General features: G+C 38.0%; 124 protein-coding genes (1 of these 124 running past the window's edge). 48 read left to right on the top strand and 76 right to left on the bottom strand.

Features of this window, described 5'->3' with window-relative positions:
- Together rclC and ABIB40_RS02820 are read right to left on the bottom strand one after the other, a co-directional pair.
- Positions 1–161: the start of a reactive chlorine resistance membrane protein RclC gene (rclC, locus tag ABIB40_RS02825; RefSeq protein WP_354355759.1), read on the bottom strand. Its footprint begins 427 nt before the window's first position; the window shows 161 of its 588 coding nt (coding positions 1–161); it begins with the start codon at positions 159–161; its stop codon lies off the left edge, out of view.
- 65 nt (positions 162–226) lie between these two features.
- On the bottom strand, positions 227–775 hold the full coding sequence (locus ABIB40_RS02820) for a carboxymuconolactone decarboxylase family protein (protein ID WP_354355757.1): 549 nt from the start codon (positions 773–775) through the stop codon (positions 227–229).
- A gap of 292 nt (positions 776–1,067) precedes the next feature.
- Between ABIB40_RS02820 and ABIB40_RS02815 the strand changes: the two genes are divergently transcribed.
- A complete protein-coding gene (locus ABIB40_RS02815) occupies positions 1,068–1,919 on the top strand; it encodes a helix-turn-helix domain-containing protein (protein WP_354355755.1) in 852 nt (283 codons plus the stop codon).
- 131 nt (positions 1,920–2,050) lie between these two features.
- Here the strand turns inward: ABIB40_RS02815 and ABIB40_RS02810 are convergent, their stop codons facing one another.
- Positions 2,051–3,034, bottom strand: coding sequence for a zinc-dependent alcohol dehydrogenase family protein (locus tag ABIB40_RS02810; protein ID WP_354355753.1), 984 nt, complete (start codon positions 3,032–3,034; stop codon positions 2,051–2,053).
- Positions 3,035–3,128: 94 nt separating this feature from the next.
- Between ABIB40_RS02810 and ABIB40_RS02805 the strand changes: the two genes are divergently transcribed.
- Entirely contained in the window at positions 3,129–3,968 is an 840-nt protein-coding gene (locus ABIB40_RS02805) for an AraC family transcriptional regulator (protein ID WP_354355751.1), read from the top strand.
- 115 nt (positions 3,969–4,083) lie between these two features.
- On the opposite strand, the gene ABIB40_RS02800 is transcribed toward ABIB40_RS02805, so the two are convergent.
- Positions 4,084–4,878, bottom strand: a complete 795-nt coding sequence (locus ABIB40_RS02800; RefSeq protein ID WP_354355749.1) for an alpha/beta hydrolase — start codon at positions 4,876–4,878, stop codon at positions 4,084–4,086.
- 264 nt (positions 4,879–5,142) lie between these two features.
- Here ABIB40_RS02800 and ABIB40_RS02795 point away from each other — a divergent pair, with 264 nt between their 5' ends.
- From ABIB40_RS02795 to ABIB40_RS02750, 10 genes are all read left to right on the top strand, one after another.
- Positions 5,143–5,850, top strand: coding sequence for an esterase family protein (locus tag ABIB40_RS02795; RefSeq protein ID WP_354355747.1), 708 nt, complete (start codon positions 5,143–5,145; stop codon positions 5,848–5,850).
- Between the two features lie 70 nt (positions 5,851–5,920).
- Positions 5,921–7,042: an ATP-grasp domain-containing protein gene (locus ABIB40_RS02790; protein WP_354355745.1), complete on the top strand. Its 1,122-nt coding sequence runs from the start codon at positions 5,921–5,923 to the stop codon at positions 7,040–7,042.
- Between the two features lie 25 nt (positions 7,043–7,067).
- Positions 7,068–8,168, top strand: coding sequence for a carboxylate-amine ligase (locus tag ABIB40_RS02785; RefSeq protein ID WP_354355743.1), 1,101 nt, complete (start codon positions 7,068–7,070; stop codon positions 8,166–8,168).
- 2 nt (positions 8,169–8,170) lie between these two features.
- Positions 8,171–8,998 (top strand): type 1 glutamine amidotransferase, encoded by an 828-nt coding sequence (locus tag ABIB40_RS02780; RefSeq protein ID WP_354355741.1) that lies wholly within the window; start codon positions 8,171–8,173, stop codon positions 8,996–8,998.
- A gap of 82 nt (positions 8,999–9,080) precedes the next feature.
- Positions 9,081–10,268 (top strand): ATP-grasp domain-containing protein, encoded by a 1,188-nt coding sequence (locus tag ABIB40_RS02775; protein WP_354355739.1) that lies wholly within the window; start codon positions 9,081–9,083, stop codon positions 10,266–10,268.
- 78 nt (positions 10,269–10,346) lie between these two features.
- Positions 10,347–10,502 carry a FeoB-associated Cys-rich membrane protein gene (locus tag ABIB40_RS02770; RefSeq protein WP_354355737.1) on the top strand — a complete coding sequence of 52 codons (156 nt, stop codon included), beginning with the start codon at positions 10,347–10,349 and terminating at the stop codon, positions 10,500–10,502.
- A 15-nt stretch (positions 10,503–10,517) separates the two neighbouring features.
- Positions 10,518–11,105, top strand: coding sequence for a Crp/Fnr family transcriptional regulator (locus ABIB40_RS02765; RefSeq protein ID WP_354355735.1), 588 nt, complete (start codon positions 10,518–10,520; stop codon positions 11,103–11,105).
- Positions 11,106–11,416: 311 nt separating this feature from the next.
- Positions 11,417–11,947: a YceI family protein gene (locus ABIB40_RS02760; protein WP_354355733.1), complete on the top strand. Its 531-nt coding sequence runs from the start codon at positions 11,417–11,419 to the stop codon at positions 11,945–11,947.
- Positions 11,948–11,983: 36 nt separating this feature from the next.
- Complete coding sequence (locus ABIB40_RS02755) at positions 11,984–12,856, top strand: pirin family protein (protein ID WP_354355731.1); 873 nt, start codon at positions 11,984–11,986, stop codon at positions 12,854–12,856.
- A gap of 231 nt (positions 12,857–13,087) precedes the next feature.
- Complete coding sequence (locus ABIB40_RS02750; RefSeq protein WP_354355729.1) at positions 13,088–16,492, top strand: trifunctional glycoside hydrolase family 18/polysaccharide deacetylase/glycosyltransferase family 2 protein; 3,405 nt, start codon at positions 13,088–13,090, stop codon at positions 16,490–16,492.
- An 88-nt stretch (positions 16,493–16,580) separates the two neighbouring features.
- Here the strand turns inward: ABIB40_RS02750 and ispF are convergent, their stop codons facing one another.
- Positions 16,581–17,060 (bottom strand): 2-C-methyl-D-erythritol 2,4-cyclodiphosphate synthase, encoded by a 480-nt coding sequence (ispF, locus tag ABIB40_RS02745; protein ID WP_354355727.1) that lies wholly within the window; start codon positions 17,058–17,060, stop codon positions 16,581–16,583.
- Between the two features lie 33 nt (positions 17,061–17,093).
- Complete coding sequence (porV, locus tag ABIB40_RS02740) at positions 17,094–18,284, bottom strand: type IX secretion system outer membrane channel protein PorV (protein WP_354355725.1); 1,191 nt, start codon at positions 18,282–18,284, stop codon at positions 17,094–17,096.
- A 283-nt stretch (positions 18,285–18,567) separates the two neighbouring features.
- On the opposite strand from porV, the gene ABIB40_RS02735 reads away from it, so the two are divergent.
- The gene (locus ABIB40_RS02735) at positions 18,568–20,211 is read left to right on the top strand and encodes an SUMF1/EgtB/PvdO family nonheme iron enzyme (RefSeq protein ID WP_354355723.1); all 1,644 of its coding nucleotides are present in this window, start codon (positions 18,568–18,570) and stop codon (positions 20,209–20,211) included.
- Between the two features lie 84 nt (positions 20,212–20,295).
- Here the strand turns inward: ABIB40_RS02735 and ABIB40_RS02730 are convergent, their stop codons facing one another.
- From ABIB40_RS02730 to ABIB40_RS02580, 31 genes are all read right to left on the bottom strand, one after another.
- Positions 20,296–20,796: an acyl-CoA carboxylase biotin carboxyl carrier protein subunit gene (locus tag ABIB40_RS02730; protein ID WP_354355721.1), complete on the bottom strand. Its 501-nt coding sequence runs from the start codon at positions 20,794–20,796 to the stop codon at positions 20,296–20,298.
- Between the two features lie 2 nt (positions 20,797–20,798).
- Entirely contained in the window at positions 20,799–21,383 is a 585-nt protein-coding gene (locus tag ABIB40_RS02725) for a DUF4159 domain-containing protein (RefSeq protein ID WP_354355719.1), read from the bottom strand.
- 124 nt (positions 21,384–21,507) lie between these two features.
- Complete coding sequence (locus ABIB40_RS02720) at positions 21,508–22,212, bottom strand: 16S rRNA (uracil(1498)-N(3))-methyltransferase (protein ID WP_354355717.1); 705 nt, start codon at positions 22,210–22,212, stop codon at positions 21,508–21,510.
- 10 nt (positions 22,213–22,222) lie between these two features.
- Entirely contained in the window at positions 22,223–23,539 is a 1,317-nt protein-coding gene (locus tag ABIB40_RS02715; protein WP_354355715.1) for a hemolysin family protein, read from the bottom strand.
- Entirely contained in the window at positions 23,539–24,090 is a 552-nt protein-coding gene (locus tag ABIB40_RS02710; protein WP_354355713.1) for an inorganic diphosphatase, read from the bottom strand. The genes ABIB40_RS02715 and ABIB40_RS02710 overlap by 1 nt, the downstream gene beginning before the upstream one ends.
- A gap of 5 nt (positions 24,091–24,095) precedes the next feature.
- Complete coding sequence (locus ABIB40_RS02705) at positions 24,096–24,755, bottom strand: DedA family protein (RefSeq protein WP_354355712.1); 660 nt, start codon at positions 24,753–24,755, stop codon at positions 24,096–24,098.
- A gap of 277 nt (positions 24,756–25,032) precedes the next feature.
- Complete coding sequence (locus ABIB40_RS02700) at positions 25,033–25,359, bottom strand: type II toxin-antitoxin system RelE/ParE family toxin (RefSeq protein WP_354355710.1); 327 nt, start codon at positions 25,357–25,359, stop codon at positions 25,033–25,035.
- Positions 25,349–25,555 (bottom strand): hypothetical protein, encoded by a 207-nt coding sequence (locus ABIB40_RS02695; RefSeq protein WP_354355708.1) that lies wholly within the window; start codon positions 25,553–25,555, stop codon positions 25,349–25,351. The genes ABIB40_RS02700 and ABIB40_RS02695 overlap by 11 nt, the downstream gene beginning before the upstream one ends.
- Positions 25,556–25,891: 336 nt before the next feature.
- A complete protein-coding gene (locus tag ABIB40_RS02690) occupies positions 25,892–27,265 on the bottom strand; it encodes an NADH-quinone oxidoreductase subunit N (RefSeq protein ID WP_354355706.1) in 1,374 nt (457 codons plus the stop codon).
- 7 nt (positions 27,266–27,272) lie between these two features.
- Entirely contained in the window at positions 27,273–28,748 is a 1,476-nt protein-coding gene (locus tag ABIB40_RS02685) for a complex I subunit 4 family protein (RefSeq protein WP_354355704.1), read from the bottom strand.
- A gap of 23 nt (positions 28,749–28,771) precedes the next feature.
- Positions 28,772–30,673 carry an NADH-quinone oxidoreductase subunit L gene (gene nuoL, locus ABIB40_RS02680; RefSeq protein WP_502931045.1) on the bottom strand — a complete coding sequence of 634 codons (1,902 nt, stop codon included), beginning with the start codon at positions 30,671–30,673 and terminating at the stop codon, positions 28,772–28,774.
- Positions 30,674–30,689: 16 nt separating this feature from the next.
- Positions 30,690–31,019 (bottom strand): NADH-quinone oxidoreductase subunit NuoK, encoded by a 330-nt coding sequence (gene nuoK, locus ABIB40_RS02675; RefSeq protein ID WP_354355702.1) that lies wholly within the window; start codon positions 31,017–31,019, stop codon positions 30,690–30,692.
- 12 nt (positions 31,020–31,031) lie between these two features.
- Positions 31,032–31,523, bottom strand: coding sequence for an NADH-quinone oxidoreductase subunit J family protein (locus ABIB40_RS02670; RefSeq protein ID WP_354355700.1), 492 nt, complete (start codon positions 31,521–31,523; stop codon positions 31,032–31,034).
- A 213-nt stretch (positions 31,524–31,736) separates the two neighbouring features.
- A complete protein-coding gene (locus ABIB40_RS02665; RefSeq protein ID WP_354356337.1) occupies positions 31,737–32,240 on the bottom strand; it encodes a NuoI/complex I 23 kDa subunit family protein in 504 nt (167 codons plus the stop codon).
- Positions 32,241–32,304: 64 nt separating this feature from the next.
- Entirely contained in the window at positions 32,305–33,342 is a 1,038-nt protein-coding gene (gene nuoH, locus ABIB40_RS02660; protein ID WP_354355698.1) for an NADH-quinone oxidoreductase subunit NuoH, read from the bottom strand.
- Complete coding sequence (locus ABIB40_RS02655) at positions 33,342–34,352, bottom strand: NADH-quinone oxidoreductase subunit G (protein ID WP_354355696.1); 1,011 nt, start codon at positions 34,350–34,352, stop codon at positions 33,342–33,344. The genes nuoH and ABIB40_RS02655 overlap by 1 nt, the downstream gene beginning before the upstream one ends.
- An 89-nt stretch (positions 34,353–34,441) precedes the next feature.
- Positions 34,442–35,014 (bottom strand): hypothetical protein, encoded by a 573-nt coding sequence (locus ABIB40_RS02650; RefSeq protein WP_354355694.1) that lies wholly within the window; start codon positions 35,012–35,014, stop codon positions 34,442–34,444.
- Positions 35,007–35,294, bottom strand: coding sequence for a hypothetical protein (locus ABIB40_RS02645; RefSeq protein WP_354355692.1), 288 nt, complete (start codon positions 35,292–35,294; stop codon positions 35,007–35,009). Before ABIB40_RS02645 ends, ABIB40_RS02650 begins: the two co-directional genes overlap by 8 nt.
- Entirely contained in the window at positions 35,291–35,767 is a 477-nt protein-coding gene (locus ABIB40_RS02640) for a hypothetical protein (RefSeq protein ID WP_354355690.1), read from the bottom strand. Before ABIB40_RS02640 ends, ABIB40_RS02645 begins: the two co-directional genes overlap by 4 nt.
- A gap of 82 nt (positions 35,768–35,849) precedes the next feature.
- Positions 35,850–37,229 carry an NADH-quinone oxidoreductase subunit NuoF gene (nuoF, locus tag ABIB40_RS02635; RefSeq protein ID WP_354355688.1) on the bottom strand — a complete coding sequence of 460 codons (1,380 nt, stop codon included), beginning with the start codon at positions 37,227–37,229 and terminating at the stop codon, positions 35,850–35,852.
- A gap of 65 nt (positions 37,230–37,294) precedes the next feature.
- Complete coding sequence (locus tag ABIB40_RS02630; protein ID WP_354355686.1) at positions 37,295–37,819, bottom strand: NADH-quinone oxidoreductase subunit NuoE family protein; 525 nt, start codon at positions 37,817–37,819, stop codon at positions 37,295–37,297.
- Positions 37,812–39,026: an NADH-quinone oxidoreductase subunit D gene (locus ABIB40_RS02625; protein WP_354356335.1), complete on the bottom strand. Its 1,215-nt coding sequence runs from the start codon at positions 39,024–39,026 to the stop codon at positions 37,812–37,814. Before ABIB40_RS02625 ends, ABIB40_RS02630 begins: the two co-directional genes overlap by 8 nt.
- A 93-nt stretch (positions 39,027–39,119) precedes the next feature.
- Positions 39,120–39,620 (bottom strand): NADH-quinone oxidoreductase subunit C, encoded by a 501-nt coding sequence (locus tag ABIB40_RS02620; protein ID WP_354355684.1) that lies wholly within the window; start codon positions 39,618–39,620, stop codon positions 39,120–39,122.
- Positions 39,620–40,162: an NADH-quinone oxidoreductase subunit B gene (locus ABIB40_RS02615; RefSeq protein WP_354355682.1), complete on the bottom strand. Its 543-nt coding sequence runs from the start codon at positions 40,160–40,162 to the stop codon at positions 39,620–39,622. Before ABIB40_RS02615 ends, ABIB40_RS02620 begins: the two co-directional genes overlap by 1 nt.
- A gap of 150 nt (positions 40,163–40,312) precedes the next feature.
- Entirely contained in the window at positions 40,313–40,687 is a 375-nt protein-coding gene (locus tag ABIB40_RS02610; RefSeq protein ID WP_354355680.1) for an NADH-quinone oxidoreductase subunit A, read from the bottom strand.
- Between the two features lie 80 nt (positions 40,688–40,767).
- Positions 40,768–42,486 (bottom strand): tetratricopeptide repeat protein, encoded by a 1,719-nt coding sequence (locus ABIB40_RS02605; RefSeq protein ID WP_354355678.1) that lies wholly within the window; start codon positions 42,484–42,486, stop codon positions 40,768–40,770.
- Positions 42,487–42,621: 135 nt separating this feature from the next.
- Positions 42,622–43,527, bottom strand: coding sequence for a PstS family phosphate ABC transporter substrate-binding protein (locus ABIB40_RS02600; RefSeq protein WP_354355676.1), 906 nt, complete (start codon positions 43,525–43,527; stop codon positions 42,622–42,624).
- Between the two features lie 224 nt (positions 43,528–43,751).
- Positions 43,752–44,570 carry an energy transducer TonB gene (locus ABIB40_RS02595; protein WP_354355674.1) on the bottom strand — a complete coding sequence of 273 codons (819 nt, stop codon included), beginning with the start codon at positions 44,568–44,570 and terminating at the stop codon, positions 43,752–43,754.
- Positions 44,571–44,588: 18 nt separating this feature from the next.
- Positions 44,589–45,092: an ExbD/TolR family protein gene (locus ABIB40_RS02590; RefSeq protein WP_354355672.1), complete on the bottom strand. Its 504-nt coding sequence runs from the start codon at positions 45,090–45,092 to the stop codon at positions 44,589–44,591.
- 3 nt (positions 45,093–45,095) lie between these two features.
- Positions 45,096–45,710: a biopolymer transporter ExbD gene (locus ABIB40_RS02585; protein WP_354355670.1), complete on the bottom strand. Its 615-nt coding sequence runs from the start codon at positions 45,708–45,710 to the stop codon at positions 45,096–45,098.
- Between the two features lie 73 nt (positions 45,711–45,783).
- Positions 45,784–46,620 carry a MotA/TolQ/ExbB proton channel family protein gene (locus tag ABIB40_RS02580; protein WP_354355668.1) on the bottom strand — a complete coding sequence of 279 codons (837 nt, stop codon included), beginning with the start codon at positions 46,618–46,620 and terminating at the stop codon, positions 45,784–45,786.
- 542 nt (positions 46,621–47,162) lie between these two features.
- Between ABIB40_RS02580 and ABIB40_RS02575 the strand changes: the two genes are divergently transcribed.
- The gene (locus ABIB40_RS02575) at positions 47,163–47,804 is read left to right on the top strand and encodes a DUF47 domain-containing protein (protein WP_354355666.1); all 642 of its coding nucleotides are present in this window, start codon (positions 47,163–47,165) and stop codon (positions 47,802–47,804) included.
- Positions 47,805–47,813: 9 nt separating this feature from the next.
- Positions 47,814–48,827 carry an inorganic phosphate transporter gene (locus tag ABIB40_RS02570; protein ID WP_354355664.1) on the top strand — a complete coding sequence of 338 codons (1,014 nt, stop codon included), beginning with the start codon at positions 47,814–47,816 and terminating at the stop codon, positions 48,825–48,827.
- Between the two features lie 90 nt (positions 48,828–48,917).
- Here ABIB40_RS02570 and ABIB40_RS02565 read toward each other — a convergent pair whose 3' ends face one another.
- Entirely contained in the window at positions 48,918–50,717 is a 1,800-nt protein-coding gene (locus tag ABIB40_RS02565) for an AsmA family protein (protein WP_354355662.1), read from the bottom strand.
- A 97-nt stretch (positions 50,718–50,814) separates the two neighbouring features.
- Positions 50,815–52,587: an AsmA family protein gene (locus ABIB40_RS02560; protein ID WP_354355660.1), complete on the bottom strand. Its 1,773-nt coding sequence runs from the start codon at positions 52,585–52,587 to the stop codon at positions 50,815–50,817.
- 207 nt (positions 52,588–52,794) lie between these two features.
- On the opposite strand from ABIB40_RS02560, the gene miaB reads away from it, so the two are divergent.
- The 6 genes from miaB to ABIB40_RS02530 all read left to right on the top strand — a co-directional run bounded on the left by miaB (position 52,795) and on the right by ABIB40_RS02530 (position 58,084).
- The gene (gene miaB / locus ABIB40_RS02555; RefSeq protein ID WP_354355658.1) at positions 52,795–54,213 is read left to right on the top strand and encodes a tRNA (N6-isopentenyl adenosine(37)-C2)-methylthiotransferase MiaB; all 1,419 of its coding nucleotides are present in this window, start codon (positions 52,795–52,797) and stop codon (positions 54,211–54,213) included.
- A gap of 43 nt (positions 54,214–54,256) precedes the next feature.
- On the top strand, positions 54,257–55,486 hold the full coding sequence (locus tag ABIB40_RS02550) for a sigma 54-interacting transcriptional regulator (protein WP_354355656.1): 1,230 nt from the start codon (positions 54,257–54,259) through the stop codon (positions 55,484–55,486).
- Positions 55,487–55,500: 14 nt separating this feature from the next.
- On the top strand, positions 55,501–56,004 hold the full coding sequence (locus tag ABIB40_RS02545; protein WP_354355654.1) for an LptE family protein: 504 nt from the start codon (positions 55,501–55,503) through the stop codon (positions 56,002–56,004).
- A 62-nt stretch (positions 56,005–56,066) separates the two neighbouring features.
- The gene (locus ABIB40_RS02540) at positions 56,067–57,080 is read left to right on the top strand and encodes a DUF8458 domain-containing protein (protein ID WP_354355652.1); all 1,014 of its coding nucleotides are present in this window, start codon (positions 56,067–56,069) and stop codon (positions 57,078–57,080) included.
- A gap of 10 nt (positions 57,081–57,090) precedes the next feature.
- The gene (gene secG, locus ABIB40_RS02535; protein WP_354355650.1) at positions 57,091–57,444 is read left to right on the top strand and encodes a preprotein translocase subunit SecG; all 354 of its coding nucleotides are present in this window, start codon (positions 57,091–57,093) and stop codon (positions 57,442–57,444) included.
- Positions 57,445–57,601: 157 nt separating this feature from the next.
- The gene (locus ABIB40_RS02530; RefSeq protein ID WP_354355648.1) at positions 57,602–58,084 is read left to right on the top strand and encodes a hypothetical protein; all 483 of its coding nucleotides are present in this window, start codon (positions 57,602–57,604) and stop codon (positions 58,082–58,084) included.
- A 52-nt stretch (positions 58,085–58,136) separates the two neighbouring features.
- On the opposite strand, the gene ABIB40_RS02525 is transcribed toward ABIB40_RS02530, so the two are convergent.
- The 13 genes from ABIB40_RS02525 to yiaK form a co-directional block, all read right to left on the bottom strand.
- Positions 58,137–58,256: a DUF2853 family protein gene (locus ABIB40_RS02525; protein ID WP_354356333.1), complete on the bottom strand. Its 120-nt coding sequence runs from the start codon at positions 58,254–58,256 to the stop codon at positions 58,137–58,139.
- Entirely contained in the window at positions 58,256–58,342 is an 87-nt protein-coding gene (locus ABIB40_RS02520) for a DUF2853 family protein (protein WP_354356331.1), read from the bottom strand. The genes ABIB40_RS02525 and ABIB40_RS02520 overlap by 1 nt, the downstream gene beginning before the upstream one ends.
- 130 nt (positions 58,343–58,472) lie before the next feature.
- Complete coding sequence (locus ABIB40_RS02515) at positions 58,473–58,814, bottom strand: ferredoxin (RefSeq protein WP_354355646.1); 342 nt, start codon at positions 58,812–58,814, stop codon at positions 58,473–58,475.
- Positions 58,805–59,272, bottom strand: a complete 468-nt coding sequence (locus tag ABIB40_RS02510) for a hemerythrin domain-containing protein (protein WP_354355644.1) — start codon at positions 59,270–59,272, stop codon at positions 58,805–58,807. The genes ABIB40_RS02515 and ABIB40_RS02510 overlap by 10 nt, the downstream gene beginning before the upstream one ends.
- Positions 59,262–59,621 (bottom strand): DUF488 domain-containing protein, encoded by a 360-nt coding sequence (locus ABIB40_RS02505; protein WP_354355642.1) that lies wholly within the window; start codon positions 59,619–59,621, stop codon positions 59,262–59,264. Before ABIB40_RS02505 ends, ABIB40_RS02510 begins: the two co-directional genes overlap by 11 nt.
- Before the next feature lie 55 nt (positions 59,622–59,676).
- Positions 59,677–60,120, bottom strand: coding sequence for a hypothetical protein (locus tag ABIB40_RS02500; RefSeq protein WP_354355640.1), 444 nt, complete (start codon positions 60,118–60,120; stop codon positions 59,677–59,679).
- Complete coding sequence (locus tag ABIB40_RS02495) at positions 60,117–60,512, bottom strand: group III truncated hemoglobin (protein ID WP_354355638.1); 396 nt, start codon at positions 60,510–60,512, stop codon at positions 60,117–60,119. Before ABIB40_RS02495 ends, ABIB40_RS02500 begins: the two co-directional genes overlap by 4 nt.
- Before the next feature lie 9 nt (positions 60,513–60,521).
- Positions 60,522–60,932: a cytochrome C gene (locus tag ABIB40_RS02490; protein ID WP_354355636.1), complete on the bottom strand. Its 411-nt coding sequence runs from the start codon at positions 60,930–60,932 to the stop codon at positions 60,522–60,524.
- Position 60,933: 1 nt separating this feature from the next.
- Entirely contained in the window at positions 60,934–61,206 is a 273-nt protein-coding gene (locus ABIB40_RS02485) for a hypothetical protein (RefSeq protein ID WP_354355634.1), read from the bottom strand.
- Positions 61,203–62,207, bottom strand: a complete 1,005-nt coding sequence (locus ABIB40_RS02480) for a cytochrome c (protein WP_354355632.1) — start codon at positions 62,205–62,207, stop codon at positions 61,203–61,205. The genes ABIB40_RS02485 and ABIB40_RS02480 overlap by 4 nt, the downstream gene beginning before the upstream one ends.
- A gap of 13 nt (positions 62,208–62,220) precedes the next feature.
- Positions 62,221–64,386 (bottom strand): cbb3-type cytochrome c oxidase subunit I, encoded by a 2,166-nt coding sequence (locus ABIB40_RS02475; protein WP_354355630.1) that lies wholly within the window; start codon positions 64,384–64,386, stop codon positions 62,221–62,223.
- Positions 64,387–64,464: 78 nt separating this feature from the next.
- Complete coding sequence (locus ABIB40_RS02470) at positions 64,465–64,896, bottom strand: RrF2 family transcriptional regulator (protein ID WP_354355628.1); 432 nt, start codon at positions 64,894–64,896, stop codon at positions 64,465–64,467.
- Positions 64,897–65,066: 170 nt separating this feature from the next.
- Entirely contained in the window at positions 65,067–66,065 is a 999-nt protein-coding gene (yiaK, locus tag ABIB40_RS02465) for a 3-dehydro-L-gulonate 2-dehydrogenase (protein ID WP_354355626.1), read from the bottom strand.
- A 226-nt stretch (positions 66,066–66,291) separates the two neighbouring features.
- On the opposite strand from yiaK, the gene efp reads away from it, so the two are divergent.
- From efp to ABIB40_RS02450, 3 genes are all read left to right on the top strand, one after another.
- Positions 66,292–66,855 (top strand): elongation factor P, encoded by a 564-nt coding sequence (gene efp / locus ABIB40_RS02460; protein ID WP_354355624.1) that lies wholly within the window; start codon positions 66,292–66,294, stop codon positions 66,853–66,855.
- 128 nt (positions 66,856–66,983) lie between these two features.
- The gene (locus ABIB40_RS02455; protein ID WP_354355622.1) at positions 66,984–67,547 is read left to right on the top strand and encodes a 5-formyltetrahydrofolate cyclo-ligase; all 564 of its coding nucleotides are present in this window, start codon (positions 66,984–66,986) and stop codon (positions 67,545–67,547) included.
- Between the two features lie 2 nt (positions 67,548–67,549).
- Positions 67,550–67,708, top strand: coding sequence for a hypothetical protein (locus ABIB40_RS02450; RefSeq protein ID WP_354355620.1), 159 nt, complete (start codon positions 67,550–67,552; stop codon positions 67,706–67,708).
- 8 nt (positions 67,709–67,716) lie between these two features.
- Here ABIB40_RS02450 and ABIB40_RS02445 read toward each other — a convergent pair whose 3' ends face one another.
- Both ABIB40_RS02445 and ABIB40_RS02440 read right to left on the bottom strand, forming a co-directional pair.
- On the bottom strand, positions 67,717–68,484 hold the full coding sequence (locus ABIB40_RS02445; protein WP_354355618.1) for an exodeoxyribonuclease III: 768 nt from the start codon (positions 68,482–68,484) through the stop codon (positions 67,717–67,719).
- 90 nt (positions 68,485–68,574) lie between these two features.
- Positions 68,575–69,288 carry a peptidylprolyl isomerase gene (locus ABIB40_RS02440; protein ID WP_354355616.1) on the bottom strand — a complete coding sequence of 238 codons (714 nt, stop codon included), beginning with the start codon at positions 69,286–69,288 and terminating at the stop codon, positions 68,575–68,577.
- Between the two features lie 148 nt (positions 69,289–69,436).
- On the opposite strand from ABIB40_RS02440, the gene ABIB40_RS02435 reads away from it, so the two are divergent.
- From ABIB40_RS02435 to ABIB40_RS02425, 3 genes are all read left to right on the top strand, one after another.
- Positions 69,437–70,009 (top strand): YceI family protein, encoded by a 573-nt coding sequence (locus ABIB40_RS02435; RefSeq protein ID WP_354355614.1) that lies wholly within the window; start codon positions 69,437–69,439, stop codon positions 70,007–70,009.
- A gap of 87 nt (positions 70,010–70,096) precedes the next feature.
- The gene (locus tag ABIB40_RS02430) at positions 70,097–70,414 is read left to right on the top strand and encodes a rhodanese-like domain-containing protein (RefSeq protein ID WP_354355612.1); all 318 of its coding nucleotides are present in this window, start codon (positions 70,097–70,099) and stop codon (positions 70,412–70,414) included.
- 95 nt (positions 70,415–70,509) lie between these two features.
- Complete coding sequence (locus tag ABIB40_RS02425; RefSeq protein ID WP_354355610.1) at positions 70,510–70,701, top strand: DUF6358 family protein; 192 nt, start codon at positions 70,510–70,512, stop codon at positions 70,699–70,701.
- On the opposite strand, the gene ABIB40_RS02420 is transcribed toward ABIB40_RS02425, so the two are convergent.
- Positions 70,685–71,716 carry a dipeptide epimerase gene (locus ABIB40_RS02420; protein ID WP_354355608.1) on the bottom strand — a complete coding sequence of 344 codons (1,032 nt, stop codon included), beginning with the start codon at positions 71,714–71,716 and terminating at the stop codon, positions 70,685–70,687. The genes ABIB40_RS02425 and ABIB40_RS02420 overlap by 17 nt on opposite strands.
- Positions 71,717–71,858: 142 nt before the next feature.
- Here ABIB40_RS02420 and ABIB40_RS02415 point away from each other — a divergent pair, with 142 nt between their 5' ends.
- Positions 71,859–72,812: a hypothetical protein gene (locus ABIB40_RS02415; protein WP_354355606.1), complete on the top strand. Its 954-nt coding sequence runs from the start codon at positions 71,859–71,861 to the stop codon at positions 72,810–72,812.
- Between the two features lie 136 nt (positions 72,813–72,948).
- On the opposite strand, the gene ABIB40_RS02410 is transcribed toward ABIB40_RS02415, so the two are convergent.
- Positions 72,949–74,250, bottom strand: a complete 1,302-nt coding sequence (locus tag ABIB40_RS02410; protein ID WP_354355604.1) for an HAD-IB family phosphatase — start codon at positions 74,248–74,250, stop codon at positions 72,949–72,951.
- The gene (locus ABIB40_RS02405; protein ID WP_354355602.1) at positions 74,250–75,212 is read right to left on the bottom strand and encodes an NAD-dependent epimerase/dehydratase family protein; all 963 of its coding nucleotides are present in this window, start codon (positions 75,210–75,212) and stop codon (positions 74,250–74,252) included. Before ABIB40_RS02405 ends, ABIB40_RS02410 begins: the two co-directional genes overlap by 1 nt.
- A gap of 72 nt (positions 75,213–75,284) precedes the next feature.
- Here ABIB40_RS02405 and ABIB40_RS02400 point away from each other — a divergent pair, with 72 nt between their 5' ends.
- Complete coding sequence (locus ABIB40_RS02400) at positions 75,285–76,466, top strand: formimidoylglutamase (protein WP_354356329.1); 1,182 nt, start codon at positions 75,285–75,287, stop codon at positions 76,464–76,466.
- 69 nt (positions 76,467–76,535) lie between these two features.
- Positions 76,536–77,681 (top strand): redoxin domain-containing protein, encoded by a 1,146-nt coding sequence (locus ABIB40_RS02395; protein ID WP_354355600.1) that lies wholly within the window; start codon positions 76,536–76,538, stop codon positions 77,679–77,681.
- 413 nt (positions 77,682–78,094) lie between these two features.
- Here ABIB40_RS02395 and purD read toward each other — a convergent pair whose 3' ends face one another.
- The 6 genes from purD to dcd form a co-directional block, all read right to left on the bottom strand.
- The gene (purD, locus tag ABIB40_RS02390; RefSeq protein ID WP_354355598.1) at positions 78,095–79,366 is read right to left on the bottom strand and encodes a phosphoribosylamine--glycine ligase; all 1,272 of its coding nucleotides are present in this window, start codon (positions 79,364–79,366) and stop codon (positions 78,095–78,097) included.
- A gap of 130 nt (positions 79,367–79,496) precedes the next feature.
- Positions 79,497–80,372 (bottom strand): SDR family oxidoreductase, encoded by an 876-nt coding sequence (locus tag ABIB40_RS02385; protein WP_354355596.1) that lies wholly within the window; start codon positions 80,370–80,372, stop codon positions 79,497–79,499.
- A 62-nt stretch (positions 80,373–80,434) separates the two neighbouring features.
- On the bottom strand, positions 80,435–81,196 hold the full coding sequence (locus tag ABIB40_RS02380; protein WP_354355594.1) for an enoyl-CoA hydratase/isomerase family protein: 762 nt from the start codon (positions 81,194–81,196) through the stop codon (positions 80,435–80,437).
- A gap of 5 nt (positions 81,197–81,201) precedes the next feature.
- Positions 81,202–83,892 carry a TonB-dependent receptor gene (locus ABIB40_RS02375; protein ID WP_354355592.1) on the bottom strand — a complete coding sequence of 897 codons (2,691 nt, stop codon included), beginning with the start codon at positions 83,890–83,892 and terminating at the stop codon, positions 81,202–81,204.
- A gap of 447 nt (positions 83,893–84,339) precedes the next feature.
- On the bottom strand, positions 84,340–84,759 hold the full coding sequence (locus ABIB40_RS02370) for a GxxExxY protein (protein ID WP_354355590.1): 420 nt from the start codon (positions 84,757–84,759) through the stop codon (positions 84,340–84,342).
- A 175-nt stretch (positions 84,760–84,934) separates the two neighbouring features.
- Positions 84,935–85,471 carry a dCTP deaminase gene (gene dcd, locus ABIB40_RS02365; RefSeq protein WP_354355588.1) on the bottom strand — a complete coding sequence of 179 codons (537 nt, stop codon included), beginning with the start codon at positions 85,469–85,471 and terminating at the stop codon, positions 84,935–84,937.
- Between the two features lie 52 nt (positions 85,472–85,523).
- Here dcd and ABIB40_RS02360 point away from each other — a divergent pair, with 52 nt between their 5' ends.
- The 5 genes from ABIB40_RS02360 (at position 85,524) to ABIB40_RS02340 (ending at position 88,614) form a co-directional block, all read left to right on the top strand.
- A complete protein-coding gene (locus ABIB40_RS02360) occupies positions 85,524–86,195 on the top strand; it encodes a 4'-phosphopantetheinyl transferase family protein (protein ID WP_354355586.1) in 672 nt (223 codons plus the stop codon).
- Positions 86,195–86,932: a lipoyl(octanoyl) transferase LipB gene (gene lipB, locus ABIB40_RS02355; protein WP_502931049.1), complete on the top strand. Its 738-nt coding sequence runs from the start codon at positions 86,195–86,197 to the stop codon at positions 86,930–86,932. Before ABIB40_RS02360 ends, lipB begins: the two co-directional genes overlap by 1 nt.
- A 48-nt stretch (positions 86,933–86,980) precedes the next feature.
- A complete protein-coding gene (locus ABIB40_RS02350; protein WP_354355582.1) occupies positions 86,981–87,694 on the top strand; it encodes an SGNH/GDSL hydrolase family protein in 714 nt (237 codons plus the stop codon).
- A gap of 66 nt (positions 87,695–87,760) precedes the next feature.
- Positions 87,761–88,282 (top strand): DUF5684 domain-containing protein, encoded by a 522-nt coding sequence (locus ABIB40_RS02345; protein WP_354355580.1) that lies wholly within the window; start codon positions 87,761–87,763, stop codon positions 88,280–88,282.
- Positions 88,283–88,287: 5 nt separating this feature from the next.
- On the top strand, positions 88,288–88,614 hold the full coding sequence (locus ABIB40_RS02340) for a DUF2752 domain-containing protein (protein ID WP_354355578.1): 327 nt from the start codon (positions 88,288–88,290) through the stop codon (positions 88,612–88,614).
- A gap of 276 nt (positions 88,615–88,890) precedes the next feature.
- On the opposite strand, the gene ABIB40_RS02335 is transcribed toward ABIB40_RS02340, so the two are convergent.
- The 3 genes from ABIB40_RS02335 to ABIB40_RS02325 all read right to left on the bottom strand — a co-directional run bounded on the left by ABIB40_RS02335 (position 88,891) and on the right by ABIB40_RS02325 (position 90,563).
- A complete protein-coding gene (locus ABIB40_RS02335; RefSeq protein ID WP_354355576.1) occupies positions 88,891–89,634 on the bottom strand; it encodes an RDD family protein in 744 nt (247 codons plus the stop codon).
- A 78-nt stretch (positions 89,635–89,712) separates the two neighbouring features.
- A complete protein-coding gene (locus tag ABIB40_RS02330; protein WP_354355574.1) occupies positions 89,713–90,273 on the bottom strand; it encodes a tetratricopeptide repeat protein in 561 nt (186 codons plus the stop codon).
- A gap of 14 nt (positions 90,274–90,287) precedes the next feature.
- Positions 90,288–90,563, bottom strand: coding sequence for a hypothetical protein (locus ABIB40_RS02325; protein WP_354355572.1), 276 nt, complete (start codon positions 90,561–90,563; stop codon positions 90,288–90,290).
- Between the two features lie 190 nt (positions 90,564–90,753).
- Here ABIB40_RS02325 and ABIB40_RS02320 point away from each other — a divergent pair, with 190 nt between their 5' ends.
- Positions 90,754–91,083, top strand: coding sequence for a type II toxin-antitoxin system HigB family toxin (locus ABIB40_RS02320; protein ID WP_354355570.1), 330 nt, complete (start codon positions 90,754–90,756; stop codon positions 91,081–91,083).
- Positions 91,084–91,085: 2 nt separating this feature from the next.
- A complete protein-coding gene (locus tag ABIB40_RS02315; RefSeq protein WP_354355568.1) occupies positions 91,086–91,442 on the top strand; it encodes a helix-turn-helix domain-containing protein in 357 nt (118 codons plus the stop codon).
- A 331-nt stretch (positions 91,443–91,773) separates the two neighbouring features.
- Here the strand turns inward: ABIB40_RS02315 and ABIB40_RS02310 are convergent, their stop codons facing one another.
- A complete protein-coding gene (locus tag ABIB40_RS02310; RefSeq protein WP_354355566.1) occupies positions 91,774–92,055 on the bottom strand; it encodes a hypothetical protein in 282 nt (93 codons plus the stop codon).
- A 302-nt stretch (positions 92,056–92,357) separates the two neighbouring features.
- Here ABIB40_RS02310 and ABIB40_RS02305 point away from each other — a divergent pair, with 302 nt between their 5' ends.
- The 7 genes from ABIB40_RS02305 (at position 92,358) to ABIB40_RS02275 (ending at position 100,212) form a co-directional block, all read left to right on the top strand.
- Positions 92,358–93,335, top strand: coding sequence for a stage II sporulation protein M (locus tag ABIB40_RS02305; RefSeq protein WP_354355564.1), 978 nt, complete (start codon positions 92,358–92,360; stop codon positions 93,333–93,335).
- A complete protein-coding gene (locus ABIB40_RS02300; RefSeq protein WP_354355562.1) occupies positions 93,319–94,203 on the top strand; it encodes a hypothetical protein in 885 nt (294 codons plus the stop codon). The genes ABIB40_RS02305 and ABIB40_RS02300 overlap by 17 nt, the downstream gene beginning before the upstream one ends.
- Before the next feature lies 1 nt (position 94,204).
- Positions 94,205–94,930 (top strand): DUF4129 domain-containing protein, encoded by a 726-nt coding sequence (locus tag ABIB40_RS02295; RefSeq protein ID WP_354355560.1) that lies wholly within the window; start codon positions 94,205–94,207, stop codon positions 94,928–94,930.
- Entirely contained in the window at positions 94,927–96,117 is a 1,191-nt protein-coding gene (locus ABIB40_RS02290; RefSeq protein ID WP_354355558.1) for a DUF4350 domain-containing protein, read from the top strand. Before ABIB40_RS02295 ends, ABIB40_RS02290 begins: the two co-directional genes overlap by 4 nt.
- Positions 96,098–97,075 carry an AAA family ATPase gene (locus tag ABIB40_RS02285; protein ID WP_354355556.1) on the top strand — a complete coding sequence of 326 codons (978 nt, stop codon included), beginning with the start codon at positions 96,098–96,100 and terminating at the stop codon, positions 97,073–97,075. The genes ABIB40_RS02290 and ABIB40_RS02285 overlap by 20 nt, the downstream gene beginning before the upstream one ends.
- 78 nt (positions 97,076–97,153) lie before the next feature.
- Positions 97,154–98,827, top strand: coding sequence for a GmrSD restriction endonuclease domain-containing protein (locus tag ABIB40_RS02280; protein WP_354355554.1), 1,674 nt, complete (start codon positions 97,154–97,156; stop codon positions 98,825–98,827).
- 38 nt (positions 98,828–98,865) lie between these two features.
- The gene (locus ABIB40_RS02275; protein ID WP_354355552.1) at positions 98,866–100,212 is read left to right on the top strand and encodes a DUF58 domain-containing protein; all 1,347 of its coding nucleotides are present in this window, start codon (positions 98,866–98,868) and stop codon (positions 100,210–100,212) included.
- Positions 100,213–100,363: 151 nt separating this feature from the next.
- Here the strand turns inward: ABIB40_RS02275 and ABIB40_RS02270 are convergent, their stop codons facing one another.
- On the bottom strand, positions 100,364–101,563 hold the full coding sequence (locus tag ABIB40_RS02270; protein WP_354355550.1) for a DUF1501 domain-containing protein: 1,200 nt from the start codon (positions 101,561–101,563) through the stop codon (positions 100,364–100,366).
- A 9-nt stretch (positions 101,564–101,572) separates the two neighbouring features.
- Entirely contained in the window at positions 101,573–103,003 is a 1,431-nt protein-coding gene (locus ABIB40_RS02265; RefSeq protein WP_354355548.1) for a DUF1800 domain-containing protein, read from the bottom strand.
- A gap of 72 nt (positions 103,004–103,075) precedes the next feature.
- On the opposite strand from ABIB40_RS02265, the gene aat reads away from it, so the two are divergent.
- Positions 103,076–103,711 (top strand): leucyl/phenylalanyl-tRNA--protein transferase, encoded by a 636-nt coding sequence (gene aat, locus ABIB40_RS02260; RefSeq protein WP_502931048.1) that lies wholly within the window; start codon positions 103,076–103,078, stop codon positions 103,709–103,711.
- Here the strand turns inward: aat and ABIB40_RS02255 are convergent.
- From ABIB40_RS02255 to ABIB40_RS02225, 7 genes are all read right to left on the bottom strand, one after another.
- Entirely contained in the window at positions 103,708–104,322 is a 615-nt protein-coding gene (locus ABIB40_RS02255) for a TMEM175 family protein (protein WP_354355544.1), read from the bottom strand. The genes aat and ABIB40_RS02255 overlap by 4 nt on opposite strands.
- Positions 104,323–104,386: 64 nt before the next feature.
- On the bottom strand, positions 104,387–105,169 hold the full coding sequence (locus ABIB40_RS02250; protein ID WP_354355542.1) for a 3-keto-disaccharide hydrolase: 783 nt from the start codon (positions 105,167–105,169) through the stop codon (positions 104,387–104,389).
- A 261-nt stretch (positions 105,170–105,430) separates the two neighbouring features.
- Positions 105,431–105,745: a YgaP-like transmembrane domain gene (locus ABIB40_RS02245; protein ID WP_354355540.1), complete on the bottom strand. Its 315-nt coding sequence runs from the start codon at positions 105,743–105,745 to the stop codon at positions 105,431–105,433.
- A gap of 199 nt (positions 105,746–105,944) precedes the next feature.
- A complete protein-coding gene (locus ABIB40_RS02240) occupies positions 105,945–108,836 on the bottom strand; it encodes a DEAD/DEAH box helicase (RefSeq protein WP_354355538.1) in 2,892 nt (963 codons plus the stop codon).
- A 297-nt stretch (positions 108,837–109,133) separates the two neighbouring features.
- A complete protein-coding gene (locus ABIB40_RS02235) occupies positions 109,134–109,745 on the bottom strand; it encodes a rhomboid family intramembrane serine protease (RefSeq protein WP_354355536.1) in 612 nt (203 codons plus the stop codon).
- Complete coding sequence (locus ABIB40_RS02230; protein ID WP_354355534.1) at positions 109,746–111,437, bottom strand: M14 family zinc carboxypeptidase; 1,692 nt, start codon at positions 111,435–111,437, stop codon at positions 109,746–109,748.
- 54 nt (positions 111,438–111,491) lie between these two features.
- The gene (locus ABIB40_RS02225) at positions 111,492–112,202 is read right to left on the bottom strand and encodes a hypothetical protein (protein ID WP_354355533.1); all 711 of its coding nucleotides are present in this window, start codon (positions 112,200–112,202) and stop codon (positions 111,492–111,494) included.
- A gap of 65 nt (positions 112,203–112,267) precedes the next feature.
- On the opposite strand from ABIB40_RS02225, the gene pepT reads away from it, so the two are divergent.
- From pepT to ABIB40_RS02210, 3 genes are all read left to right on the top strand, one after another.
- Complete coding sequence (pepT, locus tag ABIB40_RS02220; protein ID WP_354355532.1) at positions 112,268–113,521, top strand: peptidase T; 1,254 nt, start codon at positions 112,268–112,270, stop codon at positions 113,519–113,521.
- Positions 113,522–113,751: 230 nt separating this feature from the next.
- Positions 113,752–114,618: an aldose 1-epimerase family protein gene (locus ABIB40_RS02215; RefSeq protein WP_354355530.1), complete on the top strand. Its 867-nt coding sequence runs from the start codon at positions 113,752–113,754 to the stop codon at positions 114,616–114,618.
- A 252-nt stretch (positions 114,619–114,870) separates the two neighbouring features.
- Complete coding sequence (locus ABIB40_RS02210) at positions 114,871–115,263, top strand: helix-turn-helix domain-containing protein (RefSeq protein ID WP_354355528.1); 393 nt, start codon at positions 114,871–114,873, stop codon at positions 115,261–115,263.
- Positions 115,264–115,343 lie beyond the last annotated feature (80 nt).

Here is a 115,343-nt window from a genome sequence, read left to right as displayed (position 1 = left end):
CTCATTACCGGGCTGTTAGCGACCAATGGTACAATACCATCGGCTTCGTATTGAACTGCCTTTAATCCGCCAATCCAAGCCATTACAACAAATATGGCTATTCGAATAAAGTGAATGAAACGTTCTTGGCTAATTGCCAACCATCTATATAAATTTTTCATCGTTATTATTTTTGAAGTGCTTATTGTTTCTCTTTTTCAATTATACACTAGAATGAATTGGGCAATTAAGAAAGTGCTGGAGCTAAAGGAAAATCTATTGCCACTTTGGTATTTGCAAAAACAAAATTTGTAAAGGTTCTTATGGAGATTAATGAAATCAATTCTATCAAGGCTTTTTCGTCGTAACCTGATTCAAAGAATTCATCTAAGAAATGTTGATCCGCTTTTCCTTTGTTAGACGCAATCGATTTTGCCAAACTGATAACTGCTTTTAATTTAGGGTTAGACGCTTCTCCTTTTCTAATTGCCAAAATTTCATCGTTACTAAAACCATGCTTTGCTGCAACTAATGAATGTGCTGCAAGACAATATTCACAATGATTTACCTCAGATACAATTAACGAAATGGCTTCTCTTTCTTTGCCGTTAAAAACGCCTTTTGTAAGTGTACTCTCAAAGTCTAAAAATGCTTTGAGTGCAATGGGTGAGTGTCCCATTACGGCATAAAGATTAGGGACTTTGCCAAGGTGTTTAATCATTTGTTCAAATAGTACTTTAGATTCTGGAACTGCGGTTTCTAAAGTGGGGATGGTAATGGTTTTCATTTTTTTCATTTTTTTTAATGATGGCACAAAGGTATTATTGCTTTAGTGTTTAAGAAATGGACGAACGTGGATAAGGCTTGGACAAATATGACCGATTGAAATATTCGGAGTATTTTAAAGCTCTATCTCTCGATGAAATTATTATTGGGTTCAGTAGTAGCACATAAACTCCAAATTATTCTGCATTTGTTTTAATAAAATAACTTTAAACAGCTTCGTTATATTAGCTTTACTATTTATTTTGCCTTTTGGATATTTAATTGCATTGCTAGAATAATTAAACCAAAGATTTTATACTACCGTGAAAGAATTATTTTCCTCTTCCAATGATTTACTATGTGGAATCAAAAGGGCACAAGATTGTGATATAACGACATTACAAAGTTTTTCAAATTATAGTGTTATTTTAATTTCACAAGGCAAAGGTGTGTATCATGCAGATTTTGGTGCTTTTCCTTTTGAAGGACCGGTTCTAATGTTTTCAACTCCGCTTCAGCATATTTACATTCAATCCGAAACGGCAATTGATTTTACCATGCTTCAATTTCATGGCGATTTTTATTGCATAGAATATCATAAAGAACAAGTAGCTTGCAATGGTTTGTTGTTTAATAATATTTATATTGAGCCGTCTGTAATGCTTACGGATATTGAATTAAACGATTTTAATCGCTTTCTGGAAGAGATAGAATCAGAGCTAATACAGCCGCTGCCAGACAAAATGGTGGTAATATCTTACCTGCAATTACTTTTGGCTAAATCGAGTAACATAAAAATGAAATCGATGAAGTTGCAAAAGCAACTGAATGAAAAAGATGAGCAAATGGAACTATTTAGAAAGTTGCTTGAAGAGAACTATCTAACACTTCATAAGCCTAATGATTATGCAAGCTTATTAGCGATGTCTCCCAATAATTTGAGTAAACGCAGTTTGAGACATTTTAAAAAATCGCCTTCGTCTCTTATTCATGAACGTCTAATTCTTGAGGCTAAAAAGAAACTTCATTTGACTCGATTAAGTATTAAGGAAATTGCCGCGTCGCTCAATTTTGAGGATGAATATTATTTTAGTCGATTTTTCAAGAAGCACTCGAAAGTTTCACCACAAATCTTCCGCAATAAAACGGGTATTTCTGTAATGGCAGATAAGTAAAAGTGGCTCACGTTCTCCATAAATGAAAATTAATAATAACAATAATTATTCTCCTTTTATTGATGTGTATAAAGAGAAAATCTTACAGGTTTTACAACCTATAAGATTTATCAAAAAGCCTTCCGCTATTTTTAAACGATATCGATTACCACTTTTCCTTGTGCTGTAGCGTTTTCCATAGACTTATGTGCCTCTTCAATATTCTCCATTGTGTAATTAGATGGATCTATTTGTGTTATAATTTTACCATCCTCTATGAGTTTGGTTGCTTCTGTTAATATTTCACCATGGTGTTTTCTATTCTTCCCTGAAATAAGTGGATACAAAGTAAATACGCCGGAATAAGTTGCGCCACGAAACGAAAGTGGAGCAAGGCTATGTGTTCCCCATCCTAAAATACTGAGAACATGACCTGTGTATTGTTTTGCGGCTTTAAAAGAATTGTCTAAAGTTGCGCCACCAACGGTATCATAAATTATGTCGAAACCTTCACCATTCGTGTATTCTTTGACATAATCTTCTGTAGATAATTTATTGTAATCAATTGCGGTTGCGCCATATTTCGCCATAACACTGATATTTTTCGGGCTAACAGTCGCAAATACAGTTGCACCTTTAGCAATTGCTAGTTGCATTGCAATATGTCCTACGCCGCCAGCGCCTCCATGTATCAATACATTAAGATTTGGTCTCACATTGGCTCTGTCTACAAGGCCTTCCCAAGCAGTTATAAAAATGAGTGGCAATGCTGCGGCTTCTTTCATACTGAGGTTTTTGGGTTTCAATGCTATCAAATCTGCATCCACAGCCGCGTATTCTGCTAAACTTCCTTGGACTTCGCCAATTCCGCCAGTCATTCCATAAACTTCATCTCCTATTTTAAAATTTTGAACACCTTCTCCAATCGATTCTATTATGCCTGCCATATCAATTCCAGGTATAGCGGGAGTAGTAACACGTGCATGAGCTGCTTGCCCTAATTTGATTTTAAGGTCTAAAGGATTGACACCGCTGGCTTCAATTTTTACCAAAACCTGTCCTTCTTTCGCTACAGGTTTTTCAATGTCTTTTAGTACATATGGGCTTCCGAAATTTTCTAAAACTAATGCTTTCATTTCTTTTATTTTTCTTTTAATAATAGGCTAAAGGTCATATTAAAACACGATAAGGGTGTTGTATAAATTGATGTTTTAAGTGTAATTTTAGTGCATGATAAAAGATCATTTATGGGTGCCATTTGAATTGGTTCTAAAAGAAATGCTGGATGTATGTCCGAGAGGTTTGCATACACATATGTTTTTCGAATTGGTTTACATCGTTGCAGGCACAGGGCGACAATCTATTAACGATTTAAAGTTCTCTTATAAGGCTGGGGATCTTTTCTTAGTTGCCCCAGAAGACAAGCATATTTTTTATATAGAGAAGACTACACAATTCTTTTTTATCCGGTTCAACAACATTTTTGTACAATCAAACGAAAAAGAAAAAGCATTTTTTCAACGTTTGGAAATGATCCTAGAAAATGCAAGTCATGAACCAGGCCGTATTATAAAAGATGAGGAGGATGCAAATTTAATTTGCAAGTTAATGGAAATGCTTATTCAAGAACATTTGAGAGATAATCTTTACGGAAGGGAATTAATCATTCAACTGGTCAATAGTGCGCTTGTTATTATTGCCAGAAATATAAATCAATCGTTCCCAAAACAAATTGATGAAAATACTGACAATAAAGCCATTGAAATTTTGCAGTATATTCAATCGAATATTTACTTTCCAGAGAAGTTAAGAGCAAATAAAATAAGTAAACAATTTGGCATTTCTCAATCATATCTTGGAAGCTATTTTAAAAAGCACGCCAATGTTTCTATGCAGCAATATATATTAAGTTATAAGCTTAAACTTGTAGAAGAAAGATTGTTGCACAGCGATAAAAGAATTTCTGAAATAGCGGATGAGCTTGGCTTTGCAGATAAAAGTCATTTGAACCATCTTTTTAAAAAATATAAAGGGATTACGCCAACAGCATTTAAGAAAATTCAATTTTGATACTCATAGGAATTATTATCCTAGAATTTTCTCATAAAACGGTCGTTTTTTGATAATTCAAATTAGACTTTTCCAGACAAATAAGGGTTAGCATAATCAGAATAAAACTCCAACACTAATCTCCAAACGCCCATGCTAAAAATGCGGGCATAACCGCTGCCCAAGTTTCTGGATTGTGCTTTCCGCCAACTTTTTCATAATAGCGAATATCATTTGGGCGTTTATAATCTTTCCTAAGCAGAGACTTTATCACATCCACCGTATCATCAATAGAATCTATAATGTTGTTGCCATTACGGTCAGAGGTTTCGTCTTCTGTGCCGGTCATCAACCAAAATTTTAAATCGGGTTTTGTGCTGGATTCGTCAATCATGGCATGCAAAATCCTATCTGCATCTGTGTAGCCAGCCTTTAAATCTTTTTTTCTCCACCAAAAAGAACCAGAGAAAACACCAACTACATCAAAAATATCGCCGTTGTTCCAAGCAATATCAAAAGCAGATAAACCACCCAAAGAAAACCCCGCGAATCCAATTCTACCTTGTATGGGCTGTGCAAGTTTTTTTAAAATAAACGGAAATAATTCCTCTAAAATAAACTTGCTGTAGAGCCCGGCCTTTTTTCCACGTTGCTTAAAATCTGGCCGACCCACAACACCATATTCGGCAACTCTTTCTAACGAAGCTTCGATGGCGACAACAACAAGTTTTGCCCTGGTTTGCTTTTGTTGCGCGTCTGATAAAATTTGGACAAAATTCATTTTGGCTACATCTTGTCCGTCGTTTAATAGCAATAAATCTATCAAATCATTGCCATATATAACTGTTGGGACATAGAACGTAACCGCTACTTCTCTTTTCAGAAAACCAGAAATGATTTTTTCTTCAATTATTTTATAATTTTCGGCCAATTCTAAATGGGATCTAATTTTAATTGATGCTACAAAGTTAAAAATCTTAAATACTTTATAAGGGTTGGCTTAAGGTTTTTCTACCTAAGTGATTTTTTCAATTCTGTTGCATACCCTCTATCGGCCATCAACGCATCGCCAACAAATGGCAAATACAAATTTTATACTGGTTTTTGTTGGTTTAATTATCAAATTTTAATAACTATGTATATTGGTTAAAACGAGACAATTGGCTTTTCCCAATCAACTTATTTTTTATTCAAGATGGCCGAAGAAACACATAAAAAATGGTACAGTCCAAACTTAAGTATGGATTTAGATCTCTTAATTTTTGGTCATGCAGGTATTCCAGTAATTCTATTCCCCACAAGCATGGGCCGATATTATGAAAACAAAGATTTTAAACTGATAGATTCGGTAGAAGGCTTTTTAAACGAGGGAAAGATAAAAATCTATTGTCCGGACGGTATAGATAAACTTAGTTGGCATAACAAAAGTATTGTCCCGGCAGATAGGGTTAAAAATCACATTTGGTATGATAAATATTTGTTGGAAGAACTAGTTCCTTTAATGCAGCATGAAACCGGACATCAAAAAATAATAACGGCGGGCTGTAGTTTTGGTGGATATCATGCCGCAAACTTTGCCTTTAGACATCCTTGGCTGGTAAGCCATTTATTTAGCATGAGCGGAGCATTTGATATTTTGGGACAACTAGATGGATTTTACAACGACGATGTTTACTTTAACAACCCTGTAGATTATGTGCCCAATAACAGCAATCCAGAAATACACAATCTAAAGATTGTACTCGGCACTACAGATAGAGACATTTGCCGGGCAGATAACGAGCGATTCTCTAACATTCTTAACAAAAAAGGAATAGACCATTGGTTAGACATTAGGCAAAATGCAGATCATGATTGGCCGATATGGCGAGAAATGTTTCCCAGTTATATTGCCCAACTTTAAAACAAACTCCATTAACAATTGCTTTAATAACAAAGCTTAACGCTTACATCTTTATAAATTCGAACTAAGAATGAAAAAAATAGGAATATTATTTGGACAAGAAAGGTCTTTCCCAGAAGCGGTTATAGAAAGAATAAATAGCAAGGCAGAAAAAGGAATTATTGCCGAGGCTGTGAAGATTGAGAAGATGCTACAAAATAAACCGTTAGATTATTCCGTAATTATCGACCGCATTTCGCAAGATGTTCCATTTTATCGCTCAAGTTTAAAAAACGCAGCCATAACCGGTACCGCCGTTATAAACAATCCATTTTGGTGGAGTGCAGATGAAAAGTTCTTTAACAATGCGCTTGCCGAACAAATAGGTGTTCCTGTACCAAAAACAGCACTAATCCCATCCAGAGAACATCCTCATTCTACAACTTCAGAATCTTTTTCTAACCTTGCAACACCCTTAGATTGGGATGCTATTTTTGAATACACAGGCTTCCCAGCATACATGAAACCTTTTGACGGCGGTGGCTGGCGAGATGTTTACAAGCTGCACGACAAAGAGGATTTTTTCCATAAACACGCAGGCACCCATCAGTTAGTGATGTTGTTGCAAGAAGAAATTATTTTCGATGAGTATTTTAGATGTTACTGTATTGGAGGAAAACATGTGCGCATTATGCAATACGAACCAAGAAACCCATACCATTTGCGCTATGTGGTAGATACGCCCCCCTCTAGCAAACAGGTGTTAAAAACCATAAAAGAATATACCATAAAATTGTGCAAATACTTAGGTTACGATTTTAATACCGTTGAATTTGCCGTAAGAGATGGTGTGCCCATCGCCATAGATTTTTGTAACCCAGCGCCAGATGCAGAACGAAAAAACGTTGGCGAAGAAAACTTTGAATGGGTGGTAGAAACCTCTGCAAATTATGCAATAGAACGTGCAAAGGCCCAAAAAACCGGACAAGATAATTTAACCTGGGGAGAATACGTAAAACTTTCTGTAGCAGGGAAGCCGATCGCATCTACGCCAATAAAAAGAGCCACATCGGTTAACAAACCCGATAAAAAAAATACAGCTAAAGCTTCTGTTGTAAAAAAAGTTGTGGTAAAACCAGTAACTGAGACAAAAACAGCGGCAAAGACAACTACGGCAAGCAAAACAAAAAAGTCAACAGCAAAAAAATCTTAAGTTTTTAACGCTAACCAGAAACCAAATGAACGAATTTACACTTGGCATTGAAGAAGAATATATGATTGTGGATCCCGTAACTAGGGAACTTACTTCTCACGACCAAAAAATTGTAGAGGCTGCCCAAAAAATACACAAAGATCAGGTAAAGGCAGAGATGCACCAAGCTGTGGTGGAGGTTGGCACAGGAATTTGTAAAAATACCGAAGAGGCGAGAAAAGAGATTACACAATTGAGGTGTACCGTGTCAAATTTGGCTGGAGAACAAGGGCTAAGGATTGGCGCGGCCGGAACGCATCCCTTTTCTCATTGGGAAAAACAGCTCATTACCTCTCATCCCCGATATGATGAAATTGTAAACGAACTGCAAGAAGCTGCGCGATCAAACCTTATTTTTGGGCTGCATGTGCACGTTGGCTTTCAATCTAGAGAGCTGGCCATTCACATAGCAAACCAAGTCAGATATTTTTTGCCACATGTTTTTGCGCTATCTACAAATTCTCCTTTTTGGGAATCTAGAAACACCGGATACAAATCTTACCGCACAAAAGTATTCGACAAGTTTCCGCGTACGGGTATTCCGGGTATTTTTAACAGCATAGAAGATTATGATAACTACGTAAAATTGCTGATCAAAACCAATTGCATGGACAATGCAAAAAAGATTTGGTGGGATATTCGGGTTCATCCATTTTTCGATACGGTAGAATTTAGAATTTGCGACTGCCCTATGCTCATTGATGAAACAATGGCCTTTACGGCACTATTTCAGGCATTATGTGCCAAACTATATAAATTACGGTTACAAAACATGGAATTTATAAGCTACAGTAGGGCGCTGATTAACGAAAATAAATGGCGTGCCGCACGCTATGGTATAGATGGAAATTTGATAGATTTTGGAAAGGAAACTGAAGTTAACTGTAGAAATTTAATTTTAGAACTACTAGATTTTGTGGATGATGTAGTAGACGATTTAGGCTGCCGACAAGACTTGGAATATGTGCATAAAATTTTAGCAAATGGTACAGGTGCCGATAGGCAGTTGGCAGTTTATAAGCAAACTGGTAGCTTTGAGGCCGTGGTAGACTTCATTACCGCTCAAACACTTATTGGTACTAAATAAAAATGGAAAAAAATAGTTTAAAGGTTGCCATTATAGATATGTATGATGGAGTAGCAAATCAAGGCATGCGCGGCATTAAAGAAATTTTGCACCGCTTTGAAGTCGAAAACAGTATTCCAGTACATTTTAAAATATTTGATTTAAGGGGAAAAGGAGAAATACCAAATCTAGATTTCAACGTGTACATTTCTACTGGAGGCCCCGGAGACCCCGCAGAAGGCCTTGGAGAGAAATGGGAGAATGATTTTTTCGCCTTGTTAGACAACATAGAAATTTACAACAAAGCCCACACCAACCAAAAAAAATATGCTTTCCTAATTTGCCATTCTTTCCAACTGGCTTGCAGAAAATATGGCCTTGGTACGGTTTCCAAAAGAAAATCTAATGCATTTGGCATATTTCCAATAACGCTTAGCCCCGAGGGCGAACAAGACGAAATTTTTGCTGGCATTACTAATCCTTTCTACTCTGTAGATAGTAGAGATTGGCAAGTTATCGAACCAGATTTAGAAGATTTCGAACGAAAGGGAGCTAAAATATTGGCCATAGAGAAAGAGCGAAAACAGGTAGATTTAGAACGCTGTATTATGTCTATACGTTTTACTGATGAAATTATCGGCACTCAATTTCATCCAGAGGCAGATCCTATCGGCATGAAATTATATCTCCTTACCGAAGAAAAAAAATCTTCTATAATCGAAGCACATGGTAAGGAAAAATATTACGATATGTTAGATAGTTTAGACGACCCAGCAAGGATTATTCTTACCCAGCGTATTATCTTACCAAACTTCTTGCACAAAGCTATTGGAAAGTTACAAGAAGCGTAGCGCATTTAAAACTGGTCAGATAGTAAAAGCTGACCACAAGCATATAGAGAGAAACTATTTACTTGCACCAACCTTATAGATTATGATTTCCGAAGAAAGGCAAAAGTTTAACAATCAATTTACTGAAGAAAAATACAATGTTTTTTTAGCCGATTTAGAAAACGGCTATCCAAAAATACCTTTTAGAGTTGCAGAAACGCCTATTTTTATTCCCAAAGTATTAACAGAGAAATTAATTAAGGCTGGCGAAGAAATAATCGACCTGATAAAGCGGCCGGGTTTTAAAGAACTTACTAGAAAAGCCACACCAAAACTTTGGGAAGTTCCAAATGAGAACGACCATCCACATTTTCTAACTTTCGATTTCGGGATATGTAAAGACGAACACGGAGAATTAACGCCCATGCTTATAGAAATGCAGGGATTTCCCTCTCTATATGGCTTCCAAATGCACCTTGCCGAGACCTTTAAAAAGCACTATCAAATTAGCGAAAATCTCAATTACTTTCTAAACGGATTTGATGAAAAAAAATACATCGCTTTGCTTAAGAAGGTAATTTTGGGCACACATGAGGCCAAACATGTTGCGCTTATGGATATAGATGCGAAAAACCAAAAAACAGCAATTGATTTTCTTGTTACCCAAAAACAATTGGGCATTAAAGTTTTGTCCGTCGATGAAATCCATCGAAAAGACAATAAACTTTTTTACACCGAAAATGGTAAAGAAATTCAATTGAAAAGGATTTACAACAGATTGATTTTTGATGAGATTGAGAACGATGAACTGTTGTTTGAAAACAGTTTTGATCCTCGCGAGCAAGTAGAAGTAGAATGGGTTACCCACCCCAACTGGTTTTATAGAATAAGCAAATTTACCATGCCGTTCTTGAAAAGCAAATTTGTACCAGAAACATACATTTTAAATCGACATACAGAGGCACCAAAAGATTTAGAAAATTATGTTTTGAAACCTTTATTTTCTTTCGCCGGGATGGGGGTTATAATAGATGTTAAGCAAAGCGATCTGGATGAGATTACACATCCAGAAAATTGGATTTTACAAAAAAAAGTCGTTTATGAGCCTGCTGTACAAGCTCCAGATGGAGGTGTAAAAGCCGAAATTAGGCTAATGTATCTTTGGGCAGATGGAGAAGAGCCTCAATTATGCATTAATCTGGCTCGTTTAAGTAAAGGAAAAATGATTGGCGTAAGGTACAATGCAGATTTTGATTGGGTTGGCGGAACTATCGGTTTTATGGAGCAATAGTATGCAAGTGCTTACGCCTATTTCTCAAAATTACATTAAACTGAAATCAAATAGGCTATTCAAATTGTATATTTGTATATGAGCCTTCAAGCCATTATCGTTTTTCTGTTATTCTTTGCAGCGATAGCCTACGTAGCAAGATTGGTGTATAAATCTATCATAGCTAAAAAAGATGGTTGTGGCGCAGGGTGCAACAAATGTGGCGTGGATTTTTCTAAAGTAAAGCCAGAATAAAGAATTTTTTTGGTTATGGTAGAAATATTTAAACAGTACCTTAAAGAGAAAATAGAAATAACCGATGAAGAGTTCGAACAAGCTTTTGGCAACCTAGTAGTAAAGAAAATAATAAAATGGCAAGTTCTGTTGAGAGCGGGTGAACATGCGCAGCATGGTTTTTTTGTTTGCAGAGGCCTCTTAAGAGCTTACTCATTAGATGAAAAGGGCAAAGAACACATTGTACAGTTTGCACCAGAAAATTGGATTGTAGGCGACCGAAATGCTATGATAAATCAGCCATCGATCTTTTCTATTGATGCAATAGAAGAAACAGAACTTATTTTGCTGCCCAATAATTTTTTAGAAGCCGCTGCTACGCAAATTCCCCGTCTTTTAACAATGAACGTAACTTTGCTAAACAATGCTATCAGGTTTATGCAAAAAAGAATTAGTATGCTATTGGGCGCTACCGCCTCCGAACGTTATTTAGATTTTTTGAAAATTTACCCAAACCTAACCCTCCGTGTACCGCAGTGGATGATTGCTTCTTACCTTGGCATTACCCCAGAATCATTAAGCAGAGTACGTAAGGAGCTCGCCAAGAACCACTTTCGTCCTTAAAACACTCACCAATCGAGTAATCAATATGTGTCTCGTGTTTGAGATTGCTTCGTGTCTATGAATCACAAATATATGTACGTTATTTGTAATCAATAAAACACATAACTGCCCGAACAAACGTCAGCCTGCTCTATATTCTCAGGAAAGCAATCTCCAAAGCATCTTTTGTATGTCTTATTTTCGAACTGAGGGTCACCAACTATAGCGTTAGCAGGAAAATTTAACTGCATTTATTACCATACATCAATTTTTATCGTTGAAACCCGACGTACCTTTGCTGCGTAGGAACAAACCTCCTAACAACAAAAAATATGAAAACACAAAAATGGACTTTAGATCCAACCCACAGCGAATTACAGTTTAAAATTAAACATTTAATGATTACAACTGTAACAGGTAGCTTAAAATCATTCACTGCAGATTTAGTTTCTGACGAAGACACTTTTGAAGGCGCAGAAATTTCATTTTCTGGCGATATAAAGTCTTTAGAGACAGGAAATAACGATAGAGACAACCATTTAAAAAGTGCAGATTTCTTTGACGCAGAAAATTTCTCGACCGCTGATTTCAAATCTACCTCGGTAGAAAAAGATGGTAATGATTATACTGTAAAAGGTAACTTAACCATAAAGGGCAAAACCAACCCGATAAAATTAACCGCAGAATATGGCGGAACTGTAATCGATCTTTACGGACAAACAAAGGCTGGATTTACGTTGAGCGGAAAGATAAACCGTATGGATTACGGATTGACTTGGAATGCGGCTTTAGAAACAGGTGGCGTGGTTCTTAGCGAAGAAGTAAGGATTGCAGGCGAATTGCAATTTATCAAGCAAGCCTAAAAATATTTTAGAAAGCGACAATAGTGGAGGTACGCAATGGAAAATATTAAACAAGTTTCGGCAATACTAAATGCACCAGCGCCACACATGGTTGGTGACGGCTTTAGGGTACATAATTTTTTTCCAAACGGCTATGATATTGACATGGATCCATTTTTTTTGATGGATTACGGTTCGAAGATTGAATTTTCTGCAAGAAAAAAGCCCAGAGGAGTTGGTAGCCACCCACACCGTGGGTTTGAAACCGTTACCCTTGCGTATCACGGTGCCGTTGCCCATCACGACAGTTACGGAAATAGTGGGGTTATTAATCCCGGAGATGTTCAATGGATGACAGCAGCAAGTGGAGTACTGCACAAAGAGTATCATGATGAAAGCTACAGCGTTAAGGGCGGTCCTTTTCAAATGATACAAATTTGGATCAACCTCCCTGCAAAAGATAAAATGGGTAAACCTAGTTATCAATCCATCACGCAAGCAGAAATGGCCAAGGTAACGTTGCCCGATGCTGGTGGAAAGATAGAAATAATTGCCGGCAGTTATCAAGGCGTACAAGGTACAGCACACACTTTTAGCCCCATTGAGCTTTATAATGCAAGATTAAACAAACACGGAAAGGTAAATTTTGATTTTCCAAGCAACCATAATACAGGGCTTATGGTTGTTGAAGGTAAGGTAAAAATCAATGATCTGGAGATTGCGGAAATAAACAGTTTTGCTCATTTTAAAAATGAAGGCAATCAAATTTCCATAGAGGCGCTTGAGGATAGCATTGTGTTGGTAATGAGTGGAGAACCTATCAATGAGCCTATTGTTCAATATGGACCTTTTCTAATGAACACCGAAGCAGAAATTCGCCAAGCAATAGATGACTTTAATATGGGTAAGTTTGGTTATCTGGCTGAGTAAAATTCTAAGCACTTTCTTTGTATTCAAAAATCCGATTTCTTTAAAGAAACCGGATTTTTTTGTTTTCACTCATTTTTCCCTTTAACTAGTTTGCTGGTCGAACGTGACTTTTTACTAACCTTTGGTAGTTTTCTCTAAATCAGAATTCAAACAAAATTGTATTGGCAAAAATAAGTTTCATCCAATCTTCATATAATTTATCGACTTTTGATTACAAAATCAGAAAAGAAAATGTCCGGAAAACAAATTTTTCAAACTGAGAAGAAAACGCGCTGGAATACCTTTACCTGGATTAGCAGAACCTTTCTTGTCATTTTTATAGTCGCAGCCGTTTGTGTTGTGCTCACGCTATCCTCAGTTCAGGTTCCTAAACTACCCTTCTTAGATGTGAGTGGGAAATTTAATGCCAGTCAATTAGCGAAATTAAAGAAATCTCAGAAATACAAAGATTTTTCTATTGCCAAATCTCATCTAGAAAAAATACGAAAGGACAGGCAAAAACGCATATCTGCAGGACATGACGATAAAGCGCGCATCAATCTAGGTTTCTATGTAAGTTGGGCAGCAACTAGAGACAATTCCCTTTCTGATTTAAAACGTAATATTGGGCATTTAGACATGGTTGCGACTGAATCGTTTTTCTTGCGAGGCGACTCTATAGTTGAGCAAGTTGATACGGCCGCATTGAGTGTAATCAACAAAGCAAAAAAATCTGCAATTGCCGATATTTCTAATTACGGAACAAATGGATGGGATGGCAATGCAGTTAAAAAATTAATAAGTGATCCCAACGCGCAACAAGCATTCATTACTAATCTAATCTCTTCTGTAAAAAGGTATCATTACAAGGGCGTAAATATCGATTTTGAAGAAGTTAATGCAGACAGTCAAGAAGGTTTTAACAACCTAATGAAAAATCTGTACACACAGCTTCATAGTCAAGGTTTAATTGTGATGATGGATATTGCCGTAGACAACGATGATTATGATCCAAAGATTTTACAGCATTATAATGATTATTTGGTATTAATGGCTTACGATCAGCATAGCGAGGAAAGCAACGCTGGCGATATCTCTAATCAAGAATGGGTTGAAGAAAAACTAGATGATATTTGTAGCAAAGTGGATGCTGACAAGGTGATTTTAGCATTGGCATGTTACGGCTATGATTGGCCAGCAAAAAGTGTAGGGACGCCAATGACCTATGAGGACGCAATGACTACCGCTGTAAGTTATAAAAGCAAGGTTACTTTTAATCCAGGTTCTGCCAATCTACATTATCAATACAAAGCTGATAATGGCATAGAGCATACGGTGTATTTTACCAACGCCGCAACCTACTTTAACATCATCCGCAAGGCAGATGATTGGGGAGTTGCGGGCATTGCATTATGGCGTTTAGGATCAGAAGATAAAAGATTATGGAAATTTATTTCTAGAGATTTAAGTTTAGATTCTCTTAAGAAAACTCCGTTTGATTTGGGTACGATTTCTAACCTTACCATGAACGGCATCAAGTATATTGGTGACGGCGAAATACTAGATTTAATATCTACCCCACAACCGGGCCTAGTTAGATTTACTTTAAATAAAGACAATTTTACCATCGCCGACCAGCGTTATATCAAAATGCCAAGTCCGTATGTGATTAAACGCTATGGCTATGCAGAGAAAAAAATTGTGTTGACTTTTGATGATGGTCCAGATCCAACTTACACCCCTCAGGTGTTAGACATCTTGAAAAAAGAAAAAGTACCGGGGGCATTTTTCGTAGTTGGTATCATGGCCGAAAAAAATATGGGCCTATTAAGACGGGAATATGACGATGGCTACCTGATTGGAAATCATACTTTTTTTCACCCAGATATGTCTACGTTAGGCCCTGCACGTGTTAAGTTTGAATTAAATGCAACAAGGAGGCTCATTGAAGCTGTTACAGGCCACAGTACCATTCTTTTTAGAGCGCCTTTTAATGCCGATGCAGAACCACAAAACACGGCAGAAATATTGCCCGTTGCACAAAGCAGAAAAGAGAACTACATCAATATAGGGGAATATATCGATCCAGAAGATTGGTTTCCAGGAAAAACCGCAGACCAGATTTTTAATGAAGTTGTTAAACAAAAGGACAATGGCAATATTTTGCTGCTACACGATGCAGGCGGTAATCGCGAAGCAACAGTAGCTGCCTTACCTCGGATTATCCATTATTTCAAGAAACAAGGATACACTTTTACCACCATCGGAGATTTGATGGGTAAAACCCGTGCGCAGTTGATGCCTGAAGTTAATTCTGCAGCTAACACGGGATTTTTGGGTTCTGGTGATTATTTCTTTATCAACTTTTTCTATTATGGCAATATCATTTTGAATGTGATATTTACCGTCGCCATTGCCTTAGCTATCTTGCGCACCTTGTTTATCGCCTATCTTGCCATTAGACAACGAAAATTGGCTAGGAAGAATGTAAATCTACTTGTTAAAAATCCGACATCGCTGGTTAGCATTATCATTCCGGCTTATAATGAGGAAGTTACGGCTATCCAGACCATCAACAGCCTATTAAAGTTAAACTACCCGAATTTTGAGCTCATTTTTGTAGATGATGGGTCAAAGGACAAAACATTTGAAATTGTAAGTGCTAAGTTTGCCGGCAATAATCATGTAAAACTGTATAGAAAGATCAATGGCGGTAAAGCATCGGCTTTAAACTATGGCATTTCAAAAGCAAATGGAGAATATCTGGTGTGTATAGATGCTGATACGCAACTGAAAACAGATGCTGTGACGGAATTGATGAAACTTTTCTACAGCCCAGAAATTGCAGCTGTTGCAGGTACGGTAAAAGTTGGTAATGCTCATAATTTAATAACCACTTGGCAGTCTATAGAGTACATAACTTCCCAAAATATGGACCGTCGGGCATTCGATTTATTGAATACCATTACGGTAGTTCCTGGAGCTATTGGTGCTTTTAGAAAGTCGGTTATTTTAGAAATTGGCGGGTTTACGATAGATACCTTGGCAGAAGATTGCGACCTTACAATGCGCATTTTACGCGCTGGCTACAAAGTGAAAAATTGCGATACCGCTATTGCCTATACAGAAGCGCCAGAAACGGTAGAAATGTTGTTGAAACAGCGGTTTCGTTGGAGTTTTGGGGTAATGCAAAGTTTTTGGAAAAACAGAAAAACCTTTCTTAATAAGAAATATGGTTATTTTGGAATGGTTGGAATGCCAAACATTCTCCTTTATCAAATAATATTGCCTCTATTCTCTCCCTTAGCTGACTTCTTTATGGTTATCTCACTAATTGGGGGGATATTCTCCTTGAGTGCAATAAATAACCTAACGCTTACGGGTATTTCTGGTATCCTCAGCCTGCACAATGGTTTTGGGCAGGTTCTGTTTTATTATCTTATTTTTATTGTGGTGGATATGTTCTTTGCAGCAATAGCTTTTCGGATGGAAAAGGAAAAGTTAAAAGACCTCATTTATTTATTTCCTCAGCGTTTTTACTGGAGACAATTAATGTATATCGTTTTATTTAGAGCTTGTCGTAGGGCACTAAAAGGAGAACTAGAAACTTGGGGAACGTTGAAAAGAACGGGAAATGTCAAAGAGACAACATCTTAATTTATAAATACATGAAATTTGCCTGTCGAAGACCAATTAAACTTATCCAAAAAAAGTAAATTTCATGTTTCCATATTAAAAAACGAGGCTATATTTTTTGAATTAGACAAACCGCATAAGCTACCACGCCCTCTTCCCTGCCTATAAAACCCATTGTTTCGTTGGTAGTAGCTTTTATAGAAATATCTTCAACAGAAATACCGATAGCTTTTGCGATGGTTTCTTGCATTTTAGGGATGTGCGGATTAATTTTCGGCGCTTCTAAACACAACATCGCATCTATATTGCCCACCTCAAAACCCTTTTCCTTAATTAACTTTACCGTTTCCTTTAACAACACAATACTGCTAATTCCTTTCCATTGCGGATCGGTATTTTTAAAATGAAAGCCTATATCACGTAGATTGGCCGCTCCAAGCAGGGCGTCGCAAATGGCATGTAACAGAACATCGGCATCAGAATGGCCGAAAGCACCTTTATGGTGTTCTAAGTTAACCCCTCCCACAAAAAAAGGATGTCCATCTTTTAACTGATGCACATCAAATCCAAATCCCACCTTTATTTTCATATTAAACTCCGTTACCGCTAAAACTGCAAACTACTATTTTTTAAGAATCTTCCGGTCACCAAAATTAAATAAAAGGCTAAACCGTAAGGTATTTGCTAAGGGGCTCGATTGAGTATTTGCAATTAGATAGGCAAAATCTATATTAAATACGTTGTACTTTAAGCCTGCCCCAACCGTAAAATAACGGCTATTTCCTTTGCTTGGGCTCTGGTAGTTGTAGCCTGCTCGCACCGCAAATTGTTGGTTATACCAATATTCGGCACCAGTAGAAATGCCAACCTCCCTAAGCTCTTCGCTAAAGCCTCCCGGAGCATCGGTAAAAGAACCTATAATGCCAGAAGGCAAAGACCTGTTAGGGTCTTGTCCCGCAATAATGTTATTATTTGCATCATAAATGGGTTGGGTCGGCACCAATAATTTGTTAAAATCGACGGCGAAAGCTATCGTACTCAACTCATCCAACCGGGAGGTTGCAGCACCTCCAATTTTTATATTTCCGGGCAAAAACAAACTCGGTTGTGAGTTGGAATAACTCATTTTTGTGCCAATATTAGAGATGTTTACACCAGCAGAAACCAATGTGCTTGTACCGAACCACTGTGTGTGCACTTTATATAATCCAGATACATCTACCGCAACAGCTTGACCTGCATGAGTTTCTCCACTTACCACATACTGACCGGCAGTAACATTGGAGTAAATGTACCGAACAGAACTTCCCAAAGAAAACTGGTCTCCAAAACTCGTAGCAAAACTTACATCTACCGCTAACTCGTTTGGGTTGGCAATGCCGAGGTTTTGCCCGCCGCCATCTGTTAGCTCTAATTGTCCCAAAGAAAAATACCTAAAAGACCCAGCTAGCGTATATCTATCTTTAAACTTATAATAACCACTTAAGTAGGCCAAATTAATATCAGATACTAAATTTTTAAGCCACGGGCTATAAGAAACGGCAAAACCATAAGGTTTATCCAAAAAAGCAAGCTTAGATGCATTTATGCTTGCAGCGTTTACATCGGCAGAAACAGCTACACCTGCATTACCCATTGCACTTGCGCGCGCGTCTGGCGTAAACAGTAAAAAAGGAACGGCCGAAATTATATTATTAGATTCGCTTCCATTATTTTGTGTACGCGACACACCCACTTGCGCGTTTGCTTTTTCAAACACGAAGACAATAGACCATACAGAAATAGCAAGCGTGCCGATATACTTGAAATTCATTGGTTAAAAGTACAAAATTTTAGATTTTGCCGAGAATATTTTAACGAATATCAAAAGTATATATTTCAAATTTTAACAAAATATAAACACTAAATTTATCGAGGAAAGATTGAACAAAACGCTCCCCTTCTTGTATTTTTAACACTACACTTTTTACAAAAGACTAGTTTTAAACGATTTATATTAAAAATATAATTTAAAAACTATTGTTATTAATCTAGTAATTGACTTAAATTTGTGTAGTTTTAAAGATTAAAATTGCTTTAAGTATTATCTAGTATCTATGAAAAAAACATTCATATACACTTGTGTATGTCTATCTACCTTATTGGGGCTTACAAGCTGCAGCCATAAAAATCGCGACAACGTGTCTAGCAAAACAGGAATCCCCTATGCAGATGGGAAAAACCACAAATATGGCAGTTTTGTGGTTAACACAAAATATAAACGCGAGGCTGGTCCTGGGTTAGTACCTATCGAGGGCGGGGTTTTGATAGTTGGGGGTAGCGCTGTTGCGGTGCCAGGTATTGAGCCCAACATTTACAATTACCGCAGACAAGTTACGGTACCTTCTTTCTACATGGACGAGACTGAGGTAAGTAACACCGATTGGCTTGAATATTTACATTGGATAAGAGTAAGCTTCCCCGATGATCATGAATATTATTACAATGCTTTGCCGGACACTTTGGTATGGAGGCGTGCGCTTTCTTATAACGAACCTTACGTAAACAACTACTTGCGTCATCCTGCGTATCAAGATTACCCAGTTGTAGGCGTATCTTGGGAACAGGCAAGCAGATTCTGCGAGTGGAGAACGTCCCAGGCGAATGAATATATTTTAAGACAAAAACAGATTTTAACAGGCTACGACCAATTGGCCGGAACTGGTAAAGGAAAAGGAAAAAATAACACAACAGCACAGGCTAATACTCAAAAACCGAATCAACCCTTTAATACAGACGCTTATTTAAATGGCCAGTACAATGATGTAGGAGCTAAAGCGCCCCAGGATTACACTGCCGCCGCTGGAGCATCTGTCGGCAATGCAGGAAAAAAAGGAGGTAATGTAGCGAGGAGACATGTTACCTTAGAAGATGGAATTATTTTGCAGCCCTATAGATTGCCAACCGAAGCCGAATGGGAATATGCTGCACTTGGCTTAATTGGAAATACTGACTACGAGAACATTAAAGATGAGAAAATTTACCCTTGGAATGGCCTGGGTGTAAGCTCTGCCGATCGTAAAACCCGAGGTATGATTTTGGCCAACTTTAAAAGAGCTCCTGGCGATTATATGGGTGTTGGAGGCTCTTTAAATGATAAAGGCGATTTAACTGTTCCTGTAAAATATTACCAACCGAACGATTTCGGTTTGTATAACATGGCCGGCAATGTAAATGAGTGGGTAAACGATGTGTACAGACCCGGAACTTTTGAAGATGTAAATGCATTTAATCCTTACCGCGGTAACGATTTCCAAAACAACAAACTTTCGGATCCCACCGCAGGAAAGATTGAATTGGATAAATATGGAAATCCAGTAAAAGTTAACGCCTATTCGGGCAAAAAGTTAACTTGGGAAGAAAAGCAAGAATTTGCAAAACGAGCTGATTCAATCGCTAATTCTACAGATAAGTCCACCCCCGTAACCGATTATACGGCTGATGAGCGTGGCTACAGAGACCGTCAAAACAAATTATTGAATGAGGAAGGTGTTTCACTAGTTAACGATAAATCTCGCGTATATAAGGGCGGTTCTTGGAATGACATGGCTTATTGGCTAAATCCTGCAACGAGGAGGTTTTTGCAACAGGATGAATCGTCTTCAGAGGTAGGCTTTCGTTGCGCAATGACAATGTTGGGCGCTCCCGAGATAAGCACCGTAGGGAAAAGAAATTTTAAAGCAGGTAAGAAGAGAAGATAATTCTCAATTGAATAAAAAAGCGGCGATTTTCTACGAAAATCGCCGCTTTTTTATTGCATCTTGAAGAGATTTTAATGCGACGTACTATTTAAACGTAAGGAGGACTTGATTTTTCTCTACTTTACTTCCTTCCTCCACCATAACTTTCTTAATAACGCCATCAACAGGAGATTTCAATACATTCTCCATCTTCATAGCTTCCAGAACCAACAAGCTATCGCCCTTTGCAACTTCATCATTTTCTTTAATTTTTAAGGCCAGTACCAATCCAGGCATTGGTGCTTTAACCTCGGCAACCTTGTTGGCAGCCAAATTATCCATCCCTAATTGTCGAAGCAATTGATCAAATTTATCTTCGATATTTAAATAGTATAAATGACCGCTTACTTTTATTTTACAGCTTTTTTCTATTCTATCTATATCTACAAGTTCTGCGCTGTAAGATTTGTTATTATAAATTACACTCCAAAACCCACTGTTAAGCTCACTTACATCAAGTTGTAATTTTACCCCATCCACCATCAATTGCTTTTCAGTAATATCGATGTTAAAAACATTGCTATTATTTACCCTAATTTTAACCATACCTATTGGGTTAGTGCGTATTGAACTACATTTGCGCCCATTTTTAATGCTTGCGTGCGCGTGTCTTGCGTGTCGCTGGGGTAGGTTCCGAAATCTTCCCATCCATTCCCAAGATCGCACTCGTAGGTGTAAAAACAAACTATCCTTCCCTTCCAGATCAGGGCAAAGCCTTGTGCACGTGTACCATCGTGTTCGTGGATTTTCGGCAACCCATTCGGAAACTTGTATTTTTGGTTGTAGATTGGATGATTGGAAGGAAGTTCTACAAAATTAAGCCCAGGAAAAACCTTTTTCATCTGTGGCCTGATAAATTTATCAAGACCATAATTATCGTCGATGTGCAAAAAACCGCCACCTATTAAATACTGCCTTAGATTTTTTGCTTCCTGATCGCTAAAAACAACGTTTCCGTGCCCTGTCATAAAAACAAATGGGAAGTTGAAAAGTTCTTTGCTTCCCACATCTACGGTACTTTCTTGCGGGTAAAAATTGGTTTTTAAATTTGCGTTACAAAACGCTATCAAATTGGGCAATGCTGTTCTATCGCCATACCAATCACCACCACCGCTGTATTTCAATTTGGCCATCCTGTAGGTAGGCGCGGTAAAACTGGAACACAGAAAAAATAAAAAAGCAACTAAGGTGTAACCCGGAAAGGCGTTTTTTACTTTGACGACAAGAAAATTAAAAAATGAAAATTTCAACTTGTATTTATCTATTAAGATAATTTATTTCGAAACAAGCTGCTAGAGCAGCCGTTTCGGTACGCAACCTAGCGTTTCCTAAAGTTACTGCTTTATATCCTTTTTGCAAAGCCAAGTTAATTTCCTCTTCTGTAAAATCTCCCTCAGGCCCAATAAGAATTACACAATCCTCATCTTTACTTAACGTTTTTGATAGATAATTTTTTTCATCTGCCGAAAGGCAATGAGCAATGTATTTATTTGCGTTTAAACTTGAATTGATAAAGGATTCGAAGGTTTGTGCTTCATTTAATTTAGGATGGTAGGCTTTTATAGATTGTTTTACAGCTGAAGTAATAACTTTTTCTAACCGTTCTGGCTTTACCACTTTTCTTTCAGAGCGTTGGCAAATGATGGGTGTAATTTCATCTATGCCAAGTTCCGTCGCCTTTTCTAAAAACCATTCTAACCTTTCGGTATTTTTTGTTGGCGCAATGGCAATGTGCAAGTTAAAATTTCTCTTTCCGTAATCTATTTGGCTATCTAAAATAAGCAAACCAACCTTTTTTGGGTTGGCTGATGAAATTTCTGCCGTGTAGAATCCGCCTACACCATCTACCAGATTCACCACATCGCCAAGAGCCAGCCGCAAAACCCTAATACAATGTTTACTTTCCTCTTCGTTAAGCGTGTGGTTTTGCAGCGAAATGTTTGGTGTATAAAAGATATGCATGCTTTATCAACTAATGGTCGTCTTCGCTATCCTCCTCGGTCTTAACAAGTTCTAATTTAACGGTTTCTATATTCTGCTCTGTCTTCTTTAAAATCGTAAACAGATAGCCATACGATTCGTTGCTTTCGCCAACCTCGGGTATTTTACCAAACACATGCGAAACGAGTCCGCCGATGGTATCAAAATCTTCGTCTTCTGGGAGGTCATGAGACAGGTGTTCGTTTACATCATATACCGTTGCAAATGCGTTAACGATAAATTCATTATCGGTAACCTGCTCTACAAGAGGCTTCTCCTCATCATACTCATCTTGTATATCACCAACCAACTCTTCTACAATATCTTCTAAAGTAACCATGCCAGCGGTACCGCCAAATTCATCTAAAACAATGGCAATTTGCATTCTTTTAATTTGCAACTCGGTCATCAAATCGTGAATCTTTTTGGTTTCCGTAACAAAAAATGGCTTTCTGATAATATCACTAAGTGTCCAATCTCTATTTCCTGCCGCTACCAACGGTAAAATGTCTTTGGCATGGATGATTCCTACAATCTTGTCCATAATTTCATCATAAACTGGCAACCTAGAGTAACCTTCTTTTATGATAACGTCTATCACTTCTTCTTGATGCGTTCGAAGTTCTACCCCAGAAATTTTGGTACGGGGAACCATGATGTTCTTAACCACGCGCTCATTAAAATCGAACACGTTTTTAATCATTTCATGCTCATTAAAATCTAATGCGCCACTTTCTCTTCCTTGATCCAACAGGTATTGGAGTTCTTCCGTACTGTGTAAAGATTCGTGCCCTGCCGAAGATTGCATACCAATCAACTTTAAAACTAAAGATGCTAAGCCGTTTAACAACCATATAAATGGCTTAAAAATAAAATGGAAGGCTTGTAAAGGAATCGATATAAACATGGTGGTGGCTACCGGCCGTTGTATGGCGATAGATTTCGGCGCAAGCTCGCCAAAAACGATGTGCATTACCGTTATAATTGAAAATGCAATAATGGTAGATGTAGTGGTAATATACACTTCGGCAATGCCAAAATTCGCCATAGAATCGTGCACAATCTGATGCATTACCCTTTCGCCAATCCACCCCAATCCAAGCGATGCAAGTGTAATACCGAGTTGCGTAGCAGCAAGGTAATTGTCTAGGTTGTGAATAATTAATTTGGCAACCTTGCCCACCTGACTGCCATCCTTTGCTTTGATTTCTATCTGCGAAGCACGCACCTTAACGATGGCAAACTCAGCCGCAACGAAAAAACCGTTTAATACAACTAAAGAAAATGTCCAAAATAAATCCCAACCCATTAGGCTTTATTTCTAAATAACTTGTTGTAAAGCTCTATACTTTCCAAAATCACTTTATGCGCATAGCGTAGCCCAAGTAAATGCTCTATGGTTACATTTTTTCCTTCTAAGGCTTTGTAATCTTGAAAAAACCGTACAATTTCCTTCATTTGATGAGGTGGTAATTCATCTAGGTCGTTAATGTAGTTTACAGACATATCATGGTGGGCAACTGCAATAATTTTATCGTCTTGCTCGCCACCGTCTACCATGTGCATAACGCCAACTACTTTTGCTTCGATAAGCGTCATTGGGTAAACATCTACAGAGCACAACACCAAAATATCTAATGGATCTTTGTCATCGCAGTAGGTTTGAGGAATAAAGCCGTAGTTGGCAGGATACATAACCGAAGAGAATAGCACGCGATCTAATTTAATCAATCCCGACTCTTTATCTATTTCGTATTTTGCCTTAGAGCCTTTAGGGATCTCTATAATTGCGTTAACTATTTCTGGTGTATTTTTGCCCGGAGATACGGAGTGCCAAGCATGATGATCGTCATTCGCCATTGTTTCTAATTAATATCTAAGTTTTCCTTATCAGAGGATTTATCTGCTCTGTTTTTTACAAAGGTAATTAATAATGGAATAGTTGTTATTAATATAAATCCAATAATTATATAAAAAAGATAATCTGTAATTTCTTTCTCAAATTTTTTGCCTAAAAAATAGCCGAGCATAGTTAGAGATGTTACCCATAAGACTGCGCCAACTACATTATATAGAGCAAATTTCTTTTCATCTAATTTAACTATACCTGCAACTATTGGCGCAAATGTTCTAACAATTGGAACAAACCTGCCCATAATTAGCGCAAATGCTCCTTGTTTTTTGTAGTATTCTTCGGCAGCCCGTAAATAACGCTTCTTAAAAAAAAGGCTGTCATTGCGTTTGTAAAGCGCTGGCCCGGTTTTTCGCCCAAACCAAAAACCTGTAAAGTTACCTGATATAGCAGCAATGATTAGGCCAATAATGAGCGTGCTTATATGAACGTCCAATTTTCCGGTGGCAACAAACATCCCTGCCAAGAAAAGCAAATAATCGCCCGGAAGGAAAAAACCAAAGAAAAGACCTGTTTCTGCATAAATAATGAATAGCACAACATAAAAACCACCTTCTCTTAAAAGTTTATCTGGAGAAATGAGTTGGTGCAGGCTATTCCAAAATTCTTGCATAATCAGTTATTCGTAAAACTACAAATAAATATTAAAAATTGAGGGAAGTGCAGGATTTTAAATAGTCCGTTAAAAAATTATTTTTTTGCCAAAAATTCTTCCATCTTTTACTGTAATCTCTTTTTGTGCTAACTGCCCATTGAAGTTTCCTTTTTGTACTACCTTGCGTAAGTTTTAAGAGGGGATTTTATGTAAGTTTCTAATCAGCTGAAAGTTGCCAAATCTTGACTTTTTTTTCGAAAAAAAAAAACATATCACACTAAAATACAGGCTATTTTTATTCAATGTCCCTAAGCCAATTGTCAAGCTCTTTATCAGTTATGTCCGACTGCTCTGATTTATCGTAGATAGAAAGAAAGTAGATTGTAGTTTCTGCAACTTTTATGTGAGTGATTACTCTTGCTCCGCCACTTTTCCCTTTCTGCTTCGATGCAATAGATAGGCGTATTTTATAACATTTGTTTCCAAGGTTAATTCCTTGTTCTGGGTTTTCTTTCAAAACATTGATAAGGTCTGCATATTCATTTTTAAGAGAAGGAAATTTTTTAGCCAAGCGCTTTAATTGTTTACCAAAATAGGCCGTAACTTCTATATTATAGCTCACTTAATAATTGCTCTGCGGTTTGCAATTTTATCTTACCTTGTTTCGCCAATACTACTTCCTCTACCGATGCTTTCAATTCTTTAAAAAATTTCGCCTTCGAAGGGCTTATAGGTTCAGCCTTTACAAATGATAAGTTTCGTAATAGTTCCATTACGAAATCCACTTTATCGTCTTTTATGTCTAGCAATACGTTCATAACTTAAATTATTTAATAGCCTACTTGCCTTTGCTCTAAAATATCTTATTGTTAAATCCATGTAATAGAAAACGTTACATTCCATCTTTGATTAAGTTGTTCAATCACATTATCATTATAGTAGCGCAAATTTAATTAAAAAGGTTTACCAAAAGAAGCAGGTATTGTTTTGTTATTGAAAAATTGCTGTGCTATTTTTCCTGTCTTGTTGCTAAATTCATGTTGCGTAAGCAATACAAAACCAAGCATAGCAACCATTTTAAAATTCACAATTTCCTTTATGACCTTGTACTTTTCCAATTTTGTTGCACGTAAGGGGCCTGAAATAACCAGGCGCTACAGCAAGTGTAAAAGCAGCGAAGGATATATGCCCAGAATAATGGTTATCACCGCAGATAGCACCATTACCAATTTATATTGGGTAGGTATGACAAGGCTAACTTCATCTCCATCTTTAAAGTACATGGCAATAATTACCTTAAAATAGTAATAGAACCCAACTAGTGCGTTAAGTATCGCAAAGCCAACTAAGTACACATGGTAATTTTGCATTACGTTTACGAACATCACGTATTTTCCGATAAAGCCCGCTGTTAATGGTATTCCGGCTAGCGAAAGTAGTGCTATGGCCATACATACTGCAAGCATCGGGCTACGCTTTCCTAAACCGTTAAAACTCTCGTAACTATCGTTACCTGTACGCTGCTTTACCAAAATCAATCCGGCAAAAGCAATTATGGTAGCAAATGTGTATGCAGCTGCATAAAACAAGATCTTAGTGCTACTGCCTTGATTTAGTTCAACGAGCGCAAAAATCATATAACCTACGTGAGAAATACTGGAATAAGCCAACATTCTCTTAAAGTTCTTTTGAAATAGCGCTGTTACGTTCCCTATAAACAAGGTTAAAAATACAATAACGGTTAACGGGAGCTCCCAGAAATCGTGTAAGGGCGCTAGTGCGAATAAAAACAATCTTAGAAAAGCGGCAAATCCGGCCGTTTTTACGGCTGTTGCCATAAATGTGGCAACTAAAGTTGGAGAGCCTTCGTACACATCTGGCACCCAGAAATGAAAAGGTGCTGCGCCAACTTTAAAACACAGTCCAATCAGCATCAGAATAATCCCTGGGTAAAATAATGGAGAAATACTAGTCGAATTATTCAGCACGTATTCTTTAATAGCCAACAAATCAAACGTACCAGTTGCGCCATAAAGAAGCGTTATCCCGAATAATAAAAATCCTGTAGAGAAAGCGCCCATTAAAAAATATTTCAACGACGCTTCGTTCGAGGCAAAATCAGACTTTCTAATTCCAGCTAGAATATACAAGCTTACCGACATTATTTCAATCCCAATAAACAACATGGCCATATTTTGGAAAGAGACCATCATAACCATCCCCGCAAGGGAGAACAGAATGAGCGTAAAATATTCTGCAATGTGTTCGCCTTTGCTAGAAAAATAATTTTGAGATAGCAGCAGTACAAATAAAGTACTTATGACACAAAGCGATGAAAAAGCTATGGCAAAATTATCCATCTTCATCATATCGTAATACACCACGTTGGTATTCCAATTAAAGAAAGCGAAGCCCAAAGCAGTTAATAAACCAACAATAGCTAGTGGCAATAACGCCTTGCTTGCTTTAAACAAACCTGCGTAAAGCACAATAAAGGCGGTAATACTAATGGTAATAATAATATTCATTGCTCTGTTACTGAATTAATTTTTGGTGTACTTGTTCTAATAAATGTTGTACCGATGCTTCTGTTAAATGTAGAATTGGCTTTGGATAAACGCCGATTGCTATGACCAAGAAACAGATGGTGTACAACACTAATTTTTCTGATCCTTTGATATCTGTCATGCCTGATGTTAGGGTATTGGTTTTGCCAAGCATTGTTTTTTGATACATTCTAAACATGTAGACCGCACTAAAAATCATAGTTAAACCAGCAAAAGCTGCAGCCCAAATACTATAATGGTAAACGCCCAATAACAGTAAAAACTCGCCAACAAAACCGTTGGTTCCTGGCAAAGCAACCGTTCCCAATAAAATAATTAGAAATGCAATAGACAGATGCGGCGCCATTTTAGCAATACCGCCTAAATCTGCAATGGTATTTGTTTTTAAGCGAGAAAATATAATGTCCACAACAAAGAATAACCCAATTACGTTAATTCCATGACTAAGCATTTGGATCATTGCGCCTTGAAGTCCTTCTGTACCCTGATTGCCAAGACTGAAAGAAGCAAAAATTGCAGCAGAGATCAACCCTACGTGCGCTATAGACGAATAAGCGATAAGACGCTTGGCATCTCTTTGGGTAAATGCAATGATGGATGCATAGACGATACCGATTATAGAAAGCACCAAAGCTAAATCTCCCCATTCTTGCACGCCTTTCGGAGCAATCGGCAATAACCACCTAATTAACCCATAAATACCCATTTTAAGCATAATACCCGACAGCAGCATGGTTCCAGGAGTTGGTGCGGCGGTATAAGTATCTGGCTGCCAAGTATGGAAAGGAAAAATTGGCATTTTAATGGCAAAAGCTAAAAAGAAGGCCCAAAATATCCAGCTTTGTTGGGCGGCATCGAGGTTAAGGTTGTAAAACGATTGAATTTCGAAATTATGTGCAGGGTTCTGAAGATACAGAAAAATGATGCCCATCAGCATAAATAACGAACCCGCAATGGTGTAGACAAAAAACTTCATGTTGATGCGGATGCGGTCTTTTCCTCCCCAAACAGCACAAATAAAGTAAATAGGAATCAGTGCAGCTTCCCAACCGATGTAAAACAAAAAGGCATCCATGGCGGTAAAAACCATTAACATGCCGCATTGCATAAAGAGAATTAGTGCATAAAAAGCACCTGGATTTTTATAATCGTGTTTTATGCTCGACAAAATAATAATAGGGATAAGCACATTGGTAAGTAACACCACCAGCATGCTAATGCCGTCTATTCCAGCATGAAAATTAATCCCCAATTCATGTATCCATGGCAAGTTCACCTCAAACTGCGTAGAAGCATCTGGCACAAAGGAAAAAACTAGATAAAGCGCAATGGCCAAAGAGACGGCAGAAAATGCAACAGCAACCATTTTTGCCTGCTTGCCTGCAAACGTAGTTACCAATGCGCCCAATAAAGGAATAAATAAAAGAAGTAAAAGTTGTTCCATCAGTAAAATTTTGAACCCTTTTTTTATATGTATAAAAATGTATATAACAGCAATGCGATGATTCCAAAAACCATCATAAATATATAGAAACCTACGTTTCCAGATTGTAATAACCTTATGCCCTTACTTGTTTCTTTGGTGCTCCATCCAAGCCCGTTTACTATGCCATCTATAAATTTGATGTCCATTACCTTGTAGAAAAACCTAGATAATCCATCCAAAGGCTTTACAATAATGAAATCGTAAATCTCATCAAGATAAAATTTATGATAAGATATTTTAGCCATCAGCGAGCGTGGTGCGGCATCTGCAACTGGTACATGGTTTGTTTTAACATAGCGGCTATATGCAAAGAAGATTGCAACAAGAGCTGCAGAGACAGAAATACCCATTAACAAATATTCTGTTGCGTGATCTAGGCCAAGCTCATGTTGGCCCACATTAGCGCCAGTTAACCAATGGGCTAACCACTCGTTACCGCCAAATATATGCGGAATGTTTATCATACCGCCAAAAGCTGCCAATACAGCCAATATTATTAATGGCAAAGTCATTACGGCAGGCGACTCGTGCACATGCTCTTCTTGATGATGCGTACCTCGGTATTTGCCAAAGAACGTTAAAAACATCATCCTAAACATATAAAAAGCTGTTAAGAAGGCGGTAAACACACCAATTACCCATAACACTCGGTTATGTTCATAAGCGTTTGCTAAAATTTCGTCTTTAGAAAAGAAGCCCGAGAATGGTGGGATTCCAGAAATTGCAATTGTGGCAATCATCATGGTGATAAAAGTGATAGGCAATTTTTTTCTTAAACCACCCATCGACCTCATATCTTGTTCGTGGTGCATGGCGTGTATTACCGAACCAGCCCCTAAAAACAACAACGCTTTAAAGAAAGCATGTGTTAACAAATGGAAAAAAGAACCAGCGTATGCACCCACACCTAACCCTAAAAACATATAACCCAACTGAGAAACTGTAGAATAAGCAAGTACCTTTTTTATATCTGTTTGGGTGAGCGCGATGATGGCTGCAATGAGTGCGGTAAGTGTTCCGATAATCGCGATGATATTTTGAGTGAATGGCGCCAAATCAAAAAGCACACTGCTACGGACAATCATATAAATACCTGCGGTAACCATTGTGGCTGCATGGATCAGGGCAGAAACCGGAGTTGGGCCCGCCATGGCATCTGGCAACCATGTAAACAGTGGCAATTGTGCCGACTTTCCACAGGCGCCCACAAATAACAAAACGGTAATAAGTACAATGGTATGGTTACCCGGAAGCATGTTTGCTGCCTGAGGAAAAACCTTGGCAAATTCTATACTGCCAAAAAAGTTGAACATTAAAAAGACGCCCAATAGGAAACCCAAATCTCCTATCCTATTCATGATGAAAGCTTTCTTCGCGGCAGATGCAAAACTACCGTTAGTATACCAAAAGCCAATAAGTAGGTAAGAACATAAGCCTACGCCTTCCCAACCGATAAACATAACAATGTAGTTGGAGCCAAGCACTAGCAACAGCATAAAAAAAACAAAGAGGTTTAAGTAACTAAAAAACTTACCAAAACCCTCGTCGCTGTGCATATAACCAATCGAATATAAATGGATCAAGAATCCTACGCCGGTAATTACCAGAAGCATCATGGAGCTAAGCGGATCTACCAAAAAAGACAACGGAATGGTCAGTTTGCCTGCACTAATCCAGTCGAAGAGCAAAACCGTATGCTGTTTTTCTACACCGCCACTTAGCTGGAAGAAAATGATTATGCTTATGATAAACGAAGCCAATACAACACCGCTACCTATAAAGCCTATCAGTTGTTTTGATAATGTGTTTCTGCCAAGTCCATTAATCAAAAACCCCAGTAAAGGAAGCAACGGAACCCACCAAATTAAATTTTCTATTGTCATTACAAGCAAAATATATTTACCACTTAAGGCGATTCAACACATTAATATCTATAGATTTAGTATTTCTATAAACCATTACAATAATACTGAGGCCAATGGCCACCTCGGCTGCTGCCAAGGCCATAATAAAAAACACAAATACTTGTCCCGATGGATCGTTATGATAAACAGAAAAAGCAGCGAGTAACAGATTTACAGCATTCAACATCAACTCAATCGACATAAAAATTACGATGGCGTTTCTGCGTGTAAGTACGCCCACTACACCGATGGTGAAAATGATGGCGCAAAACCAGATATAGTGGTTAAGTGGAACGCCCTGCATTTGAGTAGTTATATTTTGCATATTAAGTGTTACTTAATCTCTTTTTGATAATAAGACTGCGCCAACCATAGCAGACAGCAGCAATAAGGATGAAAGTTCGAATGGCAATAAAAATTTATGAAACAATACATCGCCCAAGTTTTCTACCAAACCTAAGTTTGGAGATTTTAGCGTTAGGGGGTTTGTAATAGAAACAGCCTTAAATGAGCCAATAAGGGTTACAACTAAACAACAGCCGGCAATTACACCAACTATTTTAATTAATGGCGACTTAGATGGCTCTGTTTCTTTATTAAGGTTGAGCAACATGAGCACAAATAAGAAAAGCACCATAATTGCACCCATATAAACAATAAAATTCACTACGGCCAAAAACTGTGCATTTAACAAAATGTAGTGAACCGTAAAGGTAAAAAACGTAATAATCAAATATATAACGCTATGCACCGGGTTCTTTGCAAAAATGACCATAAGCGAAAAGATTACGCTTAAAGTTGCCACGAAATAGAATACTTGTGCACCCATTTATTTAGTTTTTATTGTTTGTTTCTTCATGTCGTCGTTGCGAAGCCACTGCCTGTCCCGACCCTTCGGGGAAGCAATCTTTATTTTCTTTGCCTGAACTTTCCGCCAATCCCCCTTACTTTCTTATGAATTTAAGAGAGTTTCGCCTTATATTTCAGCGTCTTATTATATTTAAGAGATACTGAAATAAATTCAGCATGACCAATCTATTTATTATTTTTTCATTTGTAACGGCTCCTCTACCAACTTATCCTTTCCGTAAATAAAATCCTTACGTAAATAATCTGCAGGTACAATTGGCCCATCTAAATAAATCGCTTCTTTTGGGCAGGCTTCTTCACACAACCCACAAAAGATGCAGCGCAACATGTTAATCTCATAAGTAGCCGCATACTTCTCTTCTCTGTAAAGATGCTTTTCTTCTGGTTTTGCCTCTGCAGCAATCATGGTAATGGCCTCTGCTGGGCAAGATAAAGCACAAAGTCCGCAAGCAGTACAACGTTCTCTACCCTCTTCGTCTCGCTTTAGTGAATGCAGGCCTCTAAAGTTTACAGAGAATTCTCTCTGCACCTCGGGATACCTTACAGTAGCCGTTTTTTTGAACAAATGGCTAAAAGTAATGGCCATACCCTTACCAATTGCGGGGAGATATATTTTCTCCATAAAGCTTAACGGCTTTTGTTCTAGTACTTTTTTACTTTTTGTTAATGCTTCCATAACCCCAACCCCAAAACGGGCATTTAAATAATATGTAATCTCCATCCCCAATCGGGATGAGCATTTAAAACTTCTCTATTATTGCTATTACAATGCCTGTAACAACAATATTTGCTATGGCCAAAGGTATTAATACCCGCCAACCCAAATTCATCAATTGATCATACCGGAAACGCGGAATAGTCCACCTAACCCACATAAATATAAAGATAAAAATAAATATTTTTACGAATAAAACTGCAGTTCCAATAAGCGGGGCAGCAATTGTTCCTACGTGTGCAGCAACCCAATCCATACCCGGATAGTTATAACCACCCCAATACAAAGTTGCCATCACAGCCGATGAAACGAACATGTTGATGTATTCAGAAAACAGATAAAAACCCAGTTTCATAGATGAATACTCGGTATGGTAGCCCCCAATAAGTTCGGTTTCACATTCTGGCAAATCGAATGGCGCTCTATTTGTTTCTGCAAACGCGCAAATCATAAAAATTAAAAAGCCTACCGGCTGATAAAGCACATTCCAACGCCAGCCATGTTGTTGATCTACAATTTCTTTTAAGCTAAGGGTATTTGTCATCAACAATAAAGCGATGATAGATAAGCCCATGGCAATTTCGTAGCTGATGTTTTGCGATGCTGCACGTATAGCACTCAACAACGAATACTTGTTGTTAGATGCCCAACCACCAATCATTACGCCATAAACGCCCAAAGATACCACTCCAAAAATATACAAAACTCCAACGTTAATATCGCTAACCTGCAGTGGAATGGTTCTTCCATTTACAATCATTGGGCTTCCCCAAGGAATTACCGCGCTTGCAATACATGCTGTAAGCATTGCCAAGCCTGGACCAACCATAAAAAGCCATTTGTTTGCAGAAGTTGGGATGATTTCCTCCTTCATAAACATTTTTAAACCATCGGCCAAAGGCTGTAACATACCGAAAGGCCCTGCTCGATCTGGCCCTAACCTATCCTGCAAAAAAGCAGCAACCTTACGCTCTGCATAAGTAGAATACATTGCGATGAGCAAGGTGATGCCGAAAATTACGACCACCAATATAAATTTCTCTAAAATGAAACCGCTCTCCATTAGTATTTTACTTTTTTATGTAACTCGATCTCGTTTGCAGCCTGCAAAGCCGGGTTGGGTTTAATTACCGGCAAAGGTATTAAAGTTTCGTAATGGTTTGAAGAAATTACAGAAGTATCGTCTATATGAGTTGGTTTTTCGATTACCCAATCTGTAGTACTTTTCTTATCGAACCTACATTCGTTGCAAATAAAAGATTCTACTTCGCCAAACTCATCTTTCCGCGCTGTAACTCTTAGCACATCTTCACCACGATACCAAAGTGTTACTTCTCCTTTACAGTTTGTATGCGAACAATCTCTATGCGCCTGCACAGGTTTTGTAAACCACACCCTATTTTTAAACCTAAAAGTTTTATCTGTCAACGCTCCAACAGGGCAAACGTCAATTACATTTCCAGAAAAATCATTATCGATTATATTAGATATGTAGGTAGATATTTCAGAATGATCGCCTCTATTTAATATTCCATGAACTCGTTTATCTGTAAGTTGGTCTGCCACGTATACACAGCGGTAACAAAGAATACACCTGTTCATGTGCAACTGTACTTTATCGCCAACATCTATCCGGTCGAAGGTTCTGCGTATAAACTCATAGCGTGTTTTCTGCAAGCCATGTTCGTAACTCAAATTCTGCAAATCACATTCACCTGCTTGATCGCAGATCGGGCAATCTAAGGGGTGATTGATCAACAAAAACTCTACCACTCCAGCGCGTGCTTCTAGCACCTCGGGCGAAGTGATGTTTAGCACTTCCATTCCATCCATTACCGTGGTACGGCATGATGCCACTAATTTTGGCATTGGCCTAGGATCTTTTTCAGAACCTTTGCTTACTTTAACAATGCAGGTACGGCATTTACCTCCGCTACCTTCTAACTTAGAATAGTAACACATGGCAGGCGGCACAATTTCCCCACCAATTTGCCTTGCAGCATTTAATATAGTGGTTCCGTTATCTACCTCTACCGTTATTCCGTCTATAGTAACTTTTACTTTATCACTCATGATTAATGATAATCTTTATCTTTTTATATCGTCTTGCTCAGTGTTTCTACCAAGCTAGCAATTATCCTATTTGTACCAGCTAGGGGTATTCAAACCCAAAAGCAGAACTTACAAATTATTTTATAACCTATTCCATTAAATTTTCTAAATACTTTGGCCTTCTCGTTGTTGGTATAATAAGTAATTGTTTCTACTAATTTTTTATCTCTACTAATGTTATACTTTTTTCCGATCTTTTCAAGAACACATTTCTTGGAAGCTCCTATCGATATACCTAATGCACTCTTAAATATATTTTCATTTGACCTAATTATTTTTTTGTTAAACTTATATCCAATAGGTTTTTGTAAAATTTCCATTCCGGCAACTTCATTTTTACTCCCTCCATAATGAAAATAAAGCCTTAGTAATTGGTTCCCATTTTTATTTAAGATTTCAATTCTTGGGAATAATTTGTTGCCTTCAAATTCATGTTTTTCCCAGACTTCCTTTCCAAAGGTATCTGTCAAACTTTTATCATCGTAAAGTGCTACATTATTTACCTTATAATCAAAGTTAAACAAGCCAGTTTCATGTACATCCGAATTAAAAATTTCTTGAGCTTCTACTTTAAAAATTGTTCCGAAAAAAATAAAACCGATAATCAACCAATGTCTATTCATTAATTTTTTTCTTCTTTGAATTTCTATTAAATAACACATTAGGGTTGTTACAGTCACTAACAGTTAGTTCAACCTCTTTAAAGCTTTTTATATAAACAGTCATTTTAAGATAAAAGTCATTAAGTTGGTCTTTATTTGCTGCTAATGCAATACATCCAGCGCTTCCGGGATTATTCCCGTCGGGATGTATTCGCAACTCTGTCCTGTTCATTTTCACATTATTAATACTTACAAACTTAGGGATAATATCCATAGAAAAGCCGTAACCATCTCTTATCATTCCATTAACATCATTTCTTCTATATGTCTATTGACTTTATATACTCCATTAGGTAAAGGATCGTACACATAACTTCCGTCCGATTTTTTTATTCCGGACAGAGCAGCTAAAGTCATTTCCAAGTTGTTTCGCCCAGAGCCTTTATATGAAAACAGACTCTTTCCATCGAATATTAAACTTGGTTTTCCCAACGGTTGTACGATAACCGATAGCCTATTGTTAATTTTATCATATTCTAACACCTTATTTTCTAAAAAAGGCGTTGCTGTGTTCAAAAAATAATAGTCAAACATGGCTCCTCCTTTAATGGATGCCTGTTTTATGTTGTAATTATTTTGAATTGCTGAAATTACAATCTTAATTATATTTGTTGATATACAATATGACCCTCTATTCGAAATATCGTAAAAAGGATCATGGGCAGTAAAAAACAACCCTCGCGCTACACCTTTCTTTGTTAAGCAATACTCCATTTCTTTTTTTATTAGAAAAAAAATTATTCACTCCTCATCTAATTTTAATATCATAAGCCTTGCCTTCAGACATTTTTACTTTTTAATTTTGAATTTTTTCTCCTTCTACTGCCACTGATTTTTCAATCGGCACCGTATAATTTGCCAAACCATAACTTTGGCTTTGGCTTTTAATTGGCTCATTTACATACCATTCAAATTCGTCTCTAAAATGACGTATTGCACTTGCAACGGGCCAGGCCGCAGCATCGCCCAACGGGCAAATGGTATTTCCTTCTATATTTTTAGCAACATTTACCAATAGGTCTATATCGCTCATGTTTCCATTACCATGCACTATTCTATGCAATACTTTTTCCATCCAACCGGTTCCTTCTCTACAAGGCGAGCATTGTCCACAACTTTCGTGGCTATAAAACCGAGCAAAATTCCAAGTGTTGCGCACAATAGATTGATCTTCGTCAAAAGCGATAAAACCACCAGAGCCAAGCATGGTACCTGTTGCAAAACCACCTTCGGAAAGCGATTCATAGCTCATTAACCGTGGTTCGCCGTTGGCAAGCTTAAGGGTTAAGTTAGCGGGCAAAATAGGTACAGAAGAGCCGCCAGCTACGGTAGCTTTTAACTTTTTACCATTTGCTATTCCGCCACAATATTCCTCAGAATAAATAAATTCTTCTACAGGCAAGCCTAATTCTATCTCATAAACACCGGGCTTGGCAACATTTCCGCCCGCAGAAATCAATTTGGTGCCAGTACTCCGGCCAATCCCTATTTTAGCATATTCCTCGGCGCCATCGTTAATAATTGGAACGACAGCAGCAATCGACTCTACATTGTTTACCACAGTAGGGCAACCATATAAACCAGCAATTGCAGGGAAAGGTGGTTTTATCCGCGGATTGCCTCTTCTGCCTTCTAACGATTCTAACAAAGCAGTTTCTTCGCCACAAATATAAGCTCCACCACCAGGGTGCACATACACTTCTAAATCGTAACCAGTGCCTAAAATATTTTTTCCTAAAAAACCAGCTGCCTTTGCTTCTGCAATTGCCTTTTCTAAAATACGAATCTGTGGCATCATTTCACCACGCACATAAATGTAAGAGGTTTTTGCTCCAAGCGCAAAACTGCCAATAATCATCCCTTCTATAAGTGCATGAGGGATATAGGTCATCAAATATCGGTCTTTAAAAGTGCCAGGTTCAGATTCATCCGCATTGCAAACCAAATAGCGGGGAACACCTTCTGGCTTGGCCAAAAAGCTCCATTTCATCCCAGTAGGAAAACCAGCACCGCCCCTGCCACGAAGACCAGATTTTTTAACCTCGTCTACAATATCTTCTGGAGACATGGTTTTTAAAGCTTTCTCCACAGCGCGATAACCACCTTTTTGGCGATAGACATCAAAAGTATTAATGCCTGCTACGTTTATATGTTCTAGTAGTAATTTGCGACCCATTTCTCTTAGATGTGAGATGTGAGATGTGAGATTTTAGACGTATTGCCAGTTCTCAAATCTCATATCTAGTTTCTCAAATCTTGTTTTTTTAATTCTTCAATCAATTTATCTACACTTTCTGGTGTAAGGTTTTCGTAAAACGTGTAATCTGGACTAATTTGTAACACTGGCCCATACCCGCAAGCAGCCAAACATTCTACGCCTCTAAAGCTAAAAAGCCCGTCTGCTGTAACTTCTCCTTCTTTAACACCAAGCTTTTCCTCTAAGTGAGTTAATATTTTTTCTGCGCCAACCAAACAACACGGTCCGGTTCTACAAACCTCCATAGCATACTTGCCTTTTGGTTCCAAAAAGTACATGCTGTAAAAAGTAGCAACTTCATACACTTCGATTGGCAAAATCTCTAAATATTCTGCCACTTTATCCATCGCCTGCGTACTTATCCAAAGATACTCTGCCTGCACCAAATGTAATAGAGGCAACAATGCTGATTTTTCTTTGCCTGCCGGATAGCGTCCTTTTACTTCATCAAACTTTTTAAGCAAAGCTGATGAAAATTCTACAGGTGGTTGTTCTTCTACTTTAAGCATCTAATTCTCCTGCAATAACATTCATACTACTCATGTTTATAATCGCGTCAGAAAGCAACATTCCCTCGCTCATTTTGGCAAACATTTGATAGTTTACAAAACTAGGTCGGCGGAAATGAAGCCTATACGGTGTACGGCCACCATCATTAATCAAATAAAAACCAACCTCACCATTTCCACCTTCTACCGCATGGTAAATTTCTGCCTTCGGCGCATCAAGTTCTCCCATTACAATTTTAAAATGATAGATAAGCGCTTCCATATTGTTATACACTTCTTGCTTAGGTGGCAAATAAAAATCGGGTACTTCGGCATGAAAAATACCTTTTGGCTCTCCCTTAATCTTTTCTAACGCTTGTTCTATAATGCGCATGCTCTGCCACATCTCTTCGTTTCTAACCAAATAGCGATCGTAAATATCGCCTTTTGTGCCAACCGGTACTTCGAAATCAAAATCTTGATAAGAGGAGTAAGGGTCAGTTATGCGAACATCATAATCTACACCAGTTGCCCTAAGCAATGGCCCGGTCCAACCGTAGCTTAATGCGTTTTCTTGGCTAACTGCTGCAACATCTGCAGTTCTATCGATAAAAATTCTATTTCTGTTTAACAGATTCTCGAATTCTTTAAGTGCAACGGGAAACTCCTTTAAAAACTTATCAATCTTAGCAAAAGCAATTTCGTTAAAATCTCTTTCTAACCCACCTATTCTTCCGATATTAGTGGTAAGCCTTGCGCCGCAAATCTCTTCATAGATTTCGTAAATATGCTCGCGAAATTGGAAAAGATACAAAAATGTTGTTGTGGCACCAGTATCTTGCCCAATAATGGTATTGCAGATAATGTGATCTGAAATTCTGGAAAGCTCCATAATAATTACCCGAAGGTAATCTACACGTTTAGGCATTTTTATATCCAAGAGCTTTTCTACTGTCATGTGCCAACCCATGTTATTTATGGGCGACGAACAATAGTTCATTCTATCTGTAAGCGGGGTAATTTGATAAAACGGCCGATGTTCTGCTATTTTCTCAAAGGCGCGATGAATGTATCCAATGGTAGAAACGGCACTAACAATGCGTTCGCCATCCATTTGCAGTACATTTTGGAAAACACCATGGGTTGCTGGATGCGTTGGCCCAAGGTTGAGCGTTACCAGCTCGCTCTGTGGATCGTTATCGGTATATACGGGATGGTTATGGTCCATAGCCTCTAAATCTCCCAAAAGGAGAATCCTTTCAATTTTGTTAATTATTTAATTCTATAATCTATCACCATCCCGTTAGGGATAAATGGAGTTTTATCTACCAAAAAACTCGTCTTTTTTATCAACTCTGTTTGGATCTTCTAACGGATATTGCTTAAGCATTGGATATACGCCCAAATCATCCATATTTAAAATTCTTCGCAAATCTGGATGGCCTTCAAATTTCACCCCGAAAAAATCATAAGTTTCGCGTTCCATCCAGTTGGCAGCCTGCCACAAAACTGTAGCGGTAGGAATGGCGGGATGATTTTCGCTTAAAAAAACCTTTACCCGGATCCTTATCCGCTGTACCATATTGTGTAGGTGATATACAACTGCTATGCCTTCCTTTTTTCCGGGATAATGAACCGCTGTTATGTCGGTTAAAAAACCAAACTGAAGCTCATCTTTTATAAACTTAAGCACCTCTATGATTGCATCTTTTGAGGTAGAAAAAGTTAATAGTCCATAAGGCTCTGAAATTGCAACTATTCGATCGCCAAATGCCGACTGCAGCTTTTCTACCAAATTTTGATTTAACGTTGTTTCCTCCATTATTTAATTCCGTATTGGCCTAAAAGATTTTTATAGTACTCAGAGTTTCTGCGTCTACCCGATTCGTTTTTTACCAAATCTTGTATGCGTTGAAAACCATCTAAAATGGCCTCTGGTCTTGGTGGGCAACCGGGTACATAAACATCTACCGGAATTACTTCATCTATACCTTGCAGTACAGAATAAGAATCGAAAATACCACCGCTGCTTGCACAAGCACCAACTGCCATTACCCATCTAGGTTCGGCCATTTGAATATACACTTGCTTTAACACTGGCCCCATTTTTTTTGCGATGGTTCCCATTACCATAAGTACATCTGCCTGACGTGGAGAAAAACTTAATCGCTCTGCGCCAAACCTACCCAAATCATAATGTGAACCCATGGTTGCCATAAATTCTATCCCACAGCAAGAAGTAGCAAAAGGAAGCGGCCACAATGAATTAGAACGAGCCAGGCCAATTACTTTGTCCATAGAAGTGGCAAAAAAGCCAGAGCCTTCTATTCCCGGAGGAGCGTCTACCAAATTAATTTCACTCATGGTTATAAATAAAAAATGCTCAACTGGTTACAGTTAAAGCACAAATTTACATTATTTAAAAACTAATACAGAAAGCTAGTCTCATTTAGAAGCAATCTAAATAATTGCTGGTGTTTGAGCATTACATTTTATTTTATGCGCCTTTTTTACCTAGTTCCAATCTAGCGCTTTCTTTTTTATAACGTATATAAAGCCAAGCAAAAGTGTCCCCATAAAAATGAACATCTCTATCATTCCATCCATTTTTAATGCCCTAAAGTTTACAGCCCAAGGGTACATAAAAATAACCTCAATATCGAAAAGCACAAAAAGAATGGCGACTACAAAATACTTTATAGAAAAGGGCTGACGTGCATTACCCACCACTTTTACACCTGCTTCAAAGGTTTCCAACTTATCGCTGGTTTTCCTTCTTGGCCCTAAAAAGTGTGTGGCAAACAGCGTTACCACTACAAAACCCATTGCCACTATAACTTGGAAAAGAATGGGAAGAAAATCTATTGGCGTACTTTGTGCGGTCTGCATTTGATATATATTATACTGCAAAACTAATAAAAAAAGGCAGGATTAAAAATCCTACCTTTTTTATCAATATTATTTAGCGGCTACTTTTTTTTCTTGGCAGGTGCTGCCTTAAGCTCTTTGAGCTTAAGTGGTGCATAAGATCCTTGTGGATCTAACGCCGCGCTCTTCTCTAAATTCTCAATCGCCTTAGGCTTATCTTTTTCTGCAAAATAGGCTCCGATGTAATTGTACGACTCCAGTAAGTTATTTTTACTTTTCTCTTGATCTTCTGGCTTAATCATCGAAATGTATTTTTCGTAGTAAGGAATTGCCAAACCTTTAAGATCTGTAGCTTGTCTAGCCTGATCAATATAATCGTTTACTCTTGCTTGGGTAAAGACCCCTAAAGCGAAAGTAGTATCGACCTTTGTCAGATGCGTCAATGCAGAATCTGCCTCTACCAACATCTTTTCATCAAATGGCTTCTTATCTCTCTTATCATAATAAGATTGATAAAATGCAGCCTGCCCCATATAATAGTAATTATACGGCGAACCTATTGCATTCGGATTGTATTTCACGGCTAGTTTATAGGCATTAAAAGCATCCTTGAACTTCTTAGCCTTTAAAAGGGCAGTTGCAACATCCCCTATTGCGCCTGAATTAGTAGAATCTTTCTCTATCGCCTTAGCTAAATTTGCCATAGCTGCAGTAGTGTCTTTACCGCCTTTTATTTGCGCTTGACCAAGATACAAGTAATCGTTCGGCAAAAGCTTTGTGGTATCTTTTTCTTTGGCGAAAAAATCTTGCATGTATGTAAGTGCGTTTGGATAATCTCCATTCTCATACGCAGACCAACCTTTTAAGCGTGTAACAATTAAGGCTTTTGGATCGTTTGCAGGCACAGTTATATTTGAAGCTACTTTCTGTAATTCCTTATAATCTTTTGCATAAGCTAAAAATTGCATAAACCTAAGTTTAGATTGAACAGATTCATCAGTTAAGCTCATGTATTTTTTGTAATTCTCTATTGCTTTTGCAGATTTTGTAGAATCTGCACCGAAGTTGCTCCATTGCAAATACATCTCAGCAAGCTCGCGATAAGCCGGACCGTAATTTGCATCAGCTGCTATTACGTCTTGTAACTGTTTCTCAGACTCAGGGAACGCACGAGATTCTTTATACATCCGTCCGACTTGAGTCTTCGACCTCATGTTTGTCGCGTCTATATCGTTTACCCTAAAATATGGCCCCAACGCTTCAGAGTTATTTTTCTGTAAAGCATAAGCATCACCTTTGGCCAAAAATACATCGGCACTTTCATCTTTTTTATCAATCTCATCAGCCTTTGTAATATTGGCCAAAGCAGCGGTATAATCTGGCTTCGACGGCACATCCGATGGTTTATCTTGCGCCAAATAAGCTTTACCTATTTCTAGGTAAGTTTCATAATGCCTAGAATCTATATCTATAGCCTTATCGAAATTGGTTTTTGCAGATGTGGGATTTCCAGCCAACATATCTGCTTCTCCCAACCCAATATAATTTAGGTTGTTCTTTGGATCTTGGGCAACACCTTTGTTAAATACAGCCCTTGCCGAATCGGCTGCGCCTGTTTTTAGGTATAAAATACCTAAACTGTAATAATTTTCGCCTTCTGAAGGCTTGGAACTTACAAGTGATTTTAAAATCCCAAATGCCTTCTGGTATTGTTCTGCGTCAATTGCTTTTTTTGCATCCTTTAAATCTTGAGCAAAAACAGCAGAACACATTACCATTAACCCCAGGTTAAATGCTATAGCCTTCTTTGTAATTTTCATAGTTGTTATTTATTTTTAATCTATTGTGGTTACTATTGATAAATTCTGTTTTAGTGATTCCAAATCTACTAATTTTTTTAACCTTACTTTTTTCTGCACTTCAAAAAAAACATTTTTGTTAAATGTAGTTCTGTGCTATTTTTCATAATTTAAAACCCTAGGCATCATTTTATGTGGCGCCAAGTTTGACTTTAGAACAACTAATTGTCCTCTTTGGCTACGAAGCCATACAGCAAAACCTGTGCCTAAACCATCAGTTCCTTCGCAATCTATTATATTTACGTTCCTTAGCAGCGGATAGTTACCGCTGATTAAATTGTTTTGTGTTGGCTTATAAAATTGATCATCGCCAACTTTCCCGGGAAAATTCTTTACACCCATCAGTTTAACCGTCGATAAAGCATCTTTCATTTTCAAGTTTCTATCTGAGAGCCAATTTACCCCCAAAATGCCGATATAATCCTTATTCTTGGAAACGAGATGAATCACTTGGTCGCTATTCTCTTTGGCAAATACACCAGAGGCAGGCAACTGACTTACCTTAGCTAAGGTCTTTAAGTACTGAAAAGTACTAGAATATACATTGTCGAAAACGAATTTCTTATTAGAAGCCTTTCCTTGCAAAGCGTCTACAAGTTCTTTAACGGTTATGGTGCTATCTGTATTGTCTTTATTGGTAATTAGCGCAATTCCATCTACCGCAAAGCGCGAGGAATTGATCCTAATATTACGCTGTTGATAGTACTTCTCTTCTTCTTTTGTTAAAAGACGTGGCAGTACAATCACCCTAATGGTATCGTTTAAAAATGCCGGTAACAGCTTTTCTTCTGGCCTAACAACTGGAATAATGTGGGCATTTGGATAATCGAGCGAAAAGATATCAATCTGTTGCTGAACAATTGGCGCTACACTCTCGTCTACCAATATCTTCATGCTCCCGCTTGTACGGGTTTCTTGTCCTGCTGCGCTATCTTTCCTTTTACCTTTGCAGGCGAAGAGAAAAACCAAACAACACACATAAAAAACAGGCTTCATTTTCATGTATTACTTTTTCTATTTAGACTCCACATTCTCAAAAAGCCATATAAAATAAAGAAAATGCCAATCGGCACCCGATAGGCCTGGATGGTCCCTAAATTCAATCCTTTCCAAAAGATAAACATAAAGCCTATCACCACGAAAAAAATGAACATGAGCAGGCTTAAAATAAGCAAAAATCGCTGTATAGGCGATTTTTGCTTAAAACTCTCAAAACTCAACATATACTATTGAAGGTTGAAATTAACTGCAATGTTAAATTTAACCCTTACTGGAACACCATTTTGAATACCGGGGTTCCACCTTGGGCTCGCTTTTAACACTCTAATAGCTTCTTCGTTTGTTCCGCTACCCGGTCCTCTTACCACTTGAATATCGGTAAGTGAGCCATTTTTCTCTACAACAAACGTTAAGAAAACTTTTCCTTGTACATTGTTTTCTTGCGCCATTGCTGGATAACGAATCGCATTACCAAGGTATTTGTAAAACTTCTCTATTCCACCTGGAAACTCGGGTTGCTTTTCTATACTAACAAAGTCATAGACCTTGTTATCATCTACCGCAACCGCAGCTTCTCTTTTTGGACCATTACCAACAGGCTCATTAATTACAATGTCTGCGGTAGGATCTCCCTTTATGTCTCGTTGACCAGGATCTGCAACCTTTAATTTTTCTACCGTAGGCGGTTCTTCATGCACCTCTATATCTGGCTTAACAATTGGAGGGGGCATTTTTACCTGATCTACCTTTGGTGGCGGTGGTTCTACTGGTGGCGGCGGTGGTGTTTTCGGATCCAATGGCTTGGGAGGCATTATAATTACCTCTTGCGCCTTCAACTGCTCGTCTTGATGATCCGGACCTCCCTTGATCAAGCTGTAAATTTTTGGCGAGAAAAATAAAAGTATAAATACTACAGAGCCTATAATTAGCGCTCTAGTAGTATTGGCAGGGCCGTTTTTACGCAATTGGTAAGCCCCATACACTTTGTTCTTATCAGCAAAAACAACTTCGAGCCATTCTTTCCTATAAATATCTAATTTTGACATGATTATTGGTTTAATGGTTTATAATATCCCCTGGCTTTTCATCGATTCTTTCTCCGGAGCCATGATATTGACGTCGTCAATTGACCTTACTTTAACTTTTAGTATCTCCAACTCATCCATAATGTCTACAAAATTTTTAAAGGTAGCGCCAGAAGTTGGCTTAACCAATACAACAAAATCTCCTGGAACTCCGGATGCATCTGCGGTTTTCCTATTGTCTATGATTGCCTTATCAATTTGAGACAGGCTCTCGAAATGAGGAACACTACCTATGGTACCCATATACCAAGCCACCTTATCTTTTTTACCTAAGAGAATGGTCATGGTTTTAGATGCCTTTAAATCCTGCCTAATCTCCGGGTGTTTGTCGTTCTTATCTGGTTTTGCTATATCCATTGCCTGCGGGGTAGAGATAGAAGTGGTTAAGATAAAGAACGTAACCAGTAAAAACATCAAATCTACCATTGGGGTCATATCAACCCTTGGTGCGGATTTTTTTCCGCCTGTGTTTAATTCTGCCATTTCTTATTTCTTTTTAGCCTCCGCGTTTGTAACCAACAAAAACTTGTTAACGTTCTGATCTTGCAAAATATCAATAACTTTTTTAATTATCGGGTAGCCTTCTTGGCTGTCGCCTTTAATACTAACCCTCATTTCTTGGCCATTGATGTCTTTTGTGGCTTGGCGCGCACTTAATAGCCAGTTCTTTAACTGATTATCTGTAGAATCTAACGGAATTCCCGTTTGCACCCCCTTTTTTAGCCTATCTCCCCCATTCAAGGCAATAAATTGCTTCATGTTAGACATCGGAACGCCAAAAGTTGATATTACAGAAAAACGCTGCTTTTCATCTGCGGTAAAAGTCATGTTATATATCTTCCCCATCTTTTCTAGCGTACTTTCTCTTATCTTATTTCCTGCAACTTCAAAGAAAACCTCCCCTTGTCCAATGGTTAAAATGGCGTTGTTTTCGGCGGGCACTTTAAATTCATACGTAGATGAAGGTGTTTGTACTGCCAACGGTTCTGGTTGTCTCGCCGTAGCAGTTAAGATAAAGAAGGTAAGCAACAGCGCTGCAACATCGCACATGGCGGTCATGTCAGTTACTGTACTTGTTCTTTTAACTTTAATTCTAGGCATAATTTAATTGATTTTTAATAATGATGATTTTTTCTCCGACTTTCCATAAAGTCGGTAAAATTATTTTTAAAAACTAATTTTTATGCGACGAAGCGTAGGTTTGCACAATGCTAAAACCAGCTTCATCAATAGCGTAGGTTAACTTATCTATTTTAGAAGTAAGGATGTTGTACATGATAATTGCTACGGTAGATACAGAAATACCCGTCATTGTATTAATCAATGCCTCAGAAATACCAACTGCAAGTGCAGATTGATCTGGAGCACCAGAGTTTGCCAAACCGGCAAATGCACGAATCATACCTGTTACCGTACCTAACAAACCAATCAAAGTACCGATAGATACCAAAGTTGCGATGATGGTAAGGTTTTGTTCTAGCATAGGCATTTCTAATGCCGTTGCTTCTTCTACTTCTTTTTGGATGGCTACGATAGATTGTTCTACATCCATGGTTGAATCTGCTTCAACCTCTTTGTATTTTTTCAAACCAGATTTAATAACATTAGCTACAGAACCTTCTTGCTTATCGCACTCGGCCGCTGCTGCATCTATGTTGTGCGAGCTTAACAAACCTTGTATTTTACGCATAAAAACGTCTAAACTGGTTTTGCCACTTGCTTTGCCGATCACAATTAATCGCTCAATAGAAAACACGATGGTAGTTAACAATAATCCTACTAATACTGCTACAATTGGCCCGCCTTTAAAAGCTGTTCCTAGGTAGTTTCCAGGTAGAGGAAGTTTACTATTATCACCGTCGATAAAGTTAGATGATTCTCCGAAAACAAATCTCCAGATGCAAAACCCGATAATGATACAAATTGGAATTAAAAGTACCGCAAGATAATTTGATGCTGTTGACGAGCTTTCTTTTTTCTTTACAGTTGTTGGTGTTGGTGCGTTTGCCATTGTTTTTAAATTTTAGTTTTAGTTCTTGTTTTTAATTTCTACTTTTTTAATTAGGATACTCAAGTCAACGCAACTTGACAATTAATGTTGCAATAAACAAATTTATAAATAGATTTAACATTATAAATTAATTCATCGATTAACTAATAAATTGTTACGTTAACCACTTCAAATTGTTGCATCAACTGAAATTTTTAGTACGCAGTTTTTTTGACACTACAATTATTTCACAATAAAAACCAAAAAAAACTCCAAAAGCAAATTTTTAGAAGAAAAAAACTTTATTTCAGTCATTTAATAAAATTGCACAATGGCAATACATCTGTATGTAAACTATAGTTTTAGTCCATAAACCCCACGTGTTTAGTTCATTACCTATCGTAAACCTCAAATATGCGCGCTCTAAAACATATTTTAATTTATTATTTATAAAGTAGGGTAGAAATAAAAATGATGGCAGATGCTTTTTTATACGATAGCAGATAACTTAACATTAAATTAACATTGATTGAGTATTTTTGCGAGATATTTATTTAAGCAAAATGAACAACATCTTCAAATTCTTTACACCGCAGGATAAAAAATTTCATCCTCTTTTTGAAAAAGCAGGTAGCAATGCGCTACATATTGCAGAGGTTTTGCTAGAAATGGTTAGCACTGGGGATCTTGAAGCTAGAAAGACGCTGTTTAAAGAAATAGAGCGCTTAGAACATGTTGGCGATGACATTACACACTCTATCTTCTTAGAGTTAAGCAAAAACTTTATTACCCCTTTCGATAGAGAGGATATTCATCAGCTAGCTTCTGCGGTAGACGATGTTGCGGATTACATTTACGGCACTGCAAACCGGATCCAAATGTACAATATTGCCAACGTTGATGAACCTGTTGTTAAAATTGCAGAATTATTGGTAGAGATGTGTACCGATATAGATAAGGCGATAAAAGAATTGCGCAGCTTTAAAAACATAAGGGTAATTGCCGATGCCTGCATACGTATTAATAGCGGTGAGAACCAAGCAGATTATGTTTTTACCATGGCGGTAGCAAAATTATTTGAATTTGAGACCAATGCAATAGAGCTAATTAAACAAAAGGAAGTGCTACAAACCATAGAAAAAGCATCTGATAAGTGCGAGGATGTGGCAAATGTATTAGAAACCATACTTGTAAAAAACGCGTAACCCACAAAAATGTATTCGACCTTACTTATTGTCGTTGTTATATTGGCCATTGTTTTTGATTATATCAACGGGTTTCATGATGCAGCAAATTCCATAGCAACGGTGGTTTCTACTAAAGTGCTTACCCCTTTTCAGGCGGTTCTTTGGGCAGCCATCTTCAACTTTGCGGCTTATTTTGTCTTTACAGATCACAAAGTGGCAAATACCATCGCCAAAACTGTTATAGAACATTATATAACGCTGCATGTAATTTTGGCTGGTCTAATTGCAGCAATTGTATGGAACCTGTTTACGTGGTGGCACGGAATACCTTCTAGTTCGTCTCACACTTTAATAGGTGGTTTTGCAGGTGCTGGGATGACAAATGCTTTCTTTTTAGGATCCAGCCCAATTGCAGCTGTAAATCTGATACCTATTATAAAAATTGTCTCATTTATCGTATTGGCGCCAGTTATCGGGTTAGTCATATCTGTAGCCATTACGCTTCTTATTATAAATATCTGTAAAAACGCAAGACCTGCGGTGGCAGAACGTTGGTTTAAACGCTTGCAGTTGTTGTCTTCTGCGGCATTAAGTTTTTTCCACGGCGGTAACGACGCACAAAAAGTAATGGGCATTATCGCTACAGCACTAATTGCACAAAAGGTAATTCCAGATTTTGCCGCTATGCCAAATTGGGTTCCAATAGCTTGCTACTCTGCAATAAGTTTGGGAACGATGAGCGGGGGCTGGAAAATTGTTAAGACGATGGGCACCAAAATAACCAAAGTAAATGCGTTAGAAGGAGTTGCCGCAGAAAGCGCTGGAGCGGTAACGCTTGCCATTACAGAACATTTTGGAATACCAGTATCTACCACGCACACCATTACAGGCTCTATTGTTGGTGTAGGTTTGGTCAAAAGTGTTTCTGCCGTAAGATGGGGAGTTACCGTAAGCCTTATTTGGGCATGGGTACTGACCATTCCCATCTCTGCTTTGTTGGCGGGAATTATTTACGGAGTTATGCACTTCTTCATAAAATAGATTGATAAAGGGCTTAAAGCACAAAGCTTAAAGCCTAGAGACTAAAGCACAAAGCTTAAAGCTAGAAACGCAACGGTTAAACCTTATTTCTTAGCGATTCTCTCTTTGTCTTCTACGTTCGATTCGCCTTTCTTTGCGAGCTTCATGGCTTGCCCTCATTTCTTTGAATTTGGCAATGTGTATCTTTACTTCCTTTTCTTTTTCTTCGGTAATGCCAATGCTATGTTTTACTCCAACAAAAAGACTGCGCCAGAGCATGTTGAAGAACGAACTACCTTCTTGCCGTACGTAATGCACAGGTGCTGACGTAAATTTTCCGTCTGCCGATGGATTTTCGGAGTTTATAAGTAAGGCGTTGGCAAGGAAAGAAATAAGCCCCCGTTTAACGAGGTGGTCTTTCGCAGGATCATTTTCCATCAACGCAAGTGAAAGGTCGTAATATTTAAAATTTACAATGCCATCTGCACCAGCGTCATCTGCTTTAAACTTAAAGCTTAATTCATCTACATTACCTCTATTTATGCGCACCAATCCTAATGGTTTTGTAATCTGGTTCAACACCCTTGCATTTACATCTTTCAGCGCACCGCCATAGGTAAAAGCACCTTTATCAGAGTTTAAATCGAAATTAAAATGAACAAACAATTTTCCCTGACCCATTAAATAAGTGGTAAGCGCAACTTGCATTGATGGGTTAATGGCCTTAATTGTTGCTAAGTTGGTTACATTTTTAAATGTGCCACTGGTACTTTTAAAGGATATTACTCCCTTTTGATTGCTGTTTCTATCATACTCTGCATAGCCAATATCTATGTCTTTTAAATTTATTTGTTGGATAAGTACTGGAACTTCTAGCTTTTGCAATAACTGTTGGGGAAACTTGCCAACGCGCTTGTTATTATTGTTGTGAGCCAAACTATTGTTGTTAAAAACCTCTACATGCCCGTTTTGTATCGCCATTGTTTTGGCCCATATTGTTCGCTTTTTTATAAACAGTGGCAAATCTATTTTATCTAACAAAACATTACTAAACTCAATGTCATAACGGTCTTTTGCGTAGCCTGCTACTTTGCCAAACTCCATTTCGCTATATAGCGGCTCAAGCGAAAACCTATCTATTTTAAGCTTACCTGTGGCCGCTCCAAAATTCAACTCTTTAAGTTTTATTTTGTACATTTTATCAGCCGTTAAATAACTGTAGTCGTGTATATTAACCTTAACATCTTTTAACAAATAGAACCTAGTTGGGTCTTCGGCAGACGTAGAATCTATTAAAAAATCCACCAACAAAATATTTATCTGGTCTACATCGAAGGTTTCCGGCTTTACTGCATTTTCATCAATATATTTAAAACTAGCATTGCTAAATTTTAAGTTTCCGATTGAAAATTCGGCTAACGTATTTTTAATTAGTGTGTAAGGAGATTTAAGTGGCCTAGGAGGTCTATCATCATTAAATGAAAACTGTTTGTTGATCATTACCACCTGTGGTTTATCAAAAACTATTTCATCTATGCGGAGTTTTTTAAACCTGTAAAAAGTTATTGGGTGAAAATGTCTAACCACCATTTTTTTTAACCTCAAATTATATAGGTTATTGGGCGCACGCTTTAATGCTACCAGTTGCCTATATCTGTTGCTATCGGCCCTAATCTGTACATTTTCTAGCGTAGCATTGCCAGTTAAAATATTTGTTGTTAGGTTGGTAAAGCTTATGGTGTATAAACTATCTGTAGATTTATAAACGTTTTCTTTTATCTGTTGAGTTAAAAAGGGCTTAGATTTAATATTTACATACCAACCAGCCGCCGCCAACAGCAGTAAAATTGCCAAAATGCTACAAGCAATCCAAATTAACGTTTTAAACTTATTTTTTTTTGTTTGGGGCATTATAAAGAAAAAATAGCTGGGTCAAGTCCTAGTTAGATGCAGAAAAAAAATGCTTTAGGTAAAAAAACGAATTTAAATTGATTGATTGTTTCAATCATCAATTTTTATTTTTGCCAGCTTTATCTTTTTGTTTTTGTTCCTTTATTTTTTCGGCAATTACCTTTTGTTGTTTAACCGGGTTTTTTTCTGGCACTATAGCTACACCAACAATGTCTTTTATTCCAACAAAAACAGTCTTCCACATTAAATTAAAAAATGAGGCAGAAGGAATTCTAGCGTTAGACATGGTTGCCGTTCTAGCTGCCTCACCATCTTTAGGATTTTTATCAATTACCAAAAGATTGTTGGCCAAAAATGATAAGAAACCCTTTTTCTCCGTGCCTTTGCCATCGATATTATCAGATAGAAGCTCGACTTTTAAATTGTGGTAACGCATGTTTAGAGAGCCAGATGCCGATTCGGTGTTTCCCTTTGCATCGAAATATATTTTATCCACTTCTCCACTTTCTATCTTTACCAATCCAAGCGCTACCGATAAGGAATTTAAGCCCTGCATGTTAAATTTACCCATGCTACCGCTGTAACTAAAAGCACCATCGTTTGCTGTTAAGTTAAAATTAATTTTAAGGTTTAGCTTACTTGTTCCCATTAAAGAGGTGTTTAGATCTGCCACGGCATGGTTATTTTTTTCCAGCATCAAGCTATCATTGGTTACATTTAAAATGCTACCGTAGCTATTTTTAAATGATACAGATCCGATTTTCTTACTTGCAGGATTATATTCGGAGTATGTTACATCCAAATCCTTAATTTTGATGGTATCTATCTTTATGGGGGTTTTAAGCTTTTTGAGCGCAATATGAGGGAAATTTTTTGCTTTATCGAGTCCTGGCGGAGGAGGAGATTCTCGGCTCATAAACACGTAAACTTTAGAATGATTTAAAGAAACTTTCTTGACCATGATTTTCTGATCTGAGCTTAAGCCAAGAAAATCAACACCTTTCAGTTGTATTCTACCAAAAGTCAAATCATACCTATCTTTCTGCACTTTATATTTCCGCGCAAACGCCAACTCCTTAAACATCGGTATCATTTTAAAATTACTAATCGTAATTTCCTTTGATTTTGTAGACCCAAAGATAGAGTCTACCTTCATGGTGTACATCTTATCTTTGCTAACCGACTTATAATCTAGCAGCTGAAAACCTATGTCTTTGGTGTAAAAAAACCGGGTAGAATCTTGGCCAGATAAAGAATCTAACAGAAAATCATCTACATTAATGTCGACATGTTTTAATGAAGTGCTTGAATTATTTGGTTCAGCTTTATTGGTATAATCAAAATCCGCATCTTTTATAGCTATCTTCCCTACATGGATTGACTTTAACGTTTTAGCTATCTTCTGATAAAGCGTACTGTCATTCTTAACAGAATCTGGCTTTTTTGGTACTTTATTATGCGTCATTTTTATCGACGGATTTTTTAACGCAATCTCGCTTAAATCTAGTTTCCTATCAAAATAAGCCTTTAAAATACTTATTCTGGTGAGTTGAAGTTTTTCCAATTTTATTTCGAAAACATTTGCCGGTGCTAGTTTGGCCACTTTCAAACTATCGTAAACCGCTGTGTCTGGCATTAAGGTTACGTTATGCAAAGCAAGACTTCCGGTGATAAGATTTAAGTTTATTTTATCGAAATTTATGATATATAAATGATGAGAACCTTTGTAAACTCCGTCCTTTATTTTTTCGGTGAGCAGCGGTTTCCATTTGGCGCTCAAAATTAGGGCTGCAACTAAAATGACTAAAATAATCACTCCCAAAATGCTGCCTGTCCATAACCAGAATTTTTTTCTTTTCCTTACCTCCATAGTTGTATCAATAAAGGGAGTAACACGCTCAATAAGCTAAAGGTTTTACCCGCAACATACATTAAGTCAATGTACAAACTTTTTATGGATGCACTAGACTAATTGTTTAAAGAAACCAAGCTTTTGTAAAATGAAGATAACAAAACCTGTCAAACTGTCATTTTTAATATAAATAATGTATTTTTGCCAACCTATCTTTTTTAGTTTATGATTGATTTACAAATAGCAGACAAGGTGCACGATGAGGCTAGACAAGGCGAAGCTGTGCTGCTAGAATTACCCAAAAAACCCGATGCGCGAAAATTATATATAGAAAGTTATGGTTGCGCCATGAATTTTGCAGATAGCGAAATAGTTGCTTCTATTCTTTCTGACACGGGATTTGACACTACTGACGATTACCATCAAGCGGACGTAATTTTTATAAATACCTGCTCGATCCGCGAAAATGCAGAAACGAGGGTTAGAAACAGGTTATCGCAATTTAGTGCAGTAAAGCGCAAAAACCCAAAATTAATTGTGGGCGTGTTGGGCTGTATGGCAGAACGGTTAAAATCTAAATTTTTAGAAGAAGAAAGATTGGTAGATGTTGTGGTTGGGCCAGATGCCTACCGCGATTTACCTAACTTGATAGAACAAGTAGAAACTGGGCAAAAAGCTGTAAATGTACTTTTATCTAGAGACGAAACCTATGCAGATATAAGCCCTGTACGATTAAATAGCAATGGTATAACGGCTTTTATCTCCATTACCCGCGGTTGCAACAACATGTGCTCTTTTTGCGTTGTACCCTTTACACGAGGAAGAGAGCGCAGCAGAAGTGCACATTCTATTGTTGCAGAAGCAGCGCAGTTGTTTAATGAAGGTTATAGAGAAGTTACCCTGTTGGGACAAAATGTAGATTCCTATTTATGGAAATCGGAAGACGAAAGCGAACAAGTAAATTTTGCACGTCTTTTGGAACAAACAGCCCAGATAAATCCGTTGTTAAGGGTTAGATTTTCTACTTCGCACCCAAAAGATATTACCGATGAAGTGTTGCATACCATCGCTAAGTACAATAACATTTGCAATTACATCCATTTACCTGTTCAATCTGGCAACAGCCGGATTTTAGAGCTGATGAACAGAACGTATACTAGAGAATGGTACATCAATCGCATAGAAGCAATTAGAAAAATTATTCCAGGCTGCGCCATTTCTACAGATATTATTGCTGGCTTCTGTACAGAAACCGAAGAAGACCACCAAGACACGCTAAGTATAATGGACTATGTAGAGTATGATTTTGCTTACAACTTTACTTATTCTGAGCGTCCGGGTACTTTGGCGGCAAGAAAGCTTACCGACGACATACCTGAAGAAGTAAAAAAACGGAGGCTTGCAGAAATTTTAGCGAAACAGCAAGCGCACTCATTAACCAAATTGCAGACTTGGGTTGGCAAAACAATAAATGTGTTGATTGAAGGAACTTCGAAAAAATCTGATAAAGATCTTCGCGGAAGAGGCGATAGCGGTGCTATGGTGGTTTTTCCTGCAAACGGAAACATTAAACCTGGCGACTACGTAAATGTATTGATAGAAAAATGCACCTCTGCTACACTCTTGGGCAAATTGGTGCTGTAAAATAAAGAGTGGAATTTTCGGACTCAAATCTCAAATCTGATAAATGGATACACAAAATATAAAACAACGTTTCGGAATTATTGGCAATTCGCCTCTTTTAAATCGGGCGATAGATATTGCGAGCCAAGTAGCGCCAACAGATATGTCTGTGTTGATTACAGGAGAAAGCGGCAGCGGTAAAGAGGTTTTTTCGCACATTATCCACCAAATGAGTACTAGAAAACATGGGCCTTTTATTGCGGTAAATTGCGGCGCTATCCCCGAAGGAACCATAGATTCTGAATTGTTTGGCCACGAAAAAGGCTCTTTTACCGGCGCACATGAGGCGAGAAAAGGATATTTTGAAGTTGCAGATACTGGCACCATTTTTTTAGACGAGGTGGCAGAATTACCATTAGGTACTCAGGCGAGGTTATTGCGTATATTAGAAAGCGGCCAATATCTCCGCGTAGGTTCATCTAAGGTGCAAAAAACAGAGGTGCGAATTATTGCGGCCACAAACGTAGATGTTTATGACAGGGTTTCTAACGGGAAATTTAGAGAGGATTTATATTACAGATTAAATACAGTGCCCTTACGCATACCGTCGCTTCACGAACGGAAAGAAGATATATTTTTATTGTTTAGAAAATTTGCCGCCGATTTTAGCGACAAATATCGTAGTCCAGCTTTACAGTTGGAGCCAGATGCTGTACAGATTTTAACCAATTACAGTTGGCCGGGCAATGTAAGGCAACTCAAAAATATTGCAGAACAAATTTGCGTGTTGGAGAAAGATAGGAATGTTAAAGGGCCAGCACTATTACATTACATTCCAAACGAATCGGGCCACAATCTGCCAATGAAGATTAACCAATCCAAAGAGGACTTTACAGAGCGCGATATTTTATACAAAGTTTTGTTCGACATGAAAAAAGACATGGTCGAATTGAAGAAATTGGTTGCGGAAATTATACACCATGGTGGCAACACCGCTCCCGTGTTGGCCGATAATCCACAATACATCAATCAATTATACCGAGATGTAGAGCTACCATCTAACCACGATAGGTCTTTTACCATCCAGCAACCAACTGCAAACAACGCCCACAAAGATTACAACTATGCCCACGAGGCAGAAGAGGTAGAAGAATCTTTATCGTTGATTGATAAAGAATCTGATTTGATTAAAAAAGCATTAAAAAAACATAAAGGAAAGCGCAAGTTTGCTGCCCAAGAATTGGGAATCTCAGAACGCACGCTTTACAGAAAAATTAAGGAATTGGACCTTTAAAATATTAAAATTTAATGAAGACAAACATTGTTATGGTGTTGTTGCTTGCGGTGCTCAGTTCTTGCTCCTATTCATTCGGCGGCGCCTCTATTCCACCAGAAATGAAAACAGCAACGGTTAGGGTGTTCGAAAATACAGCACCATTGGTGGTGCCTACCTTAAGCAACCAGTTTACCGAGGCAGTAAAAACGCGCATTAGAAACCAAACTAGTCTAAGCATAACGCCAACGGACGGGCAAGCCATTTTTGAAGGCCAAATTACTGGATACGAAATAAAACCCGTGGCCTTGCAAAACAGCAACGTTCCAACCGCAGGGGCAAACCGTCTTACCATTACAGTTTCGGTAAAGTATACCAATAGCTTAAACACCAAAGCAAGCTTCGACCAAAGCTTTAGTAGGTTTTATGACTTCCCTCTTAATGGTGCGCCTGTACAATCACTGCTTCCACAAGCCATAGAGAACATTAATAAGCAACTTACCGAAGATATTTTTAACCGCGCTTTTGCACAGTGGTAACAGATGGCATTTAAAGTTTAAAAAGACCGCTACAATTTATAACTTAGCCGCAAAGCCTTAAAATGGACAATGAAACGCTTCTTGCAGAACTGATGGCACAACCCAAAAAGGTTGAAGCCATGCATGTGCCTATGTTGCAAGAAATGCAAAGTAAGTATCCATATATGCAGGCCATTTATGTTTTGTTGGCAAAGGCTGATGAAAGCTATCTTGCAAAAGCTGCTATTTACAATAATGGAGCAGTTTTACATAATCTGCTTAAAAGAGGCGTTGACGAAAGAACAAGTAGTTATGAGCATTACGCTGCTGAAACAATTTTAACTGAAGATACGGAGGCAGCATTAGAAAAGCCCATTAATAATGATTTTTCTGGCCTAGAAACACCAAGCCACATGCCTGGCAGCGATGCACATTTGTTAACATTGCAAAAAACCGATGACGAACCATTCTTGCACCATGTAGTAAGTGAGGACTTTTTTGCATTCGAACAGAAATTAAGCACCGATATTCCGGTAGATCCACCGTTTGTAGAAACCGTTGTGCCAGATGAACCGGCTGTTAATTTTGTATCAAAATATGATGATGACAAATTACCGTACAGCTTTTTATGGTGGCTTGCCAAAACCAGAAAAGAGCATGAGCAAATTTTTCAGCCTTATGCACAACCTAACCAGCAAGTTAAGAAAGCAGCACCAGGAAAAAGCGAGACTGAGTTTCAGCAACAATATGTAGAGCATATTTTCCATATCCAAACTCCTTTTGAGGTTGCCGACCATTTGGCAGAATACCCAAAGAAAGAAGGAAAAGAATCAAAGGGCGCAGAAGTTATAGAGAAATTTCTAAAAGAAGACCCTACTATTAGCGCACCAAAACCCGAGCAAATAAACAACGAGAATAAGGCTAAAAAAAGTGCCGAAGACCATTATGACCTCGTTACAGAGACTCTAGCTAAAATTTACATTGAGCAAATGCTATATCCAAAGGCAATAGATACTTATAAAAAATTAAGTTTGAAATATCCAGAAAAAAGTCCTTACTTTGCCGACCTTATTAAATCTATAGAAAAGAAATTATAAATATATTATCATGGTAACTTTTTTAATCATTTTATTAATTATTATATGTGTTGGCATTAGCATTTTTGTGCTTATCCAAAACCCAAAAGGCGGCGGCTTAGTAAGCGGCGGCGGTAGCACCAATATGTTTGGCGTACAGCGCACAGGCGACGTATTAGAAAAAGGCACTTGGGCAATGATGGCTGCTATTGTGGTAATTTCATTAACCATAACTACATTATCAATGGGTGGCACCCAAAAAGCAGGCGGTAACTCAGCAATACAAGAGCGCTTAGATAAAACGCCTAGTCCATCTCCAATTGGCGGAGCAATGCAACAACCTGCACCTGCACCTGCACCAACAGGAGACAGCACGAAAAAATAATTCTTTTTTAAAGAACAGTATTACAAAAAGCCTTTCGGAAATCGAAGGGCTTTTTGCGTTATAAGTAACCCAATTTATTTTACTGCCCAAGAATATAGAACTTGAAATTTATCTATTTATTCTATAGATTTGATAACAATCCGATTAGCTATAAATCATGAAAAATCTATTAACTCTTGTATGCATAATCTCTTTTTTAAATCTTGGCTGCAAGAAAAAGGCTTGCTGTGTTATAATAGACACTTTTGTAAGTATAAATTATGTTGATGCCGACAATGCAGATCTGCTTGACCCTACCAATCCGAACGTTATAAAAGCTGACGATATAGAAATTTATTACTTAGAGAATGGTCAAAAACAACGTGTTTATAACGGCAACCTAGATCTTTCTAAAAATTTTAAAATTTTAAAGACGCCGAATAGCGACAAATATTACCTTTCTCTTTCAGTTAGTGCAGACTTAAATGAAAACGGCATAAGCACTACTTATTTAGAAGTAAAGAAATACAACTTTACTGACACATTAACAGCTACAATAGATAAATCCAGCTCTTCTACCCGAGTTAATAAGGTTTGGTACAATGGCGCATATAAAGGTAATGCAAAAGAAAAAACGGTTACTTTTACCGTTGTAAAATAAGAATTGACAGGAAGAAAACAGTCTTAATACTTTCCTTCGACGCCGAAATGTTTTACCAATAGGTAATAAAAATAGCGCGTTGCTTATTGTTGTTAGATTTGCTTATTGTTTCGTTTACATTCTGTATACCTTCATCTAAATACGCGCCGTCTTGCAAGCCTAACTTGCCAATTAAAGGACTTTCCTAACCGTTTCTAATTCGACTTTGTCTGAACCAGAAACCCTGCTTGCATCTCGGTTGTAGAGTGATGAGTACATACTTTAGCCATAAAAGTACAATAACCTAAGTGCCACTGCGATTTTAAAGAAATTACTTGTAAACTACAATTTCAAATTGTTATCTTCAAAAAGCCCAACTTTTTAAAAAACCTTAAAAAAAAGCAAAAATCTAGGTGTTTAGGAGACGAAGTTTGATATTATTAATAATTTCATCTACAGGTAATTGGCAGGTTAACCGTATGTTTGGGTCTGTTATTTCGCACGTCATTAAGGTAGCATATTCGTTTCTATCTGATGTTGGAAGCTGACCTTCTGAAAACATAACTTCGGCCATGCAAGTTGCGCAACGCCCCATTCCTCCACACTCTCCAAAACTTTCTACGTCTATATGGTCTGCGATAAGGGTCATCAAATTCCGATACTCTCCGTCGTAAGTTTTTATCTCAACACATTCGTCGTCATAAATTACGTTAACCGATAGCTCCACATCTCTCATTCCGTCTATATCCAAAATTCGTCGCTGTAGCCTACTTCCGCATCTTCTGCTTCTTCTACCTTTAATTGAGCGCCTATTTTCTTTAAATCGTCATTACTTAACGACTGCTCTATAGATGGGAAAAGAGACCGTTCTTCGAAACGAATATGCTTCTCTACCATATCGGCTAGCGCTACATACTCATCCTTGTTTGTAGATGCCCCAGATACAATTCCATTTACCAAACCCTCAATTAGACCATGTTCTTCCTCTGCCGTGCCATAAAGGTCGTTTTCGCCTTTACCAAACAGCGTCTGTTCTTCTTTTCTAAAATGATTAGATAGGTGTGTTTCCCAAAAATGAGCAACATACGGACGAATCCTTTCTAATGATATTCCCTTTTTTAGCCCTTGCCTAATCTTCCAACAAAAAAGCAAACCATAATGATGTTCTCTAGAAAGCGCCAATAAATTTTCGTTTCGCTTAAGTGCCATAATTATTTTTCTGTTTGATGAAATTTAAAAGTACGATGGCATGATTGTGCTGCTCATCTTTTGCCCCGTACACTAAAGTTACCATTTCCTTACTTTCAACTAATTCTAGCAGCTCCTCCATACTTTCATTGTGTTTCAACTCTTCGATATAGGATTTAGAAAAGCTGTTCCATTTTTCGGGTTCGTGGTTAAACCACTTTCTAAGATCGGTACTTGGCGCCAATTCTTTTGCCCAAAAATCTATATGTGCATCTTCCTTTTTTACGCCTCGAGGCCAAAGCCTATCTACCAAAACACGAAATCCGTCGCTTTTTTGATAGTCGTCATAAGCTCTTTTTAATTTAAGCATTCTTAATGATTTTTTCCGTCGACAATAAAATGCGAGAAGAACTTCGCATATATCACTATCGTTCCCTCTTAAAGTTCAAAATTCCAGCTGTCATAAGCGCTAGAACCTTTAAAATTTCTACAACAATGAAATAAATATGCAGATTAGAAGCACCTAAATTTTTTCCTGCTATCACCAAACTTGCCCTTTGATCTAGCGAAGGCAACAGCCAAAATGTTTGCAACAGCAGTAAGCCGATAACAAAATAGACCAGTAAATTTTCAATTTCTGAAAATTTAGATTTGCCAAACGAAAAGCTGGCGACAACTACAATGGCCAAAATCCACTGAAAATTATTTAACGCAGCGAACACCAATTTTCCAATGCCCAAACCGATAGCTATGGTAACTCCGGGTGCCTGAAACTTTAACCAAGCTTCTAAAAAACTGATGGCAAATACCGCCCCAACCCAAATAAAAATAGCAATAATAGTTAATGGATGATTTACCCGACTTCTCATGACAATGGAGTGGCTGAGCTGGTTTTATAATAATCTATTTTAGCCATAAACAGTTCTGCCATCTTATCACCCCGCCATTTTGCCTCGTCTGCAACTTCTCCTTTAAAATGCTGATCTATCACATTGCGCCATAAAGATAACCAAGTATCAAAATGTTGCTTTTCTATCGGCATTCTTGCATGTGGCGGAAACGGGCTTCCAAAATAGGTGTGCTTATTTAACAAAACGGTTTGCCAAAACGTGTACATTTTCTCTAAATGCATTTCCCATCTTCCTGCTAACCGACTGTTAAATATGGGGCCTATAAGTTCGTTTTTTTGCACGTTTCCGTAAAACGTATCCACCAACAGCTTGATGTCTTCTAATGTTGCAATGTCTGTTAATGCCTCCATTTTGCGCTCTTATAATTGTGTGATAGAAATATACCTAATGAGATAAAACAGCGCCCAACCAACGAAACCGATAATTAATATCCATACCCAAGCAGGTATACTTTGTGGTGTTTCGCTTCCCTCTATATAGAAAACTTTCGAATCGCCTTTACTGTACGCGTTTATCATGATGGGCAGTACTCCATCTACCACATCGTTTTCGCTTATTCCCTCAATTGATATAGCTGGACCATTTCTCACCTCAAAAGGAATCAAACGTAATCCTTCTTTACCGTGCGGGTCCTTGCTTACTATTTTTAGGGTATGTTTGCCATCAACAATTTTGCGCGTATCCAGCTCAAAATTTACGGGAGATACAACTTCTGCCAGTGGCTTCACGTCGTCATCTAAAAAGATTAATATGGTGCTCTTCTCTTGCATGTTAGTCGATAAATAAAATAGTCCGCTTAATGTGGTTTGTAGATCTTTCTCCTGGTTTTACCAAAAATTTAACCGAATAAAACAAGGTAAGCAATACCAATATTGTCATTATTGCGATAATGATATAATCAGAATTGCTGTTGGGGCCGCCGCCATGTACCAATCCTCTAAATATTTTTGGTTCCGCCCTGTCGCAAACGGGGCATGCAAATGTTACCGCCCCAAAGAACATTGCTACAGCGGTTAAAGTAATTTTCCTTTTGCCAATCATCATTTCTTTGCTTCTTGGTTTACAACTTCCATTATTTTCTTTATTTCTGCTGGCGTAACCTTTTTACCAGTATTTCCCCAGCTCGTTCTCTCATAGTTTATAATGGCCGCAATTTCATTTTCTGTAAACTTTGCATTAACACCCACCGGCGGCATTACACCATATTCCTCTCTTGCATCATAACCGTGCAAAATAATGTCTACATACTTGTTAAGGTCATCGCCATCGACAACTGGACTTCCCTTTAACGGTGGAAATGCACCTTTTAAGCCCTCGCCGTTGGCCTGGTGGCAGCTTTGGCAATTTGTAGCGTAAAGGAGCTTGCCGTTTAAACCTTCTGGCTTTGCACCGACAGCCTCCGTAGTACTTGGAGTTTTCTGATACAAGAAATCGGGCGCGTTTCCATCAGGCAGTTTTGTTTGTTTTAAAGATTGAAGGTATGCAACTAAGTTCAGTGCGTCTTTAGTTGCAATAATAGTTCCGTGAACATCTTTTCGGTAATCATCTGGCACAGTGACGACCACATCATTTTTTGCGGGCTTATCTTTTACCTCGAACATCCAAGGATAGGCGGGCATAATAGATTCTCTTACTACTGCTCTAGGGTTATAAAGATGCAGCAACTGCCAATCTTTACTTGGCTGCCTAACGCCAATATTGGTTAAATCTGGGCCGGTTCTTTCTGTGCCCATCAATGTGGCGGTATTCCTAAAAAAATCAGTGCGCTTTATGTCTGCATAATCTGCGGCAATATTTGGTCTATCTCCCCAAACTTTATCCATAGCAACATTTCTAACTTGTTGAGTATGGCAGCCAACACAGCCGTTTGCTATGTACACGTTTTTGCCTGCTACAGCTTCTGCACTTAGCGGTTCTGCATTGGGCAGGGGTGCGTTGTTTTCTTGATTGTGTAAGGCCGGCATGATGGCCACCAAAATAGTTAACCCAAGAAAGAACAAAAATGCGGTTAAAAAAAGACTCTTGTGATTGTTAAAAAATTCCATCTTATGCTATAAATTATTGAGCGCTTGGGTTATTAATTGTTTCGTCTTTATCTAGCTGCGTAATTGCTTCTTGCCTTACATCTACTATGTTGCCCAGAGAGATCATTTTATAGAGGTTGTAGGCAAAGAAAATATGCGAACACCACATTAAGCTACCTCCAATGGCTCGCCAAAGCCAAAAAGGCGCCATCATAATTACACTATCTAAAAACGGTTTGTTTTGCATCCACATTAATCCTTTAAGGGTGCTTCCATACATCAAGGGTATTGTGTAGAACATTAAGCCTATTAAGGCAAGCCAAAAATGTGCACCTATGGTTATTTGTGGTGCCTCTTTGCCGGTTAGTCTGGGCACTAGAGCGTATATACCAGCCCAAACAAAAAAGCAGATGATACCGTACATGGTTAAATGTGAGTGGGCAACTGTAAAATCGGTAAAGTGCCAAATCAAATTCGTTGATCTAAAGGCTTCGGCAGTTCCTTGCAAAGAGCCCGTAAAATAGAAGATGATGCCCACAAGAAAAAACGGCAGCGTATAACTGCTCTTAATTTTGTACCAAGCGCCTTTAAATGTCATGATAAAATTTGTGGTACCTGCCACTACCGGGATAACCATACCCATACTGCCTATAATAGCAACTGTTTGTAGCCACCATGGTATTGCGCTAAAAACAAAGTGGTGCGTTCCGATTAGGGTATAAAACAATATCTGAGTCCAAAATGCCAGAATACCTAAACTGTAAGAATAGATCGGCTTGTTGAGTTGTTGTGGCAAGAAATAGTAAACTATACCTAGTGTAAAGAGCATAAACCACATACCCACGCCCTGGTGCATATAGTATCCTTGCACAATCGTTTCGCCCAAGCCATCTTGCCAAATAGGAATATACGCTACCAGTGAGATTACAATGGCAAATATTACCGACGCCACAATGTACCAGTTGGCAATGTAAATTTCTCTGGTTGTACGTCTGGCAATGGTCTTTAAGAAATTGATTAGTGTGAGAAAAAGTGCAACCCCAAAAAGCAACATTACTGGCCAAATGTACTCGCGATATTCTCCACCACCGTTGTTAATTCCAGCCATTAAACACAAGGAGCCCAATACTACTGTAATATTTATGAGCCAAAGCGTCCACCAACCTAATTTTACGCTAAAAAGTTGAACGTTACTTACCCTTGGCACTATATAATGCCCGAGCCCCAGCATAGCTAAAGAAGCCCAGCCCCAAAACACTGCATTGGTATGAACTGGCCTCAACCTACCAAAACTCAACCAACTGATGTGGTCTGCATCTGGTGCCACAAATTTTATCCCTAAATACTCTCCTACAGTAGTACCAAATACCAACCAAAAAGTTGCAGTTCCAAAAAACCAAAGAATTAGTTTGGCTAAGTCAGGGTCTATGTTAGGTCGCTTTATTGCCTTTTTCTTTAATGAGACAACAGGCAGGCCAAGCTCCTTATTTATGCTAACAAGTCCCTTCTCATCATAAGCAATCTCATTACCAGAAAGCTCGTGATCGGTAAGCTTATAATCCAAGGCTTGTTTTCTCTTTATAAGCGCTGCTTTCACCTCATCTTCGGGCAAAGCTTTAAGGTAGGTAGCAAATCTTTCTGCCTCTTCTTCGCGCTGCTTATTTTTGTAACCATTAAGCCCGTTCATCACCTTAATAATCATAATGAATATCCCAGCAATTATTGGAATAGAAATCAAAACCATCGTGATAATAATTCCGCCCTCGCCAAGCACGCCACTATCTTTTACAGAAGATGTTTGCGCACTAGCCGAAAAACAAGATATAGACCAAAGAGCAAATGTTAAAAACACAACTTGCAACAGCTTTAGATTATTCTTGTCCTTTCCAGACCTTAACCTATGCAGATAAGAATCAATTTGTTGGCTATTGAGCGTATCGAGATAGGTGGTGAATTTTTCTCTTTCTTTTTCTGTAAATTTTAACCCTTCTTTAAAACGTAATCCTTTTACGCGCTTAAATATACTTCGCGCAGCAAAAAGGAGCAGAATTAATAGCAGACCAAACAAACTCAAACCCACTCCGCCAAGGCTGAATGAAAATGTAGATGGTGCTTGATCTTGTGCCTGTACGGCATACGGTACGCTAATTATTAACCCAACAAGTAATAAAGCGCATCTGATTAAGTTTTTCGGTCTCATTTTTTATTAACTGATATAAATATCTTTTTATCTTCTTTTTTTTGTCAACAAAGGTTTTTAGTCCTTCAACAAGGAACATTATCTTTTTAAAAATAACGGGCTCAAATCCATTTCTTTAACCAACCGATCCAAGCGGGCATTTTCTAACATGGTTAACGTATCTTGTCTAATTTTCTTAAATTGGTTATGGATAGGGCAAGGATTCGATTCAGAGCATTGGTTAAGCCCCAATCCGCAGCCTGTAAAAAATTTATCTCCATCTATTGTCTTAACAACGTGTGCAAGCGAAATCTTACTTGACCGTTCGTCTAAATAAAAACCGCCATTAGGGCCTTTTGAAGACTGAACCATGTTTTTTCTGCCCAAATCTTGCAAAATTTTAGCGATAAAATGCTCTGGTGAGTCAATTCCGCTCGCGATGGCCTTAACGCCAACCTTACTGCCGTCTATTGCATTCTGAGCGATAAAAATCATCGCTCTCATGGCGTACTCACAGGTTTTAGAAAACATCGCTTTTTATTATGGCACAAATATAAAAAAAATAAACAAAAGATAAAAAACTCTTTTATTATTTTTTTATTTTTTATTGGCTGTTTGTGTAACTGTTTTGTGTGTCATAATCTTATTTCACATGCAGTGTATTTCAACCACAGCAACTCTCAAACAAAACACACTTAGCGCTACTCTAGGTTATCCAAACCTTCCCATATCTCCCTATCAACAGGAATACCGTTTTTTAAATTATCAGCCCTAATCCGACGCGTGTGTTCGCCGGGGTACCTCACTTGGCCGCTATTGGCCGAGGTTTTGGTATAAGCCAAAATCTCTCTTATCGCTTCTACATAAGCTGGGCTTTCGCTATCGGGTTTAAAACAAATATAGGTTTGGGAAACGGCGCTTTCCTTTTTCAACTTAGAAATGTCAGCGGTCGAATTTCCGCCAGATAATGTTGTGGTTAACAGATCCAACATAAGCGCCAACCCCGATCCTTTCCAAAACCCAATGGGCATAAGCCTACCGCTTTCTACGATCTCCTTAGGATTTTTCGTAGCATTGCCCAATGCATCATAGCCACCTTCCATAGGCAACTCTTTATCAGCATTGTTATAATTTTTTACCCTCCCCATGGCAAACTGCGAAATGGCCATGTCTAATACCACATGCCCATCTAGGCTAGGTACTGCAATAACCAATGGATTGTTCCCCAACCTTGGCTCTAAGCCACCCCAAGGCACAACTAACGGCATTGTATTGGTAAAACTGATAGAAATGTAGCCCGCATTTGCTGCCTGCCAGCCGTAAGTCCCCCCTCGCATCCAATGGTTTGTATTTCTAAGGGCAACACACCCAATTCCAAATTCGCTGGCCAATTCAATCGCCCTACCCATGCTAAAATATGCGTTAGAAATACCCGGGCCAAAATTTCCATCCCACACTTCTAAAGCACCCATGCTATTCAATACGGTAGGAGATGCGTCTTTATCGATTATCCCATCATCACACAGCTTAATAAAGTCTGGGAACCTATTAAGTCCATGCGAAGGAACGCCTTCTAAACTATTTTCTAAAAAAGCACCTGCAATTTGGGCTGCTCTAGCGACAGAGAAACCGCATCTAAGCAAAATCTTGTTAAACTTATCCTCCATCGTCTTGTGAGGCACTCGTGCAGTATAATCCATTACCTTTTTTTGTTAGCTTGGCTAATTTATGTTGTAAAACCAAACGACCGAAACAAGTGAGAAATAATCACCTGATAGGGCAAGTTCCCCACAAATAATTTAATAAGCAAATTATTTTTAGAATCTGTGTTTTATCTGGCTGCGATTACCAAACATTTTAAATGCAGGTTTTTGAAAATACTTTTTAACTTTGGCAAAAATTAGCCGAATAACAAAGAAAACATATATGTCAAAAGCATCAGAAATAAAAAACGGTAACATTCTACGTGTAAATAACGAGTTGGTTACTGTGGTGGAATGGAATCATCGTACACCTGGTAAAGGCGGCGCATTTTACACAGGTAAATTTCGCAACATTAAATCGGGTAGAATTGTAGAAGCTCGTATGAACACCGACGAAGTTGTAGAAATCTGTAGGGTAGAAACTAACGATTATCAATATTTATATGATGCTGGCGATTATTTAGTTGTGATGGACAACAATACATTTGAGCAGTTTAATGTAGAAAAAGGATTATTTGGAACCGCTATAAAATTCCTAAAAGAAGGCATGAATGTTATTGTTTCGATGGAAAGCGACGAACCAATAATGGGGCAACTCCCTAATTTTGCTGAATTTGAAATTACCTATTCTGAACCCGCAGTTAAGGGCGATACTTCTACAAATGCCCTAAAAGCTGCAACGTTAGAAAATGGTGTTGAGGTTAAGGTACCTTTGTTTGTTAACCAAGGTGATAATATTAAAGTGGATACACGTACTGGAGAATATGTAGAACGGGTAAAATCTTAAATGTTTTGTTTTTGCGAGAAACCCTCTGGCAAACTTTAGTAAGAACCATGGCAAATTGTCGTGGTTTTTTTTGGTGTAGATTTTTAGCAATTTGGTCTACACACGCTATATAAAATGTATATTAAACCATGCTAAAAAAGCAGATTAGACTGGCTGCAATGGCCCAAAGAAGCGCATTAAGCGAAGATGAATTAAACCTAAGCAACCAGAAATTGTTGCACCATTTTTCTACTTTGGATTTTAGCGGCGTTAATACGCTTCATATCTTCCTGCCGATCTTAGAAAAACGAGAACCGAATACCTTTTTGTTAATTGAATGGCTAAAATTACATCATACCAGCATAAAAGTAGTTGTTCCAAAAGCAGATTTTAACACATCGTTAATGAGTCAGCACGAATATTTGGGCAAAGGAGATATAAAAAAAAACCTATACAACATTCTCGAGCCGCAGAAAAGCTTGCGGCACGATGGCGAGATTGACATGGTTATTGTGCCCTTGCTTGCATTCGATAGCCGCGGAAACAGAGTTGGCTATGGAAAAGGTTTCTACGATCGTTTTCTGCAAAATACAAAAGCGAAGAAAATTGGCCTATCTTTAACCAATTTACCAGTAGAAATAAACGATTTGCAGGGGGAAGACATTGCGCTCGATGCCTGCATTACGCCCAACGGAATTATAAATTTTTCTTGAGAATGGAAAACGAAATCATAATTAAAACAGAACAACAATATGAGGCAAATATGATTGCTTTGTTCGAACTGCAAGAAAAAGAAGAGTTAACGTCGGCAGATAAAATCCTTATTGCACAGATGATCAAAGCTGGTGATAAATACGAAGCAGAGAACTTGTAACTTCTTTTCTAAATTAATTCCAATAACACCGGACAATGATCTGAATGGATGGCATCGGGCAAAATTTTTACACTTTTTAACCGACTTTCCATTGGCGTTGTTGCCAGATGATAATCAATGCGCCAGCCTAAATTTCTACTTCTAGCACCAGATCTATAACTCCACCAAGTATAATGATGCGGATCTTTATTGAAATATCGAAAAGTGTCTATAAAGCCATTATCTAAAAAAAGCTGCATCCATTCTCGTTCTTGAGGCAAAAAACCCGACGAGTTGGCATTAGATTTTGGGTTGTGAATGTCTACCGCCGTATGGCAAATGTTATAATCGCCGCTTACAATTAAATTTGGGTGTTCTTTCTTTATCCCTGCAATATAGCCATCAAAAAATTCCATAAAATTGTATTTTTTGCCTTGCCGTTCCTCTCCGCTAGAACCTGATGGCATATAAAGGCTCATCAAGGAAAAGTCTTCAAAATCGGCTCGTAGAACCCTACCCTCTTTGTCAATCCACTCCTCGCCGCAGCCCACCTCTACGTGCAAAGGCTTTAATCTGGCTAAAATGGCAACACCGCTGTAACCTTTTTTTTCTGCAGGATGAAAATAATAATGATAACCCAACTGCGTAATCAAGGCTAATATTTCTGGAATTTGAATAGGCAATGCCTTAACTTCTTGCAGACAAACCATATCTGCATCGGTACTTTGCAACCAGCCAAAAAAATTTTTCGTTGTCGCAGCTCGAATGCCATTTACGTTGTATGATATTATTTTCATTTCTTAATGGATGTGATGGCGGTAAATTTAGAAAATAATTAACAATTGTATTGTCTATAAAAAGGCTGGTATTTAAAATAGACTAACTCTCTACAGTCGTAATTTTTCATTGATTTTATCTTGCGCCAATTTCCGTTCCAGCCGTCGTGCCTGCCCTCTTCTCAACACCGTAATTTTCATTTGAACATCTGTTTCCGGCCTATTATTTTTATTGGTTGAGACATTGGCAATTGAATCAACTACGTTTAAACCGCTTATAATCTCGCCAAAAACTGTGTAATTTCTATCTAAATGTGGCGCACCGCCTATAGTTTTATAAACTGCTCGCTGCCACTCTGGAATTTTAAAATGAAGTCTGGTTTTTTCTAACATGTTCAGTTGCTCATCTGTAAACACCTTTCCCTGCACCAAATAGAACTGGCACCCGCTTGATGCTTTCTCCGGATTATCATCGCGAGCAGCTGCAATAACACCTTTTTTATGAAAAAGGCTATCGTTAAACTCTGCTTTTATCTTGTAGCCAACATCACCTTCGCCCAAGAGCGATTCGGGCTGGGCATTTCTAGAAGTTGGATCGCCACCCTGAATCATAAAATTCTTCATCACCCTGTGAAACAAAAGACCATTGTAGAATTTCGCTTTGGCAAGCTTTACAAAATTATCTCTGTGCAAGGGAGTTTGGTTGTACAGCTGTACGATACAAGTACCGTAAACGGTTTCTATTTTTACGTATATATTTTTTGGCTTCGCTGCAACGGCGGTAAAGGTGTAGCAGCAGAAAAAAAGCAGCAAGAATCTTTTCATCTAATTTTTTTAGGATTCAAAGATATTCAAAATACATAAGACGCATTACTGCTTAAACGCCTATTAATTCTCTTTACGAATTAACTTTCATATCTTTCGGTCACCTTAAAACTTATAAAGAATTATTTTTTATTTAAAACGGAAAACCATGAAAAAATTTATGTTATTATTTGTTGCTATCACTCTTTCCCTGTCAACTTTTGCGCAAAATATTTGGAAGACAGATCCAATGCATTCGTTCGTTACGTTTTCTATTAGACACATGGGCATCTCCTTTGTAGATGGACATTTCGGTACTTTTTCTGGAACGTTAACGACATCGAAAGAAGACCTAACAGACGCCAAAATAGCTTTTACCGTTGATGTAAATAGTGTTAACACCACAGTAGAGATGCGAGATAAGGATTTAAAAAGCACAAATTTTTTCGATGCCGAAAAATATCCAACCATGAAGTTTGAGAGTACAAATTTTAAGAAACTATCTGAAAATAATTACGAGCTTAGCGGCAAGCTGACCATTAAAGACGTAACCAAAGATGTAAAGTTTGCCGTGGTTTATGGCGGAACAGCCAAAGATCAAATGGGAAGAGTTAAAGCCGGATTTGGCGCTACAACCACAATTAATCGATTGGACTACAATATAAATTACGACCCAACCGGTGCCGGCGTGGGAAAAGATGTAGAGATTAAATTAAACTTAGAGTTTATTAAAACGCCGTAGCGTTACCCATAACTTGTTGCATTGTAATGAAATTAGCATTGGTTTCAGAACTTTTAAAAAAACTATATTTGTAGAAATTAATATTTTATGAAAGAAATATCGGTACAGGAATTGAAACAAAAAATCGACAACAAGGAAGATTTTCAATTGATAGATGTTCGCGAGCCTTTTGAGTACGAAGTTTCCAACCTCGAGGGGGAAAATATTCCTTTGGGCGGCATATTGATAGAAGCAGATGCTATTGCGAAAGACAAGCCAGTTATTGTGCAATGTAGAAGTGGCAAAAGAAGCGCGGCAGCAGTTATGCAACTAGAGCAACAATTTGGTTTCGATAACTTGTACAACCTTAAAGGTGGTATTGTTGCTTGGCAACAAGCTTACGACCCAGATATGCCTGTATATTAGGCAATAATAAATTCATAAACTTATAAGAAGCTTTAGATGTCTTCCGGTAATTGCACAGTTTTCCACCTGGAAAGTTGTGCAATAATTTTAGCTAAATGGGAAAAAAAATCGCCATAAATATCGTTTACAATATTTTCATCATCCTATCTATTATGGGACTGGTTTGGTGCTATAACAATGGCAAATATATTCCCGCTGCTTTTTTAGTTGGAATTGGTGGTGCCTTCATCTATTTGAAAATTCAGCTTTCTAAAGACATTAAAAAGTCTTTTAAGGAAAAAGACTAGAATTTACGCCTTCTAAGCCAAGTCCTGGTGCATTTTTTAACATCCACTTTCCATTTTCGAAATCTGGATTTTTAAATGGATTGTTAGTTGTTAAAAACGGGCCATCTAAATCTGCCCAGTTGCAAAGGGGCGCCAAAGCAATTGCGGCCAATGTTGCACAACTGGTTTCGCTCATACAGCCAATAAGCACCTTCATGCCAAGTTCTTTCGCCCTGGTAATTGTTTTATGGCCTTCATACATTCCGCAGCTTTTCATCAACTTTACATTAATGCCGTGGTAAACCCCCTTCAAATCGTCCAAATCTTTAAACCGCTGCAGCGCTTCATCGGCCAATAAAGGAATTGGGCTTCGTTCGGTAAGCCATGCATTCCCTTCTATATTTGTTTTATCCATAGGCTGTTCTATCAACAATACACCCTTATCATGCAACCAATAAATAAGGTCTATCGCCTGTTGTTTATCGGCCCAGCCTTGGTTTGCATCTACATAAAGTGGCACATTTGTTACGCTACGAATGGTTTCTATAATTTCTCTATCGTTATCTCTCCCTAATTTTACCTTTATCACCTTAAAAGCTCCTGCATCTTTTAGCTTTTCGCGGATAACTGCTGGTGTATCTATGCCAATGGTGTACGAGGTAACCGGCATCTTCTGCGGGTCTGCACCATAAATCTCATAGCAAGGCTTAGCTAAAATTTTTCCGTTGATGTCGTTCAGCGCAATGTCAATAGCCGCCTTTATGGCTGGTTGCCCTTCTGCAATTGCGTCTAACATGTCGATAATGGCCTCAAAATTAAAAGGGTAAACCATTTTTTGCCAATCAACTTTTGCTAGAAATTTGGTTGCACCTTCGTAGCTTTCGCCCATGTAAGGCACCATAGAGGCTTCTCCATAACCCTCAACACCATCTAAAGTGAGTTTTAAAAGTAATAATGGGGTACTGGTTCGGGTAAACTTTGCTATAGAAAAAGGATGTTTAAGCTCAAATTCGTAAGGTCGGTAATCAACTTGCATGTAGAATAGATTTTATATGCCAAGATAATAATTTTTTTTGCGTGTATTGCGAAAAACGGATAAAGTAATGGCAACGTTAAAAATGGTTTAAGTTGCTCCACCCCAAAAATATTAGTGGTAATATTGCACCAATAATAAAAAAATGTACAATCCTTTTTTAACCTTCGACTTTTCTTATAATAAGTGTTTCCTGAGCGGGAAAGATGCAAAAACATTGCTTACGCGAGTGCCACTAATTCCGAAATGGCTGTTAAAACAGGCAGAATTGAGCGGCGAAGAGCAAATAAAACTTTTAGATGAAAGCGTACGCAGCTATAGCTCTTTAGAATTGCCTGTAGATACCGCATTAAATAGCGAGTTCTTAATTCCTTTGGAAGAAAAGATGGAAAATGCCTTTAGCGAAGGCTATTCGGTGGTTTCTAAGCTAGCGGAAGAAGATTTGTTTATTTGGATAGGCAAGTTTTTATACGGTTTTATTTATGCAGAAATGCACGCTGCCATTAGAGCAGAAGGTACGGCCGCCGGTTTGAACATGTCGCAATCGCTGATTAAAAGATTTGGCACACACCAGTTTTTCATACAGAAATTATACAGCGATTTAGTTTTCGAAAACTTTAAACCTTGGTCTATCACCGTGGTAGAACTCGCAGATAAGAACACGCCATTTAGCTTTCGCGATGAGATTAACACGTTAACGTTTTCAATGAAGATGAAAGATTTTGGTATTGTTGCCTGCTTGCAGGATAATGGAACCAATAATATTTTTCATCAGGATATACTAAAAGAAATTGAGGGGAAAGCGCTTTCTGCTGAGCAGTTTGAAGAGCTATCTGCTAGGTATTATTATTCTGCCTATTTATTTAACCGCCTGCCCGATTACACCATCGTTCCGCTAAAAGAAACCACCTTTATAGAGCCTATGCCGTTGAGAGGCGCTTTCAACAAGCCTCTTTTTGACGTTTGGCAACACAAAGTATATGGCCAAGTACTAGAAAACTTTCTAAAACCTTGGGGTTTTACTTTGTTTGAGATTATTAAAAACCCAGAAAAGCCAATGAGTTTCTTTGAGAAGCCATGCCTGCCAACAGCGGGGTAAATTGCTGATAATCTACTCCGTGCAATTGCTAACGACCTTAAAGGCATCCTTAGCTTGTTAGGCCGAGCGAAAATACAATGGAGGGCGTGTGAGAACGTTGGTAAGCGCCCAAATTATTCTCATCTAAATTAGCTCTTTAATAAAGCACTCTGAATTTTATGGTATGCTCTATTTTTTTTAGCGATTTAAAAATTGCCTTATCGTATTCTGCATTAATATCTGTAATGGCGTAACCAATTTTGCTATTGGTCATCAAAAACTGGCCAACAATGTTTACATCGTGTTTGGCAAATGCTGTATTTATTTGCGCCATAATGCCGGGCACGTTGTGGTGGATGTGTATTAACCTATGAGATTTCTCTATTTTTGGAAGCTGGAGATTGGGGAAATTACTGCTGAGGTAAGTTGCGCCAGAATTCATAAAATTTACCATTCTTTTTGGAATAAAATCTATGTTTCTAGGGTTGTGTTTAGCATCATCAAACACTACGATACCCATTTCTGTGGCCAAATCTGCATCAACTTTGCCTTTACTGTTTCCCAAATAACCGACCGCTTTTAATTTACTTGCATTTTTTAGTTGTTCGTTTGAGATTTCCTCGCCATCGGCAAGTAGCATCATTCCAACATCTTTAACGTATTTATCTTCAAACGTTGTTTTGTGCCTGATAGATAATCCGTCGTCTTTTAACAGTTTGATACTCGCTTCATCTACATTGCCGATAACCAAACAAAGAATGCGGTTTTTTGGGTAAGAAATAGATTGCGGAAGATCATTTACATATAAAAACTCATCAAAGCTTGGGGTAATGTGGTCGGCTCTTTCTACAATGGTTTGGCGAGAAATATTTTCGGTAAAGGCATAAAACTTGTCGACCAGACCACTTTCTCTTAACTGGAAATCAGAATAACCATCACCAATACCTACTAAATCGCCTTTTAGTTTTAATTGTTGCAGCAGCTTAACCTTGCCACCCTCTTGGCTAAGTGGATTTTCGTGGTCGTAATCTATAATATCACCATCGGCATTGGTTACAAAAGTATTGGCGTAAATATTTTTCTTTTTAATGTGGAACGGGCTTACCACAGGGATGATAAACTCCTTAAATCCGCCAGAAACTATGAGCACATCATCTGCATGTTTTTTAAAAAAGGCTTCATTTCTAGAAAAAGATTTAGAAATCTTCTTTCTCAAATGCTTGATCAACTTTTTTAAATGCTGATCACTTGCTTCCAACAACTTTATCCGCCCTGCCAAACTTTCTGAAAAAGACATCTTGCCCTCCATTGCCAAATTGGTGTAATCTTCTATTTTTTGATAGATCAGCGCCCGATCTGGATGGTCCTTTAATGAAATTCTTGCCAACTCATCTAGGGCTTCTACTTGCGTAAACGTACTGTCGAAATCAATAATGTAATATGCTCTGTTTTTTTGCATCAACTTAAATAATTGGTAATGTCTTTAATACTTGCTAAAACTGGTTTAAACTTTATGTTAATAGCGTTGCTTATTTTTTCATTGCAATAATAGCTATTGGTTATACTGCTTTTTGCGGTATCCTTTGTAATTGCAGGAGTTTTGCCGGTTAATAAGGCACCAACTTTCAGCGCGCGCCAGGCTATTCCGAGCATCCAGGATTTTGCTTCTATTTTTGGTCGAGATAGTCCAAAACCATCTGCTATTGCACCAAATAAATCTTTGTAAGTATAATTTTCTGAGGAAATGATAAAGCGCTCGCCACTAAATTGGCTTTCCATTAGCAAGATCATCGCCTTGGCAACGTCCTTTACATCTACCAAGCCGGTGGCGCCGTCTGTATAGAATTTAAAACCGTCTTTTATCATTTTAAAAATAGCACCACTTCCTTCAAAACCAACACTTTCGCCAATAATAACCGAAGGATTAACAATTACCGCGTTTAGTCCTTCGGCAATTCCGCGCCAAACCTCCATTTCTCCCTCATATTTAGACAGGCCATACGGTTGCGCACTTGCATTGTACTCCCAGTAATCATCTTCATTAATTTCTGCATCTTCTCTTGCATCTCCTAGCGCGGCCACCGAACTTACATGCAACAACCTACACTTATATTCCTGGCAAAGATTGATGACGTTGGAGGTTCCATCTATATTAACGTGGTAGAGCTTCTTTTTATCGGATCCACTTAAAGAAACAAATGCCGCACAATGGTATACTTTTGTAATGTTTTGAAAAACATCCGCAAGTGTTGCGGGCTCATTAATATCTGCGTTTTGCCACTCTATAAGTGGTTGGTTAAGCAATATTTTAGGAATGGTAGAGGTTGCTCTTTTAATGGCTCTAACTGGCTGATTGGCATCGGTAAGTTGCTTTATTAGTTCAGAACCTAGAAAACCCGTACCGCCGGTAACCAATATCATGTTAATTTTTTTGCAATGAAATGTAAAAATACGCCCTCAAAAATAGATATTTGGGGCGATAGTTTTAGAAATATGTCATTAAAGGATTTTTTTACTCCCGTAACCCCGAATACATTTACCCCAAAAAGCGGCTTTTTAACGTCTCAAATGGGTAGCAAAGCCGATATTTTTATCGATACATTTCCAGATGTAGAAGACAAGCATTTTGATATTGCCTTGTTTGGCGTGCAAGATGGACGAAAAGCTGTTAACAACGAGGGTTGTGCATTTGCGCCAGATTATTTTAGAGCGCAGTTTTATCTCTTAAACGAGGGTGCTTTTGAAAGCAAAATAGCAGATTTAGGTAATATAAAAGCTGGCGCAACGGTTGCCGATACATACATTGCTGTAAAAACAATTGTAGCCGAATTGGTGAAGAACAAGATCATCCCTGTAATTATTGGGGGTGGCCAAGACTTAACTTATGCGCAGTATTTAGGATACGAAGGATTGGAACAGAAAGTAGATTTGGTTGTAGTAGACAATCAGTTCGATATGAATGAAGACGGCGAAGATGGTATTGTTACCCGTTCTGACTGTTATTTAAACAAGATTTTTCTCCACCAGCCCAACTACCTTTTTAATTTTAGCAACCTGGGTTATCAAACTTTTTTTGTAAATCAAGAGAGCCTATCGGTGATGGAAAAATTATATTTCGATGCCCACAGATTGGGTGATTTTTCGCAGAACATTGCTTTGGCAGAACCGGTTATAAGAAATGCAAACTTGGTAAGTTTTGATATGGGCGCCATTAGATCGGCAGATGCTGTAGCAAATGCAAACGCAACGCCAAATGGCTTCGACGGCGAAAAAGCTTGCAGAATTGCACGCTACGCAGGAATTAATGATAAACTTACCTCTATTGGTTTTTATGAATTTAATCCTGCTTATGATAATAACGGACAAACTGCTTTGTTGCTGGCGCAGATGGTCTGGTATTTTATCGATGGTTTTTACGCACGAAAAAGAGATTTTCCACTTACTCCAAAATCTCAATTTATCATTTACCGCACGAGTTTAAAAGACGCTGCCGGAGAAATGGTGTTTGTGAAAAGCAAAAAATCTGACAGGTGGTGGATGCAAGTTCCATATCCTCCCGGGCCAACAAAAAACGAGCGTTATCACTTAATACCGTGCAAATACGACGATTATCAGCAAGCAATTAATGGCGAAATGCCCGACTTATGGTGGCGCACCTATCAAAAGCTAACATAATTTTACACAGCAACCATCGTTTAAAAGTTAACTATTTTTATATTTGATTAACAATTTTTAAAAAACCGGATGAAAAAATTATTAATTTCTGCGATGGCGTTGTTGCCAATTGCAGCTTTGGCACAAAAGCCATATACCGTTAACGGAAACGTTAAAAACCTTAAAACAGGCGATAAAGTTTATCTAATTTACAATGCGGCTGGCACCAATATTACCGATAGCGCCATGGTAAACAATGGCAGCTTTACGTTTAAAGGAACGTTAGAAAAACCTGTAAGAGGCAACTTGTTTTTAAACACAAACCCTTATGTTAATAGGCCTGCACAAGGTGTTGTATTAGATTTTTTACCCTTATATGTAGAACCAGGAGTGTTAAAAGTTACAGCTAGCGATTCATTAAAGAATGCTGTGATTTCTGGGTCGCCACTAAATGTAGACAACAAAAAACTAGAAGAAATTTCAAAGCCTGTTACCTCTCAATTAGAGGCGCTAAATAATGAGTATGCAAACCTTTCTGACTCGTTGAAAAAAGACCCTAAAACGATGGAAGATATACAAAGTCGGTACGAAAAAGCTGCGACCGGTTTGCCTCCAATTGTTTACACGTTTGTTAAGAACAATCCAAATTCATTTGTTAGTTTATCTTCTTTAATGCAGTTGGCCAGTGATCCCGATCAAGCTGTAGAAGCCCAAAAAGCTTTTAACCTGTTAAGCCCCGCGCTTAAAGAAACTACTGAAGGTAAGAAACTGAAACAAACTTTTGATGCCGCATCAAAAACTGCCGTAGGCGTAATGGCAATGAATTTTACACAAAATGATGTAAATGGAAAACCCGTTTCCTTGGCTGATTTTAAAGGAAAATATGTGCTGTTAGATTTTTGGGCATCGTGGTGTGGCCCTTGCAGACAAGAAAACCCTAATGTGGTAGCTGCTTACAATAAATACAAAGCAAAAGGCTTTACGGTTTTAGGCGTTTCTTTAGACCAACCTGGCAAAAAAGATGCTTGGCTTAAGGCCATTGCAGACGATAAATTAGAGTGGACTCAGGTATCTGATCTAAAATTTTGGAACAATGATGTTGCAGTAATGTACGGTGTACGTTCTATCCCAGCTAACTTCTTGATTGACCCAACAGGCAAAATTATTGGAAAAGGATTGAGGGGCGAGGCTTTAGAAAGTAAACTTGCAGAATTATTTGATTCTAAATCTAAGTAAACAAGATTTTATATTATCACAAAGGCCCGAGGTTTTGAAACCTCGGGCCTTTTATTTTGCGTTAGTAACCTGAGCTCGCTAATAAAATAATCTAAAAGATTCTGCGAACGGGATTACTTTCCCAAAGAAGTCGGGACAAGGAGTGCCTCTAAAGGACGTTGCGGTGTACAAAGCAATCTCAGGCTTGTAATATACTGGCCTAATATATTTGGCGCCAGCTTGTAATCCGTTATTCATGTAAGAATATTCTAGCGCACAGCGTCTCGCTTGTGCTTAAAACCACATATAGAAGCCCAATTCATTTTAATGAGCTGGGCTTCTATATGTTATAATCTACGTATTCTTTGTCTGTGTTGGTGTCTCTGACTGGTTAAAAATTGGAAACGTTTATATTTACAAAACTATTAGCATTCTTAAATCAAATCGAAACCAATGTCTTCTCTAAAAAACTTACCATCGAAATAAATGCGACCTGCATCTGCAGTAGCTGCTTGTAAGGCAAAAAACAGATCGTCTTGTAAACTTGTAATGGCTATAACCCTGCCACCGTTACTCTTAACTACCTCATTATCTAATAAAGTACCTGCATGAAAAGCATAGGATTGGCGTAAATTCTCTATTCCCGAAATCACTTTACCTTTTTCATACGCTCCAGGATAACCGCCGGCAACAATCATAATGGTTGCCGCAGTCTTTTCACTTACCTTTAATTTAAAATTGTTAAGGTCTTTATTTACCGCGCTTAGAAAAAGCTCCACAAGATCGCTCTCGATTCTAGGAATAACACTTTCTGTTTCTGGATCGCCCATACGTGCGTTGTATTCAATTAAGAAAGGTTCTTCGCCAACCTTAATTAAACCGAAAAATATAAAACCAGTATAATCTATTCCTTCTTTTTTAAGACCATTTATGGTTGGCTTAATAATTCTTTCCTCAACTTTCGCTAAAAAAACATCGTCTGCAAATGATATTGGCGATACAGAGCCCATTCCGCCAGTATTCGGACCTGTATCTGCCAATCCAATTTTTTTATAATCCTTGGCCTCAGGCAACACCACATAATGTGCTCCATCGGTTAAAATAAACACCGATAGTTCTATTCCATCTAAAAATTCTTCTACCACTACGGTAGCTCCCGCAGCGCCAAATTTGCCACCGAGCATTAATTTTAACTCTTCTTGAGCTGAAGCAACATCACTACAAATAACCACGCCTTTTCCTGCCGCCAAGCCATCAGCTTTCAACACAATTGGTAATGCATGCGCAGATAGGTAGGCTAAACCCTCCTGAAGCTCTTTGGCTGTAAAAGACTTAGAAGCCGCAGCGGGTATGCCGTGGCGCTCCATAAATTGTTTAGAAAAATCTTTGCTTCCTTCTAGCATGGCACCTTCTTTTTTCGGGCCAATAACTGGAATGTGTGCAATGGACTTATCGGCCAGAAAAAAATCATGTATACCGTTTACCAAGGGCTCTTCTGGTCCCACAACCACTAAACCAATATTCTCTGCGATCACAAGTTTGCGTACCGCATCAAAATCGTTTATTCCAATGCAAATATTAGTTCCATATTTGCCTGTACCACCATTGCCTGGGGCAATTATTAATTTATCGCAATGCGAAGACTGGCTAATTTTCCATGCAAAAGCGCTCTCTCTTCCCCCAGAGCCTAAAATTAAGATGTTCATGGTGCAAATATAATGGTTTTGGAGATTAGATGGCTAGGCGTTTCGCCGTTTAGTCGTGAGGAGAGTGTCAGAAGTCAAAATCAAGCGCCCCCGTAACCCTAGCTCAAAAATCTAAAATCGTAAGTCGAATTTACTTCGCACTTCGGGTCATTTGCTCTAGCATATCCCACATTTCTGCAGGAATTGCTTCTAAACCATTCATCTGTCCAGCACCCTGCAACCATTCGCCCCCATCTATCGTAATCACTTCGCCATTGATGTAGCCAGAAAAATCACTCACTAAAAAAGCAGCTAAGTTTGCTAATTCTTGGTGTTCGCCAACTCGCTTTAGCGGCACACGGTTTTTGAAATCGAATTTCTTTGCCAAATCGCCGGGCAACAACCGTTCCCATGCACCTTTAGTTGGAAAAGGTCCAGGTGCAATGGCATTTGTTCTGATTTGATGTTTCCCCCATTCTACAGCCAAAGAACGGGTAAGCGCCAGAACGCCACCCTTTGCACAAGCCGAAGGCACCACATACGCAGAACCGGTAAAAGCGTAGGTGGTTATAATATTTAACACTGTTGCGGCTTGTTTCTCTTTTATCCAATGTTTGCCGAAAGCTAACGTGCAGTTTACGGTACCTTTTAGCACAATATCTATAATGGTAGAAAAAGCATTTGCAGACAATCGCTCGGTTGGCGAGATGAAATTACCAGCTGCATTATTTAAAAGGACATCTACTTTTCCAAATCTTTCTAACGTTTTAGCAAGCAACTGATCTACCTGTGCGGGGTCTCTTACATCGCAGGCAACAGCAAGCACATTGCCTCCCGTCTTCTCTTCCATTTCTCCAGCAGTTCTGACCAATACATCCAATTTTCTACTGGTGATAACCAAATTGGCTCCTAACTTTAAAAAATAAACGCCCATTGCCTTCCCTAAGCCTGTGCCACCGCCAGTTATAACAATTGTTTTACCTCTTAAAGCGTCATCGCGGAGCATGGGTTGACTAAAGTTTGACATGATATTTGGTTTAGAAAAAAGATGTTTAAATATGCACTTTTGCTCTAAGCTTAACTTGCTGTTTACTTTCTTTTCAGATTATCAATAATGGTTTTTAAAAGCGCTCTTGTAGCGGGCGCCCACCATTGAGCCATCATTCTATCTAAAAATGCTGATTGTGTTTCTTCAAAAGATTTAATTAAATCTTTTCTGATGGCCAGCTTAGTCTGTTGCCAAGTATTGCTCTCTAATTCCACAAATTTTTTCATCTTGCGCTCTGCAATTGTTAACAAACTATCGCCATTTACCAACTCATCTACCAGCCCAATGGCCAAGGCTTCTTGTGGATTGTACAATGTACCTTGAAGCAAACTACGAGCAGCTTGAGCACAACCTAGCCAAAAAGCATAGAGGTTAAAAATGTTATTTGGTACGATGATTCCCACTGGCACCTCATTTAAACCAATAATAAAAGGCCCGTCGGCCATAATTCTGTAATCGGCGGCCAAAGCCATCACACAGCCGCCGGCCAGTGCATGTCCGCTAATAGCTGCAACCAAGGGTTTTTTAAAACTCACCAAATTGGTAGCGAACTGCAAGAAAACAATCCAGAAATTTTTTACCTGCTCTTCGTTATAGTCGTAAAGTTCTATTAGGTCAAGGCCAGCAGAAAAGAACGGAGCGTTACCAGTTAAAATAACACCAGCTATTGCATCGTCATTTTTTATATTGTTAAACATATCATCTAACTCGGCAATCATAGCATGATTTAAGGCATTAGACTTACCTCGACTTAATGTAACCGTTGCGATATGGTCTTTTACACTTACCTTTATAAATTCCATATCTTTTATTTTACGTCGTATGTATATACTTTCCTACCCAGTTGCCCAACAGCGTCTATACCTTCTATAACAACCCTATAATTCCCAGGTTCGCTGGCATTGTAAAAATCAAAGCTAGCACCTTTTTCTTTTTGGGCAACTACCTGCGGATTCCAATAAATGGTGGAACGCAAATCTACTTTAGGGCTTTTTGCCGGATCGTTATATTTCGGTGAGTAGAACTCGCGCGCAATGTAGAAACCTTTTGGGCTGAGCGACACTACGCCAGGCGCATATCGGTCGTAGTTTCCGCCGCCGCCGCCTCGTTTTGTGGTTATTAAAATCATACCACCCCCGCCTTCACTGCCGTATAATGAAGTGTATGAAATACTTTTTAGAACCTCTACCGATTCGACATCGCTTGCGGAAATACCATCTAGAAAATCTGGGTCTGTTTGCACACCATCTACCCTAATACCCATTGGAGTATTTGGACTACGAGTGGAGTAGGGAATATTTCCTCTAAAAATAACGCCTTGTAGTTTGCTCTGTAAACAAATTACAAGCGTTGGACAGGTGCCAAGTTGATCTGCGCCAAGCACAAAATCTGCATTGCCCGGGCCATTTAGATTAGAAGAATTTTTTGCGATGTTTTTTTTCTGAACAATAGTTACTTCTGCCAATTGGATGGTTCTATCTACTAAACCCAATCGCACCATTTCATTAAGATATTGATCGTTGCCTTTAATGTATTTCATCAATATATCATTCACGTTTACTTCAACGTCGGCACTGTTTTTGTTTTTTGTAACTAATTGCAAAGGCGCAGGATCTACTTCTATATTTACGTATTTTCTATCCTTAGCGGTACGCGCTTGCACTACAAACTTTGTGCTGTCGATATAAGCCAAGTTATCAAACACAAACTTTCCTTCGGCGTTAGTAACCGTATCTAAAATAAACTGCGTGCCTTTGGTAGATAGTAGCATAACATGACCTCCAACCACAGGTTTTTTACCGTTGGTTATTGTTCCGCTAATGGTTAAAGAAGATTCTGGTTTAAAGGTTAGTACAGGCGGAAGAGTGTTAAGCACGTTTTTCCAAGTAAATCTTCTATATCCTTGGGTAAGCATTAGGTTGTCTAAATCTTCGTTTGTTTGTCCATCATCTTTTAAGAAATAATAATTAGGATTTTCTACATACCCGGCCAAATCTGAGGTAAGTAACATAGTTGCTAAAATATTGCTCTCATTATCTACATCGGGCACTACTTTACTTGCATTTGTAACTGAAACAGAAAAACTTCCAATAATGGGCTTTTGACCGTGTTTGGCAGTAAACTCAAATGTCGATTTCCCTTTAACTGATTTAGAAATTTTTGCAGTATTTAAATCAATGTCTATCAAACGTTCTTTACTTTTTATAAACACCAACCGTTCTGCAATTAACTCATCGGCTGCAGAAAACAACGTAAATTGAACAATGCCAGAAAGCAATTTAGTTTTTGGGATGGTGGCCGACAATACTTGTTTGTCCATTTTGGCCTTTGAAACATACAGCAGGTTTCCTGCCTGTTGTGCTACAATCTTCAATTCTTCCCCAGAAACTTTGTCAGCGGTAGCAAATATTTTTAGATATACATTGCTACTATCGGCGGTATTAAGTTTTAGCGCATACCCGCTTTTTTGTGTAAGGGGCAATTTAAATGCTTTGGTAGAGCCATCTTTAAACTTAATTTTAGAGGTATAGGCAAGATCTGGTAAGGAGGTTAAAATAAAACTACCCATACCAAGGCTATCTGTAACAAAACCAGTTACTTCTTGGCCTGCGGCATCTAAAATTTGCCCGTTTACCGCCTCGCCACGCCCTGATGAGTTTACTGCTTTTAGGGCAATTCTAGTTGGAATACCTTCTAAAAACGTGCCTCCTTCTGGCATAAACTGTACATCTACCTGCCTAGACGTAGAGGTAATTGGAATGACTTTGGTTACCTCGTCTTTATTAGGCAGCTTTAGAGTTGCAGTTATTTTGCCGTTGCTGGAAGAAGTTGCTTGCCCACTTGTAAAATCTATATCAACATCGCCATTTGTATCTGTCTTTGCCTTACCTTTTTTTACATTTTTATAATCTATATTTACCTGATAGCTAACATCATTTTGGATATACGGCAGGCCATTTTTATCTTCGAAATGAATTTTTGCCTTGGTTTTGTCTATCCCATCTACAGTTGTATAGCTGTAATCGGTTTTTGTAAATACTTTGTTTGTCCAGCTGTTGCCTATTTTTATGGTTTTATCAAAAAAGAAATCGCTGCCAAAATTACGCATATAATTGGTATAGGCGCGTAGGCGATAATTGCCTTCTTTCAAAGAATCTGTCAATTTAAAATCGCCCCATGTAATTCCCCCTCCTAGTGGCAACTTCAATTTTGTGGTAATGGAATCTTTTTCATTGATCAGCTCTACATATAAAATGCCGCTTATGGTAGATGGAGCTTGGGTTTTGGTGTTTACCACGTATCCTTTAAACCAAATGTCATCGCCCACCGCATAATAAGGTTTATCTAATTGAAGGTAAACTTTCTCTTGAGGATATTTTGAAGAATAATCTTCTAATTTTTTTAGAATGGCAGCAAATGGATCATCATCTACTTTGAAAGCGATAACACTTGCTAGTAGTGCAAAAAACCCGAGAAACAACATTAATTTATTTTTCATAGAAAATGGATAAGGATTTAAACCGCGTTAATTTACAAAACATTGTTTAACCCTGCTATTTTGTAGCTATAATATTGTTTAATTTTTATTTATTATTCTTTCTATCGAGATAAAAAAGCAACGCAGGCAACAAATGAATGTACTATCCATGCGTTGAACTATTGTTTATGTGTATGATGAGTCATAAGTTTTTTATAATCCCATAGTAGTGGCTATAAAATCTACTGGGCTGGTGACGCAATGAAATGAGTTGGCCAACACCTTCGAATATTTACAAATATATTTCAGCGGCAAGAGGGTTGAGAAAACTTTCCGCTGAAATTGAAAGAATTCCGTATTGGCTCTAAAAGTTGTCCTTCAAACAAATCTGTAATAGATTTAAATAGCTTGTTGTTGATAATTCAGATTGTATTAACATGTTGACTTCATCTGTCTGAATTAAGATTTTTAAGATGTTTTGATTTGAGGATTTTTTTGAATATAACCCTTATTATCAGGATGGTTTACATTGTACACGCGTTTGAACTCTAAGCTTTTTGCACCAAAATTTATTAATAAGCCAATTGGCAAATTATAAGCTTGACAATAATTCATAGCTTGAGCCAAATGAACATCTTCTAATTTTATCAGTGCTTTTAACTCTAGCATTATAATATCTGCTACAAAAAAATCCACCCTTCTTGTGCCAATATCAACGCCCTCGTATAGAATGGTCATCTCCATTTCTCTTTGAAATCCTAACCCTTGTTTTTCCATTTCAATAGCCAAGGCACGCTGATAAATAACTTCTTGGAATCCATTCCCTAAAGTCGAATGAACTTTCATGGCACAGCCAATTATTTTATGTGTTAAATCTTCGTGTTCCATAATCTTACCTTCTTTTAATCCTAAAAATCATAATTCAGACTAAGCGCTAACGATGGCAATGACATACTTTTTTTGGCTTTTCTGGCAAAAAAAAAGATATAATGGACAGCGTGTAAAAGCGCCCAAATTATTTTAAAAGTGATAAAGTTTTCATCTCCTAGGGAATTGCATCTCCTTAAAACTCATTCTTCCACATCATGCTTTCCACAGGTCGGGTGGTTTTATTGTTGTATTTGGCGTTGTCTTTTTTATTATATGGGGTTGCAATCTCTCCATCTACGGCAAAGTAAATAAGTTGGCCGATGGGCATGCCGTGATAGATTTTTACCGGTTGGGCAACTGAGATTTCTAAGGTCCAAGTGTTGCAAAAGCCAACATCACCTTTACCAGCAGTGGCATGAATATCTATACCCAACCGCCCAGTGCTGCTTTTTCCCTCTAAAAAAGGTACGTGTCTATGCGTTTCGGTATATTCTAATGTAACACCTAGGTACAAAGTACCGGGATGCAGCACATAACCATCTTTCGGAATCTCAAAATGTTCTATTTCGTTCTTCGTTTTTGCATCTAGCACTCTGCTCTTATAAGTTGCCAAATATTTACCCAAGTGCACATCGTAAGAATTTGTACCTAAACAACTTATATCAAAAGGCTCGATGATAATGCTTCCTTTTTCAATCTCCTCTAAAATGCCCTTGTCTGATAATATCATTTTTATAGTTATTTTTGCCTAAATTATTAATTTTTAGATTAATTCTTCGACAATGCCCATCGTATTTAACAAAAATATAGGTAACGAAGCCCAGCTTGGTCTTTGGAAAATTGAGGAAAGCGAACAGGAACTTTTTGCTGGTCTACAATTAAAACAACATGAGTTAGACCGCATTGCTTCTTTTAACAATGGCAAACGACTAATTCATTGGCTTAGTACCAGGATGCTCTTACGCGTAATGCTAAACACGCCCGATTATATAGATTGCCGCTTTGACCAACATGGCAAACCATATTTAGAAAACTTTAATTACAACATTTCTTTAAGCCATTCTTACGATTATGCTGCGGTTTTGCTAAGCAAAAACTACGAAGTGGGAATAGACGTAGAAATGATAAAGCATAAAATAAAGGTAATTAAGCATAAATTTTTAAACGACCTAGAACTGGCCCAAAAACAAATTGGAAATAATACCGACGGCCTTTATGTTTGTTGGTGCGCAAAAGAAGCCATTTTTAAATGGCAGGGGAAAGCGGGACTAAGTTTCAAAGACCACATTCACATTCAGCCCTTTAAATTAAAAGACCAAGGAAGCCTACGAGCGCTGGTAGATCTGCCAACAGGTTTAGAAGAGTTAACGGTTAATTACCTGAAAACAACAGATGGCTACATGATTGGCTACGTGGCACAAAACTTAAAACCACAAAGTGTAGTGATGGCATGATGCAGGACGAAGAAAATAACATCAAATTTAAGCAGCTCAGCAATATTCAGCCCGTACATTTTAAAGATTGGGGCAATATAGCCTACCAACAGGCTTGGGACAAACAAGAAGAGTTGTTAAACAAAACGGTAGCGATTAAAACGCAAAACCGCCAAAACGGAACCCAGCTTCCCACTCCAAATCATTTAGTTTTTTGTGAACACCCACATGTTTACACGCTTGGCAAAAGCGGCCGTGAGGATAATTTGCTGTTAAATGAGCAAGCGTTGAAGGATAAGCATGCTACTTTTTTTAAAATAAACCGAGGTGGCGACATTACTTACCACGGCCCAGGGCAACTGGTTGGCTACCCTATTTTAGACCTAGATAATTTTTTTACAGACATCCACCTATATCTTCGTACACTGGAAGAAGCCATTATTTTAACCTTAAAAGAATATGGCATAACCGCTGGCCGCTACCCTGGCTTTACAGGTGTTTGGCTAGATGCCGACAACGAAAAAGCGAGAAAAATTTGTGCCATGGGTGTTCGTTGCAGCAGGTGGGTAACCATGCATGGTTTTGCATTTAATGTAAATGTAGACTTAGATTATTTTAAGAACATTGTTCCCTGTGGGATAGATGATAAGGCCGTTACCTCTTTACAAAAAGAACTAGGCCATGCCATGGATATGGAAGAAGTAAAAGAAAAACTTAAGAAGCATATTGCATCATTGTTTAACATGCAGCTTTTATAGCTCATCTTTTGGCAAAACTATCCGGGCAAATTTTGCGTAAATTTAGGCATGAAGATTTTTATAGCGGCCATTCTCTTACTCGGCTTAAATTTTTCTTGCTCTAAGGCGCAGAAGACAAATAAACAAGCAGCCGCAAAACCAACAAATATGGATAAAGGCATTACTTATTTAGCACTTGGCGATTCGTACACCATCGGAGAATCTGTATCGGCAGAAGATTCCTATCCATACCAGATAAAAAAACTGCTTAATGATGCAAAGATACCTGTAGAAAAACCAAAAATAATTGCAACCACCGGCTGGACCACAACAGATTTGCTTGGCGCTATAGCCACAGAAAAACCAGCAAGCAACTACAGTTTTGTTACCTTACTTATTGGCGTAAACAACCAATATCGAGGTTACGACCTATCTCTTTATCAAAAAGAATTTACAACCTTGCTACATAAAGCAATAAGTTTTGCCAATGGCGATAAAAGCAGGGTATTCGTCATTTCTATACCCGATTGGGGAATTACACCTTTTGCAAAAACTGATGGCAGAGGTGCGTACCAAATTGGAAAAGAAATAGATAACTACAACGCCTTTGCACAAGAAATTACTTTGGCTGCAGGTGTAAGTTTTACCAACATAACGCCTGCTTCTAAAAACGCAGCAACGGACTCTACGTTGCTTGCTAAAGATGGCCTACACCCAAGCGGCAAAATGTATGCAGCATGGGCTGAGGCTGTTGTGCCGAAAATTATTAATAGCTTAAATTAAAGAAAATTTGCTTTGTAATTTTAAAGTCTTATTTTAGCCCAAACTAAAAACTAGAATTTAAAAATTATGGAAGATTATGGATCGAGCGGCGCTGCGGCAGGAATTGGTGCGGGCGTAGTTATTTTTTACCTGATAGTATGGGTTGCCTTAGTTGCCGGAATGTGGAAAACATTTGAAAAAGCAGGTAAACCTGGCTGGGCTGCCATCATTCCGATTTACAACGTAATTATCTTGTTAGAAATTATTGGCAAACCGATGATCTGGTTGCTTTGGATACTACTCCCTTGCGTAAATTTTGTTTTTGGCATTTGGGCTCTCAACCTATTAAGCAAGAGTTTTGGCAAGAGCGAAGGCTTTACTGCTGGATTAGTGTTGCTTTCGTTTATTTTCTTTCCAATACTGGGTTTCGGAGATGCCAAATATTTAGGCCCATCTGCAGCCGAGGCAAACATGGGTGGGAACAACCAATTTGGTGCTGGGAATATGAACAACCCGTTTAACAATACAAACAATCCGTTTAACAAACCAAACGATCCATTCAATAAGCCGAAGGATCCAATGGATCCAACAAATCCACCCGCGGTTTAAATTTGGTGAGTATCTCAATACAATGGCTTTGCAGCTCAATCAATTTTATTGGTTGGCTGCAAAGCCATTTATTATCCTGCCCATTTAAAGCTTTAACGGGCATAGACTGTCCTGGCTGTGGTTTCCAACGGTCTGTTATTGCCTTGTGTGAAGGGCATTTTTTAGAAAGTTGGTTCTTATATCCCGCTACTCTTCCGCTTATATTGCTTTTCGGTTACGCCGGCTACCGCACTAAGTTTCCTGTAAAAAATGATGCTCTTTTTTTGCGGGTTTTGATGCTTTTTGTAGGCAACTTTATTTTGATTTGTTACGTTTATAAAATGGTGGGATAGCCGAATTTCGTTTCCATAATGAACATCACGGCGAGGAAGGTGCAATAGGCGTTTAAAATCCCGAAATTTAGAATACGTGCGGTCGTCACTTTGAGGAACGAAAAGTCTCACAACTAGGACTTATCAAACCAAGCGGCCTATGCGTGTGAGATGTTCCCTGCGTCAACATGATTGTTCTTTATAAGTCTAAAGTCCGTTGTACTTTGCAAAAAGGAAAGTTGCGCAACAGACAACTTACCGTCTCCACAAATTATCATCTCCTCCTCTTACCCCAACCTATTTGTCCACCGCACTGGTAAGGTGATTATAATCTTTTAACACCGTTTCTAAAAACTGTAATTCGTTCATTCCCTGTGGCATTGTAGCGGCAATATGTACTTTTGTTTTTTCGGCCATGCTATAAATTAAATCGGCATGGCCGGTTTTATAAAAGCCCATTAATACTTCCTGTACAAGCGCCGCTTGTGCGTCATTTAAATGAATCGCCTCTGGAAAAACCGGCTGATAGTCTTCTGGAAGTATGGCACTAAAGGCAATATTGCCTATGGCAGTTCTTGGTTTGGTCTTAATAACAATGGTTTTTGCAATCATATCTCCAATACGCTGGTGTTTTTCTGTAAACGCCACAGCCAACACAGCAACCACACCAAATCCAAAAACAATGCTAAAATCTATAATCCTGAACAACCACCTTAACAAATATTGGCTAAGCGTAGGCTGGCTGCCCGTTAAGCTAATTACCCTAATTTTCATAATCTTTTTCCCTACTGATTGCCCATTCATGGTTAATTCACACACCAGGTCGTAGAAAATAAACACCACCAAAAAGCCAATCATTATTACGTAGAACCCGACAGAAGAATGGGTAAACGCAGCAACACCAAATAAGATGATAGAAATGATATATAAGACTAAAAACCCCGCAAGGTCTATTAATCGCGCCAAAACACGCTCTCCCAAACCTGCAACTTCATATTCTATATCTATATTTTGAGCGGTGCTAATTTTGATGGTTTCCATAACCCAAACATAATTTTTTTAAATGAAAATTATGGAGTTGAGCTGAAAAAGTAGGCAGAAATTTTTCAACTCATTTTATCAATTGCCCAACTCCTTCCCCATCGCTTCTAGATTTGTAGCCAATTGATTAGGCGCAGATACCCACTTTGAAGCTTCCAATTTCCATTTGTTAAAATTGGTTTTATCGTTAGTTTTAAAATATTCGAAAGCTAGGTTGTAAGCTGTTTCTTGCAAAAACTTTGGGTTTGGACTCACTTCTCGCATCGTTTCATAGGTTTCTGCTGCTTTATCTAACTTTAAACCTTTGGTATATGCGTAAGCCAATTCCTTGTAAGTATAACTGTTTTTTGGGTTTTCTTTAACTGCCTTTTCCAAACAGGCCTCTGCTTCGCTAAATTTTCCTAATGCATTATAAGAAAATGCCTTTTCGGTTTGTAAACCAATATACTTTGGATCTATTTTTTCTACTCTTGATAGATACGTTAGCGCCTTTTCATATTGGTTCCAAGCATTGCACATAAATCCTCTTCTAAATAGAGTAGATGCACCATTTTCGTCTTTGCTGTAGGAGGATAGCCAATCTGGTATCTTCTGAATACCAAGTGATTTAAACTGCGACTCTGGAATCTCTGCGACCAAAGTTGGACTGGCTTCTAACCGAATTTTGTTACGCCTACTTTTGGATGCTCCACAGGCATTGTTCTAAGTAAATTTCCTTCATTATCAATTTCTAATTTGCCTTCGTAATTCAGGGTTAACCCGGCTACCGCGTCTAGGTAAACAAAGCCAAAGATGTATGTGCTATCTTTTGCCATCGGGTAAACAACACATTTATCTTCGCAATTTATTGGCAATACATTAAATGTTAAGGTGTTTTGAGCTTTTGCAGCTGAGGTTAAAAGCAAGAGTGCACAGAGTAGATTTTTCATAAAGCGTAGTATTTGGTTTTCAATATCAAATCTCGGTTAAACTGTTTTTGGCGTATTTTCCAATAATCTGATTGTTAAATATAAAAATAATCGAGACCGAAATAGGTAGAAAAGAAAGGATTTTTTAGCCAATCAAAAATGAGTATTTTGAAGGTTTGCATTTTGAAAACTTTTTAGGTACTTTTGATAAATGAAAATTCTTGTCAAAAGGACAATGCTGTTTTACATCCAAAAGTATCCGATCGCTAAAACACCCTTGTTGATCTGGTATAATGAGTTTACAGACCATAATTTTGATAATTTCAATCAGCTTAAAGGTGTTTACGGCAATGCAAGTATTTTGAATAATAACAGGGTAGTTTTCAATATTAAGGGAAACGATTTTAGATTGGTTGTTTCCATCAATTTTATCCAGACTGCCTGTTACATCATTTGGTTTGGAACACATAAAGACTATGATAAAATTGATGTAGAAAATATTAAATTCGACACCTCAATATTAAGTTTTAAAAGAATATAACGATGAATTGGAAAGTTTTAAAAACGGAATCAGATTACACTAAAGCTTCTATAAGATTAATGGAAATATTTCATGCTCAACCTGGCACGCCAGACCAAGATGAAATGGAAATGCTTATTGTTTTGATAAAAGATTTTGATGACAACCATTATCAGCTGCCAGAGGTAGATGCTTTAGAAGTAATTAAATACAAAATGCAAGAAATGAACGTGAAGCAAAAAGACTTGGAATCAATAATTGGGAGTAAGGGCCATGTTTCTGCAATACTCTCTGGAAAAAGAGAAATCACTTTAAAAATGGCAAAGCAGCTTACAAACTATTTTAATCTTCCTGCCGAGGTTTTTATTCACGGTATTTAAAACAACCAAACCATCTCACTTATACTTTAAACAATGAAAAGCAGGGAGCAAAAGTGTCTTAAACTTTTCCTTATCATCTGTTAAGTAAAAACAGTAGGCATCAGAAACATCATCTTTATGGATAGCTACAAGCATACAATATTTGTAGTCTTGCCCAAATTCTTTTCCCACTTCAACAAAATTAGTTGCGCCCCAACCTGCATTAAATTCTTTATTCTTTTTGAACTGCGTCTTTTTGAAACTGCTTACCTCCAGGCTTTCCCCTACCAGAAATATTCATTGAAATTGCCACGAAAGAAGCCGTGTACATACTGTTTGGATTTACGCCTAGCTAACCTAGTTTAATTTTTTCCTCTTCATATACTTTAAGCCTCTCATCTAAAGGGCGCAATGCAACTCGCAGCTCAAAGTTTTCGTCAACGTTCTTTATCGCATAATCGTAAAGCATTTGTTTGTTGGCTATAACCGGAATTTCTTTATAGCCCACGGGCATTTCAAAGCTTATTTTAGATTTTGCGAGCTTTTCCTTAAAGCTTAATTCCGCCTTATCAATTTCAAATGAAGTAAGGCCTAGGGTTAACAGTCCGAGCATTAATCCGGTAATTTTGTTCATATTTATCTGGTTAGGTTTACTTATCGAGTTTAAATATAAAAAATTCACCTAACTATGTCGCTGAATCTTTTTTCCGTTCCTGTTATTCTAAACAATGTTCTCAACCCTGTATGAGCGAAAAAGCATCGCAAAATATACTTTGGCAAACCATTTTGCCCTTTTACAAAATCATTATATACTTGGCTTTCGCCAGATAATTTTTTTCCTTCCATCCGCTCAAGCGAAAAAAAAAGAAATTCTATTCTTATTTTTAACAAAAAAACCTAATTTGAGACCAAATTAAACGTCCCTTGCTTTTTTAGATGAGAGAAGCCTTATTTGTTAAACAAAATACCGAGAAATGGCAGCGTTTTGAGCGCTTAGATTATGCCAATGCAGACGACCTTGCCGATCGTTTTGTAGAGATAACCAATGACCTGGCCTACGCCAAAACATTTTATCCTACTTCTAAAACTACAGCTTACTTAAACGGCCTTGCGTCAACACTCCATCAAACAGTATATAAAAATAAAAAAGAACGCTCCAACCGATTTTTGGATTTTTGGAAAACAGAACTACCACTTGTTTTTTACATGCACCGAAAAAAGCTGCTTTATGCCTTTATATTTTTCTTTTTGGCCTGTTTAATGGGTGCATTATCGGCCAAGTACGATACTCGTTTTGTAAGGCTAATTATGGGCGATAGCTACGTAAACATGACCGAAGCAAACATTGCAAAAGGAGACCCTTTTGGTGTTTACAAAGACCAAAACCCCGTTTTAATGTTCATACAGATTGGCGCAAACAACATATTTGTTTCTCTGTACACATTTGTGTTGGGCATTATATTGTCTTTAGGAACCATTGTTTCCCTAGTGCGCAATGGCATTATGTTGGGCTCTTTCGAGTACTTTTTCTTTAGCAAAGGGCTGGGCTGGCAGTCTGTGCTGGTTATTTGGATACATGGTACTTTAGAGATTTCTGCCATCGTTTTAGCGGGCGGGGCAGGTTTAATTTTAGGCAACAGCATTCTATTTCCAAAAACATTCTCTAGGGCAGTTTCTATAGCCAATGGTGCAAAAGATGGATTAAAAATCGTTATGGGATTAATCCCGATCTTTGTAGTCGCCGCATTTTTCGAAAGTTTTGTAACCCGCCATACAGACATGCCCATGTTTCTAAGTATTTCCATTTTAACAGCATCGGCCTGCTTTATAATTTGGTATGTGATCATCTATCCAAATAGATTAAATAAAAAACTGAATAAAACCAAACAACTTATCGATGAACATAGAATTTAAGCAGCCGAGAGATTTTGGCCAGATTATAAACGACACCTTCACTTTCGTAAGGCAAAACTTTAAACCCCTTATCAAAACCTATTTTCTGTTCTGTGGCATTTTTGTGTTGGGCAGTATGGTTGCCATGCTTATGCAACAGTATAAAAGCGTAATCTTAATTAATTCGGCAGGTGGCCCAGGGGCAACTAGAGACCCATTGTTAGGACTTAAAGCACTGATGAGTTGGGAATATCTAATAGCCATCATTTTTTCGGTGGCCACCTACGTAAGTATGCTTACTGCCATACTATCTTACATTGCACTTTATGTACGCAAAGGAAATATCGCACCCAGCATAGAGGAGGTTTGGCCTTATTTTAAATACTATTTCTTTAGAATATTTGGAAGCGCCCTTCCTTTATTGCTTATGTTAGGAGTTGGTTTTATATTTTGCTTAATCCCGGGGTTCTATCTTTTCCCATTTGTAGCGATGATTTTCCCAATTATCATCATAGAAAACGGGGAATTTGGCTATTCTTTTTCTAGAAGTTTTAAAATTATAAAAGATAATTTTTGGCTTACTTTCGGCAGTATGATTGTTATTTGGATTATTGTTTATGCTTGCATGAGCGCGGTGGTATTGCCTACCACCTTATTTAGCATGATTGGTTTGTTTTCAAAAAGTTCGCCCCACATGTCGCTAGCATTAACAATGGCCACCACCATATTGCAATCGCTTTGCCAAGTGTTTACCATCATTCCACTGGTTACCATAACTTTGTGCTATTTTAGTTTGGTAGAACGAAAAGAAAGTACAGGTTTGATGGAGCGCATTTCTAACTTTGGAACTGGTAATGATCCGTTAAACCTACAGAACGAAGAATATTAACATGCGCAAAGGGTTTTACATCTGTTTTCTGCTGTTCGGCTTGCTTTGTACTTCGGTAGATGGTATTGCGCAAACAAAACCGACCCAAGTGCACCCGAGCATGTTGCATTTAGATAGCAGCAATGTAAAGGTACAGCCGTTTAACAAAGCAAAGCTCGAGGAATATAAGCAGCAGCGAGATTTTAAATATGATACCATCTCTCCCGAGCTGTCGCTTTGGGATAGGTTTTGGCTATGGTTTTGGAGAAAGATAGGTAACTTGATTGGCGATACTGTTAGAAACCCCATTTCAAAGTATTTCTTTATCGGGAATGGCGTTGCCATCGTTGCGTTTATTTTATACAAAGTAATTGGAGCAGAAGCCTTATTTAGCAAAAAATCTAAAGAAACATTTTTGCCTTACGATGTGCTTAGTGAAAACATACATGAAATTGATTATAAAACAGCATTAGCAAGGTTGATTGAAGAAGGAAAATATCGCTTGGCAGTTAGGTTGCTCTATCTGCAATCTCTAAAAAAATTAAGCGATAACAACAAGATAGATTGGCGGCCAGAAAAAACAAACTACAATTACTTCATGGAAATTAATGAGCCAAATTTAAAGTCGGAATTTGGCCAACTTACGCACCAGTTCGATTACATTTGGTACGGCGACTTTCCCGTTGATAAACTAAAATTTGACCCAATCAACCAAACTTTTTCTCATTTTAACGCGCAGATAAAATGAAGGGATATAAAACATATTTAATTCTGGGAATCCTTTTCATTTTGATTTACCTTGTTGCGCAATACAACAAACCCACTCCAACCGATTGGACACGAACTTTTGTAAAAACAGATAAAATTCCATTCGGCACCTTTATTTTTTACAATAGCTTAGTGGATGTTTTACCCAATACCAGCATTATAAACAGCAATAAACGCATCTATAACACGCTTTCAACTCCCTATAAAAAAACAGCTTACGTTATTATTGCACCCGAGCTTAAGTTAGACAAAGCAGATTCTACAAAGCTAAATACTTTTGTAAAACAGGGAAACAATGCTTTTATTGCGAGTTACAATTTCGGCAAAATACTATCTAAGCAATTTGGCATTAGGGTAGGCAGCAACTTTAGCCAAAACTCCACGCCCGTAAACTTTGTAAACCCGCTGCTAAAAAGCACGGCCGATTATGGTTTTGACAAAGGTATTGGAGACAACTATTTTGCTGAGTTAGACACTGCAAAAGCAACCGTTCTGGGCACAACAGCCGATGGAAAGGCAAACTTTATAAAATATAAATTAGGAAAAGGAACTGTTTTTTTAATGGCAGATCCTGGCTTTTACAGCAACGTTAATCTGTTAGATAAATATGGCGCAGAGTTCGCGTCAAAATCGCTGAGTTACTTGGCAGGGAATAAAAACATTATCTACGACGGATTTTTTACAAAAATACAAAGTGACCAAACGGACTTATTTACCGTCTTTTTTAAAAATCCTGCCTTAAAATACGCGTACTATCTGGCTATTTTTAGTTTGTTGCTGTTTGTATTGTATAATTTAAAGCGTCGTCAACGCATTATTCCATTGCAAGATCCACTTAGCAATGCTAGCTTAGAATTTGTACAAGTTGTGGGCAGCGTTTACTACCAAAATAGAAATAACCAAGACATTGCACAGAAAAAAATAACTTATTTTTTAGCTTATCTGCGCAGCAGGTATTTTTTAAAGACTAACAAAATTGATAAGGAATTTTCTGAATTGCTCGTGCAAAAAACAGGCATTCACCAAGTGCAGGCCACCTACCTTACAAAACTTTTAAGGGAAATACCCGAAGCAGAAAATTTGAGCGACCACGGACTTATCGATTTAAATCAAAGCATAGAAAATTTTTACAAAAACACGCAAACCCATGGAACAAGAGCAGTTTAACCCACGTACCGACCTAAGCGCACTAACCGAAGCTGTAAACAACATTAGAGCGGTTTTGGGCAAAATTATAGTCGGCCAAAAACAAGTAATAGATTTTTTAATTATCGGGCTGCTTGCCGATGGCCATATTTTAATAGAGGGCGTGCCGGGCGTGGCGAAAACATTAAGTGCGAAACTGCTTGCAAAAGCCATTAAGGCAAATTTTTCACGTGTGCAATTCACACCAGATTTAATGCCTTCTGATGTGTTGGGAACACCTATTTTTAACACAAAAACCGGCGATTTTGAATTTAGAAAAGGACCCATTTTTGGAAACATTATTTTGGTTGATGAAATAAACCGGGCGCCGGCCAAAACACAATCGGCTTTATTTGAGGTAATGGAAGAACGCCAAATTACCATTGATGGAAAAACTTACCAAATGGACGAACCCTTTATGGTGCTCGCCACCCAAAACCCTATTGAGCAAGAAGGCACCTACCGATTGCCAGAGGCTCAGCTAGATCGATTTTTATTCAAAATTGATGTAAAATACCCATCATTAGAAGAAGAAACAGCAATTCTAACTGCCCAACATGCGTTGATCAATAAAGATTTATTAAACGACGTAGAGCCAATACTTTCCATAGACCAAATTTTAGCTGCCCGAAAAGTGATCAGAAGCTTACATGTAGAGCCTAATCTCTTAGATTTCATCGCAAAAATTGTAAGCGAAACTAGAAACAACCCTTCGTTATATCTCGGCGCTTCACCGCGTGCATCGCTTGCCATTGTACATAGTGCAAAAGCCTTGGCCGCCATGCAAAACAGAGACTTTATTACTCCAGACGACATCATTACCGTGGCCATTCCGGTACTTGCACACAGAATTCTATTATCGCCAGAGAAAGAGATGGAAGGTTTAACAACAACAGATATTGTGCAACAAATTATTAAAAAGATAGAGGTACCCAGGTAAACAGTGGTATCTTTTACTTACCTATCCCGAATTACCAACTATCTTATGGACAATTAATTTAAATTCCGAATTGAAATAATGAAACTACCAGAACCAATTAGTAAAACATTTACCGGACTTATTGCAGACATAGAAAAAGGACAAATTAAAATCCCTCAATTCCAAAGAGAATTTGTTTGGGACTTGAAGAAGTCTTCCAAACTTATGGACAGCATAATCAAAGGTTATCCGATTGGCACTTTTATATTTTGGAAAACTAAAGAAAGATTACGTTCAATTAGGAATTTAGGAAACGCTAGACTTCCTGAACCTATTGATGGAGACTTCACTGAATTTGTATTAGACGGTCAGCAAAGACTGACGAGTTTATTTGCAACTTTGAAAGGCTTAAAAATCGAAAGAGAAACAGGTAAAATTGAGCATTATGATGAAATGTTTATAAATTTAGATGCGGAAGAAGATGAAGAAATTATTACTACTACGAAAGAAAATTTTGATGAAAGTGCTTTAATTCGATTAACGGATTTAATTTATGGACCGTTAACACTACTTTTCAAATACGATGTAAAATATCATTCTAAACTACAAGACTATAAAACAAGAATTGAAGCGTATAATTATTCCATTATTTTAATTAGAGATGCTCCATTAGATATCGCAACAGAAATATTCACGAGGATTAATGAAGGTGGCAAACCATTAACAGTTTTTGAAATTATGGTAGCTAAAACTTTCGATGCAGACCGTAATTTTGATCTTTCAGAAAAATATAGCGGACTAATTGCCCGATTAGCAGAAGTTGAATATGAAACTATTTCCGATGCAACTGTACTGCAAACTGTTGCTATCTTGCTAGAGAAAGACTGTACAAAAAAGACCATATTAAAATTAAATAAAAAAGAATTTATCGATATTTGGGATAAAGCAGTCGATGCAATTGAAAGGACAGTAGATTATTTTAGAAATTATTATAGGATTCCTGTTTCTCAATTATTACCGTATAATAGTCTAATAGTTCCTTTCTCCTATTTTTTCTATAATCATAACGACAAACCGACAGGAATAACACAAAAATATCTGCAAGATTTTTTTTGGAGAGTATCTTTAGGTACGAGATATTCATCAGGTGTTGAAAGCAAAATTTCTCAGGACATTAAACGAATAGATTTGATAATTAATGATGAACTTCCTAAGTATGATTGGACTGTTGATACCTCAGCAGAATTTATAAAGAATAATGGTTGGTTTAGTGCAGGTAGGAGCTATATAAAAGCGTTATTATCAATTTACGCCTATCATCAACCGAAATCATTCATCGACGGCTCAATTGTAAATATAAATAACGGTTGGTTGAAAATTGCAAGTAGCAAAAATTACCATCACTTCTTCCCAAAAGCATATTTAGAAAAAAAAATAGGTGATTGGGAATACAAAAACTTTTGGATTAACCATATCCTAAATATAACGATAGTTGACGATTATTTAAACAAAAGAGAGATATCGGCTAAAGCCCCATCAACCTATATGAAGAAATTCGAAAAACAAAACCCAGAATTAGAAGATACGATGAAAACACATTTAATAGGTGACCTTGATAACTTTGGGATTTGGGACAATAATTATGATGCGTTTATAAATGGAAGAGCAAAAATATTAAGCAAAGAATTAAAAAAAAGAATTATCCCACAGGGCACAGACAAGACTATGGAAGTAGAATTAACAGATGAAAGAGAAACAAACCAATTGATTTAATTCGATAAACAAAATCTTATAAGTAACATCATCCAATCTTGAAAAAATTTTTCAGCCTTTTCTACACTAACCTATTCCTAAACAATCGCTTGTTTATGGCCTTGGGGTTTTGTGTGATGCTATTTCTTTTGAAATTTTTCTTCGCTTGGCTGGCAGACATCCCGGCAATTGCATTTGGGGTGTTGATTTTATTTTTCTTTGCAGATATTTTTATCTTGTACCGTAAAAAAAATGGCGTGCATGCTCAGCGGCTTTGTCCAAAAAGATTAAGCAATGGCGATGAAAACCCTATAAGCATAGAAGTAAAAAACAACTATGCTTTTGCCTTAGGCATTAAAGTAGTAGATGAGGTTCCACATCAGTTTCAGCTACGCGATAAAACTTTTTTGCTTTCGCTGAAACCGAACCAAACAAAATCTATCCATTACCAACTTAGACCAACCAAGCGGGGCGAATACGATTTCGGTTTTATACGCGTGTTTGTCTCTTCGCCAATTGGCTTGTTGGCCAGAAGATACAACTTTGATGCGCAAACTATTTTGCCTTCCTTCCCATCGTTTATGAACCTTGGCCAATACGAACTAATGGCCGTTTCGCAACATTTGCAGGCTTTTGGAATAAAAAAAATTCGTAAAATTGGGCAGAGCAGTGAGTTTGATCAGATAAGAAATTATGTTGGTGGTGATGACATTAGAACCATAAATTGGAAAGCGACCGCGCGTAAAAGCGAGTTGATGGTAAACAATTATACCGATGAAAGATCGCAAAATATTTACTGCGTGATAGACAAATCTAGGGTTATGCGCATGCCGTTTGAAGGCTTGAGTCTTTTAGATTATGCGATAAATGCTAGCGTAGCGCTATCTAAAGTGGCCATGCTGAAACAAGATAAAGCCGGTTTGATTACCATCTCAGAGAAACTCGGCACTGTTTTACCGGCTGAAAAAAAAGCCTCGCAATTGGGAAGTATTCTGCAAATTTTGTATAAGGAAAAGACCAGGTATTTGGAAAGCAATTTGGAAGCGCTGTACCTTGCGGTGCGTAGCGTAATTAAACAGCGTAGTTTGGTGGTGTTTTTTACCAATTTCGAAAGTCTTTCTGCACTGCAACGCCAAATGCCTTACTTAAAGCGTATTTCTCGCTACCATTTGTTGGTGGTGGTATTCTTCGAAAACACCGAACTTAAAAGTTTGAGTAGCAACCATGCGGAAGACGTAGAAGGGATTTATCATCAAACCATTGCAGAGAAATTTATTTACGAGAAAAAATTGATGGTAAAAGAGCTTAATCGTCAAGGGATTTTATCGATTCTAACTCCACCGCAGGCGTTAACCATAAACGTAATAAACAAATATCTAGCGTTAAAGGCACAGCAAAAAATATAAGTTGGAGTTGTTTTTTAAACCTACCCAAGTTTCTTCTACTTGCCTGCGTACCTAAACGGGATGGAAGTGATAGCCCTGAGGAACGAGGGTTTTAACGGACAGCGCGACGAACATAAACCGAAGGTAGAAACCTGCTTTTCAAAAAAATAGGTTAAATAAAATCTAGCGAACTAAACTTTTTACCTAATATACTTGCATTATCTACATCGAGCCACTTATTTAAAATAGTGCCATAAACCTGTCTAAAATCTAGTTGATATTTTAAATCTCCGGTATCTAAATCGGTTAAATTAGGGGCAGCATTAAAAACTCCAGCTTTCTTTAATTGTCCGCCGTAAACAAACATATTGTTTGCTGTGCCGTGGTCGGTTCCATTACTTGCATTTTGCTCCACGCGACGGCCAAATTCAGAAAAAGTAATCACCAAAGTATCGTCTAATTTATTGTTCTGCTTTAAATCTTTTAAGAAAGCTGCCACGCCATCGCTGTATTGTTTCAGCACATTTCCTTGTTGCCCAAGCTGGTTTACGTGGGTATCAAAGCCGCTTAGCGAAACGTAATAAACCTTGGTTTTTAGGCCCGAGGAAATAAATTTAGACACGGTATTTAGCTGCTTGGCAAAGTTGGTATTTGGATATTCTGCCTTCGACTGATATGTTTTTGAGGTTTCCTCGATATAACTGGCAGATGAGGAAGTCTCTATCATGGTTTTATATAAATAGCCTAAATTGTCCTCAGAAAGATGCTCTTGGTCGTGTTGAATCATCTTTTTAAAAAATGGGTTGTTGGTATTTCTATACAAAGCGGCTGGATCTTTTAATGCGATACCTTTTTTTCCTGCGCCCTTCATGGCTAAAGAAAGTGTGTCATCTACCTCTATTGCGGTATATGGAAATTTACAGGTTTGGCAGTCGCTGTCTAAATACCTCCCGATCCAACCGATACTTAAAAATTGATTGCTATCGCTTGCAGTTTGCCAAATGTCCATTGATCTAAAGTGCGAGCGATCTGGGTTTGGATAACCCACATCGTTAATTACGGTCATCCAACCATTATCGTAAATCTCTCTCAAGGCGGCCATATTTGGGTTTAAGCCTTGCATGTCATTTAGTTTTACCACTTCATTTTTTGGAATGGCGATGGTTTTGCGTTTTTGATAATAAACATCGTTGCCATAAGGAACAACGGTATTTAAACCATCGTTACCTCCAGAAAGCTGGATTACAACCAAGTTTTTATATAAACCAATTTGCTCTAAGGCCATGGCTTCCATAGGCTTTAAAAAGGCAGGAACAAAAAATGTTCCCGCTGCCACAAACCCACTATTTCTTAAAAAATTTCTTCTGTTCATTGCTTTAGTTTAACAAAGTTGATATTCTGGTGTGCTCGTAACCTCAACTACGGTACTTTTTAAACTTTTATTGTTGCTTATCATTGCCCGCAAGTTATTGCTTACCGACGGCTGCAATAAAAACGAGGCTAATTTTACAGGACTGATATTAGCTGGCAGTGTTTTTAAAAACTCCGTCCAATTGGCAGATGCGTTAATGTAACTCTTTGCCAACTTCGGTTTGGCCGTTTTACCTAAAGCTATGAGCGCCTCATCTTCTGGATCTGCCTTACCACTAAAATCTATCAAACCGTCATCCAAAACTAAAGATGGTATTCGCATACGGAGCATTAAAGACGAACTGTCTATCCAGCTTTGGCCGCCTGGCCAGCCTGCAACATTTGGCGGGTTAAATAAATACTGCCCCAAACTGCTTTGTAATTGGAGTAGCACCTGTGGCCTATTATAGGTAACGTAAAATTGCCGACTTAGACCGACAATAAACTCAGCCGGAGATTTTATCTTATTTCCCACATTCTCAGAACTCTGAAACCAATCGGCCAAAAATATTTTTTTCATCAGCTCTGTAATGTCGTATTTGGTATGATAAAAATGATCAGCCAATTCCTTAACATGCGCTTCATTCGGGGTATCATTTACATAGAACTTATACACTTTTCTACTTACAAATTCTGCCGTCTTTGGATTTGCCAAGATTGCATCTATTATATCCTCTCCATCAAAATGGCCAGTTTTACCAAAAAATACTTTTTCTCCCTCATCGTGCGATTTATCTCTAAACACAAATGCACCACCTTTATCATACATCCAGCCAGTAAAAGAACGCGCAGATTCTTTGATGTCTTTTTCGGTATAATTTCCTCTGCCAATGGTAAAAAGCTCCATCAGTTCTCTAGCAAAATTTTCGTTAGGATGGCCTTTTCTATTCTGTTGGTTGTTTAGGTAGGCAAGCATGGCCGGCGACTTTGAAACTGTCATTAACAAGGTTTTAAAATTACCCAAACCCTCATTGCGCTGTATGTTGTTAAGTTGTTGTGCATACAATGGAACTCTACTTCGACATGCAAAGTGGCCATGCCAAAACAGCGTCATCTTTTCTCTTAGTGGCGCTTTAGTATTGATCATCTTTTCTAAAAAACTGATGTTCAGCTCTCTACTTTTACTGTTTTGTTGCCTAATAATATCTTTTCTGAGTTGCTTTTCTTCTTCTGTAAGTTGCGACTTTTTCTTATATAACCCGGCCTGCATCAGCATTTGGTTGCGCGTTTCGGTCTCACCAATCAAAGATATGTCATCGTCTTTTCTTGCCTCTTTAAAGAGTTCTTTAACCACTTTTTCATAAGGCTTTTTACTAAGATTTTGCAATTCACTATAAGAAATTCCAAAACCAGCCCTACTATACAGGTGCTTAATTTTTAGCGCATTATCATCTACATTCATGAAACGGTGGTTTTATTTGAGACAAAGTGATTTACTCATGGTTTAATCAATTTTATGTTTTTATTTTTGCGGATGGTTTTTCGACTTTTGAAAAATGACCTTATTTTTCCAAATCCAAGCTTGGCAGATGAAGATGGCTTGTTGGCCGTTGGCGGAGATTTAAGTCCTATTAGACTAAAAATTGCTTACGAGAACGGAATTTTCCCTTGGTTTAATGAGGATCAGCCAATTATGTGGTTTTCGCCACCAGAGCGATGCGTTATCTATCCCGATAGGATAAAAATAAGCAATAGTTTACAACGAACAATTAGAAGCGGCAAGTTTGAAGTTACACAGAACAAAGCTTTTGCGGAGGTTATACAAAACTGTGCAAAAATTCTCAGAAAAGACCAAGACGGCACCTGGATTGGCGCTGAGATGCTATCTGCCTATAACAAACTGCATAGCTTGGGCTTTGCTCAAAGTATAGAGGTTTGGGAAACCGGAAATTTAGTTGGCGGTTTGTACGGTATAAAAATCGGTCGGGTTTTTTGCGGAGAAAGTATGTTTAGCAAAGTTTCTGATGCATCGAAAGTGGCTTTAGTAAGGCTAGCGCGAAGCGATATCGACTTGATTGATTGCCAAATAGAAAACCCTCATTTAATAAGCATGGGCGCAGAGATGATATCAAGAGTGCTCTTTTTGGGCATGTTGAAAAAACCGATCTAATTATCAGAATATTCCTCATCTTCTTCAATTTCTCTTTGTTCGTCTAAAGCACGTTCAACTCGCTTGTCTGGAATAATCCATATCATGGCCACAATAGCATACATGCTTGCACCAAGATAAGGGCTCAAGAAACATAAGCCCATTCCTAATGCATAAAGTATAACACTTGCTTTCTCCTTAGTTGTGTTGTTTGCAACTTTTTCTATTATTTCGTTTTTTTCTGCCGAGGCATTGATTAATTTAAGCAAGATAGCAAAAGCTATAGCGCAGAACAGCAAGACGGCCCCGTATATTACCACCGGCCAGAACATAAAGCCGCGTTCGCCCATCCAGCCAGAAGCAACCGGAATTAGCGATAACCAAAACAATAAATGAAGGTTGCCCCATAAAATCTTGCCATTTACCTCTTTAACAGGATAAAGCAGGTGGTGGTGGTTGTTCCAATAAATACCCACGTAAATAAAACTAAGTATGTAGCTTAATACTTTCGGAATTAAAGGCTTTAAGGTAGTAACATCTGCACCAGAGGGCACTTTGATTTCTAAAATCATAATGGTGATGATGATGGCAAGTACTCCATCACTAAAAGCCTCCAACCGATTTTTCTTCATGCTGTTTTTTGCTTAGAAACAAAAAATCCCACAAATAAAATTTGCAGGATTTAATAAGTTTCGTTTATAACTCTCGAACCCAAATATTTCTAAAACTTATGGCTGGGCTTGGATCGCCATGATCTTGCAGCTTAATTGAAGAAGGGCCATGTGCTTTATATTCTGGTTTGCCAATGTACCTTGTTGCTCCGGTTAATACAAAATGATTTTCTAATACTACCCCATTTAGAAAAACGGTTACAGCAGCAGGAGATTTCAGACTTCCGTCGTCATTAAATCTTGGTGCAGTCCATAAAATATCATAATACTGCCATTCACCCGGCTTTTTATTTGCATTTGCCAACGGAATTACCTGTTTATACACACTACCCGTTTGGCCGTTTACATAGGTTTTGTTATTATAAGCATCCATAATCTGTATTTCGTAACCATCATCGCCGGGCCCAGTAGAAGCTAAGAAAACGCCACTGTTTCCACGGGCCTGCCCTTCGCCAGTAATGTTTGATGGGATTTTCCACTCCAAGTGAAGCTGATAATCCGTAAATTTTTTATTTGTTTCTATGTTTCCAGTTCCTTTTTTAACTGTAAAAAAGCCGTCGTCAACAGTCCATTTGGCGGGTTGAGCCGGGTTGTTTACCGAATGCCATGCGTCTAAGTTTCGCCCGCCGAAAAGTACAATTGCATCAGAAGGTGCATCTTGAGGTAATTTGCCAGAAGTAACAACTTTAGGTTCCGGACTCCAAATTTCTGTTGCCTTTGGATCATTTGAGTTTTCCATTTTGGTGTCTTGTGCAAATGCAGAAACAGAGAGTGCAGTAGATATTAAGAATAAAAGTTCTTTTTTCATTGATAATTGGTTGAGATCTTAAATATAGACAGTTTATTAGAAAATAGAAATTAATTGTAAAATTTAAAGCATTAAATCATAAAGAAAGGGAGCGACTATTTGGCGTAAAAAAAAGTTATAAACGCTGTACAATAGCAAAATACCCCTCAAATATTTTAGCTTTAACGCGTTATTTTTCCAATTAACACAAAATAGCCGCCAAAAAAAATAATCCCACAAATGGCGTAGTTTTAATTAATGCCTTACTTTTAACCCACCAGCTTAGAGGCTGTTATCTACGTAGGTTTCTGTTACAAAAATCTTCTCGGTAATTTCATCTGCTTCACTTTGGGCAATTAAATCTACCGATGGGCAATAACCCGTATACCCCCTAAAAAGTAAACCAACACCTGCCGCCGCGCCAATTGCCCCCATTATAGGATGACGAAAAATATTGGTTAGGCCTTTAAATAATAAGTAAGAACCAACCACGCCAGAGAGAATGCGCTCAGAATCTGAAATGTTTTCATACAATTCTGGATTTCTCCATGCATCTTTAATCTTTTCTACGGTATTGTTTATTTCTGCGTTTGTCATGATCTATATTTTTGAATGAGCTGTTATAACAAATTGCGATAGATAGAGTTTGATATTTTATACGAAAAAAAAAGGCAGTCGGCGTTGACTGAAATTTATATGAGCCTTTTAGCGAATTGCGTGGCTGCCATACAATAGCGCATAACCTCAGCGTATCTTTCTTAATCAACCTTAGGTGCTGCAAATGCAGAAAATTAAATTAGCTAAGAATTTCTTTAATATCTTGTTTACTTAAAGATTTAAAAAAGCTTTCTTCGGTAGTGATTAAGGCGTTGGCAAGCCGCTTTTTGCTGTTTTGTAGCGCAAGTATTTTTTCTTCGACTGTGTCTTTTGTGATAAATTTATAAATGAACACTTTTTTATTTTGCCCGATGCGATGTGTTCTATCTATCGCTTGCTGTTCTACTGCTGGATTCCACCATGGATCTAAAATAAACACATAATCTGCTTCGGTTAAGTTTAATCCAACACCACCTGCTTTAATTGATATTAAAAAAACCCTAACATCGGCTTGGCTCTGGAATTCTTCAACAATTTCTCCACGATTCTTCGTAGCACCATCTAAGTATTTAAATGCAATCTGCTCTTTCTCAAAGTAATTCTTAAAAATGCTAAGATGCTTTACAAACTGAGAAAACACTAATACCTTGTGGCCGCCTTTCAACACCGTTTCTAAAGTATTTATCACGTTTTCGAACTTGCCAGAGTCTGACTCATATTCGCCATCTATCATTTTAGGATGGTTGGCCAATTGTCTTAGAGCCGTTAGGCCTTGTAAAAGCTGAACCTGTTTACGCGCAAAAGTTCCATCGTCCATGCTTTGCAATAAATCATTGCGGTAGGCAGATTTTGTCTTTTCGTAAAACGAAGCCTGATCCTCACTCATGTCGCAAAGAATTACCTGCTCGGTTTTAGGCGGAAGCTCTGAAGCCACCTGCTCTTTGGTTCTTCGCAATACAAACGGCTTTATAATCGATTGTAGCTTACGAGCTTTTTCCTCGTCCTTCTTTTTTTCTATGCTCTGCACATACTCTTCATCAAAAAAAGATTGCGTACCCAACAGGCCAGGATTTAAAAAAGTTAATTGCGACCATAAATCGCCAACCGTATTTTCTACAGGCGTACCACTTAACGTTAACCTATATTTAGATTTTAGACTTCTAACAGCCTTAAAAGATTTTGACGAGGGGTTTTTGATATTTTGGCTTTCATCTAAAATAACATAATCGAAATAGAACATCTTAAGCTCGTCTATATCTACGCGGGTAATGCCATAGGTGGTAATTACCACATCATAATTGGCAAAATTTGCGACATCTTTATTCCTATAAGTTCCGGTATGCGCCATAATTTTTAGCTTTGGCGTAAACTTGCTCGCTTCACTTAACCAATTGTAAATTAGCGAGGTAGGCATAACAATTAACGATGTAGTTTGTAGATTTGCCTGTTCACCATCTTCCTTTACCTTTTGTAAAAGCGCCAAGGTTTGGATGGTTTTACCCAAACCCATATCGTCTGCAAGACAGCCACCAAAGTTATAACTGCGCAAAAAATTGAACCAGTTAAAACCTGCCTTTTGGTAATCTCTTAACGCGCCTTTAAAGTGCTTAGGCATTGGAACATCGTCTATGTTTTCGAAATCTGCCAATTTTTGCAGTTTTCTCTCGAGCGAAACATTTGCAAGGCTGTCTTCTGCCAGGTCATTTATCAGGCCAATGTGATGCTTTTTAAGCTTTAGCGTTTTGCCAGCCTCAGATAAACTAAAGAGACTTCCATACTGGGCAAACCATTTCTCGGGGATAATGGCCACTTCGCCATCTGGCAGTAAAAATTCTCTGCGTTTATGCAGAATATGTTGTTTTAAAGACAAAAATGGAATTTGATATTTACCAAACCAAACAACGGCATAAATATCAAACCAATCGTTTCCTTCTTTTATTTCGAGGTCTATTTTGTTTGCTCCAAATACAAATTTCTTTTTGCCTGTGGCTTGTTGTATTTCGAAACCAGCGCTCTCCAGCGCCTCGATATGTTCATTAACCCAATTTATAGCACCATAAGCGGGATCTCCCTCTTCGTCGGCAACCTCTAAATGGGTAAACAGACTACTGGTTTTTCGCAAGCCCATGCTAAGCAACAGCGCATAGTGCTTTTTTTCCCATTCTGCAGAACGCTTAACCCTGTGGAAAATATAATTGTCGTTAATGTTTTCTAAGCGTACGGTTACCTTATGTGCATTTTCAACTGGAAACAGATAATCGCCATAACTAAAATTAAGTTGGATTTGAGAAATGCCTCCGTCTATATAAATAACCTTTAATATAGGTTTTGCTATAAATTGTTCGGTTCTTATCTCGAAACCTTCTGCATAAACATGGTGCTTTTCTATAAGCGGCGCAATAAATTTCTCAAAGTAAGCAGCTTCAGTGGCTTTGGTTATAGAAATGTAACGTTTGGCCAAAAAAGGTTGCAATTTTTTCCCTTCTAAACCTGGCTCAAAATAATACAATACATCATTTAACAGCATCCAAGCTGGTTTGTTACTTACAATCTGCGCATCTTTAAACATAAACTCAATTCGCTGATTCTGGTATTTAACGGTTGGAAAATACCGAGTCTCTATTTCGTTTCTGCGAAAATGAAACAGAATAGTGGCCGGTTCCTGCGCAAATTCTATTTTTCGCTCAACAGGCCAACCATCCTTGTCCATAATATAAAGCTCATCTTTTACCTTTAGTAGCTCTAAAACTTCGGCCAGCTTTTTTTCTATTTTAGGCCGTACATTCTCATAAAATTTCTCATCGAATATTTTAGCGAAAAACTCTGTGGCCCTAATTACCTTTTTATAATATTTTCTAATAAGTGCGTCTTGTTCGATCTCGTCAAGAAGTGCAATAAGTTTGTGGTCTATCTCTTCTAAACAACCTTTATATTCTTCGGCTGTGTGAGAAAATAGGCGTTGGTGAGTGAAAGAAAAATCGTCATTTGGATTAAGCTGAACTACGTGTGGCTCTATGATATAGCCAAAATATTCATGCTTACACAATGAATAAACTATTTTGCAGGGTTTAGAACTATCTACTCTTAACATTAAGATGAATCGACTTTTTTTTGAGGCGCTTTTTTAAGAAGGTTTAAACATACAGTATTTGAGTTGGTTTAACAAAAATTTTAGATGAAACGACAGGAGTTTTAGAAAACAAAAGGTACAAAGACCAAGGCTAGTTTATTAGGCCGTGTTTAATCGTAGAGAAGTTTAGGCGTGGAGCGATTTAAATGCAGAGGCGTGCGAGACGCGTGCACGTACGCATTCCCCCTCGTACTTCTAACAACTACATAACTTACAAAAATAGTTGTTTTTGTAAGCTGCAACGCTATGGTTTTTTTATCAGCCAAAAAGGGTGGTAAAGAATACATGCAAAATTCCGGGCACAAAAATGATTGTAAAAATCAGCCCCGTTAAGGCGCCAAAAAGGTGTGCATCATGGTTAATGTTATCTCTAGACTGCTTTGAGGCATAAGCACAATACACCAGATAAAGCACGCCAAAAATAATTGCGGGGATGCCAATAGGTATGAAGAAGAGGTATATTTTAGAAAGCGGATTAAACAAAATATAGCTGAATAAAACTGCGCTTATGGCTCCAGAAGCGCCCAAGCTGTTGTAATGAAAATTATCTTTGTTTTTGAAAACGGTAGGCAAATCACTTAAAATTAAACTAACAAAATACAAAAGGCCAAACTGCCAACTGCCAATCAAACGCTCTAAAGTAAAAGCAAAGGCATAAAACGTAAACATGTTAAAAAACAGGTGCATCCAATCGCCATGAATAAGCCCGCTGGTAATTAAGGTATACACTTTATGGCCGCGAGAAACGCTGTACGGATGCATCATAAATTTACCGTAGACGGAATTATCTGAAAACGCATACAAACTGGTAACCACAGTAAAAACGAAAATAATAGAGGCAACTGGTGCTACGTGAAAATATTCTAACATTTATTTTAAATTAAGGTTTGTTCGGTTTACCAAACGCGAAACAGGATAGCGATCGTGTGTTTTCTCGTAATACGCAGAGTTTTTATAAATAAACTCCAATTGTGCTGAACCATTTTTTGCAAACTCTCGGTCGCTTGTTTTCTTGTCGTCAAGCTTCTTCTGCAGCTCTGCATCGCTTTTTAACAAAGCAGCACCGGTATCTTCGAAAACATAAGGCGAGTAGTGCTCTTTCATATCTAAAATAGAATCGAAAAAGTTCCAGTTAAAAAAAGAATCTATGGCTTGCGGCTCTAGCGTTTCTACAATGTACCTATTAGAAACTTGGTTTACATATACAACATAGTCGCCGGCATAATAATCTATTTCTCCAACAACTGGTTTAAGTTTTACATCGCTGTGCAAATAATGCCCCTCATAGGGCTTAGTTGTTGTGCTATAATCTTCAATATAATAGCTCTCTACTTTAAGCCTTACATTTTTCTTTAATTGTTTCAATGCAACACCATTCAATTTAAGTAAATCGACAACCCTATCCCAAGCTTTTGGAATGATGTAGGCGATAGGTTTTGCGATGCTAATGGCAGGTTTAAAACTGTTGTGTTCGGCTATGTTTTTGGTAAAAGGTTTAGACCTGTCATAATATAACCGATCAAAACCACTTATATCGCTTGGCTTTTTTGCCGCTTCGAAGCCGTTAAAACTCAAACTGTCTACCTTACTTTCGTCCAAAACCCATATAACAGGGAAATCTGTTTGTTGCGCTACAAAATCATCCGCTTTGCGTTTATTTGCTATAATTACTTTTGCATCTTTTTGAACAAGATCTATATAAGTTTGCAATAGTTTGTAAGTGGCATCTACACGCAACGGGTAATCCTTTAACATGTGTGTTTCTGGCATAAAACCGATGGTATTGTGCAGCGTTGCATAACCTGTAGAATACCTTGGAGATTCGTTAAAACCGGTAATTCCACCATCGGGAGTTTCATTTATGGAGTTTACATACGGAATAAGCGGATAGCGCAATTCCTTCATTTTTGAGTAAAGGCCGGGCAATAAAATTGTGGTTAAATATCCCGATAAGATAGAATTAAGCTTATCTTTTTGCGTTGGGATCAGCGTCATTACATATTGGTAGTCAGCCCCATTACTTGTATGTGTATCGACAAAAATCTCTGGCTGCCAAGTGTTAAAAATCAACTGAAATGCAGCCGAATTTTTTGAATCTGTTTTGATAAAATCTCTGTTGAGGTCTAAATTCTTACTGTTTCCTCTAAAGCCATATTCCTTTGGTCCGTTTTGGTTTGCCCGAGAAGTAGCGTTACGGTTATGGCTTCCGCCGATGTTGTATATTGGAATGATGCCGATAACCACATCTTTTGGCAAATTGCCTTTTTCTAAAAGATTGCGCGCCAGCATCATCGAAGCATCAATACCTTCGGGCTCGCCTGGATGGATGCCATTGTTTATGAGCAGGAAACTTTTACCTGCCTTTTTAACCGCAGCTGGATCGAAAATTTTATTCTTCGACAGCAATAACAGGTGTAAAGGCTCGCCGAAATCTGTGTTTCCGTATGTTAAGAGTTTTACCTCACTATAATGAGATGCCAATTGTTTATAAAAGGCAATCGATTCATCATAAGTGGTTGTTTCTGTATTTTTACTACGTTCGTAGGGAGTTATTTGAGCCATTGTTTTGCAACTTAATAAAATAAATAAACAAAAAATTGCTCGCATAGGTTTTTGCTAATAATACCGATATCTACCAATAATGTATTTAATTCCAACAGAATAGACGTTATAAATGTCTTGCTTTTTATTTTCAAATTTGTTTGGAGGATCATCGTATCCATCCAGTCCTTCGCCAATTGTTATGTTACTCTGCGCATTTACATTGATGATGAAATTACTGACAAAACCACTCTCTGCGATATAAAAATTGATTCCCAAATTAAATGGCAGCACAACATTATAGCTATCATCCTTTCCTGGAAAAGGGCCATAACCGGGGTCGTCAGAAAAACTTGGTCTATACCTTACAATATCAATCATGTGGTTTTTGATAATGCCCGCACCAACTCCCGCGTACAAACCTCTCATGGCATATAGAAATTCGCTACTTTCAACTTTAAACAATTTGCCAACCATTAACTTACCAGTTATTGCTAAAGAGGCGTACCTATTCGCAAATTGCCTGTTGTATAAATCGGTATTGATGTTTCCTCCTTGTATTAGCCCGGTTTGGCCTTCTAAACCAACCGTTAGGTAGCGTAGCGGATAATAATTGAAGTCGACGGCAAATGTGTGTCCCCAACCGCCTTTTTTAACATCCGTGTAAGAACGGTTTGGCCCAACGTTAATACCTGCCGTGTATTTCAACTCGTTAAATTGCGCAAAAGCCCCTTGTACGCTACAGAAAAGCAAAACTGCTAAACCAAATATTTTAAACTTCAACATTTATTATTTGTTTATTTACAATAATATCATCTTTTGCGCAAATATATAAATTTATCTTTGTTGGTATGAGTTTGTACAATGACCAAAAAAAGCGGCTTGCAGGTCGCTTTGTTACTTATGCCAAAATAGACACCCAATCAGATGGCTCTTCTGCAACCTGTCCATCTACCCTGAAGCAAAAAAACTTAGGCGAATTATTGGTGAAAGAGCTAATAGATATGGGGATTTCTGATGCCACGATAGACGATAACGGATATGTGTATGCCACTTTATTGGCAACTACCACCAAAAAAATTCCAGTAATCTGCTTTTGTTCTCACATGGATACCTCTCCAGATTGTAGTGGCAAAGACGTGAAGCCAATTATTCATCACAATTACAATGGAGCAGATTTAATCCTTCCAGATGATAAAAACATTGTTTTAAAACTCGCCGACCATCCAGATTTGGCAGCGCAGTTTGGCAATGACATCATTACGGCTAGCGGAACTACCCTTTTGGGCGCAGACAATAAAGCTGGCATCGCCGCAATTATGGAAGCTGTAAACTTTTTGCACACAAATAAAGCCCTTAAACACGGCACAATAAAAATTCTTTTTACCCCAGATGAAGAAATTGGAAGGGGTGTTGACAAGGCAGACCTTAAAAAACTGGCCGCCGACTTTGCCTATACCGTAGATGGCGAAACATTGGGCTCCATAGAAAATGAAACCTTTTCTGCCGATGGTGCAACGCTAGTTATACACGGAATAAGCAGCCACCCAGGTTTTGCAAAAGGCAAAATGCATAGCGCAATAAAAATTTTGGCAACGGTTATAGAGCATTTACCAAAAACAGAGCTTAGTCCAGAAACCACCGATCAGAAAGAAGGCTTTATCCACCCGGTGTCTATTTCGGGAAGTGTAGAGCAGGCGGAAGCAGAATTTATTCTTCGTGATTTTAACGATGAGAAACTTAAAGAACACGGAAAACTGCTAAAAAAATTGACTGAAGAAGTGTTGACAAGCCATCCAGGCGTAACATTTAGTCTAACCATTAAAGAACAATATCGAAATATGAAACAGATGTTGGACAAGTATCCTCAGATTACAGAAATTGGAATCGAAGCAATTAAAAGAGTGGGTATTGAGCCAAAGCTTCAAAGCATTCGTGGCGGAACAGATGGATCTCGACTATCTTTTATGGGCTTGCCTTGTCCAAATATTTTTGCCGGCGAACATGCTTTTCACAGCAAACAAGAATGGGTAAGCGTGCAAGACATGGAAAAAGCAGTGCAAACCATTATAAATATTGCCTGCATTTGGGAAGAAAGAGGTTGAGGGAGAGGAGTAAAGAACAAGGAATAAAGAGCAACGACTGGGTGGAAAGTCAGCGATCAGCTATTTACGGATAGGAACTTAGCTTTCTGAAAAACTGTAAATAAACTAAGAGGTAGAAGGCTGGAAGGCGAAAGGTTGAGGGTTGAATCTCACACCTAATGTCTAATATCTCCTATCTAAATACTTTTTTTGTAGCTAAAAACAAATCGAATTGCTACTTTTAAACTACGATGATAACTTTAGAAAACGAACATTTAAAAATATGCGTTGCAGAGAAAGGCGCAGAGTTACAAAACCTGATTAGTAAGGAAACGCAAATAGATTATTTGTGGAATGCAGACCCAAAATATTGGGCCAAACATAGTCCTGTATTATTCCCAATAATAGGTGTGTTAAAAGACGACTCTTATTTTTATAATGACAAAAAATACTCACTTCCTCGGCACGGCTTTGCCCGAGACCATACCTTTAAAATCTTAGAAAGTGGGTCGCACGAGGCATCTTTCTTATTGTCGCAAAGCGATGAAACCCTAAAAAATTATCCGTTCTATTTTGATTTGACCATAACTTATAAGCTGCTGGACGACAAGCTTATTGTAAGCTATAACGTAAAAAATACAGGACGCGATAACCTGCTGTTTTCTCTTGGCGCCCATCCTGCATTTGCCGTACCCAACATGCCAAACACCAAATACGAGGATTATTACATCACGTTCAACGAAGACATTAAACTTAAACACTATGATTTGGTAGACGGGCTTGTAAGCGATAAAATGGAAGAAATTGTACTAAGTGGGCACAAATTGCCATTAAGTCACAAATTATTTAAGAATGATGCACTCGTTTTGAAATCTTTGCAAAGTAACTGTGTAAGTTTGTTAAACACACAAAATCATCATGGGCTGCATTTTCATTTTGACGAGTTTCCTTATTTCGGTATTTGGGCTGCGCCCGATGCGCCATTTGTTTGCTTGGAGCCTTGGTGCGGCGTGGCCGATAGCACAGCATCAAACCAGCAGCTTACAGAGAAAGAGGGCATTAATGTTTTGGCCAGTAACCAACAATGGTTTCGATCTTGGGAAGTAGAGTGCTTTTAGGATAATGAAATTTAGTTTTTTTAAGGCTTAATGTTTTCTAAATCAGGATTTGGAGATGATAGAATGAGAAGATTTTGAGCGCTCCAAAACTTTCCTCAATTAGCATTACCTATATCGACTCTTTAGAAAGAATAATGACGATTAACCTAGAAAGTTAGACCTTAACTAACGTAAAACGTACTAAGTAATTAGAATAAAATAATGTCGTATTTTGTTGTTTTGACAATTTAAATTCAGTATATTTATCTCATTATGAGGTATGTAACACTTAAACCGGAAGAGATTGAGGTATTGGAAAACTTCCACAGAAACAGCCCCAATGGCACTGTTAGAAAACGCAGTCAATGCCTTCTCCTGTCACATCAACGGCATAAGATCAAAGACCTTGCCCGTATTTATAACGTCAGCCGCAGAACGGTTGAACGTTGGTATGACGGTTGGTCCGAAACCGGGGCTGGCTCCCTCTCGATATCAGGGGGGAGGGGCGCAAAAACCCGTCTGAAGAACTATCCCCGGGAGGTCCGCGAGCAGCTGGAACTTCATAACAGGAACTTAAAGAATGTATTGGCTTACTTTGGGGAACGGCACAATATTATAATCTGCAAAAAGACATTGCAGAATTTTTTAAAAGATACTGGGCTATAACTGGAAAAGGGCTAGGCTCTCTTTAAGGGGCAAGCGCAGCGAGGAACAATTCCGTTTTAAACAGAAACAGATAGAAACCC

Origin of the sequence: Pedobacter sp. UYP30, from assembly GCF_040547165.1 — a bacterium.
Lineage (GTDB): Bacteria > Bacteroidota > Bacteroidia > Sphingobacteriales > Sphingobacteriaceae > Pedobacter.
The sequence above is the reverse complement of the archived record's forward strand: the minus strand, read 5'-3'. Positions and strand labels throughout refer to the sequence as shown.

Coding starts and splice junctions, on each gene's coding strand:
- ABIB40_RS02820 (WP_354355757.1), bottom strand. CDS start 775: ATGAAAAAAATGAAAACCATTACCATCCCCACTTTAGAAACCGCAGTT.
- ABIB40_RS02810 (WP_354355753.1), bottom strand. CDS start 3,034: ATGAAAGCATTAGTTTTAGAAAATTTCGGAAGCCCATATGTACTAAAA.
- ABIB40_RS02805 (WP_354355751.1), top strand. CDS start 3,129: ATGATAAAAGATCATTTATGGGTGCCATTTGAATTGGTTCTAAAAGAA.
- ABIB40_RS02795 (WP_354355747.1), top strand. CDS start 5,143: ATGGCCGAAGAAACACATAAAAAATGGTACAGTCCAAACTTAAGTATG.
- ABIB40_RS02790 (WP_354355745.1), top strand. CDS start 5,921: ATGAAAAAAATAGGAATATTATTTGGACAAGAAAGGTCTTTCCCAGAA.
- ABIB40_RS02785 (WP_354355743.1), top strand. CDS start 7,068: ATGAACGAATTTACACTTGGCATTGAAGAAGAATATATGATTGTGGAT.
- ABIB40_RS02780 (WP_354355741.1), top strand. CDS start 8,171: ATGGAAAAAAATAGTTTAAAGGTTGCCATTATAGATATGTATGATGGA.
- ABIB40_RS02775 (WP_354355739.1), top strand. CDS start 9,081: ATGATTTCCGAAGAAAGGCAAAAGTTTAACAATCAATTTACTGAAGAA.
- ABIB40_RS02770 (WP_354355737.1), top strand. CDS start 10,347: ATGAGCCTTCAAGCCATTATCGTTTTTCTGTTATTCTTTGCAGCGATA.
- ABIB40_RS02765 (WP_354355735.1), top strand. CDS start 10,518: ATGGTAGAAATATTTAAACAGTACCTTAAAGAGAAAATAGAAATAACC.
- ABIB40_RS02760 (WP_354355733.1), top strand. CDS start 11,417: ATGAAAACACAAAAATGGACTTTAGATCCAACCCACAGCGAATTACAG.
- ABIB40_RS02755 (WP_354355731.1), top strand. CDS start 11,984: ATGGAAAATATTAAACAAGTTTCGGCAATACTAAATGCACCAGCGCCA.
- ABIB40_RS02750 (WP_354355729.1), top strand. CDS start 13,088: ATGTCCGGAAAACAAATTTTTCAAACTGAGAAGAAAACGCGCTGGAAT.
- ispF (WP_354355727.1), bottom strand. CDS start 17,060: ATGAAAATAAAGGTGGGATTTGGATTTGATGTGCATCAGTTAAAAGAT.
- porV (WP_354355725.1), bottom strand. CDS start 18,284: ATGAATTTCAAGTATATCGGCACGCTTGCTATTTCTGTATGGTCTATT.
- ABIB40_RS02735 (WP_354355723.1), top strand. CDS start 18,568: ATGAAAAAAACATTCATATACACTTGTGTATGTCTATCTACCTTATTG.
- ABIB40_RS02730 (WP_354355721.1), bottom strand. CDS start 20,796: ATGGTTAAAATTAGGGTAAATAATAGCAATGTTTTTAACATCGATATT.
- ABIB40_RS02725 (WP_354355719.1), bottom strand. CDS start 21,383: ATGGCCAAATTGAAATACAGCGGTGGTGGTGATTGGTATGGCGATAGA.
- ABIB40_RS02720 (WP_354355717.1), bottom strand. CDS start 22,212: ATGCATATCTTTTATACACCAAACATTTCGCTGCAAAACCACACGCTT.
- ABIB40_RS02715 (WP_354355715.1), bottom strand. CDS start 23,539: ATGGGTTGGGATTTATTTTGGACATTTTCTTTAGTTGTATTAAACGGT.
- ABIB40_RS02710 (WP_354355713.1), bottom strand. CDS start 24,090: ATGGCGAATGACGATCATCATGCTTGGCACTCCGTATCTCCGGGCAAA.
- ABIB40_RS02705 (WP_354355712.1), bottom strand. CDS start 24,755: ATGCAAGAATTTTGGAATAGCCTGCACCAACTCATTTCTCCAGATAAA.
- ABIB40_RS02695 (WP_354355708.1), bottom strand. CDS start 25,555: ATGAACGTATTGCTAGACATAAAAGACGATAAAGTGGATTTCGTAATG.
- ABIB40_RS02690 (WP_354355706.1), bottom strand. CDS start 27,265: ATGAATATTATTATTACCATTAGTATTACCGCCTTTATTGTGCTTTAC.
- ABIB40_RS02685 (WP_354355704.1), bottom strand. CDS start 28,748: ATGGAACAACTTTTACTTCTTTTATTTATTCCTTTATTGGGCGCATTG.
- nuoL (WP_502931045.1), bottom strand. CDS start 30,673: ATGACAATAGAAAATTTAATTTGGTGGGTTCCGTTGCTTCCTTTACTG.
- nuoK (WP_354355702.1), bottom strand. CDS start 31,019: ATGCAAAATATAACTACTCAAATGCAGGGCGTTCCACTTAACCACTAT.
- ABIB40_RS02670 (WP_354355700.1), bottom strand. CDS start 31,523: ATGGGTGCACAAGTATTCTATTTCGTGGCAACTTTAAGCGTAATCTTT.
- ABIB40_RS02665 (WP_354356337.1), bottom strand. CDS start 32,240: ATGGAAGCATTAACAAAAAGTAAAAAAGTACTAGAACAAAAGCCGTTA.
- nuoH (WP_354355698.1), bottom strand. CDS start 33,342: ATGGAGAGCGGTTTCATTTTAGAGAAATTTATATTGGTGGTCGTAATT.
- ABIB40_RS02655 (WP_354355696.1), bottom strand. CDS start 34,352: ATGAGTGATAAAGTAAAAGTTACTATAGACGGAATAACGGTAGAGGTA.
- ABIB40_RS02650 (WP_354355694.1), bottom strand. CDS start 35,014: ATGAATAGACATTGGTTGATTATCGGTTTTATTTTTTTCGGAACAATT.
- ABIB40_RS02645 (WP_354355692.1), bottom strand. CDS start 35,294: ATGATAAGAGATGGTTACGGCTTTTCTATGGATATTATCCCTAAGTTT.
- ABIB40_RS02640 (WP_354355690.1), bottom strand. CDS start 35,767: ATGGAGTATTGCTTAACAAAGAAAGGTGTAGCGCGAGGGTTGTTTTTT.
- nuoF (WP_354355688.1), bottom strand. CDS start 37,229: ATGGGTCGCAAATTACTACTAGAACATATAAACGTAGCAGGCATTAAT.
- ABIB40_RS02630 (WP_354355686.1), bottom strand. CDS start 37,819: ATGCTTAAAGTAGAAGAACAACCACCTGTAGAATTTTCATCAGCTTTG.
- ABIB40_RS02625 (WP_354356335.1), bottom strand. CDS start 39,026: ATGGACCATAACCATCCCGTATATACCGATAACGATCCACAGAGCGAG.
- ABIB40_RS02620 (WP_354355684.1), bottom strand. CDS start 39,620: ATGGAGGAAACAACGTTAAATCAAAATTTGGTAGAAAAGCTGCAGTCG.
- ABIB40_RS02615 (WP_354355682.1), bottom strand. CDS start 40,162: ATGAGTGAAATTAATTTGGTAGACGCTCCTCCGGGAATAGAAGGCTCT.
- ABIB40_RS02610 (WP_354355680.1), bottom strand. CDS start 40,687: ATGCAGACCGCACAAAGTACGCCAATAGATTTTCTTCCCATTCTTTTC.
- ABIB40_RS02605 (WP_354355678.1), bottom strand. CDS start 42,486: ATGAAAATTACAAAGAAGGCTATAGCATTTAACCTGGGGTTAATGGTA.
- ABIB40_RS02600 (WP_354355676.1), bottom strand. CDS start 43,527: ATGAAAATGAAGCCTGTTTTTTATGTGTGTTGTTTGGTTTTTCTCTTC.
- ABIB40_RS02595 (WP_354355674.1), bottom strand. CDS start 44,570: ATGTCAAAATTAGATATTTATAGGAAAGAATGGCTCGAAGTTGTTTTT.
- ABIB40_RS02590 (WP_354355672.1), bottom strand. CDS start 45,092: ATGGCAGAATTAAACACAGGCGGAAAAAAATCCGCACCAAGGGTTGAT.
- ABIB40_RS02585 (WP_354355670.1), bottom strand. CDS start 45,710: ATGCCTAGAATTAAAGTTAAAAGAACAAGTACAGTAACTGACATGACC.
- ABIB40_RS02580 (WP_354355668.1), bottom strand. CDS start 46,620: ATGGCAAACGCACCAACACCAACAACTGTAAAGAAAAAAGAAAGCTCG.
- ABIB40_RS02575 (WP_354355666.1), top strand. CDS start 47,163: ATGAACAACATCTTCAAATTCTTTACACCGCAGGATAAAAAATTTCAT.
- ABIB40_RS02570 (WP_354355664.1), top strand. CDS start 47,814: ATGTATTCGACCTTACTTATTGTCGTTGTTATATTGGCCATTGTTTTT.
- ABIB40_RS02565 (WP_354355662.1), bottom strand. CDS start 50,717: ATGCCCCAAACAAAAAAAAATAAGTTTAAAACGTTAATTTGGATTGCT.
- ABIB40_RS02560 (WP_354355660.1), bottom strand. CDS start 52,587: ATGGAGGTAAGGAAAAGAAAAAAATTCTGGTTATGGACAGGCAGCATT.
- miaB (WP_354355658.1), top strand. CDS start 52,795: ATGATTGATTTACAAATAGCAGACAAGGTGCACGATGAGGCTAGACAA.
- ABIB40_RS02550 (WP_354355656.1), top strand. CDS start 54,257: ATGGATACACAAAATATAAAACAACGTTTCGGAATTATTGGCAATTCG.
- ABIB40_RS02545 (WP_354355654.1), top strand. CDS start 55,501: ATGAAGACAAACATTGTTATGGTGTTGTTGCTTGCGGTGCTCAGTTCT.
- ABIB40_RS02540 (WP_354355652.1), top strand. CDS start 56,067: ATGGACAATGAAACGCTTCTTGCAGAACTGATGGCACAACCCAAAAAG.
- secG (WP_354355650.1), top strand. CDS start 57,091: ATGGTAACTTTTTTAATCATTTTATTAATTATTATATGTGTTGGCATT.
- ABIB40_RS02530 (WP_354355648.1), top strand. CDS start 57,602: ATGAAAAATCTATTAACTCTTGTATGCATAATCTCTTTTTTAAATCTT.
- ABIB40_RS02520 (WP_354356331.1), bottom strand. CDS start 58,342: ATGTACTCATCACTCTACAACCGAGATGCAAGCAGGGTTTCTGGTTCA.
- ABIB40_RS02510 (WP_354355644.1), bottom strand. CDS start 59,272: ATGGCACTTAAGCGAAACGAAAATTTATTGGCGCTTTCTAGAGAACAT.
- ABIB40_RS02505 (WP_354355642.1), bottom strand. CDS start 59,621: ATGCTTAAATTAAAAAGAGCTTATGACGACTATCAAAAAAGCGACGGA.
- ABIB40_RS02500 (WP_354355640.1), bottom strand. CDS start 60,120: ATGAGAAGTCGGGTAAATCATCCATTAACTATTATTGCTATTTTTATT.
- ABIB40_RS02495 (WP_354355638.1), bottom strand. CDS start 60,512: ATGGAGGCATTAACAGACATTGCAACATTAGAAGACATCAAGCTGTTG.
- ABIB40_RS02490 (WP_354355636.1), bottom strand. CDS start 60,932: ATGCAAGAGAAGAGCACCATATTAATCTTTTTAGATGACGACGTGAAG.
- ABIB40_RS02485 (WP_354355634.1), bottom strand. CDS start 61,206: ATGATGATTGGCAAAAGGAAAATTACTTTAACCGCTGTAGCAATGTTC.
- ABIB40_RS02480 (WP_354355632.1), bottom strand. CDS start 62,207: ATGGAATTTTTTAACAATCACAAGAGTCTTTTTTTAACCGCATTTTTG.
- ABIB40_RS02475 (WP_354355630.1), bottom strand. CDS start 64,386: ATGAGACCGAAAAACTTAATCAGATGCGCTTTATTACTTGTTGGGTTA.
- ABIB40_RS02470 (WP_354355628.1), bottom strand. CDS start 64,896: ATGTTTTCTAAAACCTGTGAGTACGCCATGAGAGCGATGATTTTTATC.
- yiaK (WP_354355626.1), bottom strand. CDS start 66,065: ATGGATTATACTGCACGAGTGCCTCACAAGACGATGGAGGATAAGTTT.
- efp (WP_354355624.1), top strand. CDS start 66,292: ATGTCAAAAGCATCAGAAATAAAAAACGGTAACATTCTACGTGTAAAT.
- ABIB40_RS02455 (WP_354355622.1), top strand. CDS start 66,984: ATGCTAAAAAAGCAGATTAGACTGGCTGCAATGGCCCAAAGAAGCGCA.
- ABIB40_RS02450 (WP_354355620.1), top strand. CDS start 67,550: ATGGAAAACGAAATCATAATTAAAACAGAACAACAATATGAGGCAAAT.
- ABIB40_RS02445 (WP_354355618.1), bottom strand. CDS start 68,484: ATGAAAATAATATCATACAACGTAAATGGCATTCGAGCTGCGACAACG.
- ABIB40_RS02440 (WP_354355616.1), bottom strand. CDS start 69,288: ATGAAAAGATTCTTGCTGCTTTTTTTCTGCTGCTACACCTTTACCGCC.
- ABIB40_RS02435 (WP_354355614.1), top strand. CDS start 69,437: ATGAAAAAATTTATGTTATTATTTGTTGCTATCACTCTTTCCCTGTCA.
- ABIB40_RS02430 (WP_354355612.1), top strand. CDS start 70,097: ATGAAAGAAATATCGGTACAGGAATTGAAACAAAAAATCGACAACAAG.
- ABIB40_RS02425 (WP_354355610.1), top strand. CDS start 70,510: ATGGGAAAAAAAATCGCCATAAATATCGTTTACAATATTTTCATCATC.
- ABIB40_RS02420 (WP_354355608.1), bottom strand. CDS start 71,716: ATGCAAGTTGATTACCGACCTTACGAATTTGAGCTTAAACATCCTTTT.
- ABIB40_RS02415 (WP_354355606.1), top strand. CDS start 71,859: ATGTACAATCCTTTTTTAACCTTCGACTTTTCTTATAATAAGTGTTTC.
- ABIB40_RS02410 (WP_354355604.1), bottom strand. CDS start 74,250: ATGCAAAAAAACAGAGCATATTACATTATTGATTTCGACAGTACGTTT.
- ABIB40_RS02405 (WP_354355602.1), bottom strand. CDS start 75,212: ATGATATTGGTTACCGGCGGTACGGGTTTTCTAGGTTCTGAACTAATA.
- ABIB40_RS02400 (WP_354356329.1), top strand. CDS start 75,285: ATGTCATTAAAGGATTTTTTTACTCCCGTAACCCCGAATACATTTACC.
- ABIB40_RS02395 (WP_354355600.1), top strand. CDS start 76,536: ATGAAAAAATTATTAATTTCTGCGATGGCGTTGTTGCCAATTGCAGCT.
- purD (WP_354355598.1), bottom strand. CDS start 79,366: ATGAACATCTTAATTTTAGGCTCTGGGGGAAGAGAGAGCGCTTTTGCA.
- ABIB40_RS02385 (WP_354355596.1), bottom strand. CDS start 80,372: ATGTCAAACTTTAGTCAACCCATGCTCCGCGATGACGCTTTAAGAGGT.
- ABIB40_RS02380 (WP_354355594.1), bottom strand. CDS start 81,196: ATGGAATTTATAAAGGTAAGTGTAAAAGACCATATCGCAACGGTTACA.
- ABIB40_RS02375 (WP_354355592.1), bottom strand. CDS start 83,892: ATGAAAAATAAATTAATGTTGTTTCTCGGGTTTTTTGCACTACTAGCA.
- ABIB40_RS02370 (WP_354355590.1), bottom strand. CDS start 84,759: ATGGAACACGAAGATTTAACACATAAAATAATTGGCTGTGCCATGAAA.
- dcd (WP_354355588.1), bottom strand. CDS start 85,471: ATGATATTATCAGACAAGGGCATTTTAGAGGAGATTGAAAAAGGAAGC.
- ABIB40_RS02360 (WP_354355586.1), top strand. CDS start 85,524: ATGCCCATCGTATTTAACAAAAATATAGGTAACGAAGCCCAGCTTGGT.
- lipB (WP_502931049.1), top strand. CDS start 86,195: ATGCAGGACGAAGAAAATAACATCAAATTTAAGCAGCTCAGCAATATT.
- ABIB40_RS02350 (WP_354355582.1), top strand. CDS start 86,981: ATGAAGATTTTTATAGCGGCCATTCTCTTACTCGGCTTAAATTTTTCT.
- ABIB40_RS02345 (WP_354355580.1), top strand. CDS start 87,761: ATGGAAGATTATGGATCGAGCGGCGCTGCGGCAGGAATTGGTGCGGGC.
- ABIB40_RS02335 (WP_354355576.1), bottom strand. CDS start 89,634: ATGGAAACCATCAAAATTAGCACCGCTCAAAATATAGATATAGAATAT.
- ABIB40_RS02325 (WP_354355572.1), bottom strand. CDS start 90,563: ATGAAAAATCTACTCTGTGCACTCTTGCTTTTAACCTCAGCTGCAAAA.
- ABIB40_RS02320 (WP_354355570.1), top strand. CDS start 90,754: ATGAAAATTCTTGTCAAAAGGACAATGCTGTTTTACATCCAAAAGTAT.
- ABIB40_RS02315 (WP_354355568.1), top strand. CDS start 91,086: ATGAATTGGAAAGTTTTAAAAACGGAATCAGATTACACTAAAGCTTCT.
- ABIB40_RS02310 (WP_354355566.1), bottom strand. CDS start 92,055: ATGAACAAAATTACCGGATTAATGCTCGGACTGTTAACCCTAGGCCTT.
- ABIB40_RS02305 (WP_354355564.1), top strand. CDS start 92,358: ATGAGAGAAGCCTTATTTGTTAAACAAAATACCGAGAAATGGCAGCGT.
- ABIB40_RS02300 (WP_354355562.1), top strand. CDS start 93,319: ATGAACATAGAATTTAAGCAGCCGAGAGATTTTGGCCAGATTATAAAC.
- ABIB40_RS02295 (WP_354355560.1), top strand. CDS start 94,205: ATGCGCAAAGGGTTTTACATCTGTTTTCTGCTGTTCGGCTTGCTTTGT.
- ABIB40_RS02290 (WP_354355558.1), top strand. CDS start 94,927: ATGAAGGGATATAAAACATATTTAATTCTGGGAATCCTTTTCATTTTG.
- ABIB40_RS02285 (WP_354355556.1), top strand. CDS start 96,098: ATGGAACAAGAGCAGTTTAACCCACGTACCGACCTAAGCGCACTAACC.
- ABIB40_RS02280 (WP_354355554.1), top strand. CDS start 97,154: ATGAAACTACCAGAACCAATTAGTAAAACATTTACCGGACTTATTGCA.
- ABIB40_RS02270 (WP_354355550.1), bottom strand. CDS start 101,563: ATGAACAGAAGAAATTTTTTAAGAAATAGTGGGTTTGTGGCAGCGGGA.
- ABIB40_RS02265 (WP_354355548.1), bottom strand. CDS start 103,003: ATGAATGTAGATGATAATGCGCTAAAAATTAAGCACCTGTATAGTAGG.
- aat (WP_502931048.1), top strand. CDS start 103,076: ATGGTTTTTCGACTTTTGAAAAATGACCTTATTTTTCCAAATCCAAGC.
- ABIB40_RS02255 (WP_354355544.1), bottom strand. CDS start 104,322: ATGAAGAAAAATCGGTTGGAGGCTTTTAGTGATGGAGTACTTGCCATC.
- ABIB40_RS02250 (WP_354355542.1), bottom strand. CDS start 105,169: ATGAAAAAAGAACTTTTATTCTTAATATCTACTGCACTCTCTGTTTCT.
- ABIB40_RS02245 (WP_354355540.1), bottom strand. CDS start 105,745: ATGACAAACGCAGAAATAAACAATACCGTAGAAAAGATTAAAGATGCA.
- ABIB40_RS02240 (WP_354355538.1), bottom strand. CDS start 108,836: ATGTTAAGAGTAGATAGTTCTAAACCCTGCAAAATAGTTTATTCATTG.
- ABIB40_RS02235 (WP_354355536.1), bottom strand. CDS start 109,745: ATGTTAGAATATTTTCACGTAGCACCAGTTGCCTCTATTATTTTCGTT.
- ABIB40_RS02230 (WP_354355534.1), bottom strand. CDS start 111,437: ATGGCTCAAATAACTCCCTACGAACGTAGTAAAAATACAGAAACAACC.
- ABIB40_RS02225 (WP_354355533.1), bottom strand. CDS start 112,202: ATGTTGAAGTTTAAAATATTTGGTTTAGCAGTTTTGCTTTTCTGTAGC.
- pepT (WP_354355532.1), top strand. CDS start 112,268: ATGAGTTTGTACAATGACCAAAAAAAGCGGCTTGCAGGTCGCTTTGTT.
- ABIB40_RS02215 (WP_354355530.1), top strand. CDS start 113,752: ATGATAACTTTAGAAAACGAACATTTAAAAATATGCGTTGCAGAGAAA.
- ABIB40_RS02210 (WP_354355528.1), top strand. CDS start 114,871: ATGAGGTATGTAACACTTAAACCGGAAGAGATTGAGGTATTGGAAAAC.